Origin of the sequence: Streptacidiphilus sp. EB103A (assembly GCF_041261405.1) — a bacterium.
Lineage (GTDB): Bacteria > Actinomycetota > Actinomycetes > Streptomycetales > Streptomycetaceae > Streptacidiphilus.
On record NZ_JBGCAQ010000018.1, the window covers coordinates 115,343 to 230,685 of the forward strand.

Sequence of the window (115,343 nt, forward strand, 5' to 3'; positions counted from 1 at the left end):
CCGTTCCCGGGCCCGCGTGGTGGGTGGGGGGCGCAGAAACGATTCTGCGGCAGGGCTTCGGCCGAACCGGGGTCACTTTTGGTACACCGGGGCACTTTTGGTACGCCAAGACCGGGGCAAATGGTGCATTGCGGCATGATCAAGTGACACCTTGTCCCGAAAGTGACCCGGGTTTGCCCTCGGGCCGGGCATTTCGGGTCACTGCCTATACGTTCGGGTCACTCTCTCGACGTCAAAAGCGGACATAGCGGGCGGGATCCGTCGGGCGAGTGACCCAAAAGCATGGGCAGTGACCCCAAAACCGGCCAAGCCACGGGCAGGATCGTTTCTGCACACCCCCGCCACCAACCGACCCACCGCCCGGCAACGGCGGGCCGCCCACACCCCTCCCTGCCCTTGTAGCCGCGAGCGAAGCGAGCCACAGCAACAAGCCACGGACGGCGGAGGGCGGCAACGGTGGCGCCATGTAAGCCACCCGCAGCTGCCGCCCTGAGCTGCGGCGGCGCCCCGCCTCCCCCGAGACCGGACCCCCGCCGCGCCCCGCCTCTACCTCAGCCCGAACGCCTCCAGCACGGTCTGCGTCACCGTGTTGCCGGACGCGTCCTTGGCCGTGGCGCGGAGCGACACGAACGCCGCCGACTTCGGCGCGTGGAGCTGGGCTGTCCAACTGCCCGCCCCTGCCCCCGTCCCCGACCCCGCCTTGCTCAGCCTCAGTGCCTTCCAGCTGCTGCCGTCGTCGTACGACACCTCCAGCGTCCCCCCGGCGATCTTCGCCGTCCGCGACATCTCGGCCAACTCCGAAGCCGTCAACGTGATCGAGGCGGACCGCGAGGCCCTGCCCGTCAGGTCCGTCGCCACGCCGTAGTCGAGCTGGATCAGCGGGAGGGTGTCGATGACGGACAGGTCGGTGGTGCCCGAGGTGAAGGTCCACTCGGTCCGGGTGCCGGGTGTGTACGGGAACGCCCCGACCTGGTTGGTGGCCGCGACCAGCCGGTACGGCACCGGGTTCGTACTCGCCGGGACGTTCGTGTAGATCGCCTGGTAGTTGGACTTCTTGATCATCGTGCTGCCCTGGTAGAGCCACAGCGTCTCGTTCAACTGACCGTTGCCCTGGTCGAATCCACTGTCGCCGGGCATGGCGTCACCCCAGCCGGGGATGTTGACCGTCATCCAGTCGCCGTTGCGCTGCGGCAGCCAGGTCGAGGTGTTCAGCCTCGGGTGCAGCACCGGTGAGAACCAGTTGTACGGGTGCCTGCTGCCCGCCGCGTAGCTCAGCAGCGGCGTGCGCTCCTGCACCACCTGGCTGCTTGCCTCGTCGTACCAGGTGAAGCCGTTCCCGCCCGGGGTGACCCAGTCGGTGCGGGCTGCAGGCACCTGCTGGTTCTGGTCGAAGCCGACCCCGTAGCTGTCGAAGTCCTGCATGTCGTAGCGGCCCTCGCTGCCCGCCTGCGTTCCCGACGGGGAGGCGAAACGGTTGTCGATCTCCGCCAGCTGCGAGGCCTTCGGCCGATAGGTCAACTTCGCCGGAACCGCGCCGTCATGACGCTCCACCAGGTCGTACGCATAGGACGGGACCGGCTGCGACCCCACCGCCAGCCTGGTCGCCCTCGCACCGCCGGCGATCGCCGCCTCCAGCGCCTTTCCCTCGGTCGTGGTCACTGAGGCCACCTCGATCGGGCTGTTCGCCGAGTAGTCGGCGGCGCCGTACCAGTTGCTGACCCGACCGAGCGCTCCGGACACCACCAGCAGCAGCTTGGCCCCCGCCGCGACGGCCGCCGCCGCCTGGTCGGTGGGGCTGACCGTGGTGTTGTCGTCCACGACCACGGCCTTCCCCTTGGCGTCGAGGCCCGCGTAGGCCGTGCTTGCGCCCTGCCCCGCGTAGACCGCCGTCAGCCTGCTCGACCCGGCCGGGAGCTGGGTCGAGCCGATCTGCTGCAGCAGGTCGGTGAAGGACTGCCCCGCGCCGCTGACCGTCAGCATCGGCTCGGCGTCACGCCAGCGCGCGACGAAGGAGAACGCGCCGTCGGTCACCGGGGCCGTGGTCTGTGCCCACAGGCTGGTGTACTTGACGGGGATCATGTCGCTCTCGTCGAAGCTCGTCCCGCCCGCCGAGCGGTACCACTCCAGCCTGGTCTCCTCGGCCGCGCTCCGCTTGGGCGTCACCGCCGAGACCTGGTGCGCCTGCCGCGCGTCCAGCGCGACCGTGCGGTCGGCCGTGAGCTGGATCTGCGGCGCGGACAGCACTGCCAGGCCCAGGTCCGACGGGCCTGCCGCGCCGGGCAGGTCGGCCTCCATCAGCAGCGCGTACTCGCCCTTGGGCAGACGCATCGTCAGCTTCCCGCTGTCCGGGACGGTGACGGTCTGCGCATACTGCGCGCCCGCCTCGAAGAGCACCGCGCTGCCGCCCAGCGGAGCACCGGCCCGATCGGTGGCGGTGACCGTCAGGTTGTACATCTCCGCTTCGTTGTCGATGCCGATCAGCGTGTGCGCGACCACGGCGCCGCTGCTCGCGTCGGTGGCTTCGAGTTGCCCGTCGGTGTTGCCGTAGGGCGCCTTCGCGGGGTCACCGGCGACGGTGACCTGCGCCGTCCCGTTCGCCGGGACGGTCACCGAGGACGCCGAGAGGGTGAACGTCCCGGCCGGGGCGGTCACATCGGCCGCCAGGTTCAGCGTCACTGCCGTGCTGCCGGTGTTGGTGTAAGTGACGGTCTTCACGCTCGGCCTGTCGGCCGTGTGCGGCCAGGGGTAGTAGCCGGACCAGGCGCTGGCACTGGCGTGCACCGTGCCCAGTACCGCCGCCTTCGCGTCCACCCGCCCGCTGCCGCCGTCGGAGACCGCGATCTGCGGGGTCAGCGCGGCCGTGCTGACCAGGTCGTCCTTGATCTGCTGCCCGGTCCAGTCCGGGTGCTGCTCGGCCACCAGCGCCGCCGCCCCCGCGACATGCGGGGTGGCCATGGAGGTACCGCTCATCGTCGTGTAGTAGCCGCTGCCGTCGCTCATGTACTGGGAGCGGGCGGCGAGGATGTCCACGCCCGGGGCGGTGATCTCCGGCTTGGGGTCGCCGTCGATCGCGCGCGGCCCAGTGCTGGAGAAGTACGCCAGGTTGTCGCCCGAGTCGACGGCGCCGACGGTCAGCGCCGAGCTCGCCGAGCCCGGGGAGCCGACCCCGGCCGAACCGCTGTTGCCGGCCGCGATGACGAAGAGCGCACCGGTCGACGCGCTGAGACTGTCCACGGCCTGGCTCATCGGGTCGCTGCCGTCACCGACCACGCTCGCGTCGCCCAGGCTCATGCTGATGACCTTGGCGTGCTCGGTCTGCGCCGCCCACTGCATCCCGGCCAGCACCCAGGAGTCCTGACCGTAGCCGGTGTCGTCGAGCACCTTGCCGACCAGCAGGTGTGCGCCGGGGGCGACGCCCTTCTCCTTGCCGCCCGAGGCCGCGCCGGTGCCGGCGATGGTCGAGGCGGTGTGCGTGCCGTGGCCGACATGGTCCTCGATGGACTCGCCGGGGACGAAACTCTGGCTCGCGTCGACCTGCCCCACCAGGTCCGGGTGCTGGGTGTCGATCCCGGTGTCGAGGATCGCGACGTCCACGCCCTTGCCGTCGGTCCCGGCCGCCCAGGCAGCGGGGGCGCCGATCTGCGCGGTGCTGTCCGCGAGGGAGGCCTTGACCCTGCCGTCCAGCCAGATGTGGGTCACCCCGTCGGCGAAGGCCGCCTTCGGAGCTGATGCCGAACGTGTCCTGGCACCGGCCGGCGCCAGCGTCTGCCACACCCCGGCCGCCTTCGCATGGCTGACGGTCGCCGCCGCACCGCCGATGGACGACAGCTTCCGGGTCGCCGCCAGCCCGGGCACCAGCGGAACCGCCGCCGCCGACTTCGCCGCCGTCCCGCCGTACTGGACGATCAGCGGCAGCGTGCCGGTGTGCGCGTCGTCATAGCCGTCCGCGATCAACTGGGTGACGTCGAACAGCCGCTGGTCCAGGACGCCCGCCGCCACATAGGGCAGCGCCTCGTCCGGGTAGACGTACAGCTCCTTGCCCACGGTCCGGGTCCGGACGCCGCCGGTCAGCCCGTCCGGGCGCCGCACCGTCGCGACGCTGCGCCCGTCGCTGAGGGTCTTCACGGTGACGGTGTCGCCGGTGATCAGGGTGACCGTGCGGGTGACCGTCGTACCGGCGCCGGCCGGGACCGCGGTCCCGGCCGTGCCGCTCGCGTGGGCGCCGTACGGGGTGACCGCCAGCAGCGCCAGAGCGGCAGCGGCCGATATCAGGCCGCGGCGCCGGAAGAGGGAAGGTGGCACAGGGGTGTCCTCCTGGATCTGCGAGACAGCAGAGGTTGGAGGACATCCTTGGGAGGAACACCATCGAATGCGCGGGCCGGAGGTGGCGGATAACCGCCCTGGCAGCTATACGCCTGACCGCTCGCCCCGCTATCTGGCGAACTGTCAGAACTTGGGCTGCCGCCGCTCGACGAACGCCGCCAGCCCCTCCGCCACATCCGGCGCGGTACGCGAGGCCCGCTCCCACCCGGCCACCGCGGCCTGCGGGTCCCCGCCGCCCAGCTCGGCCGCGATCACCGCCTTCACCGCGCCCTGGGTCTGCGCCGAGCGCGCCGCCAGGGTCCTGGCGAACTCCAGCGCCCTGGCCTCCACGTCCACGGCGACCTCCTCGACCAGCCCGTAGACCAGGGCGGTCGCCGCCGGGAGCAGCTCACCCGAAAAGAGCAGATAGCTCGCCCTGGCCGGCCCGACCAGCCGGGTCAGCCGCACCGTCGGCACCGCCGGGTAGACGATCCCGAGCTTGGCCGGGGTGATCCCGAGCCGGGCGTCCGGCGCGGCAAAGCGCAGGTCGCAGGCGACCGCGAGCTGGCAGCCGCCGCCCACGCAGGCGCCCCGGAGCACCGCCAGCGTCGGATGCGGAAAGGCCGCCAGCGCCTCCTCGGCCCGGACGTTGACGGCGTGGTAGTCGTCCGCCGTCGCCGCGTCCGCGTAGACCTCGCGCAGCTCGGCGATGTCGGCTCCGGCGCTGAAGGTCCCGCCCGCGCCGCCCACCAGCAGCACCCGCAGCCCCGGCTCCTTCGCGAGCCGCCGCAGCAGTTCCGGCAGCGCCTCCCACATCGCCCGGGTGAGCGCGTTTCGCTTCTCCGGGCGATCCAGCGTCAGCACGGCGATACCGTCCTCGCCCAGGGCCACCCGGAGTCCGGGTACCCCGTACGGCAGCTCCCGGCGACCTTGCAGCATGTGCCTGCACCTCCGTGTTTCGGACCTGAACCGGCCCCAGGAACCCCAAGCTGACCAGGCGCCACTCTACGGTCGGCGTCCCGGCGTTCACCGCGCGGGACCGATGAGCTGACCCTATTGTTCGATGGGTGACCCCACTCGACCGTCGCGGCCTGCTGCGGATCGCGGCCATCGGCGCCGCCGGCTCGCTGACCGCCGCCTGCTCCGACAACTCGGGCAACGCGCACGCCGACGCGGCCGCCGCCCCGTCGAGCACGCGACCCTCGGCCCGCGCCACCGCTCCCGCGTCCGCGACGCCAAGCGCCGACGCCCTGCCCGCCCTCGCCGCCGGGCTGCCGTTCGAGATCACCACCGGGCCGAGCACCCGCCCGCAGGCCGCGCTCACCTTCCACGGCCAGGGCGACCCGGCGATCGCCAAGGCGGTCCTGGCCGAGGCCGAACGGGCGAACGCCAGGGTCACCGTGATGGCCGTGGGCAGCTGGCTGGACGTGTACCCCGAGATGGCGACACGGATCCTGGACGGCGGCCATGAGCTGGGCAACCACACCCAGAGCCACGGTCCCATCTCCACCATGACCGCCCAGGGGGCGTACACCGAGATCGCCCGCTGCGCCGCCCGGCTGAAACAGCTCACCGGCAGCCCCGGACGCTGGTTCCGTCCCTCGCAGGCCCAGGACTGCACCGCGACCGTCGCCGCCCAAGCCCGCCGGGCCGGCTACCAGCACTGCCTCAGCTACGACCTGGACTCCCTCGACTACACCGACCCCGGCTCGGCCGCGGTGACCCGGACCGTCCTCGACGGGGTACGCCCGGGCTCCCTGGTCAGCATGCACTTCGGGCACAGCGGCACGGTCAGCGCGATGCCCGGAATCCTCGACGGCCTGCACCGGCGCGGACTCCGCGCGGTCACAACCTCGGAGCTGCTCAGCTGATGTCCTCCCACCCGCCACCCGCCGCCGCCCCTGATCGAGGCGCAGCGCGCCGCCCCTCCGCTTTGCTCTCCCGAACCCGGATGCTCCCGCTGTCTGCCTGCGCCGCGCTCGCCGCCGGCGGCCTCCTGCTCGCCTCGGCCTGCTCGGCCGACCATCACAACCAGACCGCCTCCGCCGTCCAGCCCAACAGGGCGGCCGGATCCGCAGCGGCCTCCGGCGCCGCGCTGCCGGGCAGCGCCGACGCCCTCCCCGGGATGCCGCTGCCGCTCTCCCCCACCGACGTCTACGCCGCGGACCGTCCCAACCAGCTCTCGCCGGTGGTCAAGAACTTCCCCTCCCGGGTCTACGTCCCCAACACCCTGTCCGACACCGTCAGCGTCATCGACCCGGCCACCTACAAGGTCATCCAGACGCTGCACGTGGGCCACCAGCCCCAGCATGTGGTCCCCTCCTGGGACCTCAAGACGCTGTGGGTCAACAACGACCTCGGCAACAGCCTCACCCCGATCGACCCGGCCACCGGCCGGATGGGCGCCGAGGTCGATGTGCACGACCCGTACAACCTCTACTTCACCCCGGACGGCAAGCACGCGGTGGTGATGGCCTCGGCCGACCACGCCCTGGTGTTCCGGGACGCCCACACCATGAAGGTGGTCAAGTCCGTCCCGGCGGGGTGCGAAGGCGTGAACCACGCGGACTTCTCGCCGGACGGGACGTACTTCATCGTCTCCTGCGAGTTCTCCGGCGATCTGCTCAAGGTCGACACCGCCAAGATGTCGATCATCGCCAGGCAGCGGATCCCCTACAACGGCTCCATGCCGCAGGACGTCAAGATCTCCCCGGACGGCAAGGTCTGGTACGTCGCCGACATGATGGCAGGCGGCGTCTGGGAGCTGAACGGCGACACCTTCTCGGTGCCCACCCTGCTCAAAACCGGCGCCGGCGCCCATGGCCTCTACGTCAGCCGGGACTCCACGTACCTCTACATCTCCAACCGCGGCGAGGGATCGATCTCGGTCCTGGACTTCGCGACCGGCAAACTGGTGCACAAGTGGCAGATCCCCGGCGGAGGCAGCCCCGACATGGGCGGCGTCTCGGCCGACGGCAAGGTGCTCTGGCTCTCCGGACGCTACAACGCCGAGGTGTACGCGATCTCCACCACCGACGGACACCTGATCGCCCGGATCCAGGTCGGCAACGGACCGCACGGACTTGCCGTCTACCCCCAGCCCGGCCGCTACTCCCTCGGCCACACCGGGGTCTTCCGCTGACCGGTTTTCGGCTGCGGGCTGTGCATGGCTGGTCGCGCAGTTCCCCGCGCCCCTAGGGGTCTGCAACTGAGCCAGTTGCACTTGCTGGGGGCGCGGGGAACTGCGCGACCAGCCAACTACGGTCCGCAGCCGGGAGCCCGCCAGAACCCCAGCCCCCTACGCCGCCCCGTACTCCGCCCGCGCGGCAGCGATCTCTTCGGCTGAGATGGTCAGCGTCTCCGCCGGGTCCTGCGGCACCGCCAGTTCCGCCTGCCCGGCCGCGTCACTGAGCTTGATCAACAGCGCCACCATGATCCAGTTTGCCACCGTCGAGGACCCGCCCTGGGCCAGGAACGGCAAGGCCTTGCCGGTCTGCGGGATCAGTCCGACGACCCCGCCGGACACCACGAACACCTGCAGGATCAGCGTCGCCGCCAGCCCGGAGGCCAGCAGCTTGCCGAAGGGGTCGGTGAGCCTGATCGCGGTGTGCATCCCGCGCTGGGCCAGCAGCATGTACAGCAGCAGCACCGCCATCAGCCCCGCAGTCCCCAGCTCCTCGCCCACCGTGGCCAGGATCCAGTCGCTGCGCGAGGCGAAGCCGATCAGGATGGAGTGGCCCTTGCCCAGCCCGGTGCCGGTGAACCCGCCGTTGGCCAGCGCGAACAGCGACTGGGCCAGCTGCGGCGAGCTGCCCAGCGGCGGCTGTCCGTTGACCAGATGGGTGTAGTAGGCCATCGGGTCCAGCCAGTTGTTGACCCGGTAGGTGACGTGCGACACCAGGGTGCCCGCCGCGACCGCGCCGGCCAGCGCCATCCCGCAGCCCAGCACCAGCCACCCGGTGCGCTCGGTGGCGATGTAGAGCATCACGATGAAGGCGCCGAAGAAGATCATCGAGGTGCCCAGGTCGGACTCGGCGACCAGCACCACCAGGCTGACCGCCCAGATCACCAGCACCGGGCCCATGTTCCGGCCGCGCGGCAGGCTTATGCCCATGATCTTCCGGCCGACCAGCGCCAGCGCGTCCCGGTTGGCCATCAGATAGCTGGCGAAGAAGACAATGATGGCGAGTTTGGTGAACTCTCCGGGCTGGAAGGACAGCGGTCCCAGCCGGATCCAGCGCCGCGCCCCGTAGGTGTCACCGGAGAAGAAGGCCGGCGCCACCAGCATCACCAGGGACACCGCCATCACCAGATAGGTGTAGCGCTGCAGCACCCGGTGGTGCTTGACCCAGACCACGAACCCGGCGAAGACCGCGACCGCGATCACCGTCCACATGATCTGGCCGGAGGCCATGGTCACGTTCTTGGGGTTCTGCTTGACAGTCGCCTCGTCCAGGCGGTGGATCAGGGTCAGGCCCAGCCCGGTGAGCAGCACCGAGATCGGCAGGATCAGCGGGTCGGCGTAGGCCGCCCACTGCCGCACCACCAGGTGCGCCACCAGGGCCAGCACCGCCAGCCCACCGACCAGGGTGGCGAAACTGCTCGGCAGCTTGTTGTTGAGCGCCAGCTCCACGCTGGCCTCGGCGAAGCCGCAGATCGCGACCGCGAAGAGGATCAGCAGCAGTTCCAGGTTGCGCTTCTTCGCCGGGGGTCCGGTGAACCCGGAGGCCCTGGCAGCGGCACCGGGGTTGCTCCCCGCTGCTCGTCGTCCGCCCATCGCGCGCACCCACCCAACCAACTCGCCGTCAGAACCGTCGCATTCTCGCAGGTCTCGTCCCGAACAGGGACGGCCCCCTCGAAGCGACGGTTCCGACGGCGGTGCATTTCGGACAGGTCGGTCAGGTTTCGTCAGGCGGAGACAGCGGTCAGGCCGCCAGCACGCTCTTGGTGAGCGTTACCGCGGGCTCCAGCGCCAGCTCCAGCACCTGGCGGACGTCCGACACCGGGTGGACCGTCAGCCGCTCCAGCACCTCGGCCGGGACGTCGTCCAGGTCGGGCTCGTTGCGGGAGGGGATGAGCACCGTGGTGATCCCGGCCCGGTCGGCGGCCAGCAGCTTCTGCTTCACCCCGCCGATCGGCAGCACCCGGCCGGTCAGCGAGACCTCACCGGTCATCGCCACCTCGGTCCTGACCTTGCGCCCGGAGAGCAGCGAGGCCAGCGCCGTGGTCATGGTGACACCCGCGCTCGGGCCGTCCTTGGGCACGGCCCCGGCCGGGACGTGCACGTGGACGCCCCGCTCGCGCAGCGAGGTGACCGGCAGTTCCAGCTCGGCCCCGTGCGAGCGCAGGAAGGACAGCGCGATCTGTGCGGACTCCTTCATCACGTCGCCCAGCTGGCCGGTCAGGGTCAGCCCGGTGGAGCCGGTCTCCGGGTCGGCCAGCGACGCCTCGATGAACAGCACGTCGCCGCCGGCCCCGGTGACCGCCAGACCGGTCGCCACTCCGGGCACCGCGGTACGGCGCTCGTCGGGCTCCTGGGCCGCCTCGGGGGTGTGGTGCGGACGGCCGATCAGTCCGCGCAGGTCACCGGCGGTGACCGTACGGGGCAGCTCGGCGCCCTCGGCGCCCAGCTCCTGCTGGGCCGCGACCTTGCGCAGGATCCTGGCGACGGCCCGCTCCAGGCTGCGGACGCCCGCCTCGCGGGTGTACTCGCCGGCCAGGCTGCGCAGCGCGTCCTCCTCCACGACGACCTCGTCGGCACCCAGGCCGGCCCGCTCCAGCTGACGCGGCAGCAGGTGGTCCCTGGCGATGACGACCTTCTCGTCCTCGGTGTAGCCGTCCAGCCGGACCAGCTCCATCCGGTCCAGCAGCGCCTCCGGGATGGCCTCCAGGACGTTCGCCGTGGCCAGGAAGACCACGTCGGACAGGTCCAGCTCGACCTCCAGGTAGTGGTCCCTGAAGGTGTGGTTCTGCGCCGGGTCCAGGACCTCCAGCAGCGCCGCCGCCGGGTCGCCCCGATAGTCCGAGCCGACCTTGTCGATCTCGTCCAGCAGTACGACCGGGTTCATCGAACCGGCCTCCTTGATGGCCCTGACGATCCGTCCGGGCAGCGCGCCGACGTAGGTGCGCCGGTGCCCGCGGATCTCGGCCTCGTCGCGGACTCCACCCAGCGCGACCCGGACGAACGACCGGCCCATGGCCCGCGCCACCGACTCGCCCAGCGAGGTCTTGCCGACCCCGGGCGGGCCGACCAGCGCCAGCACCGCGCCTCCGCGACGGCCGCCGACCTGGCCCAGGCCCTTGTCCGCGCGGCGCTTGCGCACCGCCAGGTACTCGACGATCCGGTCCTTGACGTCGTCCAGCCCGAAGTGGTCGGCGTCCAGCACCGCCCGCGCGCCGGTGATGTCGTACGCGTCCTCACTGCGCTCGTTCCAGGGCAGCTCCAGGACGGTGTCCAGCCAGGTGCGGATCCAGCTGCCCTCGGGCGAGGCGTCGGACGAGCGCTCCAGCTTGTCGACCTCCTTGAGCGCCGCCTCGCGGACCTTCTCGGGCAGGTCGGCGGCCTCCACCCGGGCCCGGTAGTCCTCCTCCTCGGAGTCCGGGTCACCGTTGAGGTCGGAGAGCTCCTTGCGGACCGCCTCCAGCTGCCGGCGCAGCAGGAACTCCTTCTGCTGCTTCTCCATGCCCTCCTGGACGTCCTTGCGGATGGTCTCCGCGACGTCCTCCTCGGCCAGGTGGTCGCGCAGCAGCTGCAGCGACAGCTTCAGCCGGGCGACCGGGTCCAGCTCCTCCAGCACCTGGACCTTCTCGGCGCCGGTCAGGAACGGCGCGTAGCCGATGTTGTCGGCCAGGTCGGAGACGTCCTCGATGGCGGCGACCCGGTCCACGATCTGCCAGGCGCCGCGCTTCTGCAGCCACGTGGTGGTCAGCGCCTTGTAGTCGCGCACCAGCTCGGTGACGGAGCCGGGCAGCGGATCGGGGACGGTGGACTCGATCGGCTCGGCCTCGACCCACAGGGCCGCGCCGGGGCCGGTGGTACCGGCGCCGATACGGACCCGTCGCACACCGCGCACCAGCGCGGCCGGGTCGCCGTCGGCCAGCCGGCCGACCTGCTCCACCGTCGCCAGGGTGCCGATCGCGCCGTACGAGCCGTCGATCCGCGGGACCAGCAGCACCCGCGCCTTGCGGGCGCTCGCGACGGTACGGATGCCAGGGGCGTGCGCCCCGCTGTCCCGCTCCGCCGCCTGCGCGGCCTCGACGGCGGAACGCACGTCGGGGTCGGACAGGTCGAGCGGGACGACCATGCCGGGGAGCACCGCCTCGTCATCGAGTGGCAGGACCGGCAGGGTCAGTGAAGAGGCGTTCGCCATGATCTCTCCCCAGTTATCAAAGTTGAGTTACCTGGACTAAAGGAGATTGACCCCCCTGGTGTTCCCCAACGGTGTTCGCCGTGAGCGATCGGCCTGCTGCGGCAGAATGAAATCCGCCCGAACGGCACCTCTGCACCGCACCAACACCGGAGAGAGCCCCTGTCATGCCCGACCTTCCCGAAGTCCTGGACCGCCGCGACGGCCCCTACGGCGAAGCCGTCCTGCGCCGCCGCGGCGAGCACTTCGAGATCATCGCCAACGGCTGCTTCCTGATGGACACCTCGGACGGCCGCTCCGAGCGCCTGCTGGTCACCGCCGCGCTGGACGCGCTGGCCGAGCCCTGGGGCGCGAACCTGCTCATCGGCGGCCTCGGCGTCGGCTTCTCGCTGGCCGCGGCCTCGGCCGACCCCCGCCCGGGCCGGATCACCGTCCTGGAGCGCGAGCAGGCCGTGATCGACTGGCACACCGCCGGCGACGCCCCGCTCGCACCCTTCGCCGGCGGCGGCCACACCGACCCGCGCACCCGGATCGTCCACGACGACCTGCTGCGGCACCTCCGGGCCACTGCCGAACGCCATGACGTAGTCTGTCTGGACATCGACAACGGTCCCGACTGGACCGTCACCGAGTCCAACGACACCCTCTACACCGAGCCGGGCCTGGACCTGCTGCAGCGCGTACTGGCCCCGAACGGCGTGCTGGCCTTCTGGAGCGCCGCCCCCTCCCCTGCCTTCGAGCAGCGGCTGCGGAACCGGTTCCAGGCGGTCGGGACCATTCCGGTGGGCGTCCAAGTGGAGCGCGGTTTGCCGGATGTCGTGTACCTTGCCACTGCCTGATGGCAGCGGGATCGCTGCACGCCAATGAACGGCAGGTAGGGTCTACGCCCATGCCGCCCCCCGAAAGGCCGGTTTGTAGAAGACTGGGTGCCGGGGGGACTGCTCCGGTGCGTAGGTTTCGACCGGCGGGCGGCAGGCAACGGACAAGTACGGACGAGACGATGCGAGCAGGAGCGCCCCCACAGGCGTTCCGAGATACCCGCAAGCCCTGGGGGCGGTGGCGTGACCGTGACGGATGCACAGCAGCAGGAGACCAACGGGACCGGAGGTCAGCGACGGGTCCTGGTCGTGGAGGACGAGCCGACCATCGCCGAGTCGATCGCCGCCCGGCTGGGCGCCGAGGGCTTCCGGGTGGCGATCTCGCACGACGGGCCCACCGCCGTGGACTGCTTCCAGACCTGGCAGCCCGACCTGGTGGTGCTGGACGTGATGCTGCCCGGTTTCGACGGCCTGGAGGTGTGCCGCCGGATCCAGGCCCACCGTCCGGTCCCGGTGCTGATGCTGACCGCGCGTGACGACGAGACCGACATGCTGGTCGGGCTCGGCGTGGGCGCCGACGACTACATGACCAAGCCGTTCTCCATGCGCGAGCTCGCGGCCCGGGTCAATGTGCTGCTGCGCCGGGTGGAGCGGGCCCAGCTCGCGGCCCGCACCCCGATGGGCGGCACGCTCCGGCTCGGCGAGCTGGAGATCGACAACGTCCAGCGCCGGGTCCGGGTGGCCGGCGGCGACATCCACCTGACGCCCACCGAGTTCGACCTGCTGGCCTGCCTGGCGCAGCAGCCCCGCGCGGTACTGACCCGCGAGCAGCTGCTCGCCGAGGTCTGGGACTGGACCGACGCCTCCGGCACCCGCACCGTGGACAGTCATGTGAAGGCGCTGCGCCGCAAGATCGGGGCCAACTGGATCCGCACCGTGCACGGGGTCGGCTACGCCCTGGAGGCCCCGACGCCATGAGCGCCAACAGGGGGGCGAGGACCAGGGCGGCCAGGACCAGCGATCAGCAGGAAACAGCCGTGCGTCCCGGCCCGCTGCGCCGCGCGGCACAGCGGGTGTGGGCGGATCTGCGCCCGCTGGACCCACTGCGGTCGATCAAGGCCAAGCTCGCGGTCCTGGTGATCACCTCGGTGTGCATCTCCACCCTGATGGTGGTGCTGGCGCTGAACTCGGACACCCAGATCCGCATTGTGATGATCTTCTCCGTGGTCGCCTCACTGCTGATCACCCAGCTGCTGGCACACGGGATGACCGCGCCGCTGCGGGAGATGACCGCGGCCGCCCGGGCCATGGCCGCCGGCGACTACAGCCGCGAGGTGCGGGCCACCTCCCGGGACGAGGTCGGCGAGCTGGCCACCGCCTTCAACACCATGGCCGCCGACCTGGAGGCCGCCGACCGGCAGCGTCGCGAGCTGATCGCCAATGTGTCGCACGAGCTGCGCACCCCCATCGCCGCCCTGCGGGCCGTGCTGGAGAACGTGGTCGACGGGGTCGTCCGCCCGGAGCCGGCCACCATGGCCGCGGCCCTGGAGCAGACCGAGCGCCTCGGCCGGCTGGTCGCCCATCTGCTCGACCTCTCCAAGATCGCCGACGGGGTCACCTCGCTGGACACCCGGGAGTTCGGCGTCGAACCCTTCCTGTCCGGGGTGCTCCGCGGTCTGAGCATGGACGGCTCCACCTCCGGCGGGGCCAGCCGCCGCCGCCATGACGTCTCACTGGCGCTGGACGTCTCCCCCGGCCTCACCGCCGTCGCCGACCCGGAACGGCTGCACCAGGTCGTCGCCAATCTGGTCGACAACTCCTGCCGGCACAGCCCCAAGGACGGCACCGTCACCGTCCGCGCCCGCGCCTTCCAGGACGGCGGCCGGGCCAGCGGGCTGCTGCTGGAGGTCGCCGACCAGGGCCCGGGGATCCGCCCCGAGGACCGGCACCGGGTGTTCGAACGCTTCAGCCGCGGCAGCGGCCCCTCGGCCCAGGGCCCCGGCAGCGACGGCGGCACCGGCCTCGGCCTGGCCATCGCCCGCTGGGCGGTCGACCTGCACGGCGGAACCATCGCGGTCGCGGACTCCCCGGTGGGCTGCCTGATCCGGATCACCCTGCCGGGGCAACGGTCGCCTGTCCGTTTGGGACAGACCTGAGACACTTGCCCGAAGTGCGGTCGGCGATTCGGGGATATCACCCTGAATGTCAGTATTTGCCGGGCGCTCTGCGACCGAACAGCCACTCGTTATCCCCGATCACGAACGACCTCACACATCGATTTCGCGCCAAATCCGACGGCCGCACTGTGATCTGCGCGACGGCCGGGCAGCGGGACCTGCGCGGACCGGTGTCGGGGGCGTAGCCTTGGCTTCCGCTGTCCACCATTCTTAAGGAAGCGGAAGAGGGCGGTTGCCGCCGTGTCGCCAGAGTCCCCCCATACCTCGAACAGCTCTACCAGCACTGACCCGGGTTTCGGCCCGAACGAGTGGCTGGTCGACGAGATCTACCAGCAGTACCTCCAGGACCCCAACTCCGTCGACCGGGCCTGGTGGGATTTCTTCGCCGACTACAAGGCCGGCGAGAAGGCGGGCCAGCCGGGTGCCCCTGCCGGAGCCGAGGTGACGGCGGCAGCACAGACCGCCGCGGCCCCCTCGACCCCGGCAGCGGCCCCCGCACCGCCGCCCGCCGCGCCCGCGCCGATCCCGGCTCCCGCAGCCGCCGTCCCACCGGTCGCCCCGGCAGCCGCCGTCGCTCCCGCAACCCCTGCCGCACCGGCCGTAGCAGTGCCCCCGAAGCCCCCGGCTCCGCCCGCGCCCGCGCCCCGGTCCACCTCCACCCCGGCCGATGTGGCCGACACCCTTAAGGACAGCAAGAACGTGACGTCCCCCGTCGCCCCCGCCGGTCCCGAGCTGATCGCCCTCAAGGGCCCCTCCGCCCGGATCGTGGCGAACATGGACGCCTCGCTCTCGATGCCGACCGCGACCAGCGTGCGCGCCGTCCCCGCGAAGCTGCTGATCGACAACCGCATCGTCATCAACAACCACCTCAAGCGCGCCCGCGGTGGGAAGGTCTCCTTCACCCACATCATCGGGTACGCCATGGTGCAGGCGATCAAGGCGATGCCGGCCATGAACCAGGGCTTCCAGGAGAAGGACGGCAAGCCCTTCCTGGTGAAGCCCGTGCACGTCAACCTCGGTCTGGCCATCGACCTGACCAAGCCCAACGGCGACCGCCAGCTCGTCGTGGCCGCCATCAAGAAGGCCGAGACCCTCGACTTCTTCGGCTTCTGGCAGGCCTACGAGGACATCGTCCGCCGGGCCCGTCAGAACAAGCTGACGGTGGACGACTTCTCCGGCGTCACCGCCTCGCTGACCAACCCCGGCGGCATCGGCACGGTCCACTCCGTGCCCCGCCTGATGCCCGGTCAGGGCACCATCCTGGGCGTCGGCGCGATGGAGTACCCGGCCGAGTTCCAGGGGTCCTCCCAGGAGACCCTCTCCCGGCTGGGCGTCTCCAAGGTCATGACGCTGACCTCGACCTACGACCACCGGGTCATCCAGGGCGCGCAGTCCGGCGAGTTCCTGCGCACCATGCACCAGCTGCTGCTCGGCCAGGCCGACTTCTACGACCGGATCTTCGAGTCGCTGCGGATCCCCTACGAGCCGGTCCGCTGGGCCACCGACGTGGACAACAGCCACGACAACGAGGTCAACAAGACCGCCCGGGTCATGGAGCTGATCCACAGCTACCGGGTCCGCGGCCACCTCATGGCCGACACCGACCCGCTGGAGTACAAGCAGCGCAAGCACCCCGACCTCGACGTCCAGGCGCACGACCTGACGCTGTGGGACCTGGAGCGCGAGTTCGCCGTCGGCGGCTTCGCCGGCCGGGCGACCATGAAGCTGCGCGACATCCTCGGCGTACTGCGCGACTCGTACTGCCGCACCATCGGCATCGAGTACATGCACATCCAGGACCCCAAGCAGCGCCGCTGGATCCAGGCCCGGGTCGAGCGCGGCCACGACAAGCCCGAGCGCGAGGAGCAGCTGCGCATCCTGCGCCGCCTCAACGCCGCCGAGGCGTTCGAGACCTTCCTGCAGACCAAGTACGTCGGCCAGAAGCGCTTCTCGCTGGAGGGCGGCGAGTCCGTCATCCCGCTGCTGGACGCGGTCCTGGACTCGGCCGCCGAGGCCAAACTGGACGAGGCCGTGATCGGCATGGCCCACCGCGGCCGGCTCAACGTGCTGGCCAACATCGTCGGCAAGTCCTACGCCCAGATCTTCCGCGAGTTCCAGGGCAACCTGGACCCCAAGTCGATGCACGGCTCCGGCGACGTCAAGTACCACCTGGGCTCCGAGGGCACCTTCACCGGCATCGACGGCGAGAGCCTCAAGGTCTCCCTCGCCGCCAACCCCTCCCACCTAGAAGCGGTGGACCCGGTCGTCGAGGGCATCGTCCGCGCCAAGCAGGACATCCTGGACAAGGCCGGCAACTCCTTCGACGTCCTCGCCGTGCAGATCCACGGGGACGCGGCCTTCGCGGGCCAGGGCGTGGTCGCCGAGACCCTGAACATGTCGCAGCTGCGCGGCTACCGCACCGGCGGCACCGTGCACGTGGTGATCAACAACCAGGTCGGCTTCACCGCCGCCCCGGCCGCCTCCCGCTCGTCCACGTACTGCACCGACGTGGCGCGCATGATCGAGGCCCCGATCTTCCACGTCAACGGCGACGACCCGGAGGCCGTGGTCCGGGTGGCCCGGCTGGCCTTCGAGTTCCGCCAGGCGTTCGGCAAGGACGTGGTCATCGACCTCATCTGCTACCGCCGGCGCGGCCACAACGAGGCCGACAACCCCTCGTTCACCCAGCCGCTGATGTACGACCTGATCGACAAGAAGCGCTCGGTGCGCAAGCTCTACACCGAGGGTCTGATCGGTCGCGGCGACATCACCGTCGAGGAGGCCGAGCAGGCGCTCAAGGACTACCAGGACCAGCTGGAGAAGGTCTTCGTGGAGGTCCGCGAGGCCAACGCCAGCCCGGCCCCGGCCACCAGCGAGCGTCCGCAGGCCACCTTCCCGGTGGGTGTGCAGACCGGCATCTCCCAGGAGACAGTCAAGCGCATCGCCGAGTCCCAGGTGGCCCTGCCGGACTGGCTCACGGTGCACCCCCGGCTGCTCCCGCAGCTGCAGCGCCGCGCCGCCAGCATCGACGACGGCACCATCGACTGGGCCATGGGCGAGACCCTCGCCATCGGCTCGCTGCTGATGGAGGGCCACCCGGTCCGCCTCGCCGGCCAGGACAGCCGCCGCGGCACCTTCGGCACCCGGCACGCGGTGCTGGTCGACCGGGTCACCGGCGAGGACTACACCCCGCTGCTCTACCTGACCGAGGACCAGGCCCGCTACACCGTCTACGACAGCCTGCTCTCCGAGTACGCCGCCATGGGCTTCGAGTACGGCTACTCGCTGGCCCGCAAGAACGCGCTGGTCGCGTGGGAGGCCCAGTTCGGCGACTTCACCAACGGCGCCTCCACCATCGTCGACGAGTTCATCACCTCCGCCGAGGCCAAGTGGGGCCAGACCTCCGGGGTCACCCTGCTGCTGCCGCACGGCTACGAGGGCCAGGGACCGGACCACTCGTCCGCGCGCATCGAGCGCTTCCTGCAGATGTGCGCCGACAACAACATGACGGTGGCCCAGCCGACGCTCCCGTCGAACTACTTCCACCTGCTCCGGTGGCAGGTCCACAACCCGCACCACAAGCCGCTGATCGTCTTCACCCCGAAGTCGATGCTGCGACTGAAGGCCGCGGCGTCCAAGGCGGAGGAGTTCACCGGCGGAGCGTTCCGCCCGGTGATCGGCGACTCCACGGTCGACCCGGCCAACGTCCGCAAGGTCGTCATCACCGCCGGAAAGTTCTACTACGACCTGGAGGCGGCCCGCACCGAGCGCGGCATCACCGACACGGCGCTGGTCCGCGTCGAGCGCCTCTACCCGCTGCCGATCGCCGAGCTCCAGGAGGAGCTGCAGCGCTACGGCGGCGACGTCCAGTACGTCTGGGCCCAGGAGGAGCCGGCCAACCAGGGCGCCTGGCCGTTCATCGCGCTCAACCTGGTGGACCACCTGGACGTGGTCGTCGGCCGCAACGCCAACGGCTCCCGCCTGCGCCGCGTCGCCCGCCCGGCCTCTTCGGCCCCGGCAGTCGGCTCCGCCAAGCGCCACGCCGCCGAGCAGCACCAGCTCGTCGAGGACGTCTTCGCCATCTGACGCCCCGACACGACGGGCCCGACACCCCAGGGGTGCCGGGCCCGTCGCCGTCTCCCCCGGCTACCATCGGACGGCCGTACACCAACAACGGGGGTGAGGATGTCCCGGATCGACCGCGCGCTCAATCCAGGCCACTACGACGAGGTCCCGGCGCCGTCCGCCGACACCGTGCTCTGTGTGCCCGCGCACCCGCAGTACCCGCTGCCGGAACGCACCGACCTCCAGCCGCAGATCGTCTTCGAACTGCTGGAAGGCCCCACCGGGCCGGTACCGGTCGCCTTCACCTCACCGCAGCTGCTGGTGGAGCGTCTCGGCGAGGCCCAGCCCTGGGTGGCCGCCTCGGCCGAGTGGTTCGTCGGACTGATGCGACGCACCGGCCTCGGCGCCGTCCACCTCGACCCGCAGACCGACCCGCTGGCCCGCCGCTGGTCCGCGGCGGACCTCACCGAGTACCGGAGGGATGCCTGATGGGCACCGGATACCAGGTCGTCCTCGGCGACCTCGCCAGCATGGCCGGAACCTTCCACACCGAGGCGGAGAACTATCGCGGTCTCAAGCCGAAGGTCACCCCGCCCGTGGCGGACGGCGGTGACCCGGGGCTGAACCAGGCCATGCAGATCCTGCTGGAGGCCATCGACGGCCTGCACACCAAGATGGCCGACCGGATCGACGAGCACGGCGACAAGCTCAGCTACGCCCACGACTCGTACCAGCGCAATGACGTCGACGTGCACGGGGTCTTCGAAGACCTCATGGCGGGATAGGCAGGCGGGGACATGGCGGAGAGCTGGATCGGCGGCGACATCAGCGGCATCCAGGCGATGGGCACCACCCTCACCGGCGCCAAGGAGGACCTGGACGGCGTTGTCAAGCCGCTCAGCGGCAAGGTCGACTCGCTCGTGGACGACACCGGCTGGCAGGGCGACTCCGCCAAGGAGTTCCGGGGGAAGTGGAGCGAGGACGCGATCACCGCAGGCGGGCTCGCCGACCTGGTCGGCTCGGTCGGCTCGGTCCTCACCGAGTTGGGCGGCCAACTCGCCGCGGCGGAGAGCGCCCTCTACAACGCTGCCGACGCCGCCAAGGGCAAGGGCGTCGCGGTGGGTCCGCGCGGCGAGCCCCTCCAGATAGTGACCAACAGCCCGCCCAGCCCCAAGGAACAGCAGGCGATCACCGAGCTGAACTCCTACGGCGAGGTCTACCGGCAGCTCACGTACACCGCGCAGCAGGCCCGGGTCCAGGCGGCGGAGCAGCTGAAGCAGCTCTTCGACGAGATCGACCCCAACGGCCCGATGAAGACCGGGGACAAGTCCACGGTCGCCGCGTTCCTGCGCGACCTCTACGCCACGAAGGACGATCGCCACACCGCGCTGGCGGAGGAGGCCCAGAGCAAGCTCGACTCCGCCTCCAAGGGCACCCAGGACGCCTGGGACAAGCTCAACTCCGAGCGCCAGTCGCTCAAGGCCGCGGGCAAGGACATCCCCAAGGACCTTCCCGAGGACGCGGCCTACCGCACCTCGATCCAGCAGGTCAAAGCGCTGAGCGGCGAACTCGATGCCGCCGAGGCCAAGCGCGGGGTCTTCGACAAGACCCTCAACTACAAGCTCGCCGACGCCGCCCGCGACCTCAAGATGTTCGAAGGCCTTGACCGCCTCCCGGAGTTCCTCCGCGACATCCCCGTCCTCGACATCGCCGCCGCCGGCGTGGTCGGCGTCACTGAGGCCCGCGAGGACCACGACAAGGGCTGGTCCTGGACCCACTCCGTCCTCGTCGACGGCGGAGCAGCCCTCGGCGGGCTAGCCGCAGGGGCGGCCGTCGTGGCGTTGGCGCCGGAGGTGGCGACAGCAGCCGGTGCCGCAGCCGTCGGCTTTGCCGCAGCCGGTACGGTCATGCTGGGCGCCTACGCCATTGACCACGCATTGCACGAACACTGGAGCGAGGACATTCACGATCACGGCGTACTGGGTGGCATTGCACACGGCACGGCTGACGTCGTCAGCGGGACATTCAAGAGCGTCGGCAACGATGCGGTAGGAGTGTGGCATGGCATCACCAGCCTCTTCTGAGCGGCCGTACCCGAGAGTCCTGCCCCTGAACGTCCGTCCGCAGCCGGTGAAGCTCCTGGGCACCACCTGGGTGGAGCGGGGCGCAGCCTACACATGGCGGCGCGCGGGCATCCTCTTCGGTCGCCTCTGGATCGTGCTCCTCATGTCCGTCTTCGCCATCGGGGGCGTGCAGCTCATCGTCAACAAGCTGCACTCGGGTTGGCGCACCACCGCACTTGCGGGGGCCGTCCTGTGCGCAGTGCTTGGCTTCGCCTGGGGCATTCGGGAGGTTCGGCGCCTGGCCACCATCGATCTCACGCCCGAACAGTGGGCCGAACGCCAGCGGTCCTTCCAGCTGCGGTTCCCGTGGCTACGCTCACCCGCCCTGCTCTACTTCATCCTGATCCTGCTGCTCCCGGCATCAGGGCCGTTCCTCTTCGGCTTCGTCGCCTCCTACTTCATCGGCGCCAGTTGCGGGCGCGAACTCCCCGCGGAACGCGGAGCGCGGCTTCAGTTCGAGGCCGAGCTTCGCGCGCACGGCAAGCTTCGGTGAAGTCGGCGCTCAGAGCCGATCCGGCGCGCTCACCTGGACTCCGGGCAACCCCGCGAAGGCCGCTGCCTCGTCCGTTGTCACCAGGACGCGTCCGGTTGCCAGTGCCGTCGCCGCGATCATCAGATCAAACGATCCCCGCGGGGAACCCTGGGCCCGGGTCCAAACCAGCAGTTCCGCGTGTCTGAGGGACACCAACTCGCTGTACTGCGCGACTGCGAACGTTCTGGCGACCCGCTCCACCGCCGCCTCCCGGCGGGCTCGGTGCTCCGTGCCGGCCAGCAGGGCTCCGACCCGGAGCTCCGTCAGGGTGATGGCCGCCACAGCCGCGTCGTCGTCCGCGGCGATGAAGTCCGCCGGGCTGAGTTTCCCCCGTTCGAAGGCGATCAGTACGCAGGTGTCCAGGATCAGCCTTCGTCCCATGGGTCCCGGACCTCCTCCGGGAGGTTCAGATCCCGGTGTGCTGTTTCCAGGTCGTCCGCGAACGCGGGGTCCGGACGATGGTCGGCGTAGGCGGCGATGATGGCCGCACCATTGGACCGCACCGGGGGGACGATGGTGGCGACCAGCTCGCCACCGCGGGTGATGCTGATCGTCTCGCCCTCGGAGGCCAGATCGAGGACGGCCGAGAAGCTGCGGCCGGCCTCTGTGGCGGTCATCGTTATCATGGAATCAGCGTATCCGACTCTCAGACTGTTCGGAGATCCATCCGTGTACTTCACCGACCGAGGCATCGAGGAGCTGCAGACGCGGCGCGGCGAGGAGGAGGTCAGCTTCGACTGGCTGGCCGACCGGCTGCAGGAGTTCGTGGACCTGAACCCGGAGTTCGAGGTTCCGGTCGAGCGGCTGGCCACCTGGCTGGCGCGGCTGGACGACGAAGAGGACGAGTGAGCAGAGCCGCTTGACTTCCCGGCAACACGATATATCGTGAATAGCAGAGGACGCGATACATAGCGCGTCCTCGCCAACCTATTCGGGGAGTCAGCATGGCCGAGCAGTGGACCGTCAGCACGCCGGAAAAGCTCACCTTCGACGCCGAGGTCACCCGCCTCCGCGTGCGCACCGTCGCCGGCGCCGTGAACGTCGTCGCCGCCGACGGGCCGGCCAGGCTCGAAGTCACCGAGCTCGAAGGGCCACCCCTCCAGATCACCCTCGACGGCGGCGAGTTGGTCGTCACCTACGAGGACCTGACTTGGAAGGACTTCTCCTGGAAGTCCCTGGCCACGTTCATCGGCAAGTGGCGCGAGAGCGCCCGCCGCCGTGCCGTGGTGTCCCTCGCGGTGCCGCACGGCACCCGGATCGAGCTCGGTTCGGCCTCCTCCGACACCGTGATCTCCGGCATCACCGCCCCGGTCACCGTGCACAGCGCCAGCGGCTCGACCACCCTGGTCGGCGTCTCCGGGCCGGTCGACGCCAATACCGTCTCCGGCAGCGTCCACGCCCAGTCGGTCTCCGGCGACCTCAAGGTCAACACCGTCTCCGGCGAGCTGACCGTCGTCGAGGGCGCCAGCCGCACCCTCAAGGCCAACTCGGTCAGCGGCGCGGTCACGGTCGACCTCGCCCGCGACAACACCACCGACGTCAGCCTCACCAATGTCTCCGGCGAGGTCGCCCTCCGCATCCCGGCGCCCGCCAACGCGCAGGTCCGCGCCAACACCACCAGCGGCGACGTCTCCAGCGCCTTCGACGAGCTCCGCATCGGCGGCACCTGGGGCGCCAAGCAGCTCACCGGGACCCTCGGCAACGGCTCCGGCAAGGTGAAGATCACTACGGTCTCCGGCTCCGTCGCCCTGCTCCGCCGTCCCGCCCCCGAGGATGACACTCCCAAGGCCCTCGACTTCAGCAAGGAGGACGAGGCATGAGCCCCGTTTTCGCCCATGGCCGTCTCCGTCTCTACCTCCTCAAGCTGCTGGACGAGTCCCCTCGCCACGGCTACGAGGTGATCCGCCTCCTGGAGGAGCGCTTCCACGGGCTCTACGCGCCCTCCGCCGGCACGGTCTACCCCCGGCTGGCCAAGCTCGAACAGGAGGGGCTGGTCTCACACACCGTCGAGGGCGGCCGCAAGGTCTACCGCATCACCGACGCCGGCAAGGCCGAACTGGCCGACCGGGCACCGGAGATCGACGCGCTGGAGGCCGAGATCCACGAGTCCGTCGCGCACCTGGCCGACCAGATCCGCGAGGACGTCCGCGACTCCGCGAAGGACCTCCGCGAGGAGATGCGCCGGGCGGCCAAGGAGTCCCGCCGCCAGACCAAGAGCGAGTCCAAGGGCTGGGGCCCGGACCCGGTCTGGGGCGACGGGCCCTGGCCGGGCATGGACAAGGAGACCTGGCAGCGCACCAAGGAGGAGTGGCGGGTCGCCAAGGAGCAGGCCAGGGAGCAGGCCCACCAGGCCAAGGAACAGGCCCGCAGCGCCCGCGAGGAGGCTCGCGCCACCCGCGAGCAGACCAAGGCGCTGCGCGACCAGGTCAGGGCCGAGGCGCACCGGATCGGCGAGCAGATGAAGGCTCAGGCCAGAAGCGGGGACTGGCCCTCCGGGCTGAGCGAGGGGCTGGCCGAGCTCACTCGCACGCTCACCGGGCTTGCCGACCCCTCGCGGTGGGGGCCTCCGACGCAGCAGAGCGAGCCGGTGGACAGCGAGCCGGTCGATCTGGGGAAGGACGCGCCCAACGACCTTCCGCCCTGGACGATCACCAATCCGTCCAACGAGCCGCTGCGCGAGCTCAGCGGGCTGCTGGACCGGTTTCGCGACGAGGTGCGTGACAGCGCGCGGGATCGCGGGTTCGCGGCGGAGGACTTGGTCAGGGCGCGGGCCGTGCTGGCGGCGGCTGCCAAGCGGTTGCGGGGGGAGTAGTCGCCGCGGGGCGCGGGGTGCCCTGTGTGCGGCGGCTCGGCGCCGTTTCGCGCACGCTTTTAATTGGGCAGAGCCCCGCGCCCCTGAAAGCTCAGGGCTGGAGCACGAGTTTTCCGAAGAGGTCGCCCTTCTCCATTCGCTCGAAGGCTTCTCGTGCATCACGCAACGGGAGGACCGAGTCGATGATGGGTCGGATGCCTGTGGTCGCGCACATCGACAGGAGGCCGGCCAGTTCCTCCTTGGTGCCCATGGTGGAGCCGACGACCTTCAGTTCCAGGAAGAAGATGCGGGTCAGTTCCGCAGGCGGGTTGGGGCCGCTCGTCGCGCCGGAGATGACGATCGTGCCGCCCGGGCGCAGGGACTTGACCGAGTGTGACCAGGTCGCCGCGCCCACGGTCTCCAGCACCGCGTCCACGCGCTCCGGCAGTCGCGCTCCGCTGGCGAAGGCCGCGTCCGCGCCCAGTTCCAGGGCCCGGGCGCGCTTCGCCTCGTCGCGGCTGGTGACCCACACCCGCAGTCCCGCCGCCTTGCCCAGCACCACCAGGGCGGTGGCGACCCCGCCGCCCGCGCCCTGCACCAGCACGGTGTCCCCGGGACGGACCCCCGCGTTGGTGAACAGCATCCGATAGGCCGTCAGCCAGGCCGTCGGCAGACACGCCGCCTGCTCGAAGGACAACTCCTTCGGCTTCGGCAGCAGGTTCCAGGTCGGCACCGTCACCTTCTCCGCGAAGGTCCCCTGGTACCGCTCCGTCAGAATCGACCGTGGTTCCCCCACCCGGACCCCGTAGCCGCTCTGGCCGATCACCGAGTGCAGCACGACCTCGTTGCCGTCCTCGTCGACGCCGGCCGCGTCGCAGCCGAGGATCATCGGCAGCCGCTCGCCCGGCAGCCCCACCCCCCGCAGCGACCACAGGTCATGGTGGTTCAGACTCGCGGCTTTGACGGTGACGACGCTCCACCCCTCCCGGGCCTCCGGCTCGGGACGCTCACCCAACTCAAGACCGCTCAGCGGGTCATCGGCATCAGTACGCGCAGCGTAGGCAGCAAACATGGCACCGACCCTAGCCCGCGCGGGCGCTCCGCCGGCGGCGCGGGGGCGTGGGTTTTTTCACTCCGTTCCGCCGCGCGGGGGCCGCGAGCAGAACACCCGCCACGTCGGGTTCACGTGGGGGTACCGGGGGGTCGCCCCCCGGGAGATCGGAGCACTCACGCCCCCGCCGCAGTACAGCCGGTACGGCTCAGCGCCGCGCGACGCCCTCGGCGCGCGCCGCGGCCGCCACCGCCTTGGTCACAGCCTCGGCGACCCTCGGGTCGAACGGGCTCGGGATGACCTCCTCCGCCGACAGGTCGTCACCCACCAGGTCCGCCAGGGCGTCCGCCGCGGCGATCTTCATGCCCTCGGTGATCCGGGTCGCCCGCACCTGCAGCGCGCCCGCGAAGATCCCGGGGAAGGCCAGCACATTGTTGATCTGGTTCGGGAAGTCGCTGCGCCCCGTCGCGACCACCGCCGCATAGCGGTGCGCCACCTCCGGGTGCACCTCCGGGTCGGGGTTGGCCATCGCGAAGATGAAGCAGTCCTTCGCCATGGTGGCGACGGCCTCCTCCGGCACCGTCCCACCGGAGACCCCGATGAACACGTCGGCCCCGGCCAGCACCTCCGCCAGCGAACCGCTCAGCCCGCCCCGGTTGGTCAGCTCCGCGATCTCCCGCTTCACGTCCGTCAGGTCGGAGCGTCCGACGTGGACCGCGCCCTGGCGGTCGCACAGCACCACGTCCCCGATCCCCGCGCCGACCAGGATCTTCGCGATGGCGATCCCCGCCGCGCCCGCGCCGGAGATGACCGCCCGCAGGTCGCCCAGCCCGCGCCCGGTCAGCTTGGCCGCGTTCCGCAGCGCCGCCAGGGTGACCACCGCGGTCCCGTGCTGGTCGTCGTGGAAGATCGGGATGTCCAGGGCCTCCTGCAGCCGCCGCTCGATCTCGAAGCAGCGCGGCGCGGAGATGTCCTCCAGGTTGACCCCGCCGAAGGACGGCGCCAGCCGGATCACCGTCTCGACGATCTCGTCGGTGTCCTTGGTGGCCAGTGCGATCGGCACCGCGTCCACCCCGCCGAACTGCTTGAACAGGATCGCCTTGCCCTCCATCACCGGCAGCGACGCCTCGGGCCCGATGTCCCCGAGCCCCAGCACGGCGGTCCCGTCGGTCACCACGGCGACCACGTTGGACTTCCAGGTGTAGTCGTTGACCAGTTCGGGGTGCTCGGCGATGGCCGTGCACACCCGGGCCACCCCGGGGGTGTAGGCGAGGGACAGGTCGTCGGCGTCACGGACCGGCACAGTGGCACTGATCTCCATCTTGCCGCCCCGATGGAGCGCGAAGGCGGGGTCGATCGGATCCTGCTCGTCCAGGGGGCGGGGGGTGATGATCTCGGCTGCCACGATGACCTCTTCGTCGTCGTACGGGGAGGTCGGTCGCCGCGCGCACGAGCGGCGGGGACTCCGGCCTCCATGAGGGTTGGGGGAACGGTTCGGGGAACGGCAGAGCGTCCGGTCGGTGCCTCTCCCGACACTAGCCGGGCCGCTACCACCGCACCTCTGTCTTTTCGTCCGCGTCATCGGGCCGACAACGGCCGTCCCATCGTTCAATCCGCCGTTCAATCCGCCCGCACAGGCGGTGTGACTGCACTCGAACGAGGGATGCATGAACACGGAACGAGGAGCCGGCCAAGTCGACGAAGCGCTTCGGCTCCGGAGCCTGCGTCGTCGGCTTCCGGTCCTCGCGTTTCCCGGATCGGTCCCGATCCGGTGGCCTGCTCCTGCAACGGGGGTCACCCGTTATGCGATTTTGACACAGGTAGTGACCCGAATGGCAGTACAGGAGTGGCAAGATTCGATCTCATTCACTGCTCGCGGCGTCGCATAAAGGTGTGCACCCCGCTGTGACGACATGCTGTGACGACTGCAGTTACCTCTCCCCAACAGGAGGAACCCTCATGGCCAGCCCCATCGGCACCCGCTCCATCGCCAAGCGCGTCATCGCGACCGGTGCCGTAGTCGCAGCGAGCTCCCTGCTGCTGACCGCCTGCGGCAGCTCCAAGATCAGCGGCAATACCGGCGCCGCCCCCAACGCCTCCCAGAGCGTCAACGCCGAAGGCGCCGACGCCGCTCTGGTGGCACTGGTCCCTGCCGCGCTCAAGACCGCGGGCACGGTGAACATCGCCACGGACGCCTCGTACGCGCCCATGGAGTTCAAGGACGCCAGCGGCAGCATCGTCGGCATGGACGTCGAGCTCGGTACCGCGATCATGAAGAAGCTGGGCCTCAAGGCGAACTTCGCCAACGCCAACTTCGACAGCATCCTCGGCGGTATCGCGGCCAAGAAGTACGACCTCAGCCTCTCCTCCTTCACGGCCACCCAGGCGCGCGAGAAGGCGGTCGACATGGTCACCTACTTCAACGCGGGCGAGGCGGTCGCCGTGCTGACCGGGAACCCGGACAACATCGACCAGAAGAACCTCTGCGGCGTCAAGATCGCCGTGCAGAGCGGCACCACCGAGGCCGACGAGATCAAGAACACCATCAACCCGGCGTGCAAGAAGGCCGGGAAGGCCGCCGCGACCGCCAGCGAGTTCACCCTGCAGACGGACGCCACCAGCGCCCTCGTCGCCAAGCGCGACCAGGCCATGATGGCCGACTCCCCGGTCGTGGACTACGCCGTCAAGCAGAGCGGCGGCACGCTCCAGAAGATCGGCCAGGACTACAACACCGCCCCCTACGGCATCGTCCTGCCCAAGGCGGACGGCCAGCTGGCGCAGGCCGTCCAGGGTGCCATCAAGGACCTGATCAAGGACGGCACCTACGGACAGATCCTCACCAAGTGGGGCGTCTCCTCCGGTGCCCTCACCGACTCGCAGGTCGTCGTCAACGGCGCCACAAGCTGATCCGGGACGTAACAGAACGTGAATGCTCCTCATGATGAGGTGGCGCTGACGAAGGGACGGCCCGAAGAGATTCGGGCCGTCCCCGTCCGCCACCCCGGACGCTGGGTCGGAGTCGCCGTCATCGCGGTGCTCGTGGCCATGTTCGCCCACGCCATGCTGACGAACAAACAGCTGCACTGGGACATCGTCGGCGAGATCCTGCGCGATCCGACCATCCTGCGCGGGCTCGGCACGACCCTGGAACTGACGGCGCTGTCGATGGTGATCGGCATCGTCGGCGGCATCCTGCTCGCGGTGCTGCGGCTGTCGCACAACCCCGTGCTGTCGGGGGTCGCCTGGGTCTACATCTGGGTCTTCCGCGGCACGCCCGTGCTGGTCCAGCTGCTGGTCTGGAACTTCCTCGGGGCGATCTTCCCCAAGGTCTCCATCGGGATCCCGTTCGGACCGACGTTCCACTCCTGGAACTACAACGACCTGGTCCCGCTGTTCGCCGTGGCGCTGCTGGGTCTCGGGCTCAACGAGGCCGCCTACATGTCGGAGATCGTCCGGGCCGGCATCCAGTCGGTCGACGAGGGGCAGGCCGAGGCGGCCTCCTCGCTGGGGCTGACCCACACCCAGACGCTGCGCAGGATCGTGCTGCCGCAGGCGATGCGCGTGATCATCCCCCCGGCCGGCAACGAGACGATCTCCATGCTCAAGACCACCTCGCTGGTGGTGGTGATCGCGCTCACCGACCTGACCAAGGCCGGCCAGGACATCGGCTCCCGCACCTTCCAGAACATCCCCGAGCTGATCGCGGTCAGCCTGTGGTACCTCCTCGTCACCTCGGTGCTGACCATCGGCCAGTACTACGTGGAGCGCCACTTCTCCCGGGGGAGCAACCGGCAACTGCCGGACACCCCGTTGCAGAGGCTGCGGAAGACGCTCTTCTCGCTGCGGCGGCAGCCCGTCACGGCCGCCGGAGGTGCCGAATGACCCAGCCACAGACTCAGGCCCAGACCCCGATGGTCCGCGCCGAACAGGTGCACAAGTCGTTCGGCCCGGTCGAGGTGCTCAAGGGCATCGACCTGGAGGTGAAGGCCCGGGAGGTGTTCTGCATCGTCGGCCCGTCCGGCTCGGGCAAGTCCACCTTCCTGCGCTGCATCAACCACCTGGAGAAGATCAACGCCGGCCGGCTCTCGGTCGACGGCGAGCTGGTCGGCTACCGGGAGAAGAACGGGAAGCTGCACGAACTGAAGGACCGCGAGGTGGCGTTGAAGCGCCGCGACATCGGCATGGTCTTCCAGCGGTTCAACCTCTTCCCGCACCTCACGGCGCTGGAGAACGTCATGGAGGCCCCGGTCCAGGTCAAGGGCGAGGCCAAGGCCGCCGCCCGGGAGCGTGCCGAGGCCCTGCTCGCCCGCGTCGGCCTGGCCGACAAGGCGCGCAACTACCCCTCGCAGCTGTCCGGCGGGCAGCAGCAGCGGGTGGCCATCGCCCGGGCACTGGCGATGGAGCCCAAGCTGATGCTCTTCGACGAGCCCACCTCGGCGCTCGACCCGGAGCTGGTCGGCGACGTCCTGGACGTCATGCGGGGCCTGGCCGAGGACGGGATGACCATGATCGTGGTCACCCATGAGATGGGTTTCGCCCGCGAGGTCGGCGACGCCCTGGTCTTCATGGACGAGGGCGTGGTGGTCGAATCCGGCCACCCCCGTGAGGTTCTGACCAACCCCCAGCACGAGCGCACCCGCGCGTTCCTCTCGAAAGTGCTGTGAGTACGCTCTGTCGGAACCATGCGGCCCCGATGGCGGTCCCTCCACAGTGGGGACCGCCGCCGGGGCCGCAATGCTGCCATTCGTAATAGGCTGGTACCCAGCCCAGCCATTACTACTGAGGAGCGACACCGTGGAGCTCGCCTCCTACGCGGAGCTGGCCGTGCGGCTGGTCAACACCGAGGAGCCCGCCCGCGGCAAGGACGGTCTCACCACGGTGGAGGCCGTGCGGGGGCTGTTCAGCGGCAACAGCAGGGGCGGCCGGCTCGCCGACGAGGGGGATCTGCCCAGGCTCCGGTCGGTACGGGTGCGGCTGCGGGCGGTCTTCGAGTCCGCGGCCGAGGGCGACGAGACCCGGGCCGTGAACCTGCTCAACGAGCTGCTCACGGAGTACCCGGTCAGCCCGGTGGTCTCCGGACACGGCTTCCTGGGCGAGAACGGCCGCCCGCAGTGGCACATGCACCTGGCCGAGAGCGCCGGCACCGCCACCGCGCTGTTCGCGGCCGGCGCGAGCATGGGCCTGGCCGTCCACCTCACCCAGCACGGCGTGGACCGGCTCGGCATCTGCCAGGCGGCCCCCTGCCGCAACGCCTATCTGGACACCTCCACCAACCGCTCCCGCCGCTACTGCTCGGACCGCTGCGCGACGCGCGCCAACGTCGCGGCCTACCGGGCCCGCAAGCGCGAAGCCGCAGCCGGGGCCTAGGGAACTTCTCGGGGGTTTTCGGCTGCGGCGTGTGCCTGGCTTGTCGCGCAGTTCCCCGCGCCCCTAGCAAGTGCAACTGGCCCAGTTGCAGACCCCTAGGGGCACGGGGAACTGCGCGGCAAGCCCGCTACGGTCCGCAGCCGGAAACCCTCAGCACCTCACTACTGGCTGACGACACGCCGAAACGCCCCGAACCGCCGGGCCAGTGCATACGGCACCCGGTCCAGCAACCGTTCGAGCGGCCGCGGCGGGGCCAGCCAGGACGGCCGGGGGGCGATCCGCAGCAGCACCCGCCCGAGCACCAGTTCGTCCGGCACCGGCCCGAAGTCCCGGCTGTCGCCCTCGACCTGGCTGTTGTCCGACAGCAGCCACCAGCCGCCGCCGCGCCGCTCGACCGCCCGCTTGACCACGAACAGCTCCTGCCGCAGCGGATGCCGCGCCACCACGATCGCCCCGTCCCTGACCCGCCCGCCGTAGCGGCAGAACAGCCGGTCGCCGTGGGCCAGGGTGGGCGCCATCGACGGTCCGTCAACATCGAGTACCCCGTAGCGCCCCGGGGTGACCCCGCCCTCAGGGGGTTCCTGGGGAAGCGGGGCGGGGAGCGGGTCGTGCTTCTGCTCAGCCATGCCGTTCCGCCGTTCCTCGCTCTTCGTCCCGTGCCGCGGTGCCCTACTGCTGCCTCGGCTCCATCTTCTCCCACCGCGCGGGGAAGTCCACGGCTCCTACGGCTTTTGTCCTAGGACCGGGCCCTGGACGCGATTCACCGGACGATCCGGAGTAATCTCGTGCCCGGGAAGACGATCACAGGAAAGGGACCTTTCATGCTCTCTCGGCTGTTTGCACCGCGGATCACTGTCCACGCCCACTGCGACCTGCCCTGCGGTGTCTACGACCCCGCGCAGGCCCGCATCGAGGCGGAGTCGGTCAAGGCCACCCAGGAGAAGTACCAGGCCAACGACGACCCGCACTTCCGTGCGCGCGCCATCGTCATCAAGGAGGAGCGCGCCGAGCTGGCCAAGCACCACGTCTCGGTGCTGTGGTCCGACTACTTCAAGGCCCCGCACTTCGAGGCCTACCCGCAGCTGAACACCCTGGTCAACGACACCCTGAAGGCCCTCAGCGCCGCCAAGGCGTCCACCGACCCGTCGACCGGCCAGAAGGCTCTGGACCTGATCGCCGAGGTTGAGAAGATCTTCTGGGAGACCAAGAAGGCCTGACGCTGCTGAACCGTCAGCGTGAAGGGGTCGGACGAGCTGTCTCGTCCGACCCCTTAGCGCTCGCCTCCGCTTCGGCGGAGAGATGCTGTCGTTGACCAGCCTGTGAAGCCCTGGGTACGGAGCACCCCCACGTTTGCGGGGAACGATCTCCCGCCAGAGTGTCACCAAAGTCGGCTCGACGGTTTGCGCATCCCCGTCCGCCACCCGCACGAGTGACCGCTCGCTCAATCTTCCGCGTGGTCCACCAGGGCCTCCTCGTAGTCGAGTTGGCGAATGAGGCGGCGGAGCAGCTCGTCGTCGATGCGGTCGCTGTTCCGCAGTTCGACGAAGACGTCGCGCTCGGCGGCGATGGTCTCCTTGCCCAGCCGACGGTAGACGGCGTCGGCGGAGTCCCCGGTCTCGGCGTCCACCGCCGCGCCCAGGCGCTCCCAGACGGCGTTCTGGCGGCGTTCCAGCACCCGGCGCAGCCGCTGCTCCAGCGCCTCGGGGAGCCGGTTGCGCGGGTCGGTGAGCAGCTCGTCGAGCCGGGCCGTGGCGGCCAGTGAGGCGTCGTTCTGCGCCTGGGCCTGGATCAGCACCCGCCGCTGCGGATCGACCTCGGGCAGCGGCAGGGCGTTCACCAGCTTGGGCAGGGTCAGGCCCTGCAGCAGCAGGGTGCCGATGACCACCACGAAGGTCAGATAGAGGATCAGTTCCCGCCCGGGGAAGGGCTGCCCGTCGTCCAGGGTCTCCGGGATGGAGAAGGCGACCGCCAGCGAGACCACCCCGCGCATCCCGGCCCAGGCGACGACGAACGGCCTGGTCCATTCGGGGACGCCCTCCCGCTCCCGGATCCGGCGGATGAGCAGCACCGGCAGGTAGGTGGCCGGCCAGCACCAGACGAACCGCGCCACGATCACCGCTCCGAGCACCAGCAGGGCCCAGCCCAGCAGTTCCGCCGAGGAGTAGCCGCGCAGCGCCCGCAGCACCACCGGGAGCTGCAGTCCGATCAGGGCGAAGACCGCGGACTCCAGGATGAAGGCGACCATCTTCCAGACCGCCTCCTCCTGGAGCCGCAGCGCGAAGTCCACGGTGTGGGCGTGGTGGCCCAGGTAGAGGCCGACCACGACCACCGCGATCACGCCGGAGGCGTGGAACGCCTCGGCCGCCGCGTAGGCGGCGAACGGCACCAGCAGCGAGAAGGTGTTGAGCAGCAGCGGGTCCTTCAGCCGCACCCGGGCCCACTGCAGCGGCACCATCAGCACCAGCCCGACGGCGGTGCCGCCGATCGCGGCGAGCAGGAACTCGCCGAAGGCGGTCCCCCAGGAGAAGCCCTCGCCGAGGGCGGCGGCGACGGCGACCCGGTAGGCGGTGATCGCGGTGGCGTCGTTGACCAGGCTCTCGCCCTGCAGGATGGTGACGATCCTGGCCGGCAGGCCGACCCGGCGGGCGATGGCGGTGGCGGCGACCGCGTCGGGCGGGGCGACCACCGCGCCGAGGACGAAGGCGGCGGCGACCGGCAGCCCGGGGACCACCGCGTAGGCGACCAGGCCGACGGCGACGGTGCTGAACAGCACGAAGCCGATGGAGAGCAGCGCGACCGCGCGCAGATTAGCGCGCAGGCTCCGGTACGAGCTGTCCAGCGCCGCCGTGTAGAGCAGCGGCGGCAGCACCAGGGGCAGCACCAGCCCGGGATCGAGGGTGTAGGTCGGCACGCCGGGGATGTAGGCGGCGGCCAGGCCGGCGGCGACGAGCAGCAGCGGAGCCGAGATGCGCAGGCGCCGGGCCACGCCGGCGACGGCGGCGCTGCCCGCGACAAGCGGCAGCAGGGCGCTGGAGGACATGGGTTGCGTCTTTCGAAGAATGGGGTCTTCGGGAGGGGACTGGGCGACGGGGCTGACAGGATGGGGGCCGGGGAGAGGGGGCGGCAGGTGTTCGAGGGTCACCGCAGGAAACGGAAGCACAGCGAGGCTCAGGAGCGCGAACGGCGCGCGGAGAGCTCGGCGCCGCGCTCCCGTACCCTGGTCGCTATGTCTGGAATGCACGGTTGTTCGCACAGCGCCGCCCTGCCCGCCCCGGAACCCGAGGCGCTCGCCGAGACCTGCCCGGAGTGCGTCGTGCTCGGCCAGCACCCGGTCCAGCTGCGCAAATGCCTGATCTGCGGGCATATCGCCTGCTGCGACTCCTCCCCCAGCCGGCACGCCACCGCGCACTTCCACGCCACCGGGCATCCGGTGATGCGCTCCTTCGAACCGGGCGAGTCCTGGCGCTGGTGCTACGAGGACCGCTCACTGGTCTGACCCTCCGGATGCGGTCACGGCCCCAGTAGGCTCGACACCATGATCCGTGAAGCACGCCCCGACGACGTCCCGCAGATCCTGGCCTTCGTCCGGGAGCTGGCGGAGTACGAACGGGCCCTGGAGGACGCCAGGGCGACCGAGGAGCAACTGCACTCCGCCCTGTTCGGCCCGCATCCGGCCGCCTTCGCCCACATCGCCGAGGACGACACCACCGGCGAGCCGGTGGGCTTCGCGCTGTGGTTCCTCAACTTCTCGACCTGGAAGGGCGTCCACGGCCTCTACCTGGAGGACCTCTACGTCCGGCCGGAGGCCCGCGGCGGCGGGCACGGCAGGGCACTGCTGGCCACCCTGGCGCAGATCTGCGTCGAGCGCGGGTACGGGCGGCTGGAATGGTCGGTGCTGGACTGGAACGAGCCCTCGATCGGCTTCTACAAGTCGCTCGGGGCCGTTCCCATGGACGAGTGGACGGTCTTCCGCCTTACCGGTGCGCCGCTGACCGCGCTGGGCTCCGCACGGAATTGACCACTCCCGGGCGATATCCTCACCCGCGCTGCCACGCTTCGCAGCTGACGTCTTACCATGAGTCATCCGAAGGGCGTAACGGCCACACCGGTTCTCCGGCGGTGCTTATCGAGCAGTCCGGTCCCCGGACGGGCGACATCGCACCGAGGATCGCGATAGCGTCACCTCCCGGGCGGAATACGCCCGCACGAGCTGCACTTGCTGAGAACAACCGCTCGGCGGCGGTGTCCGCCGCAGCGGCGCAACACCAACGGAGGTGAGGGTGTCCCAGATCGACGGCGAGCCCGACGCGAAGGACTTCGTCGAAGTCCGGCTGCCCGCGGCGGGTGCCTACCTCTCGGTCCTGCGAACCGCGACAGCGGGCCTCGCAGCCAGACTCGACTTCACCCTCGACGAGATCGAGGACCTGAGGATCGCGGTCGACGAGGCCTGCGCCATCCTGCTCCAACAGGCGGTGCCGGGCAGCGTGCTCCGCTGTGTGTTCCGGCTGGTCGGCGACTCGCTACGGGTGACCGTCTCGGCGCCGACCACCGACGGCCGCGCCCCCGAGCGCGACACCTTCGCCTGGACGGTGCTCTCCGCACTGGCCGGCGAGGTGGAGTCGACCGTGGAGGAGGACCGCACGGTCACCATCAGCCTGCACAAGAAGCGCGGCGCCGGGCCGGGCCAGCCTTGAGGGTCTCGCAGGTCTTGAGGGTACGGACAAGTTGATCCCGGAACGGAACGGAACGGGGGATCGCCGTGAGTGATCTGGACCGCAGCAGCGGTGCCGGGCTGCAGTCCGGTACGGGTACGAGCGCTGGTAAGGCCGTGCTGCCGGCACAGTCGGTGGGCGCGGCGTCAGAGCAGGCGGAGGACAGGGTGTTGGCAGACGATCCCGACCGTCCCGACCAGGTACCGCCCCCGGTGGTCGGGGAGACGGACGGTCTGGACAAGGCCGAGGCGAAAGCGGAGGCCGACGGCGACGAGCTCGACTCGGACGCCGCCGAACTGGTCGCGGACATCGTCGGCGACCTCGCCGACACCGCGGCGGACGAGGACGCGGAGCACGCCGCCGCGCCCGAACCGCATGTCTGGGGCGGCGGCCGGCCGACCCCGCAGCGGCACGGCGCGCCGGACCGCGAGGCGGCCAGGGCGCTGTTCGTCCAGCTCGCCGCGCTGGAGAAGGACTCACCGGAGCGGGTCGAGCTGCGCAACCAGCTGGTCCGGATGCACATCCCGCTGGTGGAGCACCTGGCCCGGCGGTTCCGCAACCGCGGCGAGCCGCTGGACGACCTGACCCAGGTCGCCACCATCGGACTGATCAAGTCGGTGGACCGCTTCGACGTCGACCGGGGCGTGGAGTTCTCCACCTACGCCACGCCCACCATCGTCGGCGAGATCAAACGCCACTTCCGCGACAAGGGCTGGGCGGTGCGGGTCCCGCGCCGGCTCCAGGAGCTGCGGCTCTCGCTCACCACGGCCACCGGCGAGCTCTCCCAGCAGCACGGCCGCTCGCCCACCGTGCACGAGCTGGCCGAGCGCCTCGGCATCACCGAGGAGGAGGTGCTGGAGGGGCTGGAGTCCGCCAACGCCTACAGCACCCTCTCCCTGGACGTCCCGGACACCGACGACGAGTCGCCGGCCGTGGCGGACACCCTGGGCGCCGAGGACGACGCGCTGGAGGGGGTGGAGTACCGCGAGTCGCTCAAGCCGCTGCTGGCCCAGCTGCCGCAGCGGGAGCAGCGGATCCTGGTGCTGCGCTTCTTCCGGAACATGACCCAGTCCCAGATCGCCTCCGAGGTGGGCATCTCCCAGATGCACGTCTCCCGGCTGCTGGCCCGGACGCTGGCCCAGCTCCGGGACAAGCTGCTGCTGGAGGAGTAGTCCGGACTACTTGCCGTACCCCGCAGGCCACAGCGTCGCCGTGGTCCGCGGGTGCAGCAGCAGGACGATCCCGCCGATCCCGGCCAGGCCGACCGCGACGCCGACCGGGATCTGCAGGCCGCCGTTCTGGAAGGTGAAGTAGGTGACGGCCAGGCAGAGGGTGTCCACCATCACCGCCGGGCTGCGCCCCCAGCGCTTCAGCCGCAGCAGCGCCCGTCCGGCGAACAGCGGCAGCAGGCCGAGCAGCAGCACGATGAACCCGCCGAACTCGGTGAGCCCGACCCCGGTGTGGGTGTGCGTCAGCAGCCCCTCGACCATCAGGTAGACGCCGTAGGCGGTGAGCAGGACACCCTGGGCCACCGCTATGGCCGCGCCGGCGGTCAGCATCCAGGGGCGGGCCGCGGCGGTCGGGGCGGCGGAGGCGGTACGGGCATCGAGCGGGGCGTCGGCAGTCACCTCACCAGGCTAGCCGCCCCGGCAGCGGCCCCGGTCGGGCCCCTCCTCCTTCGGGAGGCCCTTTCCCTGTCGCATACCTGCCGGTAGGTAAGCTGACGGTATGCGTGCGCTCCTGGTCGTCAACCCGAAGGCGACCACCACCAGCGGCCGGACCAAGGACGTACTCGCCCGAGCCCTGGCCAGCGACCTGAAACTGGAGGTCGTGGCCACCGAGTACCGGGGCCACGCCCGCGATCTGGCCCGGGACGCCGCGGCCTCCGGCAACGTGGACCTGGTGGTCTCGCTGGGCGGGGACGGCACGGTGAACGAGATCGTCAACGGACTGCTCGCGGAGGGACCCTCCGAACACCTGCCCAGACTCGCCGTGGTGCCCGGCGGCAGCACCAATGTCTTCGCCCGCGCCCTCGGTCTGCCCAATGACCCGGTGGAGGCGACCGGAATACTCCTGGACGCCCTCTCCTCGAAACGGGAGCGAACCGTCGGCCTCGGCCGGGCGGTGACCCCGGGCCTTCCGGAGCGCTGGTTCACCTTCACCGCCGGCTTCGGTTTCGACGCCGGCGTGGTCGGCCGGGTCGAGCAGCACCGCCGCAGCGGCAAGCGGTCCACTCACGCGCTTTACATCAACCAGGCGGTACGCCACTACCTCGGTGAGCGCGAACACCGCAGGGCGGGCCCGATCACTCTCCGCATCCCCGGCGCGGAACCGGTCGAGGGGCTGGTGGTGTCCATAGTGGCGAACACCTCTCCCTGGACCTTCCTGGGCAACCGCCCGGTCTACGCCTCGCCCGAGGCGACGTTCGACACGGATCTGGACCTCTTCGGGATGACGAAGATGTCGTTGTTGCAGACCCTTCGAACGATCCCCCAGCTCCTGGACGGTTCCGGGAAGGGTCCGCGGGGCAAACACGTGGTCGCTTACCACGACCTCCGGGAATTCACCTTGCATTCGCAGGAAACGATGCCATTTCAGGTCGACGGAGACCACCTTGGAGAGCGGAACCAAGTCAGCTTCTCAGGCGTACGTCGCGCACTGCGTGTGATTGTGTGATCAGAAGGGCCTTGTGCCCTTCTTCTCGAACGCGTGGCCCGCTTCACTCCATAGAAGTACAGGGTGTGACCTAGCAGACACCGACGAATCAAAAATTCCTTCTCGATAGGGGTTGTATCCGGAGTCGAGGTTTGCGAACCTTTACATGGCGATCGGGACGGACCGTTACCGGAGACCCGCCTGATTCGCCCGAATCCACTGCAACGTCGCAGGCACCCGCACGCCGACCCACCCGTTGGCCGCGCACCTGCCACAGGGTTCGTGAAAGCGTTCACATTCACAAGCCACCGATGAGCCGCGGGACATCCCCGTCGGCTGGAGGAGTTGGATCATCATGGACTGGCGCCACCGCGCTGTCTGCCGGGAAGAAGACCCCGAGCTGTTCTTCCCCATCGGCAACACGGGGCCCGCCCTGCTGCAGATCGAGGAAGCGAAGGCCGTCTGTCGTCGCTGCCCGGTCATGGAAAGCTGCCTGCAGTGGGCCCTGGAGACCGGTCAGGACGCCGGCGTCTGGGGTGGAATGAGCGAGGACGAGCGTCGTGCGATGAAGCGTCGCGCCGCCCGCAACCGAGCGCGCACCGCCTGACGCACCGTCCGGCAGAGAGATCTTCTGCCTGGGGGACGCAACGCCGCACCACCTGAACCACCCGCATTACTTCTCGATCAGCACGTGATCAAGTGCCGCAAGGCACTTTCCGAGGCGGCGCACCGATCGCGGCGCTCTCCATCCCCGGCAGTTTGATACCGTCGGAGAAGAGGGCAGCCGCCCGTGCGAAGCACGCGGGCACCGTCCCGCACCCAGAGCCCCTGCTCCGGCCGACTCCCCCCGACGGCCGGAGCAGGCTTGAGAGGCCCTGTCGACCCTCCCCCCCGGTCGGCAGGGCCTCGTTCTGTCTCCGGACCGGACCCTCTACCTGCTCAACTCCACCGTGCTGCTCAACTCCACTGCGCCACAGGGTTTCCCAGCCAGCGCGTCCCGGCCGGCAGGGCCTCGCCCCGCATCACCAGGGAGGCCGGGCCGACCACCGCGCCCTCCCCCACTCCCGCGCCCAGCAGCACGATCGAGTGCGGCCCCACGGTCGCCCCGGCCCCGATGTCAACGCCGTCCATCCGCATCAGCCGATCGTGGAAGAGATGCGTCTGCAGCACCACACCGCGGTTGACCGAGCAGCCATCCCCCAGACGGACCAGGTCCGTCTCCGGCAGCCAGTGGGTCTCGCACCACACTCCGCGGCCGATCCGCGCACCCAGACTGCGCAGCCAGAGGGTGAGGAAGGGCGTCCCCAGCAGGGAGCTGCCGAGCCAGGGCATCGCCAGCTCCTCCACGAAGACGTCGAACAGCTCATTGCGCCAGACGAAGGAACTCCACAGCGGCTGCCGCCCGCTCCGGAACCGTCCCAGCAGCAGCCATTTGGCCGCGGTGGTGAACAGGCAGGCGGCCAGCCCGCCGCTCAGCAGCAGTACCCCGGAGCCGAGCGCACAGGCCGTCAGGCCGTCCCGGCGCAGCAGCTCCTGGAGTGCGGCCACAGCCAGGTCGCCCAGCAGCACGGTCAGCGCCAGCGGGACCAGGCGGCACAGCTCCACCGCCGCCCGGGCCAGCACCAGCCGGCGCGGCGGGTCGTAGGTGCGGGCCCCGTCCCCGGCCTCGGCGACCCGCTGGATGCCGAACCCCGGCCGGCCCAGCCAGGACGTCCCGACGGCGACCCGGTCCGCGGGCGGGACGTCGGAGAGCACCCCGACCAGCGAGTCGGCCGGCAGCTGCCGTCCGGGACCGACGATCCCGGAGTTCCCGACGAAGGACCGCCGCCCGACCGCGGCCGGGCCGAGCCGCAGCCAGCCGTCGCGGACCTGGAACGGGGCGAGCAGGGTGTCGTCGGCCAGGAAGGCGTAGTCGTCCACCCGGGTCAGCCCGGGCAGGGCGAGCACGGTCGACGCCTCCACCCGGCGGCCGACCCGGGCGCCCAGCAGCCGCAGCCAGGCCGGCGTGGCCAGCGAGGAGTACAGCGGGAAGAGCATCGACCGGGCCGAGCCCATCAGCTGGTGCACCGCCCAGACGCTCCATCCCGCGCGGCCCAGGGCCGGGTGCAGGCCCGGGGTGACGGCCCGTGAGAGCAGTCGGACCAGGGCGGCCAGCAGCAGGGCGTAGAGGCACAGGGTGAGCAGGGCCAGCGGCACCGAGGTGACCAGCAGCCGGTCGAACACGCTGGTCCAGGTGGGGTCTTGGCCCATGAACAGATACAGCAGCAGCGCCCCGGGGGCGGCGGCGGCCAGCGGCAGCAGCTGGAGCAGCAGCAGGGACAGCGTGTAGACGGCCTGCCAACGGCGGCGGCGCCCCGGAGGGACGGCAGGGGCCGCGACCGGCCAGGCCGGCCCGTCGGCCGCGCCCGCAGGCCGGCGGTCCGGGCGGGCCGGTGAGCCGTGCCAGCGGGCGCGGGCCGGGACGGCCCCGGTGACGCAGCTGCCGGGGGCGACCTCGGCGCCGGGGCCGACCACGGCGCCGGGCATCAGCGTGGACCTGGTGCCGACGCTGGCCCCGGGCCCGACCGAGATGGTGCCCAGGTGCAGCCGGTCCCCCTCCAGCCACCACCCCGCCGCGTCCACCTCGGGCTCCAGCGAGCAACCCGAGCCGAACACGGCCAGCCCGGTGACCGGCGGCATGGTGTGCAGATGGACGTCCTCGCCGACCCGACAGCCCAGCAATCTGGCGTAGCGCCCGGCCAGTGGGGTGCCCAGCACCGAGGCCACGTTGAAGACGCCGACCAGGCGCTCCGCCGTCCACAGCCGCAGGTGCGCCGGGCCGCCGCGCGGATAGGTCCCCGGCCGCAGACCCCGGGTCAGCAGCCGGGCGCCGACCGCACCGATGACGGTGCGTCCAAGGGCGCTGGAGAGCAGCAGCCAGCCGCTGGCGATCAGCCACCAGGAGGTCCGCTGGGTCCAGGGCAGCGAGGAGGGCAGCAGATTGTCGAGGGCGGCGAGGGCGAGCACCCAGCGCAGCCCGGCCAGGGTGTGCAGCAGGGCCAGCACCGCCGCCTGGTAGAGGCCGACCAGTACGGGAGGAACGGCGGCGGGCGCAGGCTGCGGGGCGGTACGGTCCGGGGCGGCGTCCCCGGTGCGGCCCTCGGCACGCCGGTCCGGGCTCCGGTCCAGGCTCCGGTCCAGGTGGGCCGCGAGGTCGCCCAGTCGCGGCTGCCGGTAGAGGTCGGCCACCGAGAGGCCGGGGTGCCGCTGCCGCAGCAGTGAGACCAGCCGGGCGGCGGACAGGCTGGTGCCGCCCAGCGCGAAGAAGTCGCTGTCCGCGTCCGGGGCGACGCCGAGCAGGTCGCGCCACTGCCGGGCGAGCCGGGCGGCGGTGCCGTGCAGCGCGGCGTCCGGGTCGGGTTCCCCGGCCCGGGGCAGCGGCCAGGGCAGCGCCTTGCGGTCCACCTTTCCGGAGGTCCTGGTCGGCAGTTCGGCCAGCTCCGCCAGCACCGGCACCAGCGCCGCGGGCAGCCGCTGCCGCAGCAGTCTCCGCAGCGGCGCCAGGTCGAGCCCGCCGGTACCTGATCGATCGTCATTCTCCGGGGACGGCCTGGTCTCCGGGACCAGGTAGCCGACCAGCATCTGGCCGCCGGCCGCGGTCTCCCGCACCGCCGCGGCCGCCGCCCGGACGCCGGGGAGGGCGGCCAGCGCGGCGTCGAGCTCGCCGAGCTCGATCCGCCGGCCGCCGAGCTTGACCTGCTCGTCGGCGCGGCCGACGAAGGCCAGGCCGTCCCGTTCGGCCCGGACCAGGTCCCCGCTGCGGTAGACCCGGGCCCCGGGGAGGGCAGGGTGGGCCTGGAACTTCTCCGTGTCCCTGGCCCGGTCCAGATAGCGCGCCGTGCCGACCCCGGCGATCAGCAGTTCCCCGGTGCCGCCCCAGGGGACGGGCCGTCCGGCCGGGTCGACCACCGCGATCCGCCAGCCGGCCAGTGGGGTGCCGATGCGCACCGGCTGCCCGGCCCGCATCCGGGCGGCGCAGGCCACGACGGTGGTCTCGGTCGGACCGTAGGTGTTCCAGAACTCCCGCCCGGGCACGTCCAGGCGCTGGACCAGCTCGGCCGGGCATGCCTCCCCGCCGACGATCAGCAGCCGGACCGCGTCCAGGTCCTCGGCCGGCCAGAGCGCGGCCAGGGTCGGCACGGTGGACACCACCGTGATGCCGCGCCGGACCAGCCAGGGCCCGAGGTCGGCCCCGGACCGGACCAGCGCCCGGGGTGCGGGCACCAGGCAGGCGCCGTGCCGCCAGGCCAGCCACATCTCCTCGCAGGAGGCGTCGAAGGCCACCGAGAGACCGGCCAGCACCCGGTCGCCGCGTCCCAACGGGGCGTCCCGGAGGAAGAGTTCGGCCTCGGCGTCGACGAAGGCCGCCGCCGAGCGGTGGCTGACGGCGACGCCCTTGGGACGTCCGGTGGTGCCCGAGGTGAAGATCACCCAGGCGTCGTCCGCCGGGGTCGGCGGGCGCGGCCGCGCCCTCGGTGCGGCGGCCCCGGGACCGTCCGTCAGCGCGCCGCCCGCGCCCAGGACCACCCGTACCCCGGCGTCCTGCCAGATCAACTCGGCGCGCTCGTCCGGGTCGTCCACATCCACCGGGACGTAGGCGGCGCCGGCCCGCAGCACCCCGAGGATCGCGATGTACAGCTCAGCCGTCCCGGACGGCACCCGCACGCCCACCCGGTCGCCGGGGCCCACGCCCCGGGCCTCCAGCCGGGCCGCCGTCGCGTCGGCCGCGTCCCGCAGCGCCCGGTAGTCGAGGACGGTGCCGTCCGCGTCCAGGGCGGGGGCCAGCGGCGCGTTCCGCACCGTGGCGTCGAGGACGTCCAGCAGGGTGCGGGCCGGTGCGGCAGGCCGTACCGGCCAGGCGGCCTTCGGAGAATGGGGGTGCGGCAGCGTCGCCGCGGGAGGTGCCACAATCTGGGGTTCCACGTGCCGCGCTCTCGTCAGGTGCCAGAGGGTCCAGGCTCATAGGGACTGACGAGCAGAGGGGGGTTGGAGTATGGAAGAGCAGCGCAAAAAAACGGTAAATCCCGTTTTATCGTCATGAGTAACCGTCAAATGTGCGATTACGGTGCAGACGTACCCACCGGCACCTCCAGCACCACCCGGGTCCCTCCCGACTCGGCCGGCACCATGTCGAAGCTGCCGCCCAACTCCCCCACCACCAGGGTCCTGACGATCTGCAGCCCCAGATTCCCGGCCCGCTGCGGGTCGAAGCCCTCCGGCAGGCCGACGCCGTCGTCGGTCACCGTGATCAGCAGCTGCTCCTCGACCCGACTGCCGCCGCCGCCCCAGCCATTGCCCCATCCGGCGTCCGGCGGCGCCGGCATCCGCCCGCGCACCGCACGGACCGTCACCTCGCCGCCCGCCTTGGGCCCGTAGGCGTGCTCCAGTGCGTTCTGCAGGATCTCGGTCAGCACCATCGCCAGCGGGGTGGCCACATCGGCCGAGAGGATGCCGAAGCTGCCGCTGCGACGCGCGGTCACCCGGCCGTCCTGGGACAGCTCCATCACCATCGCCAGCACCCGGTCCGCGATCTCGTCGAAGGCGACGTGCTCGTCCAGGTTCTGCGACAGCGTCTCGTGGACGATGGCGATGGAGCCGACCCGGCGCACGGCCTCGTCCAGCGCGCCGCGGGCGGCGTCGTTCTCCATCCGGCGGGACTGCAGCCGCAGCAGCGCCGCGACGGTCTGCAGGTTGTTCTTCACCCGGTGGTGGATCTCCCGGATGGTGGCGTCCTTGGTCATCAGCTCGCGCTCGCGCCGCCGCAGCTCGGTGACGTCGCGCAGCAGCACCAGCGAGCCGATGTGGTCGCCCTTGGGCTTCAGCGGGATGGCCCGCAGCTGCACCACGCCGTCGCCCGACTCGACCTCGGTCTGCCGCGGCGCCCAGCCGCTGGCCAGCTTGACCAGGGCCTCGTCCACCGGACCGCGGCCGGGCGGAGCCAGGTCGGCGGTGGTCTTGCCCAGGTGCAGGCCGACCAGGTCGGCGTTGAGGCCGAGCCGGTGGTAGGCGGAGAGCGCGTTGGGGCTGGCGTAGGTGACCACCCCCTCGGCGTCGAGGCGCATCATGCCGTCGCCGACCCGCGGCAGGGCGTCCATGTCGGCCTGCTCTCCGGGGAACGGGAACGAACCGGCCGCGATCATCTGGGCCAGGTCGGAGGCGCTCTGCAGATAGGTGAGCTCCAGCCGGCTGGGGGTGCGCACGGTCAGCAGGTTGGTGTTGCGGGCGATCACGCCCAGCACCCGTCCCTCGCGCCGGACCGGGATGGACTCGACCCGGACCGGGACGTCCTCGCGCCACTCCGGGTCGCCCTCGCGGACGATCCGGCCCTCGTCCAGCGCCACGTCCAGCATCGGGCGGCGGCCGCGCGGCACCAGATGGCCGACCATGTCGTCCTGGTAGGAGGTCGGACCGGTGTTGGGGCGCATCTGCGCCAGCGACACGTACCGGCTGCCGTCGCGGGTGGGCACCCACAGCACCAGGTCGGCGAAGGAGAGGTCGGAGAGCAGCTGCCACTCGGACACCAGCAGGTGGATCCACTCCACGTCGGCGCTGTCCAGATTGGTGTGGTGGCGCACCAGCTCATTGAGGGAAGGCATCCTCCGAGCGTATCCGGCCTACGGCGGCACGGTCGTGCTGGCCCGCTGTGCGGCCGCCGCCGACCCGCCGGGCGAACCGACTGCTCAGCGGGGATGGACAACGCAATTGGTCTAGTCCACAATGGGGAGTGCACCAAGGGGAGTCCCACCGCGCTATCTGCCCTGACTGCGCACCGGGCCTTTCCGCTTGATGAGAGTCGGACTGAACGTCCCGCGCCGCCGGGCCCGCACACCCGCCGCGCGGAGACACCAGCCACCGACCATGCCTCGGGCCGCGGTGCCGGACAGGTTGAGGGTCCTGTCCCGGCGCCACGGCCCTTGTGCGTTCGGTGCGTTCGGTGCGTTAAGTGCGTTCAGTGCGTCTCGGTGACCTTGGCCAGCGCCCTCGGCGCGTCCGGGTCCTGCCCGCGGGCGACGGTGATCTCGTAGGCCAGCAGCTGCAGCGGCAGGATCTCCAGGATCGGCTGCACCTCCTCGGCCACCCCGCCCGGCAGGGCGAACCCGGCCGAGGCCTTGTCCACCTGGGCCTGCGGCCCGATCACCACCAGGTCCGCCCCGCGCCCCCTGAGCCGGTCCAGCACCGGCTGCAGCGCGACCCCGCCGCGGCCGTCCGGAACGACGGCGATCACCGGTGAGGCGTTGTCCACCATCGCCAGCGGGCCGTGCAGCAGGTCGGCGCCGGAGAACGGGATGGCTGGGATGTAGGTGGTCTCCATCAGCTTCAGCGCCGCCTCACGGGCGGTCGGATAGCCGTAGCCGCGCGAGGTGACCACCAGCCGCTGCGCGAACCGGTAGCGCTCGGCGAGCTGACGGACCTCGTCCCCCCGGTCCAGGATCGACCGCGCCAGTCCCGGCAGCTCCCGGGCGGCGCCGCCCTCGCCCCCGCGCACCCCCTCGACCAGCAGGTACAGCGCCAGCAGCTCGGCCGTGTAGGTCTTGGTCGCCGGCAGCGCCTTCTCCGGACCGGCCAGGACGTCGATGTGGAACTCGGCGACCTCGGCCAGCGGCGAGCCCGGGTTGTTGGTGACGGCCAGGGTGACCGCCCCGGCCTGCCGCGCCGCCCTGGTGGCGGCGACCAGGTCGGGCGAGCCGCCCGACTGGCTGACCGTGATCGCCAGGCAGTCGGTCAGGTCCGGCTTGGCGCCGTAGACGGTGATGGTGGACATGGAGCTCAGCCCGGCCGGTTTCCCCAGCAGCACCTCGATCAGGTACTTGGCATAGAGGGCCGCGTTGTCGCTGGTCCCGCGGGCGGTCAGCAGCACGAAGCGGGGCCGGCGGGCGGCGATCGCGGTCGCCACCGTGCGGATCGCCGGGGCGCCCCGGTCCAGGATGCGCCGCAGCACGTCGGGCTGCTGGGCGATCTCCCCCGCCATGATCCGTCCCGCCTGGCGGGGAGCCGCCCCGGGCGGCACCGGGGGCAGCGCCGAGGGCGGCTCCGGATACGGGCCCGGATGCTGGACCGGGGACGGGTGGGACGGTGCTGCGGACATGGCCGGAACCTCCAGGGAACGCCGACGGGAGCCGACCGGGGACGTGATCGGCGCCCCCGGTGGGCGATATCGGTGGCGACCGGTCCGCATCCGGGCCGCCAGGTTCCATCCTAGAACCACTGCTCAGGCCCGGATCGGCACCCGGCCCAGGGTGCGAATCGGGCGGGCGACCAGCAGGGCGGTCGCGGTGAGGAAGGCGACCACGACACCCACCAGGAGCACCCCGTCGGTGCCGAACGCCCCGACCGCCGGGCCGGCCAGCGCGCTGCCGATCGGGTACATCCCGACGGAACCCGCGACCTCGTAGGCGTGCACCCGGTTCAGCACCTCGCCCGGCACCTGGGTCTGCACGCTGGTGGCCCACATGACGCCCCAGACGCCGATCCCGAACCCGACCACGACCTGCGCGGCGGCGAGCAGCCAGACCGGCCAGCCGAGCACGATGCCCAGCGGGTAGAGCGGATAGGCCAGCATCGCCACGGCCCCGGCGGCCAGCGGCCGTGCGGGCTTGTAGCGGATCCCCAGCAGACCGCCCAGCACGGTGCCCCCGCCCAGCGCGCAGTTGATCAGACCGAAGGCGGTCGCGCCGTGCTCGGGAACGATGACGCCGGCGGCCACCGACAGCTGCGGCCCCCAGGAGAGCACCGCGTAGAACATCCAGATCACGATCACGCCCCAGAGCCAGCTGCGGGCGCGGAACTCCTGCCAGCCGACCGCCAGGTTGCGCCACAGGCTCTCGCCGGCCGGCGGGGCGGGCACCACGCCGAGCCGGAGCGCGAACAGGCAGGTCGCGCTGGTGCCGTAGGCGACGGCGGAGATCACCATCACCCAGCCGGTGGCCCCGAACCCGACCATGGCGCCGGCCAGCGCCGGGCCGCCCAGCCCGGTGACCGCCTCGGAGGTGCGCAGCACCCCGTTGGCGCCCTGCACGTCCCGGGCCACCAGCGGGACGGTCGAGGAGGCGCCCGGCTGGAACATCGCGTTGGCGGTGCCGGCCACCACCAGCAGCGCGTACAGCTGCCAGAGATGGTCGATGCCGTGGATGAACAGGAAGGCCAGCAGCGCGTGGGCGGTGAGGTTGGACAGATCGGCGATGATCATCATCCGGCGGGCGGTGAACCGGTCCGCGAGCACCCCGCCGAACAGCACCAGCCCGGCGAACGGGCCGACCAGGAAGGCCATCGCGTACCCCGCGGTGCCCAGGCCGTACCCGCTGCTGAGCAGGCCGGCCGAGACCGCGACCGGCAGCATGGCCCAGCTGAGCAGACCCGCGCTGCGGGCGGTGAAGTAGTACCGGAAGTTACGGGACCAGATCGCCGGCTCCGCGTTCGGGGATGGCTCGGCGGGCCGGTCCTGGACCTGCGCGGACGTCGCCCCCGCGATGTGGTCGGCCACATGATCGTCCATGGCTGAACAACCTTTCAGTCGTAGATCGTGGTCCGCCCGGCGGCCTCCAGGACGGTCGCGGCGATCCGCCGCGTCGCCCTCGCCTGCCGGGATGAAGGCCGTCGTCCGACCGAAATTCAGGAAGCGGTCGCGCACCTCCTCGGTGGTGTGCACCTGCCCACCCGCCGACCGCGCCGCAGCGCCTCCAGGGCCAGCGGACGGGCCATCCGCAGCTCACGGGTGTCGTGGGCCACGCAGGGCTGTGAGCTGTGGCAACGTGTCGCCTCATGAATCGGCACGGAGAGCAGCCTTGCTGTGCAACCACGGTACGGAGCCGCCCTGGTCCGGCTCCTGCAGTCGGACCAGAGGACCGGCAGCTTCCACAAGGCCGATCGCGGCCGAACGCCCCGGCGCTGACCTGTGGTTCTGCCGGTGGCCGCCGATCGGCTCGCAGGAACCGGCAGAACTGGGGCAACTGCCGGAGCAGTTGTCCTGCCGCCGTTCCTCAGCTGGACCGGCAGGGCTCGCCGAGCACCCGGACCGTCACCCCGGGGCGTTCCAGCGCACGACAGGTGATCCCCAGGTCGGCGCCGCCGGCGGCGGTCCCCGCCGCGTCGGTGTGGTCGAGATACCAGTCGAAGAGCCGCTGCCGGGCGGCGTGTGCCTCCTCCCTGCTGACCAGCTCGCGGGCGTAGGAGCGCAGCAGGTCGTGCAGCCCGAACCGGCCGGCCGCCCGCTCCTGCACCAGGTGGGTGTCCGTCAGGCTCACCAGCAGTCCGGCCGATTCGGCCGAGGTCGCGTCGGCCAGCGCCGCGGCGCCGTCCACGGTGAGGTCCGGGCCGGGCATCAGGCCGAGGAGCCGGAACATCCGCTGGGCCGCGGCGGGGAGCGCGCGGTAGGAGAGGTCGAAGGCGGCCCGCACGGTCGAGCGCCGGTCCCCGTCGACGCGCAGCCGGCTGAGCATGTCGTCACCCGCCAACTCGGCGCAGTAGTCGGCGATCCCGAGGTTGCGGGCGACCAGGTTGGCGGCGGCGATCCGGATGGCCAGCGGCAGGCCGCCGCACAGCCGCACCAGCCTGCGGGCTGCCTCTTCGTCGGCGGCGACCCCGCACTCGCCGATGATGCCGGCCAGCAGTTGGCAGGCCTCGTCCGGATCGAGCACGTCCAGGGCGAGCCGGCGGGCGCCGTCGCTCGCGACCAGCCCGGCGAGCTGGCTGCGGCTGGTGATCACCACCGCACAGCCCTGGGCGCCCGGGATGAGCGGCCTGACCTGCTCGGCGTCGCGCGCGTTGTCGAGCACGATCAGCATCTGCCGGTCGGCGAGCAGGGTGCGGTAGAGCGCCGCGGCCTCGTCCTCGTCCGCGGGCAGCCGGTCGGGCGGAACGCCCAGGGCCCGGAGGAACTGCGCCAGGACGTCGCCGGGGCGCAGCGTCGGAAGCGGGGAGTGGCCGCGCAGGTCGACGAACAGCTGCCCGTCCTCGAACTGTTCGCGCCGCGCGTGCGCCCAGTGCACCGCGAATGCGGTCTTGCCGACCCCGGGCGCGCCGACCACCGCCACCACGTGCGAGCGCCGGGCCGGGTCGGGCGAGACCAGATCGTCCAGTTCCCGCATCTCCCGTCGCCGCCCGACGCAGGAGCCGGCCCTGGCGGGCAGCTGGGCCGGGTGCGGACCGGCGAGCGCCGTGCGGTCGGCCGGCGGGGGCTGGACCGGGCGCTGCGCGAGGGGCAGTTGCTGGCGCAGCACCTGCAGGTGGGCGTCGCGGACCTCGGCGCTGGGCGCGATGCCCAGCTCCTCGTCGAGCCGGTCGCGCAGGCGGCTGAACACATTGAGCGCGGCGGCCTGCTCCCCGCAGCTGGCGAGGACGAGGATCAGCCGGGCGTGCAGACCCTCGTGCAGCGGCTCGGAGCCCACCATGTCCCACAGCACCGGGACGGCCTCCTCGGGGCGGCCCAGTTGCAGCGCCGTGTCGGCGTGCAGCAGCACCGCCTTCACCCGCCGTTCGTTGGCCGCCACCGCGGCCGGGTGCTGGCGCAGCACCGGGTCCGCGTCAGCGAGCACCGGCCCCCGCCACCACTGCAGGGCCTGCGTCAGCGACTCGTACGCGGCCCCGGGGTCCTGCGCGCGGTGCTGGCGCGTCGCCCGGTCCAGCAGTTCGTCGAAGTGGCCGAGGTCGATGTGGTTGCGGGACGCCTCCAGCTGGTAGCCGTTGGGCGTGCGGACGACGGTCGGCGGCGGGACGGTCCGCAGGCTGCCGGGTCCCAGCAGCTGGCGGACCTGGCTGACGTAGGTGTGGATCAGGCTCTGGTGGGAGCTGGGCGGCCCGGACGGCCAGAGGGTGTCGGTGATCTCCTGCTGGGTGGAGGGCTCGGGGTGCTTCAGCGCCAGCAGCCCGAGCACGCGGCGCAGCCTCGGGCTGGTGACCTGGACGGGGGTCTGGCCGCGCTGGAGCGAGAGCGGGCCGAGGATCAGCAGGCGCGGCGGGCCGGCGCCGCGCGGCGGCCCGCTGCGGGCTGCGTCCAGCAGGTCCGCCAGCTCGCCGCCGGTCAGCCCCAGCGCCTCGGCCAGGCGTTGCAGGGTGCGCGAGTGGGGCCGCTGGACCCGGCCGCGCTCGATGTCGCGCAGCGCCCTGGTACTGATCCCGGCCCGCGACGCGGCCACCTCCTGGCTCAGCCCGGCCCGTCTGCGGAACGACTGGAGCCGTGGGCCGAGCAGGTCCGGCTCGCCGGCCGGCCCTCCTCGGTGAAGCCCCGTGACCGATGTCAGCTCCGACATGGCACCCCCTCATCCGATGACTGCGACCTGCCGATCATGACCGGCGCCGTCCTTGCGGGCCGTAGGCGGCCGTCTGCGCAAAGGCTTCGTCAACGATCAGCTTGGACTAGACCAATACCCCAGGCAAGGGAAGAGCACGGCGTCGGCGGCCCGCACGGTCAGCCCTGACCGAGCCGTGCCGCCAGTTTGGCGTCGGCCGCCGCGGCGGCCGCCTGCGGGTCCTTGCCCTGCAGGATCGGAGTGAGGAAGAGGGCGGTGATCGGGTTCGGCGTGTTCTCCACGTTCCCCCAGTTCGGGACGAGCGGGGTGAAACCGGCGTCGGCCGCCTCCTGGGACGCCGCGGCCGCGTAGGCGTTGCCCTTGATCGCCGGGTAGAGCTTGGCCTTGTTCGGCAGGAAGCCGGACTGCTTGGCGAAGGCGCTCTCGTTGGTGTCGTCGAGCGCGATCTTCAGAAGGCCCAGGGCCAGGGCCGGATTGGCCGAGTTCTGCGCCACGGCGAGGTTGGAGCCGCCGAAGAAGGTCTTGGCCGGCTTGCCCGGGGTGTCGCCGGGGATCGGGAACCAGCCGATGTCGCCGGCCATCCCGGGATTGTCCTTCACCACCGCGTTCTCCTCGTACCCCATGGCGATCATCGAGGCGACGTCGCCCTTGGCGAAGACCGAGGACTCCAGCGGATGACCCTCGTCCTGGTCGACCGGGGCCGTGCCGAAGCTGTTGAGCTTCTTGAACAGCTGGGCGGCCTGGAGCGCCTGCGGGCTGCCGAGGTCGCCGACCCAGCGGCCGTTCTGCTCGGTGAGCACGTCCGCGCCGGCGTCCTGGAGGAAGCCGTCGAAGGCGTACCAGTTCTGGCCGGGCAGGTAGAGCGCGGACTTCACCCCGGACGTCTGCTTCAGCTGGGCCAGGTCGGTCAGCCACTGGGCCATGGTGGTCGGCGGGGTGAGCCCCGCGCGGTTCCAGAGCTTCTTGTTGTACATCACGGCACGGGGGCCGGCGTACCAGGGCGCGGCGAACTGCTTCCCGCCGACCAGCGTCGACTTGTTCATCGACGGGGTCCAGTCCGCGCCGCCGAGCTGCGTCCGGTACTTGTCGAGGTCCATCAGACCGCCGGTGGACGCGTAGTACGCGGTCTGGGTGTTGCCGATGTCGAGGATGTCGGGCGGGACCATGTTCGAGAGCGCGTCGGTGACGGTCGCCTGGATGCCGGTCCACTGCTGCGTTTTGAAGTCGACCGTGGCACCCGGGTACTGCTGCTCGAACTGCGCCTTCACCGAGGCCATCCAGCTCGGCAGGTCGTCCCCGGCCATCAGCCAGACCACCAGTTTCTTCCCCTGGAAGGACGTGGCCGAGCTCTTGGCCCCGCCCGAGCCTCCCCCACCGCACGCACTGGCACCGACCATGACCACGGCCGTACCCAGCGCGGCGACCAACCGTCGACGGTTCACGCCATCCCCTCCTCGGACACCCCGGCGCTGCCCCGGACCCCGCACGCGGACAATCCCCGGGGGTCGCCCCCGCACCCCGGACGCAACGGTGTCGGTGCCGCTGAAATACACCAAAGGCCTTGCATAATGCGCGCGCCCAATTCAGCGTCGAATCGCACTTGGCATAGACCAATTGCCGGAGTCTGGCGCTCTTCGCGCACTGCGGTCAAGGAAAGGCAACCCCTGTGCGGCAAGGTGTTACCGGACCGACACCTCGGCGGTGACTTGTCCCGATTCTCCGCTTTTGCAGGGGTTTTGGAGTCCTTATTGGTCCAGTCCTACCCCTGGCGTCCATCTGCGACCACCTGGCTTGTCAAGCGTTGGTAACGGCTTGGCCCAGCCTGTCGAGAACTCTTGACGCCCCACATTGGTCCATGCCAATCTCCGACCACTGGTCTACACCAATCAGGTGGCTGCGTCGGAGCGACTGCCGTGGAATTCACAATTCCGCGTGGTTTCGGGCCGGTGCGCGGAAGCCACAGCTCCACCAGCACCACGCGAAGACGGCACAACCCCCATTGAGCACCTTCCTTCAGGCACGGTCAAGCTCAGGAACACCTCCGAGACCGAACCGGTGCCCTCTCTCGCTCATCCCTCAGGAGGATGTTTTGAAGCGCAAGATCGCAGTCGCCGCGGCACTCGCCAGCGTGCTCACGGCCGCCGCCTGTTCGTCTTCTTCGAGCACCGGAAGCACCAAGCAGGCCACCCTGAGCACGGACGGCAAGGGCAAGACCATCAACGTCTGGCTGATGCAGGACGCCCAGAAGGGCTGGCCGGCAGTGGTCGACGCGGCGAAGAAGCAGTTCACCGCCGAGACCGGTGCCAACGTCAACATCCAGTGGCAGACCTGGACCAACTACAGCACCAAGCTCGACACCGCGCTGCTCTCCGGCAACGCCCCCGACGCGCTGGAGCTGGGCAACACCCAGACCGCCAAGTACATCGCGGCCAACTCCTTCGTGGACCTGACCAGCGTCAAGGACAAGTTCGACAACTCGTCCAGCTGGCTGGACTCGCTGGCCGCCTCCGGCCAGAGCGCGGACCACTCCAAGACCTACGCGATCCCGTACTACGCGGGCGCCCGTATCATGATCTACCGCAAGGACCTGTTCACGGCGGCCGGCGTCACCACCCCGCCCACCACCCTGGCCGAGCTGACCGCCGACCTTACCAAGGTCAAGGCCGCCAACTCCAAGGTCCCGAACTTCTCAGCGCTCTACCTGCCGGGCAAGAACTGGTACACCGCCGTCTCCTTCGGCGCGGGCAGCTACGGCGTCGACAACGTCATCGCCAAGTCCGACGGCTCCAAGTTCACCGGTACGCTCACCGACCCGGCGTTCCTCCAGGGCATCCAGACCTGGAACACCCTGCAGAAGAGCTTCTCGGTCGGCGGCACCACCGTGGACGAGACCACCCAGGACGCGCTGATGGCCAAGGGCAACATCGCCGCCATCATCGGCAACGGCTGGGAGGTCGGCGCGGTCACCGACCCGAAGACCGGAGACCCGTCCCTGGCGTCCAAGCTGGGCACCATCGCCGTCCCCGGCACCACCGCCGGCCAGCCGACCCCCGCCTTCCTCGGCGGCTCCGACGTGGCCGTCCCGACCCACGCCGCCAACCCGGGCCTGGGCGCCGAGTTCCTGCGCATCTTCACCAACACCGCCCAGCAGACGGCGCTGGCGAAGTTCGCCATCCCCAACAACAAGACCCTGCTGACCGCCTACGAGGCCGCTGCCCCGGCCAACGCGGCCGCAGGTGCCGCCGCCGCCGGCAAGACCTGGTTCATCCCGCAGTCCCAGTTCTGGAGCCAGGCCTCCGACGAGGTCGCCCTGCAGACCGCCTTCAGCGCCATCGCCGCCGGCGGCGACGCCACGACCGCCCTGACCACCGCTCAGACCACCATCCTCGGTGACCTGAACGGCGGCTGACCCACCTGATCGCAGGTCCGGCCCCCTCCTCTGCCGAGCGGGTCGGGCCCGCGGCCACTGAGCGCACCTGGGCAGCCGGTGGAAGCGTCTACCGGCTGCCCGCCCCGTGCGCGCATGCTCCTGGCAATACCCAGTTCCGCAGGCTCCGGGGAAGGACCCTGATGAGTGTGATCGATTCCGACCGTCCAACGGCGAGCGCCGGTCGGCAGGACGCGTCCCCGAAGTCCGGATGGCTGCGCAGACGAGGCGCCTCCGACAGCTACATGCCGTATCTGCTGATCGTCCCCGCCGTCGTGGTCATGCTGGGCGTGATCGGCTACCCGATCTTCAAGCTGATCCAGCTGTCGTTCCAGAACGTCAACGCGTACCTCTACCTGGCGGCGCCGGCCCTGGTCCGGTACATCGGCTTCGACGGCTTCACCAAGGTCCTCAGCGACCAGGCGTTCTGGCAGTCGGTCGAGCGCAGCGTGCTGCTGACGGTCGAGGTGGTGGTCCTCTCCATCGGTCTCGGCCTGGCCTTCGCCGTACTGCTCAACCGGGTGTCCAACTGGGCCAAGGTCACCGTGGTCACGGTGCTGATGTTCGTCTGGTCCATCCCCGCCCTGGTCTCCGGAACGGTCTTCTCCTGGCTGTTCAACAACACCGGCGGTGTCGTCGACTACATCTGCTACGAGCTCGGCGGCAAGGGGATGCTGGACCACAACTGGTTCGCCGACCCCACCCAGGGCCTCTACGTCGTGGTCGCCGCCTGTGTGGTCTGGGGCGCGCTGCCCTTCCTGGTGATCGGCCTGAACGCGGCGATGACCCAGGTGCCCAAGGAACTGGTCGAGGCGTCCAAGATCGACGGTGCCTCCCCGTGGCAGAGCTTCCGGCATGTGGTGATCCCGGTGATCCGGCCCTTCCTGCTGCTCTCCACCGCGCTCAGCTTCATCTGGGACTTCCAGGTGTTCGCCCAGATCTGGGCGCTCCGGCAGAACTCGCCGGAGCCCGGCTACCAGACCATCGGCGTCTACCTCTACGCGCAGGGCGTGGCCAGCAGCCACTACAGCCGGAGCGCGGTGGTCTCCATCGCGATGATCGTGCTGATGCTCGGCGTCCTGGTGTTCTACATCCGCCAGGTCATCAAGATCGGAGAGCAGGACTGATGGCTTTCATCTCATCCCAGAAGACCGCACCCGCCGGGCTCTCCAAGCCGGTCAGGGCCTCGAAGGCGAGCCGATCCGACCGGCCCGCCCACCAGAACCGCTGGATGACCGGCGTCTGGAACACCGTCGCCATCGGGTTCGCCGTGGTGATGGGCTTCCCGATCTACTGGGCCGCGCTGACCACGGTCAAGTCCAACCGGGACCTGCTCTCGCAGAACCCGACCTTCTGGCCCCGGCGCTTCGACCTCGGCAGCTACACCACCGTCTTCGACGACCCCGACCTGCCGACCGCACTGAAGAACACCGTGATCATCACGGTCGGCGCGGTGCTGGCAGGCCTGGTGGTGGGCCTGCTGGCCGCCATCGCGGTGGCCCGGTTCCGGTTCCGCGGCCGCAACTTCTTCATCGTCACCATGCTGGTGGTGCAGATGGTGCCGCTGCTGTCGCTGATCATCCCGCTGTTCCTGATCCTCAAGAACATCGGCCTCTACAACACCCTGTTCGGCGTGATCATCGCCTACCTGGTGTTCACCATCCCCTATGTGGTGTGGACGCTGCGCTCGTTCATCGTCAACATCCCCAAGGAACTGGACGAGGCCGCCATGGTGGACGGCTGCACCCGCTGGGGCGCCTTCTTCCGGGTGGTGCTGCCGCTGACCGTCCCCGGCCTGGTCACCACCGGCGTCTACTGCTGGATCCAGGCGTGGAACGAGTTCATCATCGCCAACACGATGCTGTCGGACAACAACACCCACACCGGCATGGTCTGGCTGACCGGCTACTCCGCGGGACCCACCCACGCCGCCGACTACGGGGCGCAGATGGCGGGCTCGCTGCTGATCTCGCTGCCCGTGATCATCCTCTTCGTCATCTTCCAGAAGCGCGTGGCCTCCGGGCTCACCGCCGGCGCGGTCAAGGGCTGACCCACCCGCCCGCCTCTCTACGCACCTGAGCCGTACGCATCGAAGACATGCAAGGAAGGAACCATGACGAATCCCGGCCCGGACACCGTCCAACTCCTCGCGGACGCCGGAGCGGTGCTGCAGCCGGGGTTCACCGGCCTCACCGCTCCCGACTGGGTGCGGCACCGCCTGGAGACCGGTGAGCTCGGCGGTGTCGCCCTGTTCGGGCGCAACATCGCCGACCACGCGCAGGTCGCCGCGCTCACCACCTCGCTGTACGCGCTCAACCCGGATCTGCTGATCGCCACCGACGAGGAGGGCGGCGACGTCACCCGCCTGGAGGTGATGACCGGCTCCTCCTACCCCGGCAACCTGGCTCTGGGCGCGATCGACGACATCGCGCTCACCGAGGACGTCGCCCGCTCCATCGGCATCGACCTGGCCGCGGCCGGGATCAACCTCAACTACGCGCCGGACGCCGACGTCAACTCCAACCCGGACAACCCGGTCATCGGAGTGCGCTCGTTCGGCGGGGACGGCGAACTGGCGGCCCGGCACACCGCCGCCTACATCCGGGGCCTGCAGTCGGCCGGGGTGGCCGCCTGCGCCAAGCACTTCCCCGGCCACGGCGACACCGCCGCCGACACCCACCTCGGGCTGCCCAGGATCGACCTGCCGCTGGACGTCTTCGGCGCCCACCTGGCGCCGTTCCGCGCCGCGGTCGCCGCCGGGGTGAAGTCGATCATGACGGCGCACATCCTGTTCCCGGCGTACGACACCGACCTCCCGGCCACCATGTCCCGGGCGATCCTCACCGACCTGCTGCGCAAGGACCTCGGCTACGACGGGCTGATCGTCACCGACGGCATCGAGATGGGCGCCATCTCCGGCACCCACGGGATAGCCGAGGGCACCGTCAAGGCCATCGCCGGCGGCGCCGACGCCATCTGCGTCGGCGGCGGGCTCCAGGACGAGGCCACCTTCCTCTATCTGCGCGACGCCCTGACCTGGGCGGTTCGCGAGGGCCGGATCGCCGAGGAGCGGCTGCACGAGGCCGCCGAGCGCAACCGCGCGGTGGCCCGCTGGTCCGCCGGGGTGCGCGCCCAGCACGCGGCGACCGCGGTGCCCGACATCGGCCTCACCGCCGCCCGTCGCGCCCTGCGGGTCAGCGGCGAACTGCGCCCGGTCGACGGCGTCCCCCATGTGGTCGAGTTCTCCCCGGCCGCCAACTTCGCGGTGGGCGACGAGACCGCCTGGGGCCTGGCCGCGCCGCTCGGCGAGCTGATCCCCGGCACCACCGTCACCCGGGTCGGCGCACCGGCCTCGACCCTGCAGAGCGCCGGCCTGCTTCGGGCCACCGTGGACGACTCCGAGGGCCGGGTGGACACCACCCCGCTGCTCGGCGCGGCCGTCGGCCGCCCGCTCGTCATCGTGGTGCGCGATCTGCACCGCTACCCGTGGATGAAGCGTGCGGCACTGGAGTTGACGGCGGCCAGGCCGGACGCGGTGGTCGTGGAGATCGGCACCGCCTACGGGCTGGAGGAGACCTTCTCGGGACGCGGAGTGACCGTCCTCACCACCTACGGCGGAGCCAGGGTGTGCGGCCTCGCCGCCGCCGAGGCCCTGGCCGGACCGGGCACCGGCGCGGTCCGGGTCGCCTGAACACAGCGGACACCACAGCCGCGGGGACACCTCCGGCGGACCTGGCATGTCACCATGAGTGCCGCAGCCGTACGGCTGGCAGATCTCGGCTGGCAGATTACGCGGATTTCACAGCGTGGGAGTAGGAGCGGCGATGACGACCGAAGGGGGTCCGGACGTGGAGACGTCTGGGGAGGGCGCCGTCACCGCACGCGTCCCCAAGTACTACCGGCTGAAGCGGCACCTGCTGCAGATCACCCAGACCCAGGCGCCGGGCACCCCGGTGCCGCCCGAGCGCACCCTCGCGCTGGAGTTCGAGACCTCGCGTACCACCGTGCGCCAGGCGCTCCAGGAGCTGGTGGTCGAGGGGCGGCTGGAGCGGATCCAGGGCAAGGGCACCTTCGTCGCCAAGCCCAAGGTCTCCCAGGCACTGCAGCTCACCTCCTACACCGAGGACATGCGGGCCCAGGGCCTGGAGCCGACCTCCCGGCTGCTGGAGGTCGGCTATGTGACCGCCGACGACCGCCTGGCCGCACTGCTGGACATCCGCCCCGGCGGCCGGGTGCTCAGGGTCGAGCGGCTCCGGCTGGCCAACGGCGACCCGATGGCCATCGAGGCGGCGCACCTCTCCGCCAAGCGCTTCCCGGCGCTGCGCCGCAACCTGGTGAAGTACAACTCGCTCTACTCCGCCCTCAACGAGGTGTACGGGGTGCACGTGGCCGAGGCCGAGGAGACCATCGAGACCTCGCTGGCCACCCCCGCCGAGGCCGGCCAGCTGGGCACCGACGTGGGACTGCCGATGCTGCTGCTGTCCCGGCACTCCTTCGACGCCGACGGCGAGCCGGTGGAGTGGGTGCGCTCGGTCTACCGCGGCGACCGGTACAAGTTCACCGCGAGGCTGCGCCGCCCGGAACAGTGAGCCGACCCGTCCGGACCGTGGCCTGTCCGGACTGTGGGACGGGCACGTCCGTTCTGATGTGTTCCGTCCCACTGCGCGCCCTCTGCCCACCCCAACAGGCCGACAATCTGTGTATCCACCCGTGACGTGGACCGATCAACGGTCTACATTCCGTGTGGTCACCTGTCCGATTCCGGTGGCGCCCAGGGGGAGGGCCGTCCCGCGCGCGCCGTCGGCCTGCCTCCGGAGCCGCACCCATGGCCGAGCCCGAGACACCGCCCCTGCCCCGTCCACCCCGTCCGCCACTGGTCACTCCGACCCGGGTGGTCTGCGCCTTCCTGCTGGGCGCGCCCTTTGTGGCACTGCTCTGGGTCAGCTCCTACTCCCGGCTGACCCCGGCGTTCATCGGCATCCCCTTCTTCTACTGGTACCAGCTGGCCTGGGTGATCGTCTCCGCGCTGTTCACCGCCGTGGTCTTCGTCCTGATCCGCCGTGAAGAGGCGGCCCGCAGGGCACCGCTGACGGAGCGTGAGCCGTCATGAACGAACTGGCCGCCGGCGGCACCAACGCCGTCTCGCTGACCGTCTTCCTGATCCTCTTCGTGGCCGTCACCGGGGTCGGCTTCGTCGCCTCGCGCTGGCGCCGCGCCGAGAACGCCCTGCACCTGGACGAGTGGGGGCTCGGCGGCCGCGGCTTCGGCACGGTCGTCAGCTGGTTCCTGCTCGGCGGGGACCTCTACACCGCGTACACCTTCATCGCCGTGCCCGCCCTGGTCTACGGCGTGGGCGCGGCCGGCTTCTACGCGGTGCCGTACACCATCCTGGTCTGGCCGATGGTGTTCCTGTTCCTGCCCCGGCTGTGGTCGGTGGCGCGCAGCAAGGGCTATGTCACCCTGGCCGACTTCGCCCGGGGCCGCTACGGCTCCCGCAGCCTCGCGCTGGCCGTGGCGCTCACCGGCATCCTGGCCACCATGCCGTACATCGCCCTGCAGTTGGTCGGCATCCAGGCGGTGCTGGACACCATGGGCATCGGCGGCTCCAGCGGCTTCGGCAAGGACCTGCCGCTGCTGATCGCCTTCGCGGTGCTGGCCGCCTACACCTACTCGTCCGGGCTGCGCGCCCCGGCGCTGATCGCCTTCGTCAAGGACACCCTGGTCTACATCGTGGTGATCGTGGCGGTGATCTACATCCCGATCCGCCTCGGCGGCTACGGCCACATCTTCCACGACGCCGCGACCTCGCTGGCGAAGACCAACCCGGCCACCGGCAAGGCCAAGGGCTCGCTGATCACCGGGCCGAAGGCGCAGTGGTCGTACGCGACGCTGGCGCTGGGCTCGGCGATGGCCCTGTTCATGTACCCGCACTCGGCGACCGGCGTGCTGGCCGCCAAGAGCCGTACCACGGTGCGTCGCAACCTGGCCGTGCTGCCGGCCTACTCGCTGATGCTGGGCCTGCTGTCGCTGCTGGGCTTCATGGCGATCTCGGCCGGCGTGGGCAAGGGCGTGAAGGGCTACAACGCCCAGCTGGCCGTCCCGCAGCTGTTCCAGCAGATGTTCCCGTCCTGGTTCGCGGGGGTGGCCTTCGCGGCCGTCGGGATCGGCGCGCTGGTCCCCGCCGCGATCATGTCGATCGCCGCGGCCAACCTGTTCACCCGCAACATCTACCGCGAGTTCTTCAAGCCGGACGCCACCCCGGCGCAGGAGACCGCGGTCGCCAAGGTGGTCTCGCTGGTGGTCAAGCTGGGGGCGCTGGGCTTCGTTCTCGGCATCGACAAGCAGTTCTCCATCAACCTGCAGCTGCTGGGCGGCATCTGGATCCTGCAGACCTTCCCGGCGATCGTGGCGGGGTTGTTCTCGCGCTGGTTCCACCACTGGGCGCTGCTGGCCGGCTGGGCCGCCGGGATGGCCTACGGGACCTACCAGGCCTACAACGTCGCCGCGGCCGGCAAGCCGCACTCGCACTTCGGCGGCAGCGCGGCGAACATCCCGGTCATCGGCCAGATCGGCTACATCGGCATGACCGCCTTCGTGCTGAACCTCGCCGTCTCGGTGGTGCTCACCCTCGCGATACGGGCTGCCAAACCCCGGGAGCTGCCGGACGAGACGACCCCGGGCGACTACCTGGTCGAGAGCGCGCCGCTGGTCCCGCTCACGCCGGAGATCACTCCTTCCGCGCCCTGAATTCACCCCCTTTGCGCCCCCTCCACGGGCCGCCGCTCCCGCACACTGGGACCGGCGGCCCGTGCGCATTCCCGCGCCGGGCCGGGCCGAAGAACCGCTCAGGGGGACTCGTGGAGCTCACCGACCACCACCTCAGCCCGTCCGAACCCGCGTCAGAAAGACCCACCGTCACCGCCCCGCCCCGCCCGCTCTCGCTGACCGTCACCCGGCACGGCCAGTCCACCGCCAACGCCGCGTTCGCCGCCGCGGAGGCGGCCGGCGCCCTGGACACCGGCATCACCTGCCGCGACGCCGACCTCTCGCTCACCGCGCTGGGCCGGGCCCAGGCGACCGCCCTGGGTCGCTGGCTGGCCTCGCGCGCCGACGGCCCGCTGCCGCACAGCGTGTGGGTCTCCCCGTACCTCCGCGCCCAGGAGACGGCGGAGCTCGTCCTCACCGAGCTGGACCGGGCCGGGCTGCCGCTCCCGGACGTGCGCACCGACGAACGGCTGCGCGACCGCGAGCTGGGCATCCTGGAGATGGTCACCAAAGCGGCCATCGAACTGCACCACCCCGCCGAGGCGGCCCGGCGCCGCCGCCTCGGCGAGCTGCGCTGGCGGCCCCCCGGCGGCGAGTCGCTCGCCGACGTCGCCCTGCGGCTGCGCAGCCTGCTGCGCGACCTGTACGAGACCGAGGCCTCCCGCCGGGTGCTGCTGGTGGCCCATGACGCGGTGGTGGTGATGCTCCGTCACATCCTGGACGACCTGGACGAGGAGGGCTACCTCGCCCTGGAGCGCGAGGGCGCGGTCGGCAACGCCTCGATCACCCGCTGGTCCCGGACCTCCTCCGGCCAGCTCAAACTGGACTGCTACAACAGCATGTCGCATCTGGACCCGGGCTGATCAACCCTCCGGCTTCACCCTGCGGCGGCGCGCGCACCCCAGCAGCGCCGCGCCGCCGCCCACCGAAAGCGCCGCCGCCCACGCGATGGGCGCCGTCGCCTCCGAGCCGCCGGTGGCGGCCAGTTGCGGCCGCTGGTTGCTGAGCGCATGCCGGCTGACCGCATGCCCGCTGACCACCCGGAAGAAGTGCGGGTCGGTGATACCCACGGGAAGCGGCACCAGTTCCCCGTCCAGCGGCACCGGCACATAGCCCACCGCCAGGGTCACCCAGCGCCCGAGCGGCGCACCTGCGGTGAACCGCAGCCGCAGCGGCACCGACGCCCGGCCCTTCGCGGTCACCGCCAGACCGTCCGCAGGGCCGATCCGGCCCAGCAGCGCGCCGTCCTCCTCCAGCAGCCGGACCCGCCGCCAGGACGCCCCGGCGCCGCGCCGCCACTGCAGGCGCACCTCTCCGGCGTGCAGACCCCGCTTGTGAGCCCCCAGCACCAGCACCGGCTGGACGCCGCGGCAGGACGCCCCGGTGTGGTTGCGCACCCCCAGCCGGGCCCCCGACCAGGAGCCGCCGGCCCGGTAGACCCGGTGGAACCGGTGCAGGGCGAACCCCAGCGGCTGTTCGGAGGCCGAACCCACCCTGCACGGGGCCGCCCTGGTGCTGTCGGACGCGGCCCGGGCCGTTCCCGCGAGGCCCAGCACCGCCTGCCCGGCAAGCACCGCCACTGCGATACCGCTGACCCATGCACGCCGCACTGCCGCCTCCCTCGCCGCCCGCATCCCTCCGGCCCTCACCTGAATCTGACACGGCGCCGACTCTCCCGCCCGGTGGCCGCCGCCACCGGGGTGAGCGACCCTGCCGTCACCGGTCACCGCAGCTCAGGCAGACTTTTCCCATGAACGTCATCGTGCGCCCCGCCCTCGACTCCGAGGTGGACGCGGCAGGCCACCTCACCGCCGAGTCCTTCATCGCCGACGGCCACACCACCCGCGGCGGCCACTACGAGCCGCGACTGCGCGACGGCCGCGACCGCGCCACCAGGGCCGAGCTGCTGGTCGCCGTGGACCCGGTCAGCGGCGCGCTGCTGGGCTCGGTGACCTTCGCCCCGCCCGGTTCGCCCTACGCGGACCTGGCCGCGGGCGACAAGCAGGAGGGGGAGTTCCGGATGCTCGCGGTCTCCCCCGAGGCCCGCGGCCGGGGCGCCGGCGAGGCGCTGGTGCGGGCCTGCCTGGACCGGGCCAGGGAGCTGGGCCTGTCCCGGCTGGTGATGTCCACCCAGCCGGGCATGGTGCACGCCCACCGGATCTACGAACGACTGGGCTTCGTCCGCACCCCGGAGCGCGACTGGTCGCCGGTTCCCGGCATCGACCTGATGACCTACGCGGTCGAGCTCACTACCGAGAGCGACCCTGCACGACACAACATGTAGGGGTGCTTCGGGAAAGCACCCCTACATGTATGCTCACTCTCGCTGACGACGCAGGGGAACCCGGTGCGATTCCGGGACTGCCCCGCAGCGGTGAGCGGCTTCTGCCGCGAGTCCGAGTACCTGCCGACAGCCCGCTCCGCGCTGCCCTACCGGCGCCGCCCGGAGTGCTGCACGTCCGGGCCTCGCGGGTGGGCCGGGGACGCGCTCCGTGCTGCCTTCGGGCTGCCCGGCGGCGCCCCCGCTCCTCCGTCCGCCGGCCCGCCGCCGACCGGCCGCCAACGAGGAGCGCACAGTGACAGTGATCGACACGACAGTCCCGCAGCAGACCGCCGTCCCCCGGCCCGCGCCGGGCGACGGCCCCGGAGCTGCCCTGCTGCGCACCCTCACCGAGCGGTCCACCGACCTCACCAGCGTCGACCCGGGCCGGGTCGCCGCCGCCGCGCTGCGCGGCCGCAGTTCCGTCTCCGACTACGCCGAGCTGCGCGGCCTGGCCGTCGAGGCCGCCGCCTCGCTGATCGCCGAGGACCCGGAGTACTCCCGGCTGGCGGCCCGGCTGCTCGCCGAGGAGATCCGCGAGGAGGCCGCCGGCCAGGGCGCGACCTGCTTCGCCGCCTCCATCGCCGTCGGCCACCGCGAGGGCCTGGTCGGCGACGCCACCGCCGCCTTCGTCGCCGAGCACGCGGCCGCCCTGGACGCGGTGATCGACCCCACCGCCGACGACCGCTTCGAGTACTTCGGCCTGCGCACCCTCTACTCCCGCTACCTGCTGCGCCACCCGATCACCCGCCAGGTCATCGAGACCCCGCAGCACTTCATGCTGCGGGTGGCGTCGGGCCTGCAGGTCGGAGGGGACGCCGCATCGGTGGCGGAGGTCGCCTCGCTCTATGCGCTGATGAGCCGGCTGGAGTACCTCCCCTCCTCCCCCACGCTGTTCAACTCCGGTACCCGGCACCCGCAGATGTCCTCCTGCTACCTGCTGGACTCCCCGCTGGACGAGCTGGACTCGATCTACTCCCGCTACGCGCAGATCGCCCGGCTCAGCAAGCACGCCGGCGGCATCGGCCTCTCCTACAGCCGGATCCGCTCCCGCGGCAGCCTGATCCGCGGCACCAACGGCCAGTCCAACGGCATCGTGCCGTTCCTGCGCACCCTGGACTCCTCGGTCGCCGCGGTGAACCAGGGCGGCCGCCGCAAGGGCGCGGCCTGCGTCTACCTGGAGACCTGGCACGCGGACATCGAGGAGTTCCTGGAACTGCGCGACAACACCGGCGAGGAGGCCAGGCGCACCCACAACCTCAACCTGGCGCACTGGGTCCCGGACGAGTTCATGCGCCGGGTGGACGCCGACACCGAGTGGTCGCTGTTCTCCCCGGGCGATGTGCCCGAGCTGGTCGACCTGTGGGGCGCCGAGTTCGACGCCGCGTACGCCAAGGCCGAGGCGGCGGGCCTGGCCATCCGCACCATCCCGGCCCGCGCCCTCTACGCCCGGATGATGCGCACCCTGGCGCAGACCGGCAACGGTTGGATGACCTTCAAGGACGCCTCCAACCGCGCCGCCAACCAGACCGCGCTACCCGGCCGCACCGTCCACTCCTCCAACCTCTGCACCGAGATCCTGGAGGTGACCGACGACAGCGAGACCGCCGTCTGCAACCTCGGCTCGGTCAACCTGGGCGCGCATCTGCTCTCCAGCGGCGAAATGGACTGGGAGCGGCTGGACTCCACCGTCCGCACCGCGGTCACCTTCCTGGACCGGGTCGTCGACATCAACTTCTACCCGACCCCGGAGGCCGGGGCGTCCAACGCCCGCTGGCGCCCGGTCGGCCTGGGCGTGATGGGCCTTCAGGACGTCTTCTTCAGGCTGCGCCTGGACTTCGACTCACCCAAGGCCAAGGCGCTGTCCACCAGGATCTCCGAGCGCATCATGCTCGCCGCCTACGAGACCAGCGCCGACCTGGCCGAGCGGCTGGGCCGCCATGTCGCCTACGAGGAGACCCGCGCGGCCCGCGGCCAGCTCCACATCGACCACTTCTCCAGCGAACCCACCTGGCCGGAGCGCTGGGACGCGCTGCGCGCCCGTATCGCCACGACCGGCCTGCGCAACTCGCTGCTGCTGGCCATCGCGCCCACGGCGACCATCGCCTCCATCGCCGGCGTCTACGAGTGCATCGAGCCGCAGGTCTCCAACCTGTTCAAGCGGGAGACCCTGAGCGGGGAGTTCCTGCAGGTCAACCCCTACCTGGTGGCCGACCTCAAGGCCCGCGGCCTATGGAACGCGGCGACCCGCGAGTCGCTGCGCGCGTCCAACGGCAGTGCCCTGGACATCCCCGGCCTGCCCGCCGACCTGGCCTCGCTCTACCGCACCGCCTGGGAGCTGCCGCAGCGCGCCCTGATCGACCTGGCCGCGGCCCGGATGCCCTACCTGGACCAGAGCCAGTCGCTGAACCTGTTCCTGGCCTCGCCCACCATCGGCAAGCTCAGCTCGATGTACGCGTACGCCTGGAAGGTCGGCCTGAAGACCACCTACTACCTGCGCTCCCGCCCGGCGACCCGGATCGCCCGGGCCGCGGCGGCGGCGCCAGTGATCCCGGTGGCAGTCGAGGACGAGTCCGTCATCGCCTGCTCCCTCGAAAACCCCGAGTCCTGCGAGGCCTGCCAGTAATGACCACCACATCCGAGAAGAATCTCCTTGACCCGGGCTTCGAACTGACGCTCCGTCCGATGCGCTACCCGGACTTCTACGAGCACTACCGCAACGCCATCAAGAACACCTGGACCGTCGAGGAGGTGGACCTGGTCTCGGACGTCGCCGACCTGCCCAAGCTCAGCGCGGACGAGCGGCACCTGCTGGGCCGCCTGGTCGCCTTCTTCGCGACCGGCGACTCCATCGTCTCCAACAACCTGGTGCTGACCCTCTACAAGCACATCAACTCGCCCGAGGCCCGGCTCTACCTCTCCCGCCAGCTGTTCGAGGAGGCCGTCCACGTCCAGTTCTACCTGACCCTGCTGGACACCTACCTGCCCGACCCGGAGGACCGCAACGCGGCCTTCGCCGCCGTGGAGAACATCCCCTCCATCCGCGAGAAGGCCCAGTTCTGCTTCCGCTGGATGGACCAGGTGGAGAAGCTGGACAGCCTGCAGACCAAGGCCGACCGGCGCCGGTTCCTGCTCAACCTGATCTGCTTCGCCGCCTGCATCGAGGGCCTGTTCTTCTACGGCGCCTTCGCCTATGTGTACTGGTTCCGCTCCCGCGGCCTGCTGCACGGCCTGGCGACCGGCACCAACTGGGTCTTCCGCGACGAGTCCATGCACATGGACTTCGCCTTCCAGGTGGTCGACACCGTCCGCGCCGAGGAGCCCGACCTCTGGGACGAGGAGCTCGGCAAGGAGGTCACCGCCATGCTGGAGGAGGCCGTCGAGGCCGAGCTCCAGTTCGCCCGCGACCTCTGCGGCGACGGCCTCCCGGGCATGAACACCGAGTCCATGCGCGAGTACCTCCAGTGCGTCGCCGACCAGCGCCTCACCCGCCTCGGCCTCCCGATCCGCTACGGCTCGGAGAACCCCTTCGGCTTCATGGAGCTCCAGGGCGTCCAGGAGCTCACCAACTTCTTCGAGCGCCGCGTCTCCGCCTACCAGGTCGCGGTGGAGGGCTCGGTCTCCTTCGACGACGACTTCTAGAGCGACGACTTCTAGAGCAGCGTCCTCCAGTACGACCAGAACCTGATCAGCACCATCCCGCCGACCACCAGGTACCACAGCAGCGGCCCGAACCAGTGCAGGGTCAGCACCGCGTCCAGCCCCTCCCGCCAGCGCTCGGGGAAGGGCAGGACGCGGTGCTTGAGGTTGTGCAGGGTGACGTACCAGAACATCGGGAAGATGATCACCCAGACCACCATGCAGTACGGGCAGAGCGCGCCGATGCTGTAGAGCGACTGGGAGATCAGCCAGCAGATCAGCACCAGCCCGAGCGTCACCCCGACCTGGAGTCCGGCCCAGAACCAGCGGCGGTAGCGCGCACCGGCGAGCAGACCCGCGGCGACAGCCAGGACCACCGCGAAGCCGGCGATGCCCATCAGCGGGTTGGGAAAGCCGAAGACCGCCGCCTGCGGCTTGGTCATCACATTGCCGCAGCTGATGATGGGGTTGATGCTGCAGCTGGGCTTGTAGCCGGGTTCGGTGAGCAGCTTGAAGCGCTCGTAGGTGAGGGTGAAGGAGGCTATGAAGCCCAGCACCCCGGTGATCACCAGGAACCAGGTCATCGCCCGGCCGGCACCGATGCCCTCACCGGCGGGGACCTCACCGTCCGTGGTCTCGGCCTCGGCCTCGCGGTCGAGATCCTGGTCGACGTCGTTGTTCATGCCTTCCAGGATCACCTACCGCGGCGTTCGGCGCAGATAAAGGCCTCAGTTGTTCGGGACGACCTCGTACCGGGGCGTCAGCTCCGCCATCTGCCGCAGCGCGTCCTTGCGGTCGCGCTTGGACAGCCGGTCGATGTAGAGGTAGCCGTTGAGGTGGTCGGTCTCGTGCTGGAGGCAGCGGGCGAAGAAGCCGGTGCCCTCGACGACGACGTCCTGGCCGTCCCGGTCCTGGCCGCGTACCAGCGCGTAGTCGGGGCGGGCCAGGTCCGCGTACGCGCCGGGGACGGAGAGGCAGCCCTCGGCGGACTCGTCCAGGGTGCGGCGCGAGGGGTCGAGGTCCTCCAGCACCGGGTTCACCACGACGCCGACATGGCGCACGCCCTCGTCGTCGGGGCAGTCGTAGACGAACACCCGCTGGGCGACCCCGATCTGATTGGCCGCCAGGCCCACGCCCTCGGCCGCGTACATGGTCACGAACATGTCGTCGACCAGCGCTGCCAGCTCGGCGCCGAAGTCGCTGACGGTCGCGCACGGGTGGTGCAGCACCGGATTGCCGACGACCGTGATCGGGCGCACCGAGCCCCTGCTGGTGTCCGGCTCCTCGCCGATGACCGTCAGCGGGGCCGGCCGCTCCTCGACCTGCACTGTCTCGACCTGCTGCTCCGACATACCGCTCGCCTTCACTCCGTACCGGGATCAGCCACCAGGGTACGGGCTCGGGCCGGACGCGGCCGACCGGCCGGTTCGCCCCCAGCAGACCTCAGCAGACCTCTTCCAGGTCCCGGTAGGCCCGCCCGGACCGGTTTCCGGCCACCCAGCGGTCCAGCAGGGTGCGCACCACCCCGCTCGGCGCGGCCACCCCGCACTCCCGCTCCGGAATCCACAGCGCCCCCGCGCTGCGGTGGCTGAGGTGCCCGTCGTCGTGCGGGTCGTGGTGCTCGCTGTGGCCGTCGTCGGCGGGCATCCGGCTCTCCGAGCAGTCCCGGCAGAGCAGCCGCACCGAGGAGGTCCAGTCCTCGGCCGCGTACCCGGCCTCGGAGACCAGTCGTTCCAGGGCGTCCCGGTCGGCCTCGGTCTCGGCCTGCAGCAGCACCACGTACGTCGGCACCGGGGACGGCGCCCACAGCTCGATCTCGTCGAACACCGGGTACGGGACCCCGCCCGCGACCCGCTCGCCGTGCGGACTGCCGTCGTGGAGCACGACCTCGCCCCAGCGCCGTCCGGAGGAGGGCAGCGGGATGGAGAGCACCTCCACCCGGGCCGGGTCCAGCCGGCGGCCCCAGACCACCTCGGACTCACCCTCCGGGGAGAGCCGGACCGGAGTGGTGCCGAAGTCCAGGCTGACCGGCCCCTCGCCGGGCGCGAGCCGCAGCCCGTAGGCCTGCCAGCAGCGCCGGGCCAGCGCCCAGTCCTGCAGGGCGGTCGCGGCGATGCCCAGGTTCCACCAGTCGGGGGCACCGGGGTTGCGGTCGAGCAGGGCCACGGCGCGCAGGCCGGCCGCGCGCGCCTGCTCCCAGTCCCTCCGGAACTTGTGCAGCAGCGCCAGGTTGAACCAGGAGTCGGAGAGCCAGGGCTCAAGATCGGCAGCCCGGACCAGCAGGGCGCCCGCGTCCTCGAAGCGTCCGTTGCCCATGAGCGTGAAGGCCCGGTCGGTCGTCTGCCGCCAGCTGGCGGACGGCCTCTGCCGTGCCCGATTGAAGATCTTCACCTCGGCCTGCCACTTGTCCGATTCCACCCGGCGGTCCGGGCTGGGTTCCTTCGGTGCGGTGCTCGTTCCCTGCGACGGCGCAGGCAACGATGGCGCTGTGAACGGTGGGGCCCGATGACGCTGCCCCCGGATGCACGCTACGTCCCCCCGCGCCCCGACGCCATGCGCAGCCGTCCCGCCCGAAGGGCCCAACGGCTTCACCGAACTCCATGCCCACTGGGCGGCGCACCACACACCCGCTGCCCGCCCTTCTGCTGCATCCAACCACGACCGGGCCCCGCTCCACTCCTTACCTGCGCGTTCACCCCCGCAGGTGCTATGGATCGGCCGGATTCCGCAGGCACACACGTGCCAATGCCTCCACCGCGTGCGGTTCGTACTCACGGGCGGTGTTCCGCCGCAACTGCTCCACCACTTCCTCGCGCTGCTCCCGGTCCCCGCCGTCACAGCCGAGGTCGTCGAAGGCGTTGGCGACCCGGATGATGGCGGCCGCACGCGGCAGTCCCGGGTCCCGGGTGCCGTCCTCGCGCCGGTACGGCTCCGGGATCGCCGCGACGATCTCGGCGACCTCGGGCGGGACCCCGGTCTGCCGGATCACCTCGCTGCCGAGTCTGCCGATCCGGCGCTGCTCCGACAGCGGGAGCAGCGCGGTGGCCCCGCCGGGGACCGGGTCGACCAGCGAGAGCTGCCCGACGTCGTGCATCAGGGCCGCGCATTCCAGCAGTTCCAGTTCCTTAGCCCCGAGACCGAGTTCACGGCCGATCCCGGAGGCCAGGTCGGCGACCCGGCGGGCGTGGCCGGGGAGGGTGTAGCCGACCACCTCGGTGGAGCGGGCCAGCGAGATGACCGTCTGCCAACGGGTGGCCCTGATCGCCCGGTAGCGGCGGAAGGACAGCTGGCTGACCAGCAGCGGCAACGAGAACAGCGGTAGCGCCCACCACCCCGCCTCACACACCGCAAGCCCCACGCAGACCACCGCCGCCACCCCATGCACCACCCGCACCACAGCCAGCCCCCGCGACGCCCCCAGCACAGACCCGGCCGCACCCCGCGTTCCACCCGCCCCACCCGCTCCCGCCAGTCCCGCCGCGCGAGCCGCCCCGCTCGTTCCCGCCGGCCCCGCCGATTCGGCGGGCTCCGTAGCACCTGCTACCCCTGTCGGCTCCGCCGACCGCGCTCCGCGTTCGCTCACCGCCGCCACCACGGCGGCGTACGCCCCCAGGCACCACCCGCGCCACCTGAGCCGCCGGCAGCACCCACGCCGCCCGGCCGACGCAGGCCCCCCGCACTGCCACCCGCCTGCCGCGCCCCCGCCCCTGCGGGCGCCGCCGCCCCCGCGGCCCCCGCGCCGGCCGGGGCCGGCACCCGGGGCAGCGGCTCGCGCGCGCCAAGCGGTACCTCCGGCGCCTGCTCGTCCGCCTCGCGCCCCAGCAGCGCCGGCTGCCAGTGGGTCCGTTCCAGGGCCCGGACCAGCGCGGTCACCATCGCCGGGTCGAACTGACTGCCCGCGCAGCGCTCCAGCTCGGCCAGCGCCTCGGGGACCGGCCGGCCGCGCCGGTAGGAGCGGGTGGACGTCATCGAGTCGAAGGCGTCGGCGACCGCGATCACCCGGGCGAACTCGGGGATCTCCGCCCCGGCCAGGCCGTGCGGATAGCCGCGCCCGTCCATCCGCTCGTGATGGTGCAGGATCCCGGCCCTGGCCTCGCCCAGGAAGCCGATCCCCCGGACGAGTTCGTGGCCGTACTCGGGGTGCAGCACCACCTGCCGGTACTCCTCGTCGGTCAGCGGGCCGCTCTTGCGCAGCAGCCGGGTGGGCACCCCCAGCTTGCCGACGTCATGGAGGGTCCCGGCGACCCGTAGCGAGGCCACCCGCTCGGCGCCCATCCCCAGCTCACCCGCCATCAGAACGGCCGCGCGGCCCACCCGTTCGCTGTGGCCGCGGGTGTAGCCGTCCTTGATCTCGACCGCCTGCACCAGGGCGCGCACGGTCGCCTGATGCGCCGCCCGCTCGCGCTGCGCCTGCGCCGCCATCCAGCTGGAGACGCCCAGCGGCAGCAGCGCCAGCACCCCGGCGAAGGCCCCGTAGGGGCCCTCCCAGAGCACCGCCATCATCAGTCCGACCAGGCCGTGGCCGAAGGCCGGAGCGGGGCAGCGCAGCAGCCCGCGGTACCACTCCCGGCGCCGTCCCCCGGGCTCCGCCGCCGCCAGGATGCCCCCCATCAGCGCGCTGTTGACCAGGCAGAAGACCAGCGCTGCCACCCCGGCGGGGAGCAGCACGGCCGGCAGCCGGACACTGGTCAGCAGCCGGTGGCCGTCCAGCGCCCGGAAGGCGCAGGACGCGGCGAAGGCGGACAGTCCCAGCTGGGACGCGTTCCAGCACCGACGGACCGCCCGGGGCGGCGCGGCGGGCGCGAGCAGCACACCCGGGAGCGCGACCAGCGCGGCTGCGGCGGGCGGCAGCAGCACCACGCCGGCGAGCAGGACCGGGAAGTGGGCCGCAGGGGTGCCCGCGGGGGTGGTCTCCTCGCCCTCGGCCGCGCTGCGGGCGGTGATGTCGCAGCCCAGGAACAGCAGCGCCAGCACGGCGAGCCGGGACCAGGCCTCGGCGGACCGCACCTGCGGCAGCCCGGGCAGCACACAACCGAGCGCGGCCGCCAGCACCAGGGCGACGTACACCCGGGCCACGGTCGGGAGCGCACGACGGCTCTGCTCCACTGCTGCGGTAGAGATCTCGGCCTCCGCGCTCGTCCGGTACCCGTCACGGAGGATATGTCCCCGAACCCGTCATAACCGGCCGGCAACGGTATTGCCGCGTTCGGCGGAGGCAGACTCACACGATCAGGTGACGCATCTGTGTTTCGCCCCGTCAATACCCGTGGCCCCAGGGAATCAAGCCCCGGGGCCACGAATTCATGCCTACCTTTTTTACTGACGTACCGTCAGTGACGCTCGGGCTCCGCCGACGCGGACGCGGATGACGCGGATGCGGCGGACGCCGCAGGCGCCGCGCCGGCGCCCACCGGATCCTCGCCGACCAGGTCGCCCTGGACCGGCACCCCGGCGCGGATCTGCTCGATCCGGGCCAGCACCTTGCCGCGCAGGTCCGACGGCGCGGTGTCGCAGCCGCAGGAGCGCTTCACCAGCGCCTTGATGGCCTGCTCCAGGCCGTACTGGGCCAGGCACGGGGAGCACTCGTCGAAGTGCTCCTTCAGCTTGGCGCAGTCCCCCTCGCCCATCTCGTTGTCGAGATACTCATACAAGTGGTCGAGCACCTCACCGCACGCGGTGTCGTGGTGGTTGCCGCAGCTCATGAGCCCGCGCCTTTCGCCAGATCCTGTGCAGCACCAGTCTGCGGGACACCGGCCCCGGCGCCGCTGCCGGCCGGGACCAGCCCACGGTCGCGGGCGTAGTCCTCCAGCAGCTCGCGCAACTGGCGGCGTCCGCGGTGGAGACGGGACATCACCGTACCGATGGGTGTCCCCATGATGTCGGCAATCTCCTTGTAGGCGAAGCCCTCGACGTCCGCGAGATACACGGCGATCCGGAACTCCTCCGGGATCGACTGCAGCGCGTCCTTCACGTCGCTGTCCGGGAGGTGGTCCAGCGCCACCGTCTCGGCGGAGCGCAGCCCGGTCGACATGTGCGACTCGGCGCGCGCCAGCTGCCAGTCCTCGATCTCCTCCGCGCCGGTCCGCTGCGGCTCGCGCTGCTTCTTCCGGTAGGAGTTGATGAAGGTGTTGGTCAGGATGCGGTACAGCCACGCCTTGAGGTTGGTGCCCTCACGAAACTGGTGGAAGGAGGCGAACGCCTTGGCGAACGTCTCCTGCAGCAGGTCCTCGGCGTCGGCCGGGTTTCGGGTCATCCGCAGCGCGGCGGAGTACAGCTGGTCCAGGTAGCCCAGGGCGTCGCGCTCGAAGCGCGCCGAACGCTCGGACTCGGTCTCCTCGGCGGCAGCCCTGAAGGTGTCGCCGTCGAAGTCGTCGTCCGGCTTCGGGTCGACCACGGCCCCCGTCTCGTCCTCGGTCCCGGTGACCGGACCCACCTCCTCAGCCTCAGCGACAAACGGACGGTCCACAAGAGTGGACCCGCTCGCAAGGGAGACTATCGGGCCCACGCTCTTGTCGCCCGCCGCCGGCCACTGCGGCCAGGACAGAACGGAGCTCGCCACGCCCTCGGACCGGGCGGGGCATGCGGCTGAAACCATGAGCACTGCCTTCCACTGACGCTTTGCTGCCGACAATGGTGTGAACCCAGGGAGCGCTGCACACATTCCCGGGTCTGTGCACATGCATCAAAAAAGTCCGTCCGGCTCCAGGGCCGGGGTCAGCTCACGGGTCAGCTCAGGGCCGTTGTTGCGGATGTTCCCGACCGCGGGCCCCACCGGGCGGGCCTCCATCAGCCCCGCCCGCGGGGGCGCCAGCAGGGCGCGGGCCTCCTCCGGGTCGCTGAGGGCCGGGTCCAGCCAGTCGTCCCAGCGGTCGCGGGGCAGCGCCAGCGGCATCCGGTCGTGGATGGCGGCCAGCGCGGGCTCGGCGGCGACGGTGACGATCGTGCACGTGGTCCACCAGGCGGCGGGGTCCTCCGCGGGGATGTCGCGGTCCCGCCAGAACTCGTAGAGGCCGGCCATCGCCATCACCGAACCGTCGGCGGGGGTGATGAAGAACGGCTGCTTCTTCACCCTGGACTTCGGGGTACCCGGGGGGATGTCAGGGGTGAACCACTCGTAGTAACCGTCAGCGGGGATCAGGCAGCGGCGGGCAGCGAAGGGGCGCCGGAAGGCGGGCTTCTCGTGGAGGGTCTCGGCCCGCGCATTGATCATCTTCACGCCGGACGCGGGCGTCTTGGCCCAGGACGGAACGAGCCCCCAGCGCAACGCCCGGAGCTGGCGTACCTTCGCGCTCTCCCCCTTGGGCACCCGGTCCAGCACCGCGTACACCGGGTCCGTCGGGCCGATGTTCCAGTTCTGGGCGAGGGCCTCGGTCGGGTCCCAGGCGGCCACGTCGAACAGGCCGGCCAGGTCCTCCGGCTTACGACTCGACGCATAGCGACCGCACATGCCCCCACCATGCCACCGGACACTGACAGCCGGGGCCCGAACCGGCGACTACCCCTACCGCGTCCCTCCGTGCGAGGCTTCGACCTCTCCCGTCCGTCAACGGCCCACCCGAAGGCACTCCACTCCATGCAACCGCAGAGCATCAGCCAGGTCTGGGACCAGGTCACCGGTGTCCAGGCCGCCCCGTCGGGGCCCATCGTCTGGGCGACCGCGGCCATCGCCCTGCTGGCCGTCTGGCCACGCTTCAGCTGGCACTACACCCGCAATGTCGTGACCATCGCGCACGAGGGCGGCCACGGCCTGGTCGCCGTGCTGACCCGGCGCAGGCTGCACGGCATCCGGCTGCACTCGGACACCTCGGGACTCACCGTCTCCTCCGGCAAGCCGCACGGCCCCGGCATGGTGCTGACCGCCGCCGCCGGCTACTCCGCGCCCCCTCTGCTGGGCCTCGGCGGCGCCTGGCTGATCTCCGCCGGCCATATAACCGCCCTGCTGTGGGCCGTGGTCGCGCTGCTGATCGCCGTCCTGGTCATGATCAGGAACGCCTACGGGGCGCTGACCGTGGTGATCACCGGCGGGATCTGCTTCGCCGTCTCCTGGTTCGGCAGCCAGCAGGTCCAGGGGGCCTTCGCCTATCTCAGCGTGTGGTTCCTGCTGATCTCGGGCGTCCGGCCGGTGGTCGAACTCCAGCGCAAGCGCCGCCACGGCGGAGCCCCCGACTCGGACGCGGACCAGCTGGGCCGGTTGACCCGTACCCCGGCACTCCTCTGGGTGACCCTGTTCTTCCTCATCGGCCTGGCCTGCCTGGCCGCCGGAGCCCGCTGGCTGCTCACCCGCTGAGCAAGCCGATAGGCTCGGTACCCATGACCGGCACTCTGGAACCCCTGTGGCCCGCACCGACCGCGACCGACCCTGTCGACGCGGTCGTCACCGTTCCCGGATCCAAGTCGGCGACCAATCGCGCCCTGATCCTGGCGGCCCTCGCCGACCAGCCCGGCTATGTCCGCCGCCCACTGCGCAGCCGGGACAGCCTGCTGATGGCGGACGGCCTGCGAGCCCTTGGCGTGGGCATCGAAGACACCCTCAACAGCACCAGCGGAGTGTCCGGCGGGGGTGACGCCTGGCGCGTCTTCCCCAACCCGCCCGCCCTCCCCGGCCAGTACAGCCTGACCGGTCCGCTCGGCGGCCCGGTGCGGGTGGACGTGGGCAACGCCGGCACGGTCATGCGCTTCCTGCCGCCGGTCGCGACCCTCGCCGACGGCGAGGTGCACTTCGACGGCGACCCCCGTTCGTACGAACGCCCGCTCGACGGCGTGATCAGCGCGCTGCGCACGCTGGGGGCGCGGATCGAGGACGAGGGCCGGGGCGCACTCCCGCTCACCGTCCACGGCACCGGCGGCCTGGTCGGCGGAACGGTCACCGTGGACGCCTCGTCCTCCTCCCAGTTCGTCAGTGCGCTGCTGCTGTCCGGGCCGCGCTTCCAGCAGGGCGTCGAGGTCAGGCACTCCGGCGCCCCGGTCCCCTCGCTGCCGCACATCCGGATGACCGTGGAGATGCTGCGCGCCGCCGGCGCCCAGGTGGACGCCCCCGAGGACGGCGGCGAGCCGGACGTCTGGCGGGTCACCCCGGGCGCGCTGCTCGGCCGGGACATCGTGGTCGAGCCCGACCTCTCCAACGCCGCGCCCTTCCTGGCCGCCGCCCTGGTCACCGGGGGCGCCGTCACCATCCGCGACTGGCCGGAGCGCACCAGCCAGCCCGGGGACCAGCTCCGCGGGCTGTTCACCCGGATGGGCGGCAGCTGCGAGCTCACCCCGGACGGCCTGCGGTTCACCGGCACCGGCAGCATCCACGGCCTGGACGCCGACCTGCACGACGTCGGCGAGCTCGCCCCGGTGGTCGCCGCCGTCGCCGCGCTCGCCGACTCCCCGTCCCGGCTCAGCGGCATCGCCCATCTGCGGATGCACGAGACCGACCGGCTCAAGGCCCTCGCCGACGAGTTCAACGCCCTGGGCGGCGATGTCGCCGAGACCGAGGACGGCCTGGTCATCAACCCGCGCCCGCTGCACGGCGGCGTGTTCCACACCTACGAGGACCACCGCCTCGCCACCGCCGCCGCGGTGATCGGCCTCGCCGTCCCCGGGATCCAGGTGGAGAACGTCGCCACCACCGCCAAGACCCTGCCGGACTTCCCGGGGCTCTGGAGCGCCATGCTGGACAGCGCCCCGATGTCGGCGAAGGGCTGAGCCGCCGCCATGCGCCGTTACGGCAAGGACGCCGACGAGGACGACATCCGCGCCCGCCCCTCCCGCAAGGGCTCCCGGCCGCGGACCCGGACCAGGCCCACCCACGAGGACGCCGCCGAGGGCGTGGTGCTCACCGTCGACCGGGGTCGGTTCACCTGCCTGGTCGAGGCCGACACCAAGCGCGAGCGGGAGATCTCCGCGATGAAGGCCCGGGAGCTGGGCCGCAAAGGCGTCGTCGTCGGCGACCGGGTCGGCCTGGTCGGCGACCTGTCCGGCGAGCCGGGCGTGCTGGCCCGGATCGTCCGGGTCGAGGAGCGCGTCTCGGTGCTGCGCCGGACGGCGGACGACGACGACCCGTACGAACGGATCGTGGTCGCCAACGCGGACCAGCTGGCCATCGTCATCGCCCTGGCCGACCCGGAACCCCGGGCCCGGCTGATCGACCGCTGCCTGGTCGCGGCCTACGACGCGGGACTGCGGCCGCTGCTGGTGCTCACCAAGTCCGACCTGGCGGCCCCCGAACCGCTGCTGGACATCTACTCCCCGCTGGGCGTCGACCATGTGGTCACCCGAAGGGACGACCTGGCCGGCGAGGGCGCCGAACGGGTCCGCGAGCACCTGCGCGGGCTGTCCACCGTGTTCATCGGCCACTCCGGCGTGGGCAAGACCACGCTGGTGAACGCCCTGGTGCCGGAGCACCAGCGGTCGACCGGCCATGTCAACGCGGTCACCGGACGCGGACGGCACACCACCACCTCGGCACTGGCCCTGCGGCTGCCCCCGGCCCCGGCCGCGAAGAGGGGCGACCGTCCCGGCTGGGTCATCGACACGCCCGGCTTCCGCTCCTTCGGGCTCTCCCACATCGAGCCTGGACGGGTCATCCTGGCCTTCCCCGACCTGGTCCCCGGCACCGAGGGCTGCCCCCGCGCCTGCAGCCACGACGAACCCGACTGCGCCCTGGACGCCTGGGTCGCCGAGGGCCACGCCGACCCGGCCCGCCTCTACTCCCTGCGCCGCCTGCTCTCCACCCGGGAGACCCGCGAAGGAGACTGACGACTCGCCGCCGCAGCGTCTCTGACCGACGATGGTGATCACTGTCCGACCTTGGGAGGAACCGTGGCCTGGCTGATGGTGGTCATCGCCGGATTCCTGGAGACCGGCTTCGCCGTGTGCCTCAAGCTCAGCGAGAACTTCTCCAAGCTCTGGCCCAGCGTCGGCTTCGCACTCTTCGGCATCGGCAGCTTCGGCCTGCTCTCCACCGCCCTGAAAACCCTGGACGTCGGCCCCGCCTACGCGGTCTGGACCGGAATCGGCGCAGCCGGCACAGCGATCTACGGCATGGTCTGGCTGGGCGACGTGGTCTCGGTGATGAAGATCGTCTCCATCAGCTTCGTCCTGATCGGCGTCATCGGCCTCCAACTCAGCGGCTCGACCCACTAACAGTGCGGCGTGTGCCTGGCTTGTCGCGCAGTTCCCCGCGCCCCTAGAAGCAGCAACTGAACCACTGTGGGCAAGTTGCACCTCCCAGGGGCGCGGGGAACTGCGCGACAAGCCACCTACGGTCCGCAGCCGACAATCAAACAGCCCCCCGCCGCGCCTCACCCGCGTCCCGCAGCACCCTCATCAGCCCCGCCAACTCCCCCGCCCCCCGCACCCCGAGCGGAGCGAGAAAGTGCTCGCGCAACGCGACCACATGGAGCCGCTGCGCCTCCTCCCCCACCCGGACCCCCTGGTCCGTCAGCACCGCGAAGACCACCCTCCGGTCCTCCGCCGAAACCTGCCGCTCGATCAGCCCCGCCCGCACCATCCGGTCGGCCAGCTTGGTGAAGCCACCGCTGCTCAGCGCCACGTCATGGGCCAGCTGGGTCATCGTCAGCCGCTGCCCCGGCGTCCGCAGCAGCCGCAGCAGCACCTCGAACCAGGGGCCGGGAATGTCCACCCCGCCGACCGGTCCGACCTGCAGCAGCGGAGCCGTCCGCGCGTAGGCCTCGACCACAAGACCCCACCAGGTGACCAGTTCCCGGTCGTCCACCGCTGATTCCGCTGCCATACCCGCCAGCGTAGAGGTGCGGATGCTGCTGGCCCTGCCCCCTCCTGATCGTTACTGTGCAGGACATGCCCGACTACCACGACGATCTCCGCCTCGCCCATGTCCTCGCCGACCACGCCGACTCGGTGACGCTGGAGCGGTTCAAGGCGCTCGATCTGAAGATCGACACCAAGCCTGACCTGACTCCCGTCAGCGACGCCGACAAGGCCGTCGAGGACCTGCTGCGCAACGACCTCAAGCGGGCCCGCCCGCGCGACGCGGTGATGGGCGAGGAGTTCGGCAGCACCGGCCACGGCCCGCGCCGCTGGGTGATCGACCCCATCGACGGGACCAAGAACTACATCCGGGGCGTCCCGGTCTGGGCCACCCTGATCGCGCTGATGGAGCTCGGCGAGGGGGGCGAGCGCCCGGTGGTCGGCATGGTCTCCGCCCCCGCCCTGAACCGGCGCTGGTGGGCCGCGAAGGGCACCGGCGCGTTCACCGGGCGCAGCCTCACCAAGGCGTCCAAGATCCAGGTGTCGGACGTGGCCGGCCTGGAGGACGCCTCCTTCGCGTACTCCTCGCTCACCGGATGGGAGGACCGGGGCCGTCTCGACGCCTTCCTCGACCTCTCCCGCACCGTCTGGCGCACCCGCGCCTACGGGGACTTCTGGCCCTACATGATGGTGGCCGAGGGCTCCGTGGACATCTGCGCCGAGCCCGAGCTCAGCCTCTGGGACATGGCCGCGACCTGCGTCATCGTCGAGGAGGCCGGCGGGCGCTTCACCGGTCTCGACGGCGTGCCGGGCGTCCACAGCGGCAACGCCGCCGCCTCCAACGGCCTGCTGCACGGAGAGCTGCTGCAGCGTCTGGGCTGACCCCGGCGGAACCATCCGCCCGTCACGTGACGTTGCCCAGGTACGGTTTGGAGTGTTCTTTACCTTTCCACTGCCTGGAGGCTCACCGGTGTCCTGGATCAGCGACCATCTGCTGGCGCTCAACGGCACCCTGGTGCTGCTGGCGGTCTTCCTGCTGCCGGCCCTGGAGTCCTCGGTCTTCCTCGGCTTCGTGATCCCCGGCGAGACCGCCGTGGTGATCGGCGGGGTCACCGCCTACAACGGCAGGACCGCACTGTGGGCGGTGATCGCGGTCGCCATCGCCGGCGCGATCATCGGCGACAGCATCGGCTACGCGGTCGGCAAGCGCTGGGGGAACAGCCTGCTGGGCCGGATCCCGCACCGGCTGATCAAGCCGGCCCATGTCCGGCAGAGCAAGGACATGATCGCCCGGCTGGGCGGCCGGGCGGTCTTCGCCGGGCGCTTCGCCGCGGCGCTCCGCGCCCTGGTCCCGGGCCTGTGCGGGGTCTCCGACATGCGGTACCGCACCTTCGCCCTGTGGAACGTGCTCGGCGGGGCCTTCTGGGCCACCGGCTTCGTCCTGCTGGGCTACTTCGCCGGCGCGGGCTGGCACCAGGTCGAGCACTACGCCAGCCTGGCCAGCTGGATCTTCGTCGGCGTCATCGTGGTCGCCGTCGGCGCCCTGCTCTACCTCAAGCACCGCGCCGAGAAGCGCTCCTCCTCCCGCTTCGAGGAGACCGCTGAGGCTGATGAGGCACATGAGGCAGTTCTCGACGCACCGCAGCACACTAATTAGATCGAGTCCAAATCAGTACGTCCACTAACTTCAAACCTGCTCCGACCTCCTGTTATCCTTCCGGGTATGAGCGACCTGCTGGAACGACTCCGGGATCGAGGCTGGCGGCTCACCTCGCAGCGGCGAGTCGTGGCCCAGGTGCTCGACGGAGACCATGTGCACTTCACCGCCGACGAGATCCACGCCCGCGCGGTCGAGCTGCTGCCGGAGATCAGCAGGGCGACGGTCTACAACACCCTCGGCGAGCTGGTGAGCCTGGGCGAGGTGCTGGAGGTCAGCACCGACGGCCGCGCCAAGCGCTACGACCCCAACGCCCACCACGCCCACCAGCACCTGGTCTGCTCGTCCTGCGGCTCGATCCGCGACGTCCACCCCACCGAGGACCCGATCGCCGCCCTCCCCCCAGCGGAACGTTTCGGCTTCACCATCTCCGCAGTAGAAGTCACCTACCGAGGCCTCTGCCCCAACTGCGCCCCGTAGGAGCGCTTTTAGGGGCGCGGGGAACTGCGCGGCCAACCACCCCCGACCGGCACAGTTGGGCAGACAAGGGCCCCACCCCGCCCGGGTTACGCCGTCAAATCCGCCCGCAACGCCTCAATCAACCGCACCGCCCGCTCAGTAACACTCCCCGGCCCGTACTCCGCAGCCCTCTCGCACCACCGATGCGCCTGCGCCAGCTCCCCCCGCCGCGCCGCCACCAACCCCAGCCGCAGCGCCGCCCGCCCATGCCCCGCATCGGCCGCCCGGGTGTACCAGAGCATCGCCTCCGACTCGCTCCCCTCCCGCGCCAGCAGCAGCCCCAGGTTGAACGCCGCACTGCGGCTCCCCCCTTCCGCCGCCCTGCGGTACCACTGCTCGGCCGTCACCGTGTCGCCCCGCTCCGCCGCGCGCACCCCCACCCGGACCTGCGCGCGCCCGTGCCCGGCCTCCGCCGCCATCGCGTACCAGCGGTCGACCTCCTCGTCGAACCGCTCCTCCGCGGCCCGCTCCAGCAGCACCGCCAGCCGGAAGGCCGCCTCGGCCGACCCCCGCTCCGCCGCCTGCCGGTACCGGGTGGCCGCCGCAGAAACGTCTCCGCGCCGCTCCTTGGCGACGGCGAGTTGCAGCGCGGCCTCGGCGTGCCCCTGTCCGGCCGCGCGGGCGTACCACTCCTGGGCGTCGTGCTGCTCCCCGCGGCCGGCGTGCAGGATGCCCAGGTTGAAGGCCGCGTCCACGCTCCCGGCCTCGGCCGCCTTGGAGAACCACGGCTCCGCGCCGGGGGTGTCCCCGCGCTGCAGCAGCATCACCGCCAGCGCGTTGCTGGCCTCCCGGTGCCCGGCGTAGGCCGCGCGCCGGTACCACTGCTCGGCCTGGGCCTCCCGGCCCTCCGCCGCGCACAGCAACCCCAGGTTGAAGGCGCCGTTGTGGTCCCCGGCCTCCAGCGCGGCGCGGTACCACTGCTCGGCCATGTCGGTCTCGCCCCAGGAGGCGTGCAGCGCGCCCAGCGCGTTGGCGGCGTTGCCGTCGCCGGCCTCGGCGGCCTCGCGCCACCAGTCGGCCGCGGCGACCTCGTCCCCGCCGTCGCGCAGCAGGAAGCCCAGCGCGCACGCCGCCCGGGGCTCGCCACCCTGCGCGGACTGCCGGTACCAGCGCGCGGCCTCGTCGCGCTCGCCGCGCCGCTCCAGCTGGATGCCGAGCCGCAGCGCCGCGCGGGCGTGGCCGCGCGCCGCCGCCTGGCGGTACCACTGCTCGGCTCCCTCGCCCTCCTTGGTGGTCTCCTTGAGCCGGCCGAGACGGTAGGCGGCCTCCCGGTGCCCGGTCTCCGCCGCGGCGCGGAACCAGCGCTCGGCGCGGACCGTCTCCCTGCGGTGCTCCAGCAGGTCCGCCAGGGCGTAGGCGCCACCGGTGTGGCCCTGCTCGGCGGCCTGGTGCAGCCAGTACTCGGATCCCGGCTCGTCCCCGTGGTCGCGGAGGTGGAGGCCCAGGGCGTGCGCCGCCGGCGCGCTGCCGGCGACCGCGGCGGCGCGCCACCACTGCGCGGCCTCCTCGCGGTGGCCGCGCTGGTGCAGCAGGACGCCCAGGTTGTTGGCCCCGGCCCTGATGCCGGAGGCGGCGGCGCGGCGGAGGTAGGGCTCGGCGTCGTCCGGGTCCCCCCGGCGCAGCAGCATCGCGCCGAGCAGGCTGCTCGCGGCGGGGTCCTCCTCGGCGGCCAGCCGGTAGCGGGCCTCCAGCGCCGCTTCCTCCTGGGCCTCTAGGGCGGATTCGAAGGTACGGAGCTCCGACTCCTCGTCCCCGGCAGCCGTCCCGGACCCGTTGGCGTCATGGATCCCGGCCTCCGCCACGGCCTCCCGGGCAGCCCCTTCCGGGGCGTACTGCTCCGCTTCGGGGACGCGTTGCAGGGGCAGCCGTCCGACCTGCGGGTCGTCCTGATCGACGCCCGCTCCTCCTCCAGCGACTACCGACATGTCGACTCCTGCGTCAGCCGGATTCCTGGGCATCCCTGGTACGCATCGGAGCTGACGGCCGATTTCCGGCCACGCACCGTCCCCCATGGGGTTCATCGTCGCACCACCCGCAACCCGCGTACACCTGGTATACCCCAGCCGATGAGGTTACTTCAGCGCTTTGTCGATATCGCGACACATCAACCTCGCACAGTCGCCGCCGGGGCTCGGTGCTGACTCCGCCACAACGGCGCGGCACCTGCCCCTCGGGGCCCAGTCTCCCCACTCGGGGCGGCAATAGACGGACCGTCAGATTCCCTACCGGATCGGACGATTGAAGCGACAACCAGATTGCCGTACGGGTCCCGTCCGGCCCACAGCGACCCCCTCGGCACCCTATTCCTTCGTCTCCTCCGCGCCGATCACCCGTAGGAGTGAGACGTACGACACACCGTCAGATATGCCGCTACGACGTGCAGGAGGCCCGGTGCGCTATGCACCGGGCCTCCTGACAAGGAGTAGCGGGGACAGGATTTGAACCTGCGACCTCTGGGTTATGAGCCCAGCGAGCTACCGAGCTGCTCCACCCCGCGTCGTTGTGCCCTCACCCTAGATCACCGGCGACCGGCACCGCAAATCACTTCGGGCCGAGCACAAGCGGAAGGCCCGGTGCGCTATGCACCGGGCCTCCTGACAAGGAGTAGCGGGGACAGGATTTGAACCTGCGACCTCTGGGTTATGAGCCCAGCGAGCTACCGAGCTGCTCCACCCCGCGTCGTTGTGTCCTCACCGTAGCACGGGGTGACCCGGCCTGAAGAATCCCTGCTCAACCCGCAGATGCGCTCAGCTGCCGGCGCCCAGCATGTGCTGCTGGAGCACGAACAGCTCCTGCGGGTAGCGCAGCTCGGACCGCAGGCCGTCGACGATCGTGGCGTAGGGCCGGACCGTGCCGGGGAAGGCCCGCATCCAGGTCCGCAGCACCGGGTCCACGGTGTCCCACTGGTAGAGGGCCACCGCCCCGGTCGACACGTCGACGGTGGCCTTGACCGAGTCGCGGATGTAGTCGACCGCGCCGCCGCCCATCGCGGTTCCGGCCCGCGCGGCGAAGGGATAGCTGTCACTGGTCGTGTAGCCGTCCACCACCCACTCCGTCCGGCCGCCCACGGTGACCTGGTACGGGTCCGCGCCGGTACGGAGCCAGGGAGCGACCGCCTGCACCCGCTGCCGCGCGTCGTCCGCGGCCACCGGCGCCTTCACCACCGTCTCGGAGGACGTCCCGGTGGAGGGGGAGGCGGACGGGGACGCCTGCAGCAGCGCCCCGGCCCTGGGCGCGGCCGCCGCGACATAGCCGCTCATGCCGTACGCGGCCTCGGTGGCGGCGCTGTTCCGCGCCGCGTACGGCGCCTCCTTGGCCTGCTCGTCCGGCTTGACCTGGAACTGCTGCACCAGGGCCGGGCAGACCGAGCCGATCAGCACCGAGGAGAAGGCCATCAGCACCAGCCCGGCCAGCGGCAGCGCCCAGGTCCGGCGCAGCGGGGTCGCCAGGAACAGCACCGCGCAGATGACCGCGATCCCGCACATCACCGCCTTGGCCGGCAGGACCGCGTTGGCCTCGGTGTAGCCGACGCCGTTCCAGCCGCCGGCCGCCCGGTCCGCCCCGGCCTTCACCGCCAGCGAGTAGCGGTCCAGCCAGTAGGCGACCGCCTTCAGGCCCACCAGCAGGCCGAGCAGCACCCCCAGATGGCTCTGGGCCGGGTAGGACAGCAGCCGGCCGGGCCCCTGTGTCCTGATCCCGCCGTACAGGTAGTGCACCAGCGCGGCGGTGAGCGCCGAGACCGCCAGCGCAACCAGGCCGAAGTCGACCAGGAAGCGGTACCAGGGGAGTTGGAAGACATAGAAGGAGAGGTCCCGGTGGAACTGCGGGTCGGTGCTGCCGAACGAGGTGCTGTTGGCCGCCGCCAGCCAGGTCTTCCACGCGGCCGCCGCCGCCGCGCCCGCCACCAGCCCGGGCAGCATCGCCACGGCGACCAGCGCCCAGGCCCGGTGCCGGGCCACCGACGTCCGGTAGCGCTCCAGATGCCGCTGTTCGAACGACATGGCGCTCAACGGCGGGCGCAGCCGGTACGCCAGCCAGGCGTTCAGCGCGGTGGCCAGAGCCATCAGCAGACCGAAGGCGACGAAGAGCATGCTCTGGGTCCGCAGCCGGACCGAGTAGACGCTGGAGAAGCCGACCGATCGGTACCAGAGCCGTCCGGTCCACAGGTCGAAGGCGATCAGGGCCAGCAGGAACATCAGCAGCAGCACGAACAGGGTCCCCAGCAGCAACCGGGCAGCCGAGCGCGCGCCGGTACGTCCACGAAGGACGCCCGGCGGCCGACAGCCGCCGTGGTCGGGCATCTGGAAGACCAACGCACGCACCTCACGACAGTGGTTCCTACCGGGCGCGGCGAGAGCAGCGCCCCAGATGGCAACTGAACGGACCCGCCTTCTGGTTCCCGCCCGCTGCTGCGGACGGGTCTCCGTGATGAGGTCGTTGCCTCCGACGTGTGAGGATGGATGCCATGTCGGAAACCCTCGAGGAGAGCCTTCCTCCCGCCGCCCGCCCGATCACCCGCGCCGTCCTGGAGATCGACGAGTACGCCGCCGGTCTCGGCTGGGACCAGCCCGCGCGCCTGTTCGCGCTGGTGGACACCGCCGCGCTGCTGAAGAACGAGCCGGGCCTGGCCCGTCAGCTGGGCCTGGAGCCGGGCACCACGGACCAGTTCACCCCGATCGAGCAGGACGAGGTGCCCAAGGGCACCCCGCTGGACACCTTCCTGGGCACCATCGCCTGGCCCGATGCGGTCGCGGGCTGCGCACTGGTGGTGGAGCGGCTGATCCTGCCGCCGACCGCCGAGGCCAAGCTGCCGGAGGGCGTGTCGGAGAAGGAGCTGACCGCCTGGGTCGCCAAGCACCCGGAGCGGCAGGAGGTCCGGATGACCGTCGCGGTGCTGCGGGACGGCACCAGGGAGACGGCGCTGCGCCTGCGCCAGAAGGACTCCGCGCGCGAGGTGCTGACCGGCCCCGCCCTGGTCCCCGGGCTGGCCGAGGCGCTGCTCACCACCTTCGCCTGAGCCGCCGCCGGGCTGCCCGCCTGCTCGGTAATACTTACTGCAGGATTACTTACTGCAGGCGGGCAGCGCCGACAGGTCGCCGGAGCGGATGTCGGCCAGGTCCGCCACCGCCTGCGACAGCTTGTCGACCTTGATCAGCCGCAGTCCTGACGGGGTGTCGGCAGCCGCCTCGGCGCAGTTGGACGACGGGGTGAAGAAGTACTGGGCGCCCGCGTTGCGCGCCGCGATGATCTTCATGGAGATGCCGCCGATCGGCCCGACGGTGCCGTCGGCGTCGATGGTGCCGGTGCCGGCGACGAACTTCCCGCCGGTCAGGTCGGTGGACTGGAGCTTGTCGACGATGCCCAGCGAGAACATCAGCCCGGCGCTGGGGCCCCCGACGTCACCCAGGTTGATGTCGATGCTGAACGGGAAGGTGTGCTCGGTGCCCGGCTGGATGCCGACCATGGCCTTCCCGGTGTCCGGGTTCTTCGCCGTGGCAATGGTGACCTGCTGCAGATCGCTGCTGGACTTCCCGGGCGGAATGACCGTGAAGACCACCTTCTCGCCCGGCTGGTGCTCGGTGACCAGCGTCGCCACCCGGTTCGGGTCGGTGACCTTGGTGCCGTCCACCGCGACGATCACATCACCGGCGTGCAGCTTGCCCACCGAAGGGCTGCCCTCGACCACTGCGGACACCACGACCTCGGTGCCGACCGGGATGCCCAGCTGGGTGAGCGCCGCCGCCTTGGCGCTGTCCTGGGAGGCCGAGAACTCCTCGGCGTTCTGCACCTCGGCCTGCTTCTCGGTCTGGTTGTCCGGGTACAGGTTGCTGTGCGGAATGACCGCCTGGTCGTGCCGCAGCCAGCCGGTGAACGCCTCGACCAGGTTCAGCGTGTAGTCCGCGCTGGTCACCTCGACCGTGGTCATGTTGAGGTTCCCGGTGGTCGGGTGGGTGGCCCGGCCGCTGATGGTGATCACCGGCTTGCCGTTCTGGGTGCCCAGCGTGTTGTACGTCGGGCCCGGACTCATCTCCGAGTAGGGCACCTTGATCAGCACGGCGGCGCAGAACAGCGCTATCAGCAGCAGCGTGGAGGCGAGCATCGTCGCGGAGCGGCGTGGCATGCCACGACCCTACGGGACGTGATCCCCGGCCCGCCCGGCGGACTGCTGCTCTTGGGTACGGCCCTCGCGGACCACGGCTAGGACTTGGGCGGGTTGGTGCCTCGTTCCATGGCCTCGCGGAAGCGCTGATGCCCCGCCAGCGAGTCGTGGTCGCCGGTCGACCTGGTCCGGCCGGACCAGACCACATAGAGGGCGGCGAGGATCCCGGCCGCCACAGGAATGATCCACCACGCGAGAGCGCTCATGTCCTACTCCCAGCTCATCGTGCCTCAGAGCAGACTATCCGCTCATCGTCGCAACGATCGCGGGGCCGTTCGGGTCACGCCCCAGGAGGCGCTTGGACCGAACCGGGCCGGTCGACCGGGCGCATCGACCGATCGGGTGACGACACGTCACCGTTCCATGCCCAGCGGTCTGTGCTCAGCAGGAGGCGACCCACTCCTCGGTGCCGTCGGCGAAGTGCTGGTGCTTCCAGATCGGGACGGTGTGCTTGAGGTCGTCGATCAGCCGGCGGCAGGCCTCGAACGCCTCACCGCGGTGGGCGCAGGACACCGCGACGATCACCGCGGCGTCCGTCACCTCCAGCCGACCGACCCGGTGCACCGCGGCCAGGGCGACCACCGGGAAGTCGGCGACGACCTTCTCGGCGACCCGGCGCAGCTCCTGCTCGGCGCTCGGATGGGCGCTGTACTCCAGCGCCGTGACGTTCCTGCCGCCGTCGTGGTCGCGCACGGTGCCGACGAAGAGCGCCGTGCCCCCGGCGTGGGTGTCCCCCACCGCGGCGTGCACCTCGTCCAGCGAGAGCGGGGTCTCCCGCAGCGCGAGCAGGCGGATCGGGTCGGCGGCAGCGGCTTCCTTCATGGCACCCATCATGACCGATCCCGGCGACGTCCTCCGCATCGATTCCGCATCGCGGACATTACATTCCACGTAAGGATTCGGGTTGGACCGGATCGGATCAGATCCGCCGCCGCTTGCGCGCCCTGCGCACCAGCGCCGCCGTGCCGACCAGCGCCACCGTCGCGCCCGCGGCGCCGAGCGTGGTCGCGGCGTCCTTGCCGCCGAGCCTGCGGCCGGCCACCGCGTGGTTGCCGGAGACCTGCTTCAGCAGTTCGCCCAGCACCTCCTCATTGGTGTGCAGGGGACGCCATCCGGCCTCGTGCAGCCTGCTGCCCGACACCACCCAGGGGTACATGGTGTACGCCAGATCCCCCGCCGGCGCGGGGGTCAGGCCGAGCCGGTGCAGCCGGGCCGCGGTGCCCAGGGCCAGCGACGCCGGGAGCTCCATCCGGCGGATGCCGGTGATCTCCTCGACCTCCTCCTGCTCCAGCCAGCCGTCGCAGCCGACCGTGACCTCGCCCTCGACCAGGCCGAGCGTCGCGTACTCCAGTGCGGTCGTCAGATCGTCGACGTGGCAGAACTGCCAGCAGGGCCGGGAGCCCGCTACCACCAGCAGCCGGGGCGCCTCGAAGTGGCGGGTGAGCACGGTGTCCACGCCGGGGCCCACCACGACCGCGGGGCGCAGCACGGTCACCGAGAGCCCGGGGTGCGCATGCGGCGCGCGCCGGCCCAGCCGCTCGATCTCCAGCAGGTCCCCGACCAGGGAGGCCTCCTCGGTCGCGCGCAGCGGCGCGTCCTCGTCCAGCGGGACCTCGTTGTCGTCCAGGGCCCCGTAGACCATGGCGGAGGTGCAGAGGACCACCCGGTGCACCCCGGCGGCCGCGGCGGCGGTGAGCACCGTCTGCGTCCCGCGCACGTTGTAGGCGCTGCGGGTCTTGGGGTCGGTGTCCATGCCCAGGTCCTGGGCCAGGTGCACCACCACGTCCACCCCGGTCAGCCGCTCGGCCACGGCGGGGTCCCGGACGTCCAGGACCCGCCACTGCACGCCGGGGACCTCGCCGCGGCGCTCGTCGATCGCCAGCACCCGCTTCACCGCGGTCGAGGCGGCGAGCCGGGCGGCCAGCCGGCTGCCGATGCCGGAGGCGGCGCCGGTGACCGCGACCACGAGCGGCGGCCCGTCGTACTCGGGCGCCACGCCCTCCGCGTCCGCGGGGCCGTACTGCTCGACGGGCAGCCCATCGGCGGTCAGCCCAGAGCGAACGTGCGAAGGTGGGGAACTCACCGGCTCTCCTTCACGGTTAATTTTGATGCGTACGTGTGATGCGTACGCGCGTTTCACGTATCGACCATCCTGCCCGAGGCAAGGGTGCGGCGGTGCACCCGGCACGGTGGAGCCCGGCAGTGACCGGAAACCACCGCCCGGTTTGCACCCGCCGCGGCCCCGGGCATACCTTCCCCCGCCGCTCGGACGCGACGGCCGACGAGATCGAGGCAGCTCGTGAACGACTTCCCCTTCGGCTTCGGGGCTTCCCATGAGGAACCCGAGGACGGCAAGGAGAGCGGCAAATCCGATCCTGGCGGCGCGGGCTCCGGCTCGGGCTCAGGCGGCTCAGGCTCGGGGTCCGGCTCCGGATCTGACTCGGGCTCGAGCTCGGGCTCGGGCTCGGGCTCGGGCGGTCCGGCCAACCCCTTCGGGTTCGGTTTCGGCGGTCTGCCCGGGATGCCCGGCGGCGGATCGGGCAATCCGCTGGAGGGCCTCTTCGGCGCGATGAACCCGGGGGACCTGGGCGCGGCCTTCCAGCAGCTCGGCCAGATGCTCTCGTTCGACGGCGGCCCGGTGAACTGGGAGCTCGCCAAGGACCTGGCCCGGCAGGCCGTGGTGCAGGGCGCCGAGGACGGCTCGAAGGACCGTTCGGTGGGTGAGGCCGAGCGGACCGCGGTCGCCGAGGCGATGCGGCTGGCCGATCTCTGGCTGGATTCCGCCACCTCGCTCGCGGTGGGCGCCAACAGCGCGGTCGCCTGGAGCCGGGCGGAGTGGATCGAGGCCACCCTGCCGGCCTGGAAGGAACTGGTCGACCCGGTGGCCGAGCGGGTCGCCAACGCCATGGGCGGCGTCGTGCCCGAGGAGATGCAGGCGATGGCCGGCCCGCTGCTCGGAGTGATGCGCAGCATGGGCGGCGCGATGTTCGGCTCCCAGATCGGCCAGGCGCTGGGCGCGCTGGCCGCCGAGGTGGTGGGTTCCACGGACGTGGGCCTGCCGCTCGGCCCGGCCGGCAAGGCCGCGCTGCTGCCGCAGAACATCGAGGCGTTCGGCGAGGGCCTGGAGGTGCCCGCCGACGAGGTCCGGCTCTACCTGGCCCTGCGCGAGGCCGCCCACCAGCGGCTCTTCGCCCATGTCCCATGGCTGCGTCAGCACCTCTTCGGCGCCGTGGAGGCCTACGCCCGCGGGATCAAGGTCGACGCGAGCCGGCTGGAGGACCTGATCGGCCAGATCGACCCGAGCAACCCCGAGTCCATGCAGGAGGCGATGGCCGGCGGTCTGTTCCAGCCCGAGGACACCCCCGAGCAGAAGGCCGCGCTGGCCCGGCTGGAGACCGCGCTGGCCCTGGTCGAGGGCTGGGTGGACGCGGTGGTGCACGCCGCCGCCGCACCGCATCTCCCGCACGCCGCCGCCCTGCGGGAGACGCTGCGGCGCCGCCGGGCCACCGGCGGGCCGGCCGAGCAGACCTTCGCCACCCTGGTCGGCCTGGAGCTGCGACCGCGCCGGTTGCGGGACGCCGCCCGGCTGTGGGCTTCGCTCGCCGACGCCCGGGGCACCGACGGGCGGGACGCCCTGTGGGAGCACCCGGACATGCTGCCGACCGCCAAGGACCTGGACGACCCGGACGGCTTCGTCCACCGCGAGGAGCAGTCGGCCGCCGAGGACGGCATCGACTTCAGCAAGCTGGACGAGATGCTGGGCAAGGCCGCCGCCGCCGAGGACAAGCATGGCAAGGACCAGCACAGCAAGGACGACGACAAGGGCGACGACCACGAAGACGGGGACAAGGCGTGAGCGGTCCGCTGCACGCCGACACGGTCCGTACCCTGCGGGCGTGGACCGCTCCCGACGACGAGGAGGAGCTGCTGCGGCGCGACTACCTCGACCATCTGGAGGCCCGCCCGGAAGGGGTCTGGCGATCCTGCCGCCCGGCGCACATCACCGCGAGTGCGCTGGTGGTGGACGTCGAGCGCGGGCGCGTTCTGCTGACGCTGCATCCCAAGGTAGGGCTCTGGCTCCAGTTGGGCGGCCACTGCGAACCCGAGGACGCCACGCTGGCCGGGGCCGCGCTGCGGGAGGCGGTCGAGGAGTCCGGCATCGCATCGGGGCTGACGCTGTATCCGGCCGGCGCCCCCGCGCCGGTGAAGCTGGACCGGCACGCGGTGCGCTGCGCCGGCAAGGACCAGCCCGAGAACACCCATCTCGACGTCCAGTACCTGGTACTGGCGCCGCCGGACGCGGTGGAGCGGATCAGCGAGGAGTCGCTGGAGCTGCGCTGGTTCGGCTACGACGAGCTGCCGGAGCTGACCGACAGGTCGGTGCGGGTGCTGGTGGCGAGAGCGCAGAAGCTGCTGGGCTGAGGCGGCGCGCGGGTCTCAGCCGCAGTCGCCGAGATCCTCCGGGCGGGATTCCTCCCGCGGCCCGGGCACGTGCGGCAGCCGGGCCGCGGCCACCACGCCCTCCAGGTATCCGCGGGCCCGCTCGGTGCGCGGATACCCGGCGAGCAGCGCCCAGAACCGGGGGCCGTGGTCGGCGACCAGCAGATGGGCCAGCTCGTGCAGCAGCACGTACTCGATGACGTACTCGGGCATCCCCTGCAGCCGGTGCGACAGCCTGATGGTGCCCTCCACCGGGGTGCAGGAGCCCCAGCGGGTGTTCTGGTTGGTGACCCAGCGGACGCTCGCCGGCACCGCCCGGCCGCCCAGGTAGCGGGTCGACAGGTCGGCGGCCCGGGTGACCAGGGCGTCGTCGCCGAGAACCTGGCGGCTCTCCTGGGCGGCGAGCTTGTCCAGCATCTGCGCGACCCAGCGCTTCTCCTCGGCCGCGGACATCCTGGCCGGAATCAGCACCACGGTCCGGTCGCCCTCGCGATAGGCGGACACGGTGCGACTGCGGCGCGCGCTCCGGCGCACCTCTACGTCCTGCGCCGCGGCACTCTCCCCCGAGGCTTCCGGAGCGCGCCGACGCGGCACAGGAGGACGGGAATCCGGTCCGGCTGCCACGCGCCAGACGTTACCCGGTGGCAGTGACAGAAGTCCTCCCTCCTGGCTGAATTGGGACCTTTGGTCGGCTGTCTCACAGCCCTGGATCCGGACAAATCTCGCCAGACCCGACAGACCGGGTACAGCATTCCTCCGATCATCATCCCGAGGCTGTGGATAACTTTCCGCACGATCCAGCCGCCCCGGGCATGCTCGGACTACGCAACCGATCGGTTGCCGGACCGCTCGCCGACCAACGGAGGAGAGCCATGCGCCCCTGCCTCAAACCCGCTCTGCGCCGGGCCTGGCGCGACCGCAGCACGCTGCAGTTCGGTGTCGGCCGGGCGCACACCTCGCTGCTCACGGCGGCCGAGCCGGCCGAGGCCGCCTTCCTCGACCTGCTCGACGGCACCAGGGAGCTCCCGGCCCTCGCCGACGAGGCGGCCAGGCTGGGGATTCCCCGGGAACGGGTCGACGGCCTGCTGGCCGAACTGGGCGCCGCCAGCGTGCTGGACGACACCTCCGCCCATCGCGACCTGCTGGAACTGCCCCCGCCCGAACTGGCCCGGCTGCAGCCCGACCTCGCCGCGCTCTCGTTGGCGCACCCGGCCCCCGGCAGTGCCCCGGCGCTGCTGCTCGCCAGACGCCGGGCCAGGGTCCAGGTCCGCGGGGCCGGCCGGATCGGCGCGGCGATCGGCGCCGTCCTGGCCGCGGCCGGGGTCGGCCGGGTGGAGGTGCTGGACGGCGGCAGGGTGCGGGAGCAGGACACCTCTCCCTGCGGCTTGCTGGTCGGCGACACCGGCCGCTACCGGGCCGCGGCCGCCCGGGCCGCGGTGCGCCGGGCGGCGCCGGGGCGCCCGGACGACCGCAGCGGCAGCGAGGACGGCGACCGCGCGCCCGACCTGGTGGTGGTCGCGCCGCGCGGGGACTCCGCCGGGCTGCTCGCCGACCCGGAGGTCGGCCGGGAACTGCTGACCTCCGGCATCCCGCACCTCTACGCCGGAGTGCTGGAGACCCTGGGCACGGTGGGCCCCTTGGTGCTGCCCGGCAGCACCGGCTGCGGTCGCTGCCTGTCCCTGCACCGGGCCGACGAGGACCCGGCCTGGCCCCGGCTGCTGGCGCAGCACTGCTCGGGGCGGGGATCCGGTCCCGGCAGCGGAGGCAGCGGCGGCAGTGCCCCGTGCGACACCGCTCTGGCCACGACCGTGGCCGGACTGGCCGCCCTGCACTGCCTGATGTTCCTCGACGGCGGATCACCCCCTAGCCTGGGCGGGTGGGCCGAGGTCTCCATGGTGGACGGCTCGATGCGGCGCCGACCGCTCGACCCGCATCCGGACTGCGGCTGCCGCTGGGCCGACCGATGCTCTGGGGGACAATGATGGCGACCCTCGCCCCGTCGACTGGGAGGCATGCGTGAGCGATCTTCCGCGTAAAGCCGTGACCCGCACGGCCAAGCTCGCCGCCCTCCCGCTGGGGATGGCGGGTCGGGCGACGCTGGGCCTCGGCAAGCGGATCGGCGGCCGCCCCGCCGACGTCGTCGCCGCCGAACTGCAGCAGCGCACCGCCGACCAGCTGTTCCGGGTCCTGGGCGAACTCAAGGGCGGGGCGATGAAATTCGGCCAAGCCCTGTCGGTCTTCGAGGCCGCGCTCCCGGAGGAGGTCGCCGGACCCTACCGGGCCGCGCTGACCAAGCTCCAGGAGGCGGCGCCGCCGATGCCGGCCGCCTCCGTGCACGGCGTGCTCGCCGCGCGGCTCGGCTCGGACTGGCGCGACCTCTTCCTGGAGTTCGACGACAGGCCGGCCGCGGCCGCCTCGATCGGCCAGGTGCACCACGCGATCTGGCACGACGGCCGTGAGGTCGCGGTCAAGGTGCAGTACCCCGGGGCGGGCGACGCCCTGCTCTCCGATCTGACCCAGCTCGGCCGGGTGGCCCGGCTGATCGGGCCGCTGATCCCCGGGCTCGATGTGAAACCGCTGATCAAAGAGCTGCGCAGCCGGGTCAGCGAAGAGCTGGACTACGGCCTGGAGGCCCAGTCCCAGCGGATCCACGCCGAGGAGTTCGCCGACGACTGGGACATCCGCGTCCCCGGTGTGGTGGCCCAGGGCGACCAGGTGCTGGTCACCGAGTGGATGGACGGCGTACCTCTGTCGGAGATCATCAGCGGCGGCACCCAGGAGCAGCGCGACCGCGCCGGGCAACTGCTCGCCCGCTTCCTCTTCGCCGGCCCGGCCCGGACCGGGCTGCTGCATGCCGATCCGCACCCGGGCAACTTCCGGCTGCTGGTCGACGACGGCCCGGCCGAGAACTGGCGGCTGGGGGTGCTGGACTTCGGCACCGTGGACCGGCTGCCCGAGGGGCTGCCGCTGCCGATAGGCACCGCATTGCGGATGGCCCTGGCCGGGGATGCCGCGGGAGTGCTGGAGATGCTCCGTCAGGAGGGCTTCGTCAGGGCGTCGATCGACCTGGACCCGGCGGCCGTCCTGGACTACGTACTGCCGATCATCGAGCCGGCGGCTGTCGAGGACTTCCACTTCACCCGGGGCTGGATGCGCTCGCAGGCCGCACGCGTCGGCGACCCCCGTTCGCCCGCCTACGCCCTGGGACGCCAGCTGAACCTCCCGCCGGCCTACCTGCTGATACACCGGGTGACCCTGAGCACCATCGGGGTCCTCTGCCAGCTGGACGCCAACGCGCGGCTCCGCGACGAACTGCTGGAGTGGCTGCCGGGATTCGCCGAGGCCGAGGACTGGGCCGAGGCCGAGGCCTAGCGGGGCCGGGGCTTTCCGACAGCCCGCAGGCCCGGAGCCGCTGTGGATTCCGGGCCTGCTCGGTAGTGATGGTGAGTGTGTCTGCTGTTACTGCATGGCTGTTACGGCATGGCTGTTACTGCATGACCACGGCGGCGAGCGCCTTGCGCGCCTTCAGGGTCATCCGCTCCGCGCGCCGTCTGAGCTGGACGGCGCGCACGAGTCGTTCGTGCTCGGCCTCCTGGAGGCGTTCCTGGGTATGGACACGCGCCAGGGCTTCGGGCATGAGTTGCATGTGGAGGCTCCTACTGGGAGTGGTGGCCGGGTCGGTGCCCCGCCGGGTGTCGGTGGCGGTGCTGGTGGGCTGGGACATCTGGGCCTGCTTGTCGGACGTCGGATCGATGGACGGATGGAAGGCTGCGGGCGCGGCCAGGTCGGACTTGGATGTCGCCTCCCGCACGGACCTCCGCAGAGCGTTCGCGGGGGTGTGCCGGGCGGTCACGCGACGACCTCGTTCTTGCGCGGGCGGCCACGGGGCCGCTTCCGGGCGACGACGACGCCCTGGACGAAGAGCTCGCCGCCCCAGACGCCCCACGGCTCCCGGCGCTCGAGCGCGCCCTGGAGGCAGGCGGCCTTGACCGGACAGGTCCCGCAGAGGGTCTTGGCGTACTCGACGTCGGCGGGGGTCTCGGCGAAGAAGACCTCGGGGTCGAGGGAGTGGCAGGGGATGGGGGCGCCGAGGGTGTCGGCGTCGTCGAACGCGGTGAGCTGCATGAGTGGTACCTCCGGGGGGTGAGCCTGCTCGGTGGGTGAAGCGGAGGGGGCGTACGGGGCGGTCGGGCTGGTCACCGGTGACACGTTGTCCTCTTTCTCATTTCTGAAAAAACAGAAGGGCCGCGGTTCCCGAGTGGGAATCCGCGGCCCTGGAAGGCGACCTGACACATGATCAGGGTCGATCTCTCCAGGGTTCAGGCCCGCGGTAGGCCTTGCTTGCGCTGTACTGCTGGTGGTTTCCGGCACCTGCTGCATAGACGTGGCCGAGATTGGCCGCGACTGCTGCTACGGGTGCCGACATCGGTCGCTCATCGCGCATCGTCATCCACGTCGCCAGTCCGCCTTCGACACCGGTGGTGTCGGAGCCGGCGCCGAAGCCACCAAAGCCGCCCAGGATCGGGGCAGAGATGGACAGCAGGGCGGCGGGCGCGCCAAGGCAGGCGGCGGTCATGGGCCGACCAGTCAGTTTGATCAGGGTTGTCTTCACAATGTCCGCCTCCTCTCGGCGTGCTCGGATCCGGGCGGGCCAGGATCCTCGATGGTCAGTTGTCTTGGTGGTGCGGTGGAACTGTACTGCTGTGATGCGGTGTTACTGGTGGTGCCAGTGGTGCTGGTGACGGCTTCGTTCTCAACCGTCTCCGGCACGCTAGTGTGCTCCGCGCTGCGGGCGCAAACTATTTTTCCGGCGAGTTCGCTCCGGTGTCTTTCTCGTCCCAGAGGTCCGGAATGTCGTCCGATTCGTCTGGTTCTTCCGGCGGCCCCTCAACGGGCACGGAGGCGTCCGGAGACTCCCCGCGACACAACGACAGCACGGCCGCACCGTACTTGTCCAGCTTCGCCCGGCCCACTCCTGCGATTCCGGCCAGTTCGGCGACCGATCCGGGGGCGTCCTCGGCGATCGCGATCAGCGTCGCGTCGGTGAAGACGCAGTAGGCCGGGAGGCTCTGGGTCCTGGCCTGCTCGGCGCGCCAGTCGCGGAGCCGCTCGTACAGGCCCTCGTCCAGCTCGGACGGGCAGCTCTCGCAGCGCCGGAGTTTGCGCTCCACCGCCTCGGTGAGGACCCGGCCGCAGACCCGGCACTTCAGCGGGGCCCTGCCCCGGCGGACCGCGGCGCCCTCGCCCGCCGTGCCCGGCCCGCGACCGGCGCTGCGAACGCCCCGCGCCGGGGTGCCGGGGCGCAGCCCGTCCAGGAAGCGGGACGGCAGGCGGCTGGCGCGACCGCCGGGCGAGCGGGACAGCGCCCAGGACAGGCCGAGGTGCGCCCGGGCCCGGGTCACTCCGACGTAGAGCAGCCTGCGCTCCTCCTCGATCTGCTCGTCGGTCTTGGCGTAGGTGATCGGCAGCATGCCCTCGGTGAGCCCGACCAGGAACACCGCGTCCCACTCCAGGCCCTTGGCGGAGTGCAGCGAGGCGAGGGTGACCCCCTCGACAGCCGGAGCGTGCTGGGCGGCGGCCCGGGCGTCGAGCTCGGTGACATAGGCCGACAGGTCGGCCGGCAGCCCGACGGCCCGCTGCGCCGCCTCGAACTCCTCACCGAGCCGGACCAGCGCGGCCAGCGACTCCCAGCGCTCACGGACCGCTCCCGACCCGGTCGGCGGCTGCGAGGTGAAGCCCCGGGTGGAGAGCACGGCACGGACCTGCTCGGCCAGGCTCTCCGGGGCGCCGTCGAGCAGCGGGTCGCTGCTGCCCCGGGCCGCGCCGCGGAGCAGCATCCCGGCCTCGCGGATCTCCGGGCGCTCGAAGAAGCGCTCGGCCCCGCGCAGCTGGTAGGCGATGCCGAGGTCGGCGAGGGCCTGTTCGTAGACCGCGGACTGGCCGTTGATGCGGAACAGCACCGCGATCTCGCTGGCCCGCACCCCGGCGGCGAGCAGCGCCTGGACCTTCCTGGCGGTGCCCTCCGCCTCGGCGGGCTCGTCCTGGTACTCGGTGTACACCGGGTCCGGGCCGGGCTCGCGCTGCGAGACCAGCTCCAGCCGGCCGGCCGCGGCCCGGCCCCTGGCCTGGGCGAGCAGTCCGTTGGCGAGATGCACCACCTGCGGGGTGGAGCGGTAGTCGCGGACCAGCTTCACCACCGTGGCGTCGGGGTGCTTCTCCCGGAAGCCGAGCAGGTAGGCGGGCGTCGCGCCGGTGAAGGAGTAGATCGTCTGGCTGGCGTCGCCGACCACGCAGAGGCTGGAGCGCGGGCCGAGCCAGAGGTCCAGCAGCCGCTGCTGGAGCGGAGAGACGTCCTGGTACTCGTCCACCACGAAGTGCTGGTACTGGGCCCTGACCTGCTCGGCGACCTCGGCCCGGTCCTCCAGCACGCCGACGGCGAGCAGCAGCACGTCCTCGAAGTCGATGACGCCGCGGTCGCGCTTGAGCTCTTCGTAGACCTTGTAGACCTGGCGGATCTCGGCCGGGTCCCGCGGGGCCTCCCGGCCGGCCTTGCGGGCCGCGGCCGGATAGTCCTCGGGCACGGTCTGGGTGACCTTGGCCCACTCGATCTCGCTGGTCAGATCCCGCAGTTCGGTGCGCTCCAGCCGGAGCCGGCAGCGCGCCGCGGCCTCGGCGACCAGCTGGACCTTGCGCTCCAGCAGCCGCGGCAGCTCCCCGCCGACCACCCGCGGCCAGAAGTACTGGAGCTGGCGCAGCGCGGCCGAGTGGAAGGTCCTGGCCTGGACCCCTTCGGCGCCCAGCTCGCGCAGCCGCCCGCGCATCTCCCCGGCCGCGCGCGCGGTGAAGGTGACCGCCAGCACCCGCTGGGGCTGCATCACCCCGCTGCGGACGCCGTAGGCGATGCGGTGGGTGATCGCCCGGGTCTTCCCCGTCCCGGCGCCCGCGAGGACGCACACGGGACCGCTGAGGGCGGTGGCGACGGCACGCTGCTCGGGGTCGAGCCCGGCGAGCACGGCGTCGGCGTCCTGCGGGGGGAAGGGCTGCGCGCCCGGGAGCTGAACCTGCATGCGCCCATCCTCTCAAGTCCGGCCGACAGCCCCGTCACGTTGTCCACAGGCCCGGTGTGTAGATAGGAACTGGAATGTTCCGCCCGCCGCGGGCGTTCAACGGACGTTTGCCGAGCCGATGACGGCCGACCCAAAGACGAAGGAGCGACCTCGATGTCCGCCACGATCACCATGTACAGCACCACCTGGTGCGGTTACTGCCGTCGGCTGAAGACCCAGCTCGACCGCGAGGGCATCGGCTACACCGAGGTCAACATCGAGCACGACCCGGCGTCGGCGGCCTTCGTCGAGAAGGTCAACGACGGCAACCAGACCGTGCCGACCGTACTCTTCCCGGACGGCTCCGCGCTGACCAACCCGTCGCTGGCCCAGGTCAAGGCCAAGCTCGCGGCCTGACACCGCGTCAACGCAGCGAACAGCCCCGCCAGGTGGATCCTCGTCCACGGCGGGGCCGTTCGCTGCCCTGCCACCGGGCCCGGCGCCAGCGCTACTCGCCCGCGCGCCGTCCGAGCGAGTAGACGAGCCGGTTGCGGTCGGCGCAGTAGCGGGTCTCGGTCACCCGGATCGGGCCGGCCTCGGTGAAGCCGGTGCGCAGCTGCACCAGCAGCGGGACACCGGGCCCCGCCTGGAACCACTGCGCCTCCTCGGGGTTGGGCATCCGCGCGGCCAGCTCGTCCACGCAGCCGATCTCCACATGCCCCGCCGACCCCAGCGCGACCTCGTCCCCGCCCTCGACCGGGTCCGGGTCCATCAGCGCGGTGCTGGCGGCCAGGGCGACCGGGTAGTGGCTCTCCTCGATGGACCAGGGCTCGCCGTCCATGTGCCGCAGCACCCGCCGGAGAACCACGGCCTCACCGGCCTTGATCCGCAGCCGGTCGGTGATGTCAGTGGTCGCTCGTACGATCAGCATCTGGAAGTCGGCCGTCAGTTTCCGACCGGCCCGATCCGCCTCGTGCGCATACGACTGCGAGGGCGGGGTGAGCGGAGTTTCGAGCGCCGGATCGGCCGGGGCCCGATATGCGTGATGATCCAGTACCGGATGGTCCTTCAGATAGGTGCCTTTTCCCTGCACCCGGACCAGTAGCCCCTCATTGACCAGCACATCAACTGCTAGTCGGACAGTATTACGAGCTACCCCGTATTGATTTTCCAGCTCGCTTTCCACCGGCAGCGGCTCCCCGCCCTGCCACTCTCCGGTCATGATCCGGCGACGCAGATCCGCAGCCAGCCGCTGGTATTTGGGGGCCTGTCCCGGGCCACGAGAAATGTTCACTCAGCGAATGTAGCCATTTGGCTTGCGCGACATCCGAGAAACCAGCCAACATAAGTCAAGATTGGCGTAATACCACTCCATCCAACCACTTGCGTGCTATCCCTATCCATGCCCCGAATGCAGCAATCCGGGGCAGCCGCCAAGCATCAGTCACAGCCATCAGTCACCTCGCACGGCCGGAGCAGCCACGATGACCAACCGGAGAGCCTGGGCCGCGATCGCCTCCTTCCCTCCGCACCCGCAGAACGTCGGCCACGCCCGGCGGATCACCCGGACCGCACTGGCGGCCTGGGACGCGCACGACCTCGTCGACAGCGCGGAGACGGTGGTCTCCGAGCTGGTCACCAACGCCCTGCAGTACGGGCGCGGCCCGGTCGACCTGACCCTGGCGCTGACCGGTCGGCATCTGCGGATCGCCGTCACCGACGAGGGGACGTCCCTGCCGGTGCCCAGGGAGGCCGCCGAGGACGCCCAGAGCGGCCGCGGACTGTCCATCGTCGGGATGCTCGTCGAGAGCTGGGAGGTGGTGGTCCGGCTCACCGGGAAGACGGTGACCTGCGTCCTCGCCGTCCAGCCGACGGACCTGGAACCGAACCTGGAACCGGACCTGAAGCCGGACCTGGAACTGGAGTCGGGGCCGGACCTCGAACCCGAACCCGCCGCCGTCGGCGGAACGCGGCAGCGCCGTGTCCGCCCCTCGGGTGAACACGGCGCCTGAAGCACACCGGGGGCGTGCGCCCCGGCCTTCACTCCCTCACATCCCTCACACGCACACCGCTACCAGCGGGCGGACTCCGGCAGCGGACCGCCGTACCAGAGCTCCACCAGGCGTCGGGCGATGGAGATCCCGGAGGGCGGCAGCACGGTGCCGTCCTCCATCCCCGCCCTGAGCTCCTCCCTGCTGAACCAGCGGGCCTCGGAGAGCTCCTCGCCGTCGACGGTGATCTCAGTGCCGCCGTCGCTGTCGTCGGCGCGCCCCAGGAAGCCCAGCATCAGGCTGGACGGGAACGGCCACGGCTGGCTGGCCACATAGCTCACCGAGTCGGGGTCCACCCGGACCCCGGCCTCCTCGGCGACCTCGCGGGCGACCGCCTGCTCCAGCGACTCCCCCGGCTCCACGAAGCCGGCCAGGGTCGAGTACCGCCCCTCCGGCCACAGCGCCTGACGGCCCAGCAGCGCCCGGTCCTGCCCGTCCGTGATCATCATGATCACCGCCGGGTCGGTGCGCGGGTAGTGCTCGTGCGCGCAGGAGGTGCAGCGCCGCACATGTCCGGCCAGCGCCGGGACGGTGGGATGCCCGCAGCGTGAGCAGAAGCGGTGCGAACGGTGCCAGTTCTCCAGCGCCACCGCGTGCACCAGCAGCCCCGCGTCCCGGTCCGCCAGCAGCGCGCCGACCTCGCGCAGACCCGCCGTGCGGGCGTCGCCGTCCAGCCGCCCGGGCAGGGTGCCGCCGGTGAGCGCGACCGCGAAGTAGGCCACCTCCTGCCCGTCGACGCCCAGGAAATAACGCTCGCCGCCCTCGGGCGCCTCGAAGCTGGGCAGCAGCACCAGTTCCGTGCCCTGCTCGGTGTCCATCACGAACGCCTGGCCCTCGGCGACCGCTAGTACCCGGGTGTCCGGGTGGCTCCAGGCCGCAGCCAGCCAGGGTTCGTCCTGGCGGTGCTCGGCGGCACGGTCGACCCCGGCCCTGGACAGCGCCAGCGGCGGGTACGCGTCCAGCCGTCCCTGCTGCTCCGTTCCCGCCTGTTCCTGCACAGTCACGTGGTACCCATCTCCCCGATCATCACTGCTCACCATCGTGTGCCAATCACCGCGACTTATTCCGCCGGCGGTACAAGTCAGGAAGTCCCGGCCGCGTTCCAGTGCTCCGCGAGGTCGCCCCAGAGGTAGGCCGAGGTCTCCACGCCCTTGGCGAGGAGGTCGAGCTCGACCTTCTCGTTGACCGAGTGCCAGCCGTCCGAGGGGACCGAGATCCCGAGGAACAGCACCGGGGCGCCGAGCACGTCCTGCAAATCGGCCGCAGGTCCGGACCCACCCTCACGGGTGAACCTGATCTTCTGTTCGAATGCACGCCCCATGGATCGGACCACCGACTGCAGCGCCGGGTGGTCCAGCGGCGTCAGGCAGGGGCGGGTGGTCCCGGTGAAGGTGATCGAGTGCCGGATGCCGGCCGGCAGCCGGTCGGCCACCCAGTCGGCCACGGCCTGCCGCACCTTCTCCACGTCCTGCCCGGCGACCAGCCGGAAGGACAGCTTGAGGTGCGCCGCGGCCGGGACGATGGTCTTGCCCCCGGGCCCGGTGTAGCCGCCGTAGACCCCGTTGACCTCGGCGGTCGGCCGGGCCCAGATCCGCTCCAGCGTGCTGAACCCCTTCTCCCCCAGGGTGGCCTCGGACTTCGCCACGCCCAGCCACTCCGGCTCGTCGAACGGGAGCTCGGCGAAGAGCTCGCGCTCCGCCGGGGTCAGCTCGACCACACCGTCGTAGAAGCCGGGGACGGCCACCCGCCGGTCCTCGTCGTGCAGCCCCGCGACCAGCCGAGCGGCCTCGGTCGCCGGGTTGGGCACGGCACCGCCGAAGGAACCCGAGTGGATGTCCTGGGCGGGGCCGAAGAGGTCGATCTGCAGTTCCACCATGCCGCGCATGCCGGTGCACACGGTCGGGGTGGTCTCGGCCCACATACCCGTGTCGGAGATCATCACGACGTCCGCCGCGAGCCGGTCGGCGTGAGCCCGGATCAGCGCGCCGAAGTTCGGCGAGCCCGACTCCTCCTCGCCCTCGATCAGCAGCTTGAGGTTGACCGCGGGGGAGGTGCGGCCGGTCACCGCCAGGTGCGCCCGCACCCCCAGGGTGTGGAAGAAGACCTGGCCCTTGTCGTCGGCGGCCCCGCGGGCGAACATCCGTCCGTCCTTGACCACGGGCTCGAACGGGTCGGTCGCCCAGCCGTCCTCGCGGGCGGCCGGCTGCACGTCGTGGTGCCCGTAGACCAGCACGGTCGGCGCGGCGGGGTCGCCCGAGGGCCACTCGGCGAAGACGGCCGGCAGACCGCCGCCCTCGGTCTCCCAGACCTCCGCCACCGGGAAGCCGGTCTCCCTGAGCTTCCCGGCCAGCCACTCGGCCGACTGCCGGACCGAGGCGGCCCGGCCGGGGTCCGCGGAGACGGAGGGGATGCGCAGCCAGGCCGCGAGGTCGTCGAGGAAGGCGGTGCGGTGCTCGGCGATGAACTCGCGGACCGCGCTGTCCGGGGAAGTCGTCATGGGACGACTCTAGTTCGATCTCCGACCTGGCCGTTCATCGCGCCGGTCGACCGTGGCCACCGTCACGTCCGGCGGTGAGACCTCCAGGGGTGGGACCTCCGGCGGTGACGGCGGTCCGGGCCGCTCGGAGCGCCGGGTCCCAGGCGCTAGGTTCTAGGCGTGAGCCCTCTCCGCATCGCGACCTTCAATCTGCTCCACGGGCAGCCACTGGACGAGGACGGCAGCCCGCTCCCCCTTCCCGAGGACCCCGCCGCACCCCTCGCCGAGGCCGTCGCCGCGCTCGACGCCGACGTCCTGGCCATGCAGGAGGTCGACCGCTACCAGGAGCGGTCCGGGTTGGTCGACCAGGCGGCCGTCGCCGCCAAGGCGCTGGGGGCGGGCGACTGGCGCTTCGCCGCCGCCCTGCACGGCCGGCCCGCGCCCGGCGCGGGCTGGATCCACGACACCGCCTCCCCCGGCCGGCTGGCCTACGGCCCCGAGGATCTCGACGCCGGCGCCGACCGGCCCTCCTACGGGACGGCGCTGATCACCCGGCTGCCGGTGCACCACTGGCGGGCCCGGCGCTTCGCCCCGGCGCCGTTCGGCCTGCCGCTCCGGGTCGCCGGGCGACGCGGGCTGATCCCGGTGCCGGACGAGCCGAGGGCCGCGCTGGCCGCGGTGCTGGAAGGCGACCACGGCCCCTTCACGGTGGTCGCGGCGCACCTGTCCTTCGTCCCCGGCTGGAACATGGGCCAGCTCGCGGGCATCCGGCGCTGGATCTCCGACCTGCCGGCGCCCTATCTGCTGCTGGGCGACTTCAATCTGATCGGCCCGGTGCCCCGCACCGTCCTGGGCGGGGCCTCGATCATGGACGGCCTGGGCCGCGAGCGCTGGCGCCGGGACGGGGTGCCGCGCCGGGAGCACGGACGGGAGGCCCGCGAGGCCCGGCGGATCCAGCGCAGGCTGCGGGTCCGCCGGGGCGTGCACCTGCGACCGCGCCCGGCGGCGGCGCTGCCGCAGCGGGCACTGCTGCAGGGCTGGCGCGACCTGGCCCGGACGCCGACCTATCCGGCGCACCGCCCCTCGGTGCAGTTCGACCATGTGCTCGCGGTCGGGGTGCCGCGCAGCTCCGTCCTCGGCAGCGACACCCCGGCGCTCGGGCTCTCGGACCACCGCCCGCTGCTGGTCCGGGTGGATCTCTGACGACCGATCAGGAGCACCGGTCAGTAGGTCTGCTGGGACGCCCGACCACGCGGGTGGCCGACGAAGCCGAACCGTCCCGAGTGCGGCGGACGCGGCAGCTGCGCCTCGCCGTCGACCTGCAGCGTGCCGTCGACCTGCGCCGGTAGCGGGCCGATCGGTCGTGGGACCGTCGGCGCGTACTGGAGCAGCAGCATCGCGGCGTCGTCGCCGAGCTGGCGGCCGACATGGCGGCGGACGTCCTCGTGCAGCCGCTCCAGCAGGTCGGCCGGGTCCTCGGCGACGGCGACCACCGGCAGCCGGTCGACCAGGGGGTAGAAGGTGCCCCAGCGGTCGCGGGCCTCGATCACCCCGTCGGTGAACAGCAGGATCCGGTCGCCGTCGTGCAGCGGGAGCTCCAGCACCGGCGGGTCGACCTGCCCCGGCTCCAGCACGCCCAGCGGCGGGACCGGGGTCGCCGGCTCCAGCGCCCGCACCGGCAGACCGGTGCGCAGCAGCAGCGGCGCGGGATGGCCGCAGTTGACGATCTCGACGACCTGGTCGGGGCGCACGCTCACCAGCACCAGGGTGACGAACTCCTCCTCGGTGCCCTCGTGGTCGTTCTCGTGCAGGGCGCGGTGCAGGCTGTCGGCGAGCCAGGCGGCGACCCGGTCCAGGGCCGGCTCCTGGTGCGCCGCCTCCCGAAAGGCGCCGAGCACGGCGGCGGCCGTCTCCACCGCTCCCAGGCCCTTGCCGCGCACATCGCCGATCACGGCGCGGACACCGTAGCGGGTCTGCACCACCTCGTAGAGGTCGCCGCCGATCCTGGCGTGGGCGGCGGCCGCCGCGTAGTGGACGGCGGTGCGCATCGGGCCGACCCGGGCCGGGATGGAGCGCAGCAGCACCCGCTGGGCGACTTCGGAGACCAGTCGGGCGTCGGCGAGCGCCTTCTCCTGGCGGTTGCGCAGCAGCACGCTGGTGGAGCCGATCACGGCGATCAGGACCACCGCGAAGACGCTCGCGGAGTGCACCGACTCGCTCAGCGTGCCGTCCACCGCGGCCAGCCCGAAGGCCGCGGCGACGGTGACCCCGCCCACCGCCAGCGGGTACCAGGTGCGGCTGCTGACGACGGCGGCAAGAGCGGGGCCCGCGGTGAGCGCGGGCTCAAAAGTGACGTCGGGGTTTCCGCTGGCACGGTCGAGCGCGATCACCAGGGCGATGCCGAGGAAGGGCAGCGCCAATATGGCGCGGCTCCAATTGGTCAGACGGCGAAACCTTCCGGCAGCACTCAACGTCGTTATCTCCTGCGGGCACGGAGGATCTGAGAAAATTTCTGAAGTGGGCTGGAGTTGACCGGTTCCTGACTCCACATTAGGCACGAAAAGGACATGCTGCACAGCCTTTTCACAAATCTTCCGTGGCCCCTCCACCCATGGACAGCCCGTTTGGAGTAATGCCGCTCATCAGCGCTTCCAGTTCCGGCCGTCCCGGCAGCGAATCCGGCCGCACCACACTGCCGCTTCGGACGTACAGGAATGCGGCGGAGACCTGTTCGAGCGGCGTGCCGGTCGACTCGGCCCAGGCCAGCCGGTAGACCGCGAGCTGGAGCGGATCGGCGGTCTCGCGCTGGTTGGTCTTCCAGTCGACCACCTCGAAGCCGCCTTCCGCGGTCCGGTAGACCGCATCGATTCGGCCGCGTACCACCCGTCCCGCGAGAAGCAACTGGAACGGTGCTTCCACCCGGTACGGAGTCGAGGACGCAAAGGGGGTGCGCAGGAATGCCTCCTTGAGCCGGGCCAGATCCCGCTCGTCCTCGATTCCGTCGTCGTCGGCGCCGGGCAGCGCGTCCTCGCCCAGCAGCAGCAGCGGCTCGAACCGCGACTCCACCCAGGCGTGGAAACGGGTGCCCCGGCGCGCGGCCGGCTGCGGCGGCCGGGGCATCGGCCGGGCCAGTTCGCGGGCGAAGCCCTCCGGGTCGGCAGCCATCCGCAGCACCTGCGAGGCGGTGAGGGCGGCGGGCAGCGGGACGTCGCGGACCCGGGCGCGGGCGCGCAGCAGCTCACCGCTGAGCGCCTCCAGGTCACGGTCCCAGGCGGCGACCAGCCGCCGGTCCTCGGGGGCCAGGCCGTCACCGAGGGCGGGCCCGCCGCCGTCCTCGTACTCCGGATCCCACTCCGGCTCGGGCTCCCAGTCGTCGGGTTCCGGCTCCGGCTCTGCCGCCGCCGCGGCGAGCCCGGCCAGGACCCGGAGTCCGGCCTCACGGCGGGCCGCCTGGGCGGCGCCGTCCAGCGGCAGCGGCCAGGGGTGCTCGGCGGTGCGGGTCAGCGAGGGGTTCTCGGCGTCCTCCTCGGGGGCCTCGGCCCAGGCCTCGATCTCACCGCCGGTGCCGCTCTCGCAGTACGCGCGCAGCTCCTCCAGGAACGACGAGGGCCCGCGCCGCCGCTTCTGGGTCGGGCCCCACCAGTGGCCGGAGGCCAGCAGCAGGTTGCGGGGCCGGGTGAAGGCGACATAGCCGAGCCGCAGCTCCTCCGTGGCGGCGTGTTCCTTCATCTCCAGGGTGAACGCCTTCATCCCGGCGGCGGTCCACGGCGGGGTCCGCGGCAGGGTCGCTCCGTCGCCGCGCAGCTGGTGCGGCAGCGCCTCGGCCCGGCTGGTCCACCGCTCCCGGCCCTTCTCCCCTGGGAAGACCCCCTTGACCAGGCCCGGGACCGCGACGACATCCCACTCCAGGCCCTTGGACTTGTGCGCGGTCAGCACCTTCACGGTGTCGTCACCGCCCGGCAGGGTGTTGTCGAGACCCCGGTCGTACTCCTGCGCCGCACGCAGGAAGCCGAGGAAGGCCGAGAGCGAGGGGTCGCCGTCCAGGTCGGCGAAGCCGGCGGCGACGTCCAGGAAGGCGTTCAGGGTCTCCTTGCGGCGGGCCGCCAGCGCATGCGGCGAGGCCGAAAGTTCGACCTCCAGGCCGGTCACCGCCAGCACCCGGTGCAGCACGTCCATCAGCGGCTCGGACAGCGAGCGGCGCAGATCGCGTATCTCGGCGGCGATCCTGGCGAAGCGGGCCCGGGCCTCCTCGGAGAACGGCAGCTCCTGGACGTCCCCGTGCTCGCTGCGATCCGCGCGCAGGAAGGTCTCCAGGGCGTCGGCGAGGGAGACCACCTCGGTCGGGTCGGTGCCGGCGACCGCGCCCGCGAGCCGGTCCTGCTCGTCGGCGCCGCCGACCCGGACCAGATCGGCGGCGAGCCGGCCCAGCAGCGCCAGGTCCCGGGGCCCGATCCGCCATCGCGGGCCGACCAGCAGCCGGACCAGCGCCGCGTTCGCGGTCGGATCCTGGAGCACCTCGCAGACCGAGACCAGGTCGGCGACCTCGGGCAGGTTCAGCAGCCCGGACAGGCCGACCACCTCGACCGGGACGTCCCGGGCCACCAGCGCGGCGTGGATGTCGGGGAACAGCTCGCGGCCGGCCCGGCAGAGCACCGCGATCCGGCCCGGCGCCGTCCCGGTGCGCACCAGATGGGCGATGGAGTCGGCGAGCCAGGCCACCTCCTCGTCATAGGTGTCGAGCAGGGCGCAGCGCAGAAAGCCGTCCCGCTCGGCGCCGGGCGCGGGACGCAGCGCCTCGACGCCCTCGTGCATCTCTCGCAGCGGAGCGGCCAGGGTGTTGGCGAACTCCAGCAGCCGACCGCCGCTGCGGCGGTTCTCGCTGAGCGAGTAGCGGGCCGCCGGACTCCCCTGTGCCGAGGGGAAGTGCACCGGGAAGTCGTCCAGGTTGGCGACCGAGGCGCCGCGCCAGCCGTAGATCGCCTGGCAGGGGTCGCCGACGGCGGTGACCGGGTGGCCGCCGTCGTGGTGCTCGCTCGCGCCGAAGAGCCCGGCCAGCAGCAGCCGCTGGGCCACCGAGGTGTCCTGGTACTCGTCCAGCAGCACCACCCGGAACTGCTCCCGCAGCAGCCGGCCGACCTCGGGCCGGGTCTGGGCGAGCCGGGCGCAGGCGGCGATCTGGTCGCCGAAGTCCATCAACCCGGCCTCGGCCTTGCGGCGGCGGTAGCGGACCACCAGGTCCGCCAGCTCCAGCCGGGCGGCGGCAGCCCGGGGGACCTTGCGCAGCTCCTCGTTGGTGATCCTGGCCGAGGCCAGCTCGGCGAGCAGCGCGGTGTCGTACGCCTGGAGCCGTTCCGGCTGCACCAGATGCTCGGAGAGCTCCCCGTCCAGGGTCAGCAGTTCGGCGATCAGCGTGGAGAAGCTGCTGGTCAGCGCGGGATAGGGGCCGGGGGCCTGGCGCAGTACCCGGGCTGCCAGCTGGTAGCGGGTGGCGTCGGCGAGCAGTCGTACGTCCGGCTCCAGGCCGATCCGCAGCCCGTGGTCCTTGAGCAGCCGTCCGGCGAAGGAGTGGTAGGTGGAGATCTCCGGCTCGCCCAGCACGTCCTCGGCGGTCGCCGGCTCCAGGTCCACCACCCCGGCCTGCACCAGCGCCCGGCGCACCCGCTCGGCCAGCTCACCGGCGGCCTTGTTGGTGAAGGTCAGCCCCAGCACCTGCTCGGGGCGGACCTGACCGGTCCCGACCAGCCAGACCACCCGGGCCGCCATCACCGTGGTCTTGCCGGAGCCCGCGCCCGCGACGATCACCGCGGGGGCGAGCGGCGCCGTGACGGCGCGCAGTTGTTCCGCGGTGAAGGGGATGCCGAGCAGCTGCTTGAGCTGCTCGGGACTGGTGATAGGAGGGTCTGCGGGGTCGGTGGTGCTCGGGCTCACCCCAGGAACGCTATCCGGCACCACCGACAGCCGCCCACCCGTTCGCGCAGCGCCTTCACTCCACCACCTGCCGACCCTCCGGGTGACCGGTGCAGCTGCGGCGGAACGAGCAGGTGGCACAGCCGGGGCCGACGGTCGGGGTGAAGCGCTCGTTGACGATCCGGTCGGCGGCCTCGGCGAGCAGGTCCTCGACCCAGCCGGGATCGCCGGCCAGCGACGGCTGGGCCTGGATCTTGGGCCGGTCCTCCTTGCCCTTGCCGGCCGGCTGCCGCAGCTGCACCAGCTCGGCGCCGCCCGGCTCCGGGCGTTCGCCCTCGAACGCCTCGACGTCGTCCACCGCGCCCTCGGCGACAGCCAGCTGGTACACCCCGAGCTGCGGGTGGGTCAGCAGTTCGGGTCCGCTCACCACATGCTTACCGGTCTTGAAGTCGACGACGAAGGCCGCGCCGGTCTCCGTGTCCCGTTCGACCCGGTCCATGCTGCCGCGGATCCGGATCAGATGGTCGCCGACCTTCAGCTCCACCTCGAAGGGGTGCTCGGTGGCCACCGGGACGCGTCCGCGCTCACCGGCGTGCCAGGTCAGGAAGCGCTCCAGGGCCGCCCGGGCCTCGCCCTTCTCCTGCTCCGACTTCCACGGCGCGTCAAAGGCCAGCGCGTCCCAGACCGTGTCCAGACGCTCCATCAGCACGCCCAGGTCGGCCGGGGTGCGCCCGGAGCCGACCTCCTCGGCCAGGACGTGCACCACATTGCCGAAGCCCTGGGCCCCGCTGGACGCCTGCTCGGCATGCACTTCGCGGCCCAGGAACCACTGCAGCCCGCAGGAGTTCACCTGGTCGAGCGCACTGCCGGACAGCCGCAGCGGCAGTGCGGGGTCACGGACCGGCACCGTGTTCACGGTCTGATCGGCCATCCCCCACCAGCGCTGCGGATGCGCCGAGGGGACCAGCGGATAGCCGTCCTCGTCGGTGAGCCCGGCCAGCGTCACCAGCCGCTGCGCCGCGGCCTCGCGCAGCGCCGGGTCCCTGGCCGGGTCGACGGTGGTCGCCCGCAGCTCGGCGACCAGCGCCGCGACCGCCAGCGGGCGGCGCGGACGGTGGGTGACGTCCTCGACCCGCACCTCCGGGACCCGGCTGCCGTCCGGGCGCTCGCGGTAGAGCTCGCGCAGGAAGCGTGACGGTTCGTCACCGTCCTCGGCCGGGGCCTTCACCGCGGTGACCACCAGCCGCTCCCTGGCACGGGTCGCGGCGACGTAGAACAGCCGCCGCTCCTCGGCCAGCAGCGCGCCCGGGGTCAGCGGTTCGGCGATGCCGCTGCGGCCGATCCGGTCCGCCTCCAGCAGCGAACCGCGGCGCCGCAGATCGGGCCAGAGGCCCTCCTGCACTCCGGCGACCACGACCAGGCCCCACTCCAGCCCCTTGGACCGGTGCGCGGTGAGCAGCCGCACCGCGTCCGGCCGCACCGTACGCCCGGAGAGGGTGTCGGCGGCGATGTCCTGCTGCTCCAGCTCGGCGAGGAAGTTGAGCGCGCCGCGCGGACCCTTCACCCGCTCCTCGGCCCGGGCGGCGGTCTCGAACAGCGCGCAGAGCGCGTCCAGGTCGCGGTCGGCGTTCCGGCCGGCCGTCCCGGGGCGTAGCGCGGCCGCCTCCAGCCGCCGTCGCCAGCGCTCGGAGCCGTCCCACAGCGCCCACAGGGCCTCCTCGGCGGAGGCTCCGCCGGAGATCATCTCGCGGACCTTGCGCAGCAGCTGGCCCAGGTGCAGGGCGCGGCCGGCGAAGGAGCGGTCGTGAGTGACCAGCCGTTCGGGCTCGGCCAACGCCTCGCGGACCAGCACCTCGGCGGGGCGGACGGCCCGCGGCTGGTCCGTCTCGGTGGCGGCCTCGGTGGCGGCCTCCCGGCGGAGCGCGGCGCGCTCCTCCTCGCGCAGGGCCCGGCCGAGACGGCGCAGGTCGGAGCCGTCGAGGCCGCCCATCGGGCCGGTGAGCAGGGTATGCGCGATCTCGGTGGTGAGCGGGTCGGCCGCGTACGGCGCCTCGGGGTCCTCCTGGTCCGCCGCGCCGGTGCGGCGCCGGTCCCGGACCGCGCCGACCGCGCACACCCGCAGCGCGGTGAGCAGCGGGGCCACCGCAGGCTCCAGGTGCAGCGGCAGGTCGTCCCCGTCGATCTCCAGCGGCACCCCGGCGGAGCTCAGCGCCCGCCGGAAGCCGGGGATGGAGCGGCCGCCGGCCCGGACCAGCACGGCCATGTCGCTCCACGGCACACCCTGCTCCAGATGGGCGCGGCGGAGCAGGTCGGCGATGTTGTCGATCTCGGAGCCCGGGGTCGGGTAGGTGTAGACCTCGACCTGTCCACCCGGCCGGCTGGGGATCAGCCTGCGGTGCTGCTCCAGTGCCTGCGCCGGGAGCCGGCCCATCGGCATCCGTTCGGTGAGGGTGCGGCTGGCCGCCAGCAGCACCTCCCCGGAGCGGCGGGACACCCGGAGCACCCGGATCGCCGCGGGGCTGCCGTCCGCCTGCGGGAAGTCCTTGGGGAAGTCGAGGATGCCGTTGATGTCGGCCCCGCGGAAGGCATAGATCGACTGGTCCGGATCGCCGACCGCGACAAGCTCCCGGCCGTCGCCCACCAGCGCGTGCAGCAGCCTGACCTGGGCCGGGTCGGTGTCCTGGTACTCGTCCACATAGACCACCCGGTACTGGCGGCGCAGCTGCTCGCGGACCTCGGGGCGCTCGGCCAGCAGCACCGCGCGGTGCACCAGCTCGGCGTAGTCCAGGACGCCGTAGCTGTCGAGGACGTCCAGGTACAGGGCCAGGAAGTCGGCGGCGGCATGCCAGTCGGGACGGCCCACCTCGGCGGCGAAGCGCCGCAGCGCTTCCTCGCCCAGGCCCAGCTCACGGGCGCGAGCCAGCACCGCGCGGACCTCGTCGGCGAAGCCGCGGGTGGTCAGGCAGGCGCGCAGCTCGTCCGGCCAGCGGATGCCGAGGCCCTCGCGGGCGTCCTCGGCGCCGCCGGCCAGCAGGTCGCGCACCATGACGTCCTGCTCGGGTCCGGAGAGCAGCCGGATCGGGTCGGCGAAGAGGTCGGCGTCCTGGTGGGCCCGGACCAGGGCGTAGCAGAACGAGTGGAAGGTGGTGGCCTGCGGGACTCCGCCGGCGCCTGCTGTCCCCGCCCGCGCGGTCATCCGGTCGCGCAGCTCCACGGCGGCCTTGCGGCTGAAGGTGAGGACCAGGATCTGCTCCGCCGGAACGCCCTCGGCGACCCGCCGCGTGACCGCCTCCACCAGGGTGGTGGTCTTGCCGGTGCCCGGTCCGGCCAGGACCAGCAGCGGCCCGCCCCGGTGGTCCACGACGGCCTGCTGGTAGGCGTCGAGGACAGGGGGTGCGGGCGTCACGAGCGGGTCGCGCACCAGTCGGTACGCGCCCCCGCGCACCGGAGGGTCGGGCAGCGAGGTCATCGGGCGGTTCCAGGGGCAGTGCAGGGAGGAAGGCAGCGGATACCGGGGGCGTCGCTCGTCCGGTCAGGCGTCCCAGACGTCGTCCGCTACCGCGAGCCTACGATCCTCCACCGTCACTCACCCTCTTGTCCGAGGTTCACGGGAAGCTCAGCCCGCCGCTCCGAAATTGTCGGACCCCTGTGCTATCGGCCCTACCGCCCGTCCCACCGGGCCCGGGCGAGGTCCACCCGGGGCAGGTCCTCGGCCGCCGCGGAGCCCCGTGCCGGGCCGCGCCCGCGCACGCTGCGCAACGGGGTGCCCTCGGCCCGGTACTGCTCCAGCGCCCGCAGCTCGTGCCCGGGCAGCAGCGCGCCGTCCGCCCGCACCACCCGCCACCAGGGCACAGCGGCCCCGTACAGCGCCATCACCCTGCCGACCTGGCGCGGTCCCCCCTCGTCCAGGTACTCGGCGACGTCACCATAGGTCAGCACCTGCCCGGCGGGGATGCGCTCGGTCAGTTCCAGCACCCGCTCGGCGAAGGGCGGCAGCTCGGCCGACTCCACATCCGGCTCATGGTTCCCACTCACCCGTCGCATTGTGTCCTATCCCACTGACAGCCCGACACGTACGGGTGGAGCAGTCGTAGAACCTCCTCGCCCACCCGGGCGGAGGAATGTAGCATCCGCCAGGGACCCGCACCTGGGGACCTGGCACCGACGCACATCCTCCACCCATGCCACCCTTGAGGGGTCGGTGACAGGCGACCAGAAGGCACAGACATTCAGATGACCGGATCGAGCGCGAGCGCCGACCAGGCAGCGGACGCCTCCGGCACCATGCCCGACGACGCCTCCGATCCGCCTCCGCCGACCGATCCGGGGCCTGGACCCAGCCCGAACACCCCCGTGGTGGACCTGGTCAAGGTCCCCGGGCTGCAGCACCGCTCGACGCTGCCGGCCGAGACCCGCGCCAGTTCGCACGTCGCCGTGGACGAACCGCTGCTGGCCGCCCGAGTGCACCGCCCGTCCGACCTGATCCGCTTCCTGTTGGGCATTCTCGGCGTCGCCGCCGTCCTGGTGCTGGCCAGCATCGCCACCTCGACCACCACCGGGCTGCAGAGCGACATCTCGGCGGGCGTCACCAAGGTTCCCAGCTTCCTCACCACCATCACCGGGGTCATCTCCACCGCCGCGGTGCTGATCGTCCCGCTGGCCTTCGCGGTGGAGCGGCTGATCAAACGGGACGGCCTGCGGGTCGCCGACGGCGTGCTGGCGGCAGTGCTGGCGCACGGCATCTCGCTGGCCGTCGACCTGTGGGTGGTCAAGGCCGCGCCGGAGTCCATCACCGCGGCGCTGACCCAGCAGATCCCCAACACCACCACGCTGACCGACCCGGTGCACGGCTACCTCACCCCCGTCATCGCCTATATGACGGCCGTGGGCATGGCCAGCCGTCCACGCTGGCGGGTCGCGCTGTGGGGGGTGGTGCTGCTGGACGGGCTCTCCGAACTGATCAGCGGACACACCACCCCGCTGTCCATTGCAGTAACCATCCTGCTGGGCCTGACCGTGGCCTACGGCACCCTCTACGCCGTCGGCACCCCGAACGTCCGCCCCACCGGCCAAACCCTGCTCGCGGGGCTGCGCAAGGTCGGCTTCGCCCCGCTCAGCGCCCACCGCTCCTCCGACGGCCCCGAGGGCACCCGCCGCTACCTGGTCATCCAGGACCGGGCGCTGCCGCTGGACGTCCATGTGATCGACCGCGAGCAGCAGGCCTCCGGCTTCTTCTACCGGCTCTGGCGGCGGCTGCAGCTGCGCACCGTCACCGTCCGCTCCAGCCCCCAGTCGCTGCGCCAGGCCCTGGAGCAGGAGGCTCTGATCGCCTACGCCGCCAACGCGGCCGGGGCGCACTCCCCCAAGCTGATCGCCACCTCCGAGCTCGGCCCGGACGCGGTGATCCTGGTCTACGAGCGGGTCGAGGGCCGCTCCCTCGACCTCGCGGACGACGACGAGCTCACCGACGAGGTCCTCGCCGACGCCTGGACCTCGGTCAAGGCCCTGCACGACCGCCGGATCGCGCACCGTCGGCTGACCAGCGAGTCGCTGCTGGTCACGCATCCGTCGGCGACCGCTCCGAACAGCGGGATCTGCCTGATCAACCTGGCCGGCGGCGACATCGCCTCGGGCGACCTGACGCTGCGGATGGACCTGGCCCAGCTGCTCACCACACTGGCCCTGCGGGTCGGTCCGGAACGCGCCGTGACCTCCGCCAACAAGGTGCTGGGCTCCAGCCGGACCGCGAGCGCCATGCCGCTGCTGCAGCCGGTCGGGCTGCACCGCTCCACCCGGATGGCGCTCAAGCACCACAACAGCGAGCACAAGGCCGCGGTGGCCGCGGCCCGCGCGGAGCAGATGAAGGCCGGGGTCAAGGTCGAGGACGCGCTCACCGACAACCCCGATCCGCAGGACTTCCTGTCGCAGATCCGCGAGCAGATCCTGGAGGTCGCCCCGCAGGCCCCGGTGGAGCCGGCCAGGCTGCAGCGGCTCAAGCCGAGGACCCTGATCACCCTGGTCGCCGGGGCGTTCGCGGCCTACCTGCTGCTGGGCCAGCTCGCGGCCGCCAACCCGACCAGCGCGTTCAGCCACGCCAAATGGGCCTGGGCGCTGGCCGCACTGGCGGCCTCCGCGCTCAGCTACGTCGGCGCGGCGATGAGCCTGGCCGGCTTCGTGCCCGAGCAGCTGCCGTTCTGGCGGACCCTCGGGGCCCAGGTCGCGGGCAGCTTCGTAAAGCTGGTGGCCCCGGCCGCGGTCGGCGGGGTGGCCCTGAACACCCGCTTCCTGCAGCGGGCCGGAGTGCGCTCGGGACAGGCCGTGGCCAGCGTCGGCGCCTCGCAGTTGGTCGGCCTGGGGATGCACATCCTGCTGCTGCTGGGCTTCGGCTTCGTCGCCGGGACCGGCAGCAGCAAGGGCTCGGACATCCCCTCCTCGCGCACCGTGATCGCCGGGCTGCTGGTGGCGGCGGTGCTGGTGCTGGTGGGCGCGGCCGTCCCGCCGGTCCGGCGCTGGACGCTGACCCGGCTGCGCACCCTGTTCATCGGCGTGGTCCCGCGGATGCTGGACCTGCTGCGCTCCCCCACCAAGATCGCCACCGGCTTCGGCGGCATCATCCTGGTCTCGCTGGCGTTCGTGGCCTGCCTGGACACCAGCATCCGCGCCTTCGGCCAGTCGCTGCCGTTCGCCACCATCGCCGTCGTCTACCTGGCAGGCAATGCGGCCGGATCCGCCGTGCCCACCCCGGGCGGGATCGGCGCGATCGAGACCCTGCTCATCGGCGGGCTCACCGGCGCGGGGCTGCCGCTGACGGTGGCGACGCCGGCCGTGCTGCTGTTCCGGCTGCTGACCTTCTGGCTGCCGGTGCTGCCGGGCTGGATCGCCTTCAGCTACCTGCAACGCAAGGAAGCCCTGTGACCGGGGTCACAGGGCTTCCCGGGCGAGCGCGACCTTACTAGTAGACCGGCTTCTCGGGCTCG

97 protein-coding genes, 2 tRNA genes, 1 pseudogene and 1 riboswitch (1 of these 101 cut by a window edge) are annotated in these 115,343 nt (G+C 71.6%); of the genes and pseudogenes, 51 read left to right on the forward strand and 49 right to left on the reverse strand.

The window, feature by feature from the left end; translation table 11 throughout:
- Positions 1-546 precede the first annotated feature (546 nt).
- Positions 547-4,302: a S8 family serine peptidase gene (locus tag ABH941_RS28020; RefSeq protein ID WP_370132319.1), complete on the reverse strand. Its 3,756-nt coding sequence runs from the start codon at positions 4,300-4,302 to the stop codon at positions 547-549.
- A gap of 144 nt (positions 4,303-4,446) precedes the next feature.
- Positions 4,447-5,241 carry an enoyl-CoA hydratase/isomerase family protein gene (locus ABH941_RS28025; protein WP_370132320.1) on the reverse strand — a complete coding sequence of 265 codons (795 nt, stop codon included), beginning with the start codon at positions 5,239-5,241 and terminating at the stop codon, positions 4,447-4,449.
- A gap of 128 nt (positions 5,242-5,369) precedes the next feature.
- Between ABH941_RS28025 and ABH941_RS28030 the strand changes: the two genes are divergently transcribed.
- Positions 5,370-6,173, forward strand: coding sequence for a polysaccharide deacetylase family protein (locus tag ABH941_RS28030; protein WP_370132321.1), 804 nt, complete (start codon positions 5,370-5,372; stop codon positions 6,171-6,173).
- A gap of 80 nt (positions 6,174-6,253) precedes the next feature.
- The gene (locus tag ABH941_RS28035; protein ID WP_370132322.1) at positions 6,254-7,444 is read left to right on the forward strand and encodes a beta-propeller fold lactonase family protein; all 1,191 of its coding nucleotides are present in this window, start codon (positions 6,254-6,256) and stop codon (positions 7,442-7,444) included.
- A 156-nt stretch (positions 7,445-7,600) separates the two neighbouring features.
- Here the strand turns inward: ABH941_RS28035 and ABH941_RS28040 are convergent, their stop codons facing one another.
- Together ABH941_RS28040 and lon are read right to left on the reverse strand one after the other, a co-directional pair.
- Positions 7,601-9,079, reverse strand: a complete 1,479-nt coding sequence (locus tag ABH941_RS28040) for an FtsW/RodA/SpoVE family cell cycle protein (RefSeq protein ID WP_370132323.1) — start codon at positions 9,077-9,079, stop codon at positions 7,601-7,603.
- Between the two features lie 148 nt (positions 9,080-9,227).
- Positions 9,228-11,672 carry an endopeptidase La gene (lon, locus tag ABH941_RS28045; protein WP_370132324.1) on the reverse strand — a complete coding sequence of 815 codons (2,445 nt, stop codon included), beginning with the start codon at positions 11,670-11,672 and terminating at the stop codon, positions 9,228-9,230.
- A 164-nt stretch (positions 11,673-11,836) separates the two neighbouring features.
- Between lon and ABH941_RS28050 the strand changes: the two genes are divergently transcribed.
- The 8 genes from ABH941_RS28050 (at position 11,837) to ABH941_RS28085 (ending at position 21,345) form a co-directional block, all read left to right on the forward strand.
- The gene (locus ABH941_RS28050; protein WP_370132326.1) at positions 11,837-12,508 is read left to right on the forward strand and encodes a spermidine synthase; all 672 of its coding nucleotides are present in this window, start codon (positions 11,837-11,839) and stop codon (positions 12,506-12,508) included.
- 228 nt (positions 12,509-12,736) lie between these two features.
- On the forward strand, positions 12,737-13,465 hold the full coding sequence (locus ABH941_RS28055) for a response regulator transcription factor (RefSeq protein ID WP_030257395.1): 729 nt from the start codon (positions 12,737-12,739) through the stop codon (positions 13,463-13,465).
- Entirely contained in the window at positions 13,462-14,643 is a 1,182-nt protein-coding gene (locus ABH941_RS28060; RefSeq protein ID WP_370132327.1) for a sensor histidine kinase, read from the forward strand. Before ABH941_RS28055 ends, ABH941_RS28060 begins: the two co-directional genes overlap by 4 nt.
- Before the next feature lie 261 nt (positions 14,644-14,904).
- Complete coding sequence (locus ABH941_RS28065; protein WP_370132328.1) at positions 14,905-18,750, forward strand: multifunctional oxoglutarate decarboxylase/oxoglutarate dehydrogenase thiamine pyrophosphate-binding subunit/dihydrolipoyllysine-residue succinyltransferase subunit; 3,846 nt, start codon at positions 14,905-14,907, stop codon at positions 18,748-18,750.
- Between the two features lie 99 nt (positions 18,751-18,849).
- Positions 18,850-19,218, forward strand: a complete 369-nt coding sequence (locus tag ABH941_RS28070) for an SAV_915 family protein (protein ID WP_370132329.1) — start codon at positions 18,850-18,852, stop codon at positions 19,216-19,218.
- Positions 19,218-19,514, forward strand: a complete 297-nt coding sequence (locus ABH941_RS28075; RefSeq protein WP_370132330.1) for a DUF6317 family protein — start codon at positions 19,218-19,220, stop codon at positions 19,512-19,514. Before ABH941_RS28070 ends, ABH941_RS28075 begins: the two co-directional genes overlap by 1 nt.
- 12 nt (positions 19,515-19,526) lie before the next feature.
- A complete protein-coding gene (locus ABH941_RS28080; RefSeq protein ID WP_370132331.1) occupies positions 19,527-20,813 on the forward strand; it encodes a WXG100 family type VII secretion target in 1,287 nt (428 codons plus the stop codon).
- Complete coding sequence (locus tag ABH941_RS28085) at positions 20,791-21,345, forward strand: hypothetical protein (RefSeq protein WP_370132332.1); 555 nt, start codon at positions 20,791-20,793, stop codon at positions 21,343-21,345. The genes ABH941_RS28080 and ABH941_RS28085 overlap by 23 nt, the downstream gene beginning before the upstream one ends.
- A gap of 9 nt (positions 21,346-21,354) precedes the next feature.
- Here ABH941_RS28085 and ABH941_RS28090 read toward each other — a convergent pair whose 3' ends face one another.
- The gene (locus ABH941_RS28090; protein WP_370132333.1) at positions 21,355-21,765 is read right to left on the reverse strand and encodes a PIN domain-containing protein; all 411 of its coding nucleotides are present in this window, start codon (positions 21,763-21,765) and stop codon (positions 21,355-21,357) included.
- The gene (locus tag ABH941_RS28095; protein ID WP_370132334.1) at positions 21,750-22,001 is read right to left on the reverse strand and encodes a type II toxin-antitoxin system Phd/YefM family antitoxin; all 252 of its coding nucleotides are present in this window, start codon (positions 21,999-22,001) and stop codon (positions 21,750-21,752) included. Before ABH941_RS28095 ends, ABH941_RS28090 begins: the two co-directional genes overlap by 16 nt.
- A gap of 52 nt (positions 22,002-22,053) precedes the next feature.
- On the opposite strand from ABH941_RS28095, the gene ABH941_RS28100 reads away from it, so the two are divergent.
- The 3 genes from ABH941_RS28100 (at position 22,054) to ABH941_RS28110 (ending at position 24,196) form a co-directional block, all read left to right on the forward strand.
- Positions 22,054-22,233 (forward strand): DUF6104 family protein, encoded by a 180-nt coding sequence (locus ABH941_RS28100; RefSeq protein ID WP_370132335.1) that lies wholly within the window; start codon positions 22,054-22,056, stop codon positions 22,231-22,233.
- 95 nt (positions 22,234-22,328) lie between these two features.
- Positions 22,329-23,204: a DUF4097 domain-containing protein gene (locus ABH941_RS28105; protein ID WP_370132336.1), complete on the forward strand. Its 876-nt coding sequence runs from the start codon at positions 22,329-22,331 to the stop codon at positions 23,202-23,204.
- Positions 23,201-24,196: a helix-turn-helix transcriptional regulator gene (locus tag ABH941_RS28110; RefSeq protein WP_370132337.1), complete on the forward strand. Its 996-nt coding sequence runs from the start codon at positions 23,201-23,203 to the stop codon at positions 24,194-24,196. Before ABH941_RS28105 ends, ABH941_RS28110 begins: the two co-directional genes overlap by 4 nt.
- 91 nt (positions 24,197-24,287) lie before the next feature.
- Here ABH941_RS28110 and ABH941_RS28115 read toward each other — a convergent pair whose 3' ends face one another.
- A complete protein-coding gene (locus tag ABH941_RS28115; RefSeq protein WP_370132338.1) occupies positions 24,288-25,247 on the reverse strand; it encodes a zinc-binding dehydrogenase in 960 nt (319 codons plus the stop codon).
- A gap of 187 nt (positions 25,248-25,434) precedes the next feature.
- Entirely contained in the window at positions 25,435-26,631 is a 1,197-nt protein-coding gene (locus tag ABH941_RS28120) for an NADP-dependent malic enzyme (RefSeq protein ID WP_370132339.1), read from the reverse strand.
- A gap of 554 nt (positions 26,632-27,185) precedes the next feature.
- On the opposite strand from ABH941_RS28120, the gene ABH941_RS28125 reads away from it, so the two are divergent.
- The 4 genes from ABH941_RS28125 to ABH941_RS28140 all read left to right on the forward strand — a co-directional run bounded on the left by ABH941_RS28125 (position 27,186) and on the right by ABH941_RS28140 (position 30,593).
- On the forward strand, positions 27,186-28,133 hold the full coding sequence (locus tag ABH941_RS28125) for an ABC transporter substrate-binding protein (RefSeq protein ID WP_370132340.1): 948 nt from the start codon (positions 27,186-27,188) through the stop codon (positions 28,131-28,133).
- 39 nt (positions 28,134-28,172) lie between these two features.
- Positions 28,173-29,108 (forward strand): amino acid ABC transporter permease, encoded by a 936-nt coding sequence (locus ABH941_RS28130; RefSeq protein WP_370132341.1) that lies wholly within the window; start codon positions 28,173-28,175, stop codon positions 29,106-29,108.
- A complete protein-coding gene (locus ABH941_RS28135; RefSeq protein ID WP_370132342.1) occupies positions 29,105-29,890 on the forward strand; it encodes an amino acid ABC transporter ATP-binding protein in 786 nt (261 codons plus the stop codon). Before ABH941_RS28130 ends, ABH941_RS28135 begins: the two co-directional genes overlap by 4 nt.
- A 130-nt stretch (positions 29,891-30,020) precedes the next feature.
- On the forward strand, positions 30,021-30,593 hold the full coding sequence (locus ABH941_RS28140) for a CGNR zinc finger domain-containing protein (protein ID WP_370132343.1): 573 nt from the start codon (positions 30,021-30,023) through the stop codon (positions 30,591-30,593).
- Between the two features lie 161 nt (positions 30,594-30,754).
- Here ABH941_RS28140 and sodX read toward each other — a convergent pair whose 3' ends face one another.
- A complete protein-coding gene (gene sodX / locus ABH941_RS28145) occupies positions 30,755-31,219 on the reverse strand; it encodes a nickel-type superoxide dismutase maturation protease (protein ID WP_370132344.1) in 465 nt (154 codons plus the stop codon).
- 195 nt (positions 31,220-31,414) lie between these two features.
- Here sodX and sodN point away from each other — a divergent pair, with 195 nt between their 5' ends.
- Positions 31,415-31,810, forward strand: coding sequence for a superoxide dismutase, Ni (gene sodN / locus ABH941_RS28150; RefSeq protein WP_370132346.1), 396 nt, complete (start codon positions 31,415-31,417; stop codon positions 31,808-31,810).
- Between the two features lie 224 nt (positions 31,811-32,034).
- On the opposite strand, the gene ABH941_RS28155 is transcribed toward sodN, so the two are convergent.
- Positions 32,035-33,633 carry a Na+/H+ antiporter gene (locus ABH941_RS28155; RefSeq protein WP_370132347.1) on the reverse strand — a complete coding sequence of 533 codons (1,599 nt, stop codon included), beginning with the start codon at positions 33,631-33,633 and terminating at the stop codon, positions 32,035-32,037.
- Between the two features lie 195 nt (positions 33,634-33,828).
- Here ABH941_RS28155 and ABH941_RS28160 point away from each other — a divergent pair, with 195 nt between their 5' ends.
- The 4 genes from ABH941_RS28160 (at position 33,829) to ABH941_RS28175 (ending at position 36,477) form a co-directional block, all read left to right on the forward strand.
- The gene (locus ABH941_RS28160; RefSeq protein ID WP_134005758.1) at positions 33,829-34,089 is read left to right on the forward strand and encodes a UBP-type zinc finger domain-containing protein; all 261 of its coding nucleotides are present in this window, start codon (positions 33,829-33,831) and stop codon (positions 34,087-34,089) included.
- Positions 34,090-34,128: 39 nt separating this feature from the next.
- The gene (locus tag ABH941_RS28165) at positions 34,129-34,611 is read left to right on the forward strand and encodes an N-acetyltransferase family protein (protein WP_370132348.1); all 483 of its coding nucleotides are present in this window, start codon (positions 34,129-34,131) and stop codon (positions 34,609-34,611) included.
- Positions 34,612-34,873: 262 nt separating this feature from the next.
- Entirely contained in the window at positions 34,874-35,287 is a 414-nt protein-coding gene (locus ABH941_RS28170) for an anti-sigma regulatory factor (RefSeq protein ID WP_030257444.1), read from the forward strand.
- Positions 35,288-35,361: 74 nt separating this feature from the next.
- A complete protein-coding gene (locus ABH941_RS28175; RefSeq protein WP_370132420.1) occupies positions 35,362-36,477 on the forward strand; it encodes an RNA polymerase sigma factor SigF in 1,116 nt (371 codons plus the stop codon).
- A 6-nt stretch (positions 36,478-36,483) separates the two neighbouring features.
- On the opposite strand, the gene ABH941_RS28180 is transcribed toward ABH941_RS28175, so the two are convergent.
- Entirely contained in the window at positions 36,484-36,933 is a 450-nt protein-coding gene (locus ABH941_RS28180) for a hypothetical protein (protein WP_370132349.1), read from the reverse strand.
- A 100-nt stretch (positions 36,934-37,033) separates the two neighbouring features.
- Between ABH941_RS28180 and ABH941_RS28185 the strand changes: the two genes are divergently transcribed.
- Together ABH941_RS28185 and ABH941_RS28190 are read left to right on the forward strand one after the other, a co-directional pair.
- Positions 37,034-37,981 (forward strand): diacylglycerol kinase family protein, encoded by a 948-nt coding sequence (locus ABH941_RS28185; protein ID WP_370132350.1) that lies wholly within the window; start codon positions 37,034-37,036, stop codon positions 37,979-37,981.
- A 334-nt stretch (positions 37,982-38,315) separates the two neighbouring features.
- Positions 38,316-38,567, forward strand: a complete 252-nt coding sequence (locus tag ABH941_RS28190) for a WhiB family transcriptional regulator (RefSeq protein ID WP_030257455.1) — start codon at positions 38,316-38,318, stop codon at positions 38,565-38,567.
- 350 nt (positions 38,568-38,917) lie between these two features.
- Here the strand turns inward: ABH941_RS28190 and ABH941_RS28195 are convergent, their stop codons facing one another.
- The 6 genes from ABH941_RS28195 to ABH941_RS28220 form a co-directional block, all read right to left on the reverse strand.
- Positions 38,918-42,907 (reverse strand): Pls/PosA family non-ribosomal peptide synthetase, encoded by a 3,990-nt coding sequence (locus ABH941_RS28195; protein ID WP_370132351.1) that lies wholly within the window; start codon positions 42,905-42,907, stop codon positions 38,918-38,920.
- Positions 42,908-43,059: 152 nt separating this feature from the next.
- Positions 43,060-44,595, reverse strand: a complete 1,536-nt coding sequence (locus tag ABH941_RS28200) for a sensor histidine kinase (RefSeq protein WP_370132352.1) — start codon at positions 44,593-44,595, stop codon at positions 43,060-43,062.
- A 353-nt stretch (positions 44,596-44,948) separates the two neighbouring features.
- Positions 44,949-45,968 carry an SIS domain-containing protein gene (locus ABH941_RS28205; protein ID WP_370132421.1) on the reverse strand — a complete coding sequence of 340 codons (1,020 nt, stop codon included), beginning with the start codon at positions 45,966-45,968 and terminating at the stop codon, positions 44,949-44,951.
- Positions 45,969-46,208: 240 nt separating this feature from the next.
- On the reverse strand, positions 46,209-47,492 hold the full coding sequence (locus ABH941_RS28210; RefSeq protein WP_370132353.1) for an MFS transporter: 1,284 nt from the start codon (positions 47,490-47,492) through the stop codon (positions 46,209-46,211).
- Positions 47,493-47,976: 484 nt separating this feature from the next.
- On the reverse strand, positions 47,977-50,244 hold the full coding sequence (locus ABH941_RS28215) for a BTAD domain-containing putative transcriptional regulator (protein ID WP_370132354.1): 2,268 nt from the start codon (positions 50,242-50,244) through the stop codon (positions 47,977-47,979).
- A gap of 158 nt (positions 50,245-50,402) precedes the next feature.
- Positions 50,403-51,686, reverse strand: coding sequence for an extracellular solute-binding protein (locus ABH941_RS28220; RefSeq protein ID WP_370132355.1), 1,284 nt, complete (start codon positions 51,684-51,686; stop codon positions 50,403-50,405).
- 647 nt (positions 51,687-52,333) lie between these two features.
- Between ABH941_RS28220 and ABH941_RS28225 the strand changes: the two genes are divergently transcribed.
- The 8 genes from ABH941_RS28225 (at position 52,334) to ABH941_RS28260 (ending at position 61,299) form a co-directional block, all read left to right on the forward strand.
- The gene (locus tag ABH941_RS28225) at positions 52,334-53,653 is read left to right on the forward strand and encodes an extracellular solute-binding protein (RefSeq protein WP_370132356.1); all 1,320 of its coding nucleotides are present in this window, start codon (positions 52,334-52,336) and stop codon (positions 53,651-53,653) included.
- Positions 53,654-53,814: 161 nt separating this feature from the next.
- Positions 53,815-54,798 carry a carbohydrate ABC transporter permease gene (locus ABH941_RS28230; RefSeq protein WP_370132357.1) on the forward strand — a complete coding sequence of 328 codons (984 nt, stop codon included), beginning with the start codon at positions 53,815-53,817 and terminating at the stop codon, positions 54,796-54,798.
- The gene (locus ABH941_RS28235; RefSeq protein WP_370132358.1) at positions 54,798-55,721 is read left to right on the forward strand and encodes a carbohydrate ABC transporter permease; all 924 of its coding nucleotides are present in this window, start codon (positions 54,798-54,800) and stop codon (positions 55,719-55,721) included. Before ABH941_RS28230 ends, ABH941_RS28235 begins: the two co-directional genes overlap by 1 nt.
- A gap of 63 nt (positions 55,722-55,784) precedes the next feature.
- Positions 55,785-57,362 (forward strand): glycoside hydrolase family 3 protein, encoded by a 1,578-nt coding sequence (locus ABH941_RS28240; protein ID WP_370132359.1) that lies wholly within the window; start codon positions 55,785-55,787, stop codon positions 57,360-57,362.
- A 133-nt stretch (positions 57,363-57,495) separates the two neighbouring features.
- Positions 57,496-58,260 carry a GntR family transcriptional regulator gene (locus tag ABH941_RS28245; RefSeq protein WP_134001008.1) on the forward strand — a complete coding sequence of 255 codons (765 nt, stop codon included), beginning with the start codon at positions 57,496-57,498 and terminating at the stop codon, positions 58,258-58,260.
- A 236-nt stretch (positions 58,261-58,496) separates the two neighbouring features.
- The gene (locus ABH941_RS28250; protein ID WP_370132360.1) at positions 58,497-58,781 is read left to right on the forward strand and encodes a DUF3311 domain-containing protein; all 285 of its coding nucleotides are present in this window, start codon (positions 58,497-58,499) and stop codon (positions 58,779-58,781) included.
- On the forward strand, positions 58,778-60,418 hold the full coding sequence (gene mctP / locus ABH941_RS28255) for a monocarboxylate uptake permease MctP (protein ID WP_370132362.1): 1,641 nt from the start codon (positions 58,778-58,780) through the stop codon (positions 60,416-60,418). Before ABH941_RS28250 ends, mctP begins: the two co-directional genes overlap by 4 nt.
- A gap of 110 nt (positions 60,419-60,528) precedes the next feature.
- Positions 60,529-61,299 (forward strand): histidine phosphatase family protein, encoded by a 771-nt coding sequence (locus tag ABH941_RS28260; protein ID WP_370132363.1) that lies wholly within the window; start codon positions 60,529-60,531, stop codon positions 61,297-61,299.
- Here the strand turns inward: ABH941_RS28260 and ABH941_RS28265 are convergent, their stop codons facing one another.
- Positions 61,300-62,046: a hypothetical protein gene (locus ABH941_RS28265; protein WP_370132364.1), complete on the reverse strand. Its 747-nt coding sequence runs from the start codon at positions 62,044-62,046 to the stop codon at positions 61,300-61,302.
- Between the two features lie 140 nt (positions 62,047-62,186).
- Between ABH941_RS28265 and ABH941_RS28270 the strand changes: the two genes are divergently transcribed.
- From ABH941_RS28270 to ABH941_RS28280, 3 genes are all read left to right on the forward strand, one after another.
- Complete coding sequence (locus ABH941_RS28270) at positions 62,187-62,720, forward strand: GNAT family N-acetyltransferase (protein ID WP_370132365.1); 534 nt, start codon at positions 62,187-62,189, stop codon at positions 62,718-62,720.
- Between the two features lie 12 nt (positions 62,721-62,732).
- Positions 62,733-62,863, forward strand: a riboswitch (cobalamin riboswitch).
- Between the two features lie 158 nt (positions 62,864-63,021).
- Entirely contained in the window at positions 63,022-65,382 is a 2,361-nt protein-coding gene (locus ABH941_RS28275; RefSeq protein ID WP_370132422.1) for a ribonucleoside-diphosphate reductase subunit alpha, read from the forward strand.
- The gene (locus ABH941_RS28280) at positions 65,382-66,398 is read left to right on the forward strand and encodes a ribonucleotide-diphosphate reductase subunit beta (RefSeq protein WP_370132366.1); all 1,017 of its coding nucleotides are present in this window, start codon (positions 65,382-65,384) and stop codon (positions 66,396-66,398) included. The genes ABH941_RS28275 and ABH941_RS28280 overlap by 1 nt, the downstream gene beginning before the upstream one ends.
- Positions 66,399-66,409: 11 nt before the next feature.
- On the opposite strand, the gene ABH941_RS28285 is transcribed toward ABH941_RS28280, so the two are convergent.
- The 8 genes from ABH941_RS28285 to ABH941_RS28320 all read right to left on the reverse strand — a co-directional run bounded on the left by ABH941_RS28285 (position 66,410) and on the right by ABH941_RS28320 (position 73,842).
- Positions 66,410-67,078 (reverse strand): vitamin K epoxide reductase family protein, encoded by a 669-nt coding sequence (locus tag ABH941_RS28285; protein WP_370132367.1) that lies wholly within the window; start codon positions 67,076-67,078, stop codon positions 66,410-66,412.
- A 45-nt stretch (positions 67,079-67,123) separates the two neighbouring features.
- The gene (def, locus tag ABH941_RS28290) at positions 67,124-67,747 is read right to left on the reverse strand and encodes a peptide deformylase (RefSeq protein WP_370132368.1); all 624 of its coding nucleotides are present in this window, start codon (positions 67,745-67,747) and stop codon (positions 67,124-67,126) included.
- Positions 67,748-67,838: 91 nt separating this feature from the next.
- Positions 67,839-68,786: a tetratricopeptide repeat protein gene (locus tag ABH941_RS28295; RefSeq protein ID WP_370132423.1), complete on the reverse strand. Its 948-nt coding sequence runs from the start codon at positions 68,784-68,786 to the stop codon at positions 67,839-67,841.
- A 316-nt stretch (positions 68,787-69,102) separates the two neighbouring features.
- On the reverse strand, positions 69,103-69,789 hold the full coding sequence (locus ABH941_RS28300) for an HD-GYP domain-containing protein (RefSeq protein WP_370132369.1): 687 nt from the start codon (positions 69,787-69,789) through the stop codon (positions 69,103-69,105).
- 185 nt (positions 69,790-69,974) lie between these two features.
- Complete coding sequence (locus ABH941_RS28305) at positions 69,975-71,471, reverse strand: HD-GYP domain-containing protein (protein ID WP_370132370.1); 1,497 nt, start codon at positions 71,469-71,471, stop codon at positions 69,975-69,977.
- Between the two features lie 254 nt (positions 71,472-71,725).
- The gene (gene rsrA, locus ABH941_RS28310) at positions 71,726-72,097 is read right to left on the reverse strand and encodes a mycothiol system anti-sigma-R factor (protein WP_370132371.1); all 372 of its coding nucleotides are present in this window, start codon (positions 72,095-72,097) and stop codon (positions 71,726-71,728) included.
- Positions 72,094-72,990, reverse strand: coding sequence for a sigma-70 family RNA polymerase sigma factor (locus tag ABH941_RS28315; RefSeq protein WP_370132372.1), 897 nt, complete (start codon positions 72,988-72,990; stop codon positions 72,094-72,096). The genes rsrA and ABH941_RS28315 overlap by 4 nt, the downstream gene beginning before the upstream one ends.
- An 87-nt stretch (positions 72,991-73,077) precedes the next feature.
- Entirely contained in the window at positions 73,078-73,842 is a 765-nt protein-coding gene (locus tag ABH941_RS28320) for an SOS response-associated peptidase (RefSeq protein ID WP_370132373.1), read from the reverse strand.
- A gap of 126 nt (positions 73,843-73,968) precedes the next feature.
- Here ABH941_RS28320 and ABH941_RS28325 point away from each other — a divergent pair, with 126 nt between their 5' ends.
- The 4 genes from ABH941_RS28325 (at position 73,969) to ABH941_RS28340 (ending at position 77,525) form a co-directional block, all read left to right on the forward strand.
- Positions 73,969-74,682 carry a M50 family metallopeptidase gene (locus ABH941_RS28325; RefSeq protein WP_134001033.1) on the forward strand — a complete coding sequence of 238 codons (714 nt, stop codon included), beginning with the start codon at positions 73,969-73,971 and terminating at the stop codon, positions 74,680-74,682.
- A 23-nt stretch (positions 74,683-74,705) separates the two neighbouring features.
- On the forward strand, positions 74,706-76,085 hold the full coding sequence (aroA, locus tag ABH941_RS28330) for a 3-phosphoshikimate 1-carboxyvinyltransferase (protein WP_370132374.1): 1,380 nt from the start codon (positions 74,706-74,708) through the stop codon (positions 76,083-76,085).
- Positions 76,086-76,094: 9 nt separating this feature from the next.
- Positions 76,095-77,138 (forward strand): ribosome small subunit-dependent GTPase A, encoded by a 1,044-nt coding sequence (gene rsgA, locus ABH941_RS28335; protein ID WP_370132375.1) that lies wholly within the window; start codon positions 76,095-76,097, stop codon positions 77,136-77,138.
- A gap of 63 nt (positions 77,139-77,201) precedes the next feature.
- Positions 77,202-77,525 (forward strand): multidrug efflux SMR transporter, encoded by a 324-nt coding sequence (locus ABH941_RS28340; RefSeq protein WP_134005774.1) that lies wholly within the window; start codon positions 77,202-77,204, stop codon positions 77,523-77,525.
- Between the two features lie 136 nt (positions 77,526-77,661).
- On the opposite strand, the gene ABH941_RS28345 is transcribed toward ABH941_RS28340, so the two are convergent.
- Positions 77,662-78,135, reverse strand: a complete 474-nt coding sequence (locus ABH941_RS28345; protein WP_370132376.1) for a MarR family winged helix-turn-helix transcriptional regulator — start codon at positions 78,133-78,135, stop codon at positions 77,662-77,664.
- Positions 78,136-78,200: 65 nt separating this feature from the next.
- Here ABH941_RS28345 and hisN point away from each other — a divergent pair, with 65 nt between their 5' ends.
- From hisN to ABH941_RS28360, 3 genes are all read left to right on the forward strand, one after another.
- The gene (gene hisN, locus ABH941_RS28350) at positions 78,201-78,992 is read left to right on the forward strand and encodes a histidinol-phosphatase (protein ID WP_370132377.1); all 792 of its coding nucleotides are present in this window, start codon (positions 78,201-78,203) and stop codon (positions 78,990-78,992) included.
- Positions 78,993-79,080: 88 nt separating this feature from the next.
- Complete coding sequence (locus ABH941_RS28355) at positions 79,081-79,767, forward strand: DedA family protein (RefSeq protein WP_370132378.1); 687 nt, start codon at positions 79,081-79,083, stop codon at positions 79,765-79,767.
- A 66-nt stretch (positions 79,768-79,833) separates the two neighbouring features.
- The gene (locus tag ABH941_RS28360) at positions 79,834-80,247 is read left to right on the forward strand and encodes a Fur family transcriptional regulator (protein WP_370132379.1); all 414 of its coding nucleotides are present in this window, start codon (positions 79,834-79,836) and stop codon (positions 80,245-80,247) included.
- A gap of 86 nt (positions 80,248-80,333) precedes the next feature.
- Here ABH941_RS28360 and ABH941_RS28365 read toward each other — a convergent pair whose 3' ends face one another.
- From ABH941_RS28365 to ABH941_RS28380, 4 genes are all read right to left on the reverse strand, one after another.
- The gene (locus tag ABH941_RS28365) at positions 80,334-82,211 is read right to left on the reverse strand and encodes a tetratricopeptide repeat protein (protein ID WP_370132380.1); all 1,878 of its coding nucleotides are present in this window, start codon (positions 82,209-82,211) and stop codon (positions 80,334-80,336) included.
- Positions 82,212-82,709: 498 nt separating this feature from the next.
- A tRNA-Met gene (locus ABH941_RS28370) sits at positions 82,710-82,783 on the reverse strand.
- A gap of 108 nt (positions 82,784-82,891) precedes the next feature.
- Positions 82,892-82,965, reverse strand: a tRNA-Met gene (locus ABH941_RS28375).
- 68 nt (positions 82,966-83,033) lie between these two features.
- Positions 83,034-84,608, reverse strand: coding sequence for a UPF0182 family protein (locus ABH941_RS28380; protein ID WP_370132381.1), 1,575 nt, complete (start codon positions 84,606-84,608; stop codon positions 83,034-83,036).
- A 143-nt stretch (positions 84,609-84,751) separates the two neighbouring features.
- On the opposite strand from ABH941_RS28380, the gene ABH941_RS28385 reads away from it, so the two are divergent.
- Positions 84,752-85,303, forward strand: coding sequence for a PPA1309 family protein (locus ABH941_RS28385; protein WP_370132382.1), 552 nt, complete (start codon positions 84,752-84,754; stop codon positions 85,301-85,303).
- 45 nt (positions 85,304-85,348) lie between these two features.
- Here the strand turns inward: ABH941_RS28385 and ABH941_RS28390 are convergent, their stop codons facing one another.
- The 4 genes from ABH941_RS28390 to ABH941_RS28405 all read right to left on the reverse strand — a co-directional run bounded on the left by ABH941_RS28390 (position 85,349) and on the right by ABH941_RS28405 (position 88,412).
- Positions 85,349-86,407, reverse strand: a complete 1,059-nt coding sequence (locus ABH941_RS28390; RefSeq protein WP_370132383.1) for a PDZ domain-containing protein — start codon at positions 86,405-86,407, stop codon at positions 85,349-85,351.
- Positions 86,408-86,484: 77 nt separating this feature from the next.
- Positions 86,485-86,652 carry a hypothetical protein gene (locus ABH941_RS28395; RefSeq protein WP_370132385.1) on the reverse strand — a complete coding sequence of 56 codons (168 nt, stop codon included), beginning with the start codon at positions 86,650-86,652 and terminating at the stop codon, positions 86,485-86,487.
- Between the two features lie 175 nt (positions 86,653-86,827).
- Entirely contained in the window at positions 86,828-87,268 is a 441-nt protein-coding gene (locus tag ABH941_RS28400; RefSeq protein WP_370132386.1) for a molybdenum cofactor biosynthesis protein MoaE, read from the reverse strand.
- A gap of 97 nt (positions 87,269-87,365) precedes the next feature.
- Positions 87,366-88,412: an NAD-dependent epimerase/dehydratase family protein gene (locus ABH941_RS28405; RefSeq protein ID WP_370132424.1), complete on the reverse strand. Its 1,047-nt coding sequence runs from the start codon at positions 88,410-88,412 to the stop codon at positions 87,366-87,368.
- 333 nt (positions 88,413-88,745) lie between these two features.
- On the opposite strand from ABH941_RS28405, the gene ABH941_RS28410 reads away from it, so the two are divergent.
- Both ABH941_RS28410 and ABH941_RS28415 read left to right on the forward strand, forming a co-directional pair.
- A complete protein-coding gene (locus ABH941_RS28410) occupies positions 88,746-90,302 on the forward strand; it encodes a zinc-dependent metalloprotease (protein WP_370132387.1) in 1,557 nt (518 codons plus the stop codon).
- Positions 90,299-90,868: an NUDIX hydrolase gene (locus ABH941_RS28415; RefSeq protein WP_370132388.1), complete on the forward strand. Its 570-nt coding sequence runs from the start codon at positions 90,299-90,301 to the stop codon at positions 90,866-90,868. The genes ABH941_RS28410 and ABH941_RS28415 overlap by 4 nt, the downstream gene beginning before the upstream one ends.
- Positions 90,869-90,883: 15 nt before the next feature.
- Here ABH941_RS28415 and ABH941_RS28420 read toward each other — a convergent pair whose 3' ends face one another.
- Positions 90,884-91,480 carry a M48 family metallopeptidase gene (locus tag ABH941_RS28420; protein ID WP_370132389.1) on the reverse strand — a complete coding sequence of 199 codons (597 nt, stop codon included), beginning with the start codon at positions 91,478-91,480 and terminating at the stop codon, positions 90,884-90,886.
- A gap of 278 nt (positions 91,481-91,758) precedes the next feature.
- Between ABH941_RS28420 and ABH941_RS28425 the strand changes: the two genes are divergently transcribed.
- On the forward strand, positions 91,759-92,868 hold the full coding sequence (locus tag ABH941_RS28425; RefSeq protein ID WP_370132390.1) for a ThiF family adenylyltransferase: 1,110 nt from the start codon (positions 91,759-91,761) through the stop codon (positions 92,866-92,868).
- Positions 92,869-92,902: 34 nt separating this feature from the next.
- Positions 92,903-94,258: an ABC1 kinase family protein gene (locus ABH941_RS28430; RefSeq protein WP_370132391.1), complete on the forward strand. Its 1,356-nt coding sequence runs from the start codon at positions 92,903-92,905 to the stop codon at positions 94,256-94,258.
- Between the two features lie 115 nt (positions 94,259-94,373).
- Here the strand turns inward: ABH941_RS28430 and ABH941_RS28435 are convergent, their stop codons facing one another.
- The 4 genes from ABH941_RS28435 to ABH941_RS28450 all read right to left on the reverse strand — a co-directional run bounded on the left by ABH941_RS28435 (position 94,374) and on the right by ABH941_RS28450 (position 97,953).
- A complete protein-coding gene (locus ABH941_RS28435; protein WP_370132392.1) occupies positions 94,374-94,697 on the reverse strand; it encodes a hypothetical protein in 324 nt (107 codons plus the stop codon).
- Positions 94,698-94,735: 38 nt separating this feature from the next.
- Positions 94,736-95,011, reverse strand: coding sequence for a WhiB family transcriptional regulator (locus ABH941_RS28440; protein ID WP_134001070.1), 276 nt, complete (start codon positions 95,009-95,011; stop codon positions 94,736-94,738).
- Positions 95,012-95,183: 172 nt separating this feature from the next.
- Positions 95,184-95,498, reverse strand: a complete 315-nt coding sequence (locus tag ABH941_RS28445) for a hypothetical protein (protein WP_370132393.1) — start codon at positions 95,496-95,498, stop codon at positions 95,184-95,186.
- A gap of 187 nt (positions 95,499-95,685) precedes the next feature.
- Positions 95,686-97,953, reverse strand: a complete 2,268-nt coding sequence (locus tag ABH941_RS28450; protein WP_370132394.1) for an ATP-dependent DNA helicase UvrD2 — start codon at positions 97,951-97,953, stop codon at positions 95,686-95,688.
- 153 nt (positions 97,954-98,106) lie between these two features.
- Between ABH941_RS28450 and ABH941_RS28455 the strand changes: the two genes are divergently transcribed.
- Entirely contained in the window at positions 98,107-98,349 is a 243-nt protein-coding gene (locus ABH941_RS28455) for a mycoredoxin (protein ID WP_134001076.1), read from the forward strand.
- Positions 98,350-98,440: 91 nt separating this feature from the next.
- On the opposite strand, the gene ABH941_RS28460 is transcribed toward ABH941_RS28455, so the two are convergent.
- Complete coding sequence (locus ABH941_RS28460; RefSeq protein ID WP_243876142.1) at positions 98,441-98,863, reverse strand: UTRA domain-containing protein; 423 nt, start codon at positions 98,861-98,863, stop codon at positions 98,441-98,443.
- A 153-nt stretch (positions 98,864-99,016) separates the two neighbouring features.
- Positions 99,017-99,226 (reverse strand): annotated as a pseudogene (locus tag ABH941_RS28465) (GntR family transcriptional regulator); the annotation flags it as partial.
- 190 nt (positions 99,227-99,416) lie between these two features.
- On the opposite strand from ABH941_RS28465, the gene ABH941_RS28470 reads away from it, so the two are divergent.
- A complete protein-coding gene (locus ABH941_RS28470; protein WP_370132395.1) occupies positions 99,417-99,944 on the forward strand; it encodes an ATP-binding protein in 528 nt (175 codons plus the stop codon).
- 59 nt (positions 99,945-100,003) lie between these two features.
- Here the strand turns inward: ABH941_RS28470 and nudC are convergent, their stop codons facing one another.
- Together nudC and ABH941_RS28480 are read right to left on the reverse strand one after the other, a co-directional pair.
- A complete protein-coding gene (nudC, locus tag ABH941_RS28475; protein ID WP_370132396.1) occupies positions 100,004-100,987 on the reverse strand; it encodes an NAD(+) diphosphatase in 984 nt (327 codons plus the stop codon).
- A gap of 77 nt (positions 100,988-101,064) precedes the next feature.
- Positions 101,065-102,480: a dipeptidase gene (locus ABH941_RS28480; RefSeq protein ID WP_370132397.1), complete on the reverse strand. Its 1,416-nt coding sequence runs from the start codon at positions 102,478-102,480 to the stop codon at positions 101,065-101,067.
- Between the two features lie 159 nt (positions 102,481-102,639).
- Here ABH941_RS28480 and ABH941_RS28485 point away from each other — a divergent pair, with 159 nt between their 5' ends.
- Positions 102,640-103,662 carry an endonuclease/exonuclease/phosphatase family protein gene (locus tag ABH941_RS28485; RefSeq protein WP_370132398.1) on the forward strand — a complete coding sequence of 341 codons (1,023 nt, stop codon included), beginning with the start codon at positions 102,640-102,642 and terminating at the stop codon, positions 103,660-103,662.
- A 20-nt stretch (positions 103,663-103,682) separates the two neighbouring features.
- On the opposite strand, the gene ABH941_RS28490 is transcribed toward ABH941_RS28485, so the two are convergent.
- The 4 genes from ABH941_RS28490 to ABH941_RS28505 all read right to left on the reverse strand — a co-directional run bounded on the left by ABH941_RS28490 (position 103,683) and on the right by ABH941_RS28505 (position 112,410).
- Positions 103,683-104,879, reverse strand: coding sequence for a PP2C family protein-serine/threonine phosphatase (locus tag ABH941_RS28490; protein WP_370132399.1), 1,197 nt, complete (start codon positions 104,877-104,879; stop codon positions 103,683-103,685).
- 163 nt (positions 104,880-105,042) lie between these two features.
- The gene (locus ABH941_RS28495) at positions 105,043-108,387 is read right to left on the reverse strand and encodes a UvrD-helicase domain-containing protein (protein ID WP_370132400.1); all 3,345 of its coding nucleotides are present in this window, start codon (positions 108,385-108,387) and stop codon (positions 105,043-105,045) included.
- Positions 108,388-108,442: 55 nt separating this feature from the next.
- Positions 108,443-111,835 (reverse strand): ATP-dependent helicase, encoded by a 3,393-nt coding sequence (locus ABH941_RS28500; RefSeq protein WP_370132401.1) that lies wholly within the window; start codon positions 111,833-111,835, stop codon positions 108,443-108,445.
- Positions 111,836-112,026: 191 nt separating this feature from the next.
- The gene (locus ABH941_RS28505; RefSeq protein WP_370132402.1) at positions 112,027-112,410 is read right to left on the reverse strand and encodes an MGMT family protein; all 384 of its coding nucleotides are present in this window, start codon (positions 112,408-112,410) and stop codon (positions 112,027-112,029) included.
- 189 nt (positions 112,411-112,599) lie between these two features.
- Between ABH941_RS28505 and ABH941_RS28510 the strand changes: the two genes are divergently transcribed.
- Positions 112,600-115,281, forward strand: a complete 2,682-nt coding sequence (locus ABH941_RS28510) for a flippase-like domain-containing protein (protein ID WP_370132403.1) — start codon at positions 112,600-112,602, stop codon at positions 115,279-115,281.
- A 37-nt stretch (positions 115,282-115,318) separates the two neighbouring features.
- On the opposite strand, the gene moeZ is transcribed toward ABH941_RS28510, so the two are convergent.
- On the reverse strand, positions 115,319-115,343 hold the end of the coding sequence (gene moeZ / locus ABH941_RS28515) for an adenylyltransferase/sulfurtransferase MoeZ (protein WP_370132404.1). Its footprint extends 1,154 nt past the window's final position; 25 of the gene's 1,179 nt are visible here — the last part of the coding sequence; the start codon falls outside the window, past its right edge — the gene reads right to left on this strand; its stop codon occupies positions 115,319-115,321.

Coding starts and splice junctions, on each gene's coding strand:
- ABH941_RS28025 (WP_370132320.1), bottom strand. CDS start 5,241: ATGCTGCAAGGTCGCCGGGAGCTGCCGTACGGGGTACCCGGACTCCGG.
- ABH941_RS28035 (WP_370132322.1), top strand. CDS start 6,254: ATGCTCCCGCTGTCTGCCTGCGCCGCGCTCGCCGCCGGCGGCCTCCTG.
- ABH941_RS28040 (WP_370132323.1), bottom strand. CDS start 9,079: ATGGGCGGACGACGAGCAGCGGGGAGCAACCCCGGTGCCGCTGCCAGG.
- lon (WP_370132324.1), bottom strand. CDS start 11,672: ATGGCGAACGCCTCTTCACTGACCCTGCCGGTCCTGCCACTCGATGAC.
- ABH941_RS28050 (WP_370132326.1), top strand. CDS start 11,837: ATGCCCGACCTTCCCGAAGTCCTGGACCGCCGCGACGGCCCCTACGGC.
- ABH941_RS28060 (WP_370132327.1), top strand. CDS start 13,462: ATGAGCGCCAACAGGGGGGCGAGGACCAGGGCGGCCAGGACCAGCGAT.
- ABH941_RS28070 (WP_370132329.1), top strand. CDS start 18,850: ATGTCCCGGATCGACCGCGCGCTCAATCCAGGCCACTACGACGAGGTC.
- ABH941_RS28075 (WP_370132330.1), top strand. CDS start 19,218: ATGGGCACCGGATACCAGGTCGTCCTCGGCGACCTCGCCAGCATGGCC.
- ABH941_RS28080 (WP_370132331.1), top strand. CDS start 19,527: ATGGCGGAGAGCTGGATCGGCGGCGACATCAGCGGCATCCAGGCGATG.
- ABH941_RS28085 (WP_370132332.1), top strand. CDS start 20,791: ATGGCATCACCAGCCTCTTCTGAGCGGCCGTACCCGAGAGTCCTGCCC.
- ABH941_RS28090 (WP_370132333.1), bottom strand. CDS start 21,765: ATGGGACGAAGGCTGATCCTGGACACCTGCGTACTGATCGCCTTCGAA.
- ABH941_RS28095 (WP_370132334.1), bottom strand. CDS start 22,001: ATGACCGCCACAGAGGCCGGCCGCAGCTTCTCGGCCGTCCTCGATCTG.
- ABH941_RS28105 (WP_370132336.1), top strand. CDS start 22,329: ATGGCCGAGCAGTGGACCGTCAGCACGCCGGAAAAGCTCACCTTCGAC.
- ABH941_RS28110 (WP_370132337.1), top strand. CDS start 23,201: ATGAGCCCCGTTTTCGCCCATGGCCGTCTCCGTCTCTACCTCCTCAAG.
- ABH941_RS28115 (WP_370132338.1), bottom strand. CDS start 25,247: ATGTTTGCTGCCTACGCTGCGCGTACTGATGCCGATGACCCGCTGAGC.
- ABH941_RS28125 (WP_370132340.1), top strand. CDS start 27,186: ATGGCCAGCCCCATCGGCACCCGCTCCATCGCCAAGCGCGTCATCGCG.
- ABH941_RS28135 (WP_370132342.1), top strand. CDS start 29,105: ATGACCCAGCCACAGACTCAGGCCCAGACCCCGATGGTCCGCGCCGAA.
- sodX (WP_370132344.1), bottom strand. CDS start 31,219: ATGGCTGAGCAGAAGCACGACCCGCTCCCCGCCCCGCTTCCCCAGGAA.
- sodN (WP_370132346.1), top strand. CDS start 31,415: ATGCTCTCTCGGCTGTTTGCACCGCGGATCACTGTCCACGCCCACTGC.
- ABH941_RS28155 (WP_370132347.1), bottom strand. CDS start 33,633: ATGTCCTCCAGCGCCCTGCTGCCGCTTGTCGCGGGCAGCGCCGCCGTC.
- ABH941_RS28160 (WP_134005758.1), top strand. CDS start 33,829: ATGCACGGTTGTTCGCACAGCGCCGCCCTGCCCGCCCCGGAACCCGAG.
- ABH941_RS28165 (WP_370132348.1), top strand. CDS start 34,129: ATGATCCGTGAAGCACGCCCCGACGACGTCCCGCAGATCCTGGCCTTC.
- ABH941_RS28185 (WP_370132350.1), top strand. CDS start 37,034: ATGCGTGCGCTCCTGGTCGTCAACCCGAAGGCGACCACCACCAGCGGC.
- ABH941_RS28190 (WP_030257455.1), top strand. CDS start 38,316: ATGGACTGGCGCCACCGCGCTGTCTGCCGGGAAGAAGACCCCGAGCTG.
- ABH941_RS28200 (WP_370132352.1), bottom strand. CDS start 44,595: ATGCCTTCCCTCAATGAGCTGGTGCGCCACCACACCAATCTGGACAGC.
- ABH941_RS28205 (WP_370132421.1), bottom strand. CDS start 45,968: ATGGCGGGGGAGATCGCCCAGCAGCCCGACGTGCTGCGGCGCATCCTG.
- ABH941_RS28210 (WP_370132353.1), bottom strand. CDS start 47,492: ATGGACGATCATGTGGCCGACCACATCGCGGGGGCGACGTCCGCGCAG.
- ABH941_RS28215 (WP_370132354.1), bottom strand. CDS start 50,244: ATGTCGGAGCTGACATCGGTCACGGGGCTTCACCGAGGAGGGCCGGCC.
- ABH941_RS28230 (WP_370132357.1), top strand. CDS start 53,815: ATGAGTGTGATCGATTCCGACCGTCCAACGGCGAGCGCCGGTCGGCAG.
- ABH941_RS28235 (WP_370132358.1), top strand. CDS start 54,798: ATGGCTTTCATCTCATCCCAGAAGACCGCACCCGCCGGGCTCTCCAAG.
- ABH941_RS28240 (WP_370132359.1), top strand. CDS start 55,785: ATGACGAATCCCGGCCCGGACACCGTCCAACTCCTCGCGGACGCCGGA.
- ABH941_RS28245 (WP_134001008.1), top strand. CDS start 57,496: ATGACGACCGAAGGGGGTCCGGACGTGGAGACGTCTGGGGAGGGCGCC.
- ABH941_RS28250 (WP_370132360.1), top strand. CDS start 58,497: ATGGCCGAGCCCGAGACACCGCCCCTGCCCCGTCCACCCCGTCCGCCA.
- mctP (WP_370132362.1), top strand. CDS start 58,778: ATGAACGAACTGGCCGCCGGCGGCACCAACGCCGTCTCGCTGACCGTC.
- ABH941_RS28270 (WP_370132365.1), top strand. CDS start 62,187: ATGAACGTCATCGTGCGCCCCGCCCTCGACTCCGAGGTGGACGCGGCA.
- ABH941_RS28280 (WP_370132366.1), top strand. CDS start 65,382: ATGACCACCACATCCGAGAAGAATCTCCTTGACCCGGGCTTCGAACTG.
- ABH941_RS28285 (WP_370132367.1), bottom strand. CDS start 67,078: ATGAACAACGACGTCGACCAGGATCTCGACCGCGAGGCCGAGGCCGAG.
- def (WP_370132368.1), bottom strand. CDS start 67,747: ATGTCGGAGCAGCAGGTCGAGACAGTGCAGGTCGAGGAGCGGCCGGCC.
- rsrA (WP_370132371.1), bottom strand. CDS start 72,097: ATGAGCTGCGGCAACCACCACGACACCGCGTGCGGTGAGGTGCTCGAC.
- ABH941_RS28315 (WP_370132372.1), bottom strand. CDS start 72,990: ATGGTTTCAGCCGCATGCCCCGCCCGGTCCGAGGGCGTGGCGAGCTCC.
- ABH941_RS28320 (WP_370132373.1), bottom strand. CDS start 73,842: ATGTGCGGTCGCTATGCGTCGAGTCGTAAGCCGGAGGACCTGGCCGGC.
- ABH941_RS28325 (WP_134001033.1), top strand. CDS start 73,969: ATGCAACCGCAGAGCATCAGCCAGGTCTGGGACCAGGTCACCGGTGTC.
- aroA (WP_370132374.1), top strand. CDS start 74,706: ATGACCGGCACTCTGGAACCCCTGTGGCCCGCACCGACCGCGACCGAC.
- rsgA (WP_370132375.1), top strand. CDS start 76,095: ATGCGCCGTTACGGCAAGGACGCCGACGAGGACGACATCCGCGCCCGC.
- ABH941_RS28345 (WP_370132376.1), bottom strand. CDS start 78,135: ATGGCAGCGGAATCAGCGGTGGACGACCGGGAACTGGTCACCTGGTGG.
- hisN (WP_370132377.1), top strand. CDS start 78,201: ATGCCCGACTACCACGACGATCTCCGCCTCGCCCATGTCCTCGCCGAC.
- ABH941_RS28360 (WP_370132379.1), top strand. CDS start 79,834: ATGAGCGACCTGCTGGAACGACTCCGGGATCGAGGCTGGCGGCTCACC.
- ABH941_RS28365 (WP_370132380.1), bottom strand. CDS start 82,211: ATGTCGGTAGTCGCTGGAGGAGGAGCGGGCGTCGATCAGGACGACCCG.
- ABH941_RS28385 (WP_370132382.1), top strand. CDS start 84,752: ATGTCGGAAACCCTCGAGGAGAGCCTTCCTCCCGCCGCCCGCCCGATC.
- ABH941_RS28390 (WP_370132383.1), bottom strand. CDS start 86,407: ATGCCACGCCGCTCCGCGACGATGCTCGCCTCCACGCTGCTGCTGATA.
- ABH941_RS28395 (WP_370132385.1), bottom strand. CDS start 86,652: ATGAGCGCTCTCGCGTGGTGGATCATTCCTGTGGCGGCCGGGATCCTC.
- ABH941_RS28400 (WP_370132386.1), bottom strand. CDS start 87,268: ATGAAGGAAGCCGCTGCCGCCGACCCGATCCGCCTGCTCGCGCTGCGG.
- ABH941_RS28425 (WP_370132390.1), top strand. CDS start 91,759: ATGCGCCCCTGCCTCAAACCCGCTCTGCGCCGGGCCTGGCGCGACCGC.
- ABH941_RS28440 (WP_134001070.1), bottom strand. CDS start 95,011: ATGCAGCTCACCGCGTTCGACGACGCCGACACCCTCGGCGCCCCCATC.
- ABH941_RS28450 (WP_370132394.1), bottom strand. CDS start 97,953: ATGCAGGTTCAGCTCCCGGGCGCGCAGCCCTTCCCCCCGCAGGACGCC.
- ABH941_RS28455 (WP_134001076.1), top strand. CDS start 98,107: ATGTCCGCCACGATCACCATGTACAGCACCACCTGGTGCGGTTACTGC.
- ABH941_RS28460 (WP_243876142.1), bottom strand. CDS start 98,863: ATGCTGATCGTACGAGCGACCACTGACATCACCGACCGGCTGCGGATC.
- ABH941_RS28470 (WP_370132395.1), top strand. CDS start 99,417: ATGACCAACCGGAGAGCCTGGGCCGCGATCGCCTCCTTCCCTCCGCAC.
- ABH941_RS28480 (WP_370132397.1), bottom strand. CDS start 102,480: ATGACGACTTCCCCGGACAGCGCGGTCCGCGAGTTCATCGCCGAGCAC.
- ABH941_RS28500 (WP_370132401.1), bottom strand. CDS start 111,835: ATGACCTCGCTGCCCGACCCTCCGGTGCGCGGGGGCGCGTACCGACTG.
- ABH941_RS28505 (WP_370132402.1), bottom strand. CDS start 112,410: ATGCGACGGGTGAGTGGGAACCATGAGCCGGATGTGGAGTCGGCCGAG.
- ABH941_RS28510 (WP_370132403.1), top strand. CDS start 112,600: ATGACCGGATCGAGCGCGAGCGCCGACCAGGCAGCGGACGCCTCCGGC.